Source organism: Lentzea sp. NBRC 102530 (genome assembly GCF_030269365.1).
Taxonomy (GTDB): Bacteria; Actinomycetota; Actinomycetes; order Mycobacteriales; family Pseudonocardiaceae; genus Lentzea.
In genome coordinates this window covers 1-111,895 of record NZ_BSTF01000019.1, presented here as the reverse complement: position 1 = coordinate 111,895, position 111,895 = coordinate 1, and the positions used below count along the sequence as shown (strand labels likewise).

Annotated in this window: 120 protein-coding genes and 2 pseudogenes (1 of these 122 cut by a window edge); 83 read left to right on the top strand and 39 right to left on the bottom strand. The window is 68.5% G+C overall.

Features of this window, described 5'->3' with window-relative positions; translation table 11 throughout:
• From QSK25_RS37725 to QSK25_RS37700, 6 genes are all read left to right on the top strand, one after another.
• A protein-coding gene (locus QSK25_RS37725; RefSeq protein ID WP_285645556.1) for a thioesterase family protein crosses the window boundary here: on the top strand, positions 1 to 608 show its 3' portion. 175 nt of this gene lie to the left of the window's left edge; only the last 608 of its 783 coding nucleotides appear in the window; its start codon lies off the left edge, out of view; the stop codon is at positions 606 to 608.
• A gap of 10 nt (positions 609 to 618) precedes the next feature.
• Positions 619 to 1,428, top strand: a complete 810-nt coding sequence (gene proC, locus QSK25_RS37720; protein ID WP_285645555.1) for a pyrroline-5-carboxylate reductase — start codon at positions 619 to 621, stop codon at positions 1,426 to 1,428.
• A gap of 149 nt (positions 1,429 to 1,577) precedes the next feature.
• Positions 1,578 to 1,790, top strand: a complete 213-nt coding sequence (locus tag QSK25_RS37715) for a helix-turn-helix domain-containing protein (RefSeq protein ID WP_030477960.1) — start codon at positions 1,578 to 1,580, stop codon at positions 1,788 to 1,790.
• A 120-nt stretch (positions 1,791 to 1,910) separates the two neighbouring features.
• Positions 1,911 to 2,012, top strand: coding sequence for a 30S ribosomal protein bS22 (locus tag QSK25_RS37710; protein ID WP_015105422.1), 102 nt, complete (start codon positions 1,911 to 1,913; stop codon positions 2,010 to 2,012).
• Positions 2,013 to 2,286: 274 nt separating this feature from the next.
• On the top strand, positions 2,287 to 3,324 hold the full coding sequence (locus QSK25_RS37705) for an NAD-dependent epimerase/dehydratase family protein (RefSeq protein WP_285645548.1): 1,038 nt from the start codon (positions 2,287 to 2,289) through the stop codon (positions 3,322 to 3,324).
• 16 nt (positions 3,325 to 3,340) lie between these two features.
• Entirely contained in the window at positions 3,341 to 4,300 is a 960-nt protein-coding gene (locus QSK25_RS37700) for a lysophospholipid acyltransferase family protein (RefSeq protein WP_285645547.1), read from the top strand.
• Here the strand turns inward: QSK25_RS37700 and QSK25_RS45510 are convergent.
• Positions 4,269 to 5,531 (bottom strand): isocitrate lyase/PEP mutase family protein, encoded by a 1,263-nt coding sequence (locus QSK25_RS45510; RefSeq protein WP_352236808.1) that lies wholly within the window; start codon positions 5,529 to 5,531, stop codon positions 4,269 to 4,271. The genes QSK25_RS37700 and QSK25_RS45510 overlap by 32 nt on opposite strands.
• 58 nt (positions 5,532 to 5,589) lie before the next feature.
• Between QSK25_RS45510 and QSK25_RS37690 the strand changes: the two genes are divergently transcribed.
• Positions 5,590 to 6,252, top strand: a complete 663-nt coding sequence (locus QSK25_RS37690; protein ID WP_285645545.1) for an ArsR/SmtB family transcription factor — start codon at positions 5,590 to 5,592, stop codon at positions 6,250 to 6,252.
• A 3-nt stretch (positions 6,253 to 6,255) separates the two neighbouring features.
• On the opposite strand, the gene QSK25_RS37685 is transcribed toward QSK25_RS37690, so the two are convergent.
• The 3 genes from QSK25_RS37685 to QSK25_RS37675 form a co-directional block, all read right to left on the bottom strand.
• On the bottom strand, positions 6,256 to 7,149 hold the full coding sequence (locus tag QSK25_RS37685) for an HAD family hydrolase (protein WP_285645544.1): 894 nt from the start codon (positions 7,147 to 7,149) through the stop codon (positions 6,256 to 6,258).
• Positions 7,150 to 7,190: 41 nt separating this feature from the next.
• Positions 7,191 to 8,183, bottom strand: coding sequence for a DUF5667 domain-containing protein (locus QSK25_RS37680; RefSeq protein ID WP_285645542.1), 993 nt, complete (start codon positions 8,181 to 8,183; stop codon positions 7,191 to 7,193).
• A gap of 138 nt (positions 8,184 to 8,321) precedes the next feature.
• On the bottom strand, positions 8,322 to 8,897 hold the full coding sequence (locus tag QSK25_RS37675; protein ID WP_285645541.1) for a sigma-70 family RNA polymerase sigma factor: 576 nt from the start codon (positions 8,895 to 8,897) through the stop codon (positions 8,322 to 8,324).
• A 211-nt stretch (positions 8,898 to 9,108) separates the two neighbouring features.
• On the opposite strand from QSK25_RS37675, the gene QSK25_RS37670 reads away from it, so the two are divergent.
• The 17 genes from QSK25_RS37670 (at position 9,109) to QSK25_RS37590 (ending at position 23,680) form a co-directional block, all read left to right on the top strand.
• The gene (locus QSK25_RS37670; RefSeq protein ID WP_285645540.1) at positions 9,109 to 10,584 is read left to right on the top strand and encodes an AMP-binding protein; all 1,476 of its coding nucleotides are present in this window, start codon (positions 9,109 to 9,111) and stop codon (positions 10,582 to 10,584) included.
• A 5-nt stretch (positions 10,585 to 10,589) separates the two neighbouring features.
• Positions 10,590 to 10,829, top strand: a complete 240-nt coding sequence (locus tag QSK25_RS37665; RefSeq protein ID WP_285645539.1) for a glutaredoxin family protein — start codon at positions 10,590 to 10,592, stop codon at positions 10,827 to 10,829.
• Between the two features lie 220 nt (positions 10,830 to 11,049).
• On the top strand, positions 11,050 to 12,519 hold the full coding sequence (locus QSK25_RS37660) for a molybdopterin-dependent oxidoreductase (protein WP_285645536.1): 1,470 nt from the start codon (positions 11,050 to 11,052) through the stop codon (positions 12,517 to 12,519).
• Positions 12,520 to 12,606: 87 nt separating this feature from the next.
• Positions 12,607 to 13,443 (top strand): redox-sensing transcriptional repressor Rex, encoded by an 837-nt coding sequence (locus tag QSK25_RS37655; RefSeq protein ID WP_285645534.1) that lies wholly within the window; start codon positions 12,607 to 12,609, stop codon positions 13,441 to 13,443.
• A gap of 37 nt (positions 13,444 to 13,480) precedes the next feature.
• The gene (locus QSK25_RS37650; RefSeq protein WP_285645533.1) at positions 13,481 to 14,794 is read left to right on the top strand and encodes a glutamyl-tRNA reductase; all 1,314 of its coding nucleotides are present in this window, start codon (positions 13,481 to 13,483) and stop codon (positions 14,792 to 14,794) included.
• On the top strand, positions 14,791 to 15,726 hold the full coding sequence (hemC, locus tag QSK25_RS37645) for a hydroxymethylbilane synthase (RefSeq protein WP_285645531.1): 936 nt from the start codon (positions 14,791 to 14,793) through the stop codon (positions 15,724 to 15,726). The genes QSK25_RS37650 and hemC overlap by 4 nt, the downstream gene beginning before the upstream one ends.
• An 18-nt stretch (positions 15,727 to 15,744) precedes the next feature.
• On the top strand, positions 15,745 to 17,277 hold the full coding sequence (locus tag QSK25_RS37640; RefSeq protein ID WP_285645528.1) for a bifunctional uroporphyrinogen-III C-methyltransferase/uroporphyrinogen-III synthase: 1,533 nt from the start codon (positions 15,745 to 15,747) through the stop codon (positions 17,275 to 17,277).
• Positions 17,278 to 17,352: 75 nt separating this feature from the next.
• A complete protein-coding gene (gene hemB, locus QSK25_RS37635; RefSeq protein WP_285645520.1) occupies positions 17,353 to 18,327 on the top strand; it encodes a porphobilinogen synthase in 975 nt (324 codons plus the stop codon).
• The gene (locus QSK25_RS37630; protein WP_285645518.1) at positions 18,312 to 18,824 is read left to right on the top strand and encodes a hypothetical protein; all 513 of its coding nucleotides are present in this window, start codon (positions 18,312 to 18,314) and stop codon (positions 18,822 to 18,824) included. Before hemB ends, QSK25_RS37630 begins: the two co-directional genes overlap by 16 nt.
• Before the next feature lie 9 nt (positions 18,825 to 18,833).
• Positions 18,834 to 19,271: a hypothetical protein gene (locus tag QSK25_RS37625; protein ID WP_285645516.1), complete on the top strand. Its 438-nt coding sequence runs from the start codon at positions 18,834 to 18,836 to the stop codon at positions 19,269 to 19,271.
• The gene (locus QSK25_RS37620) at positions 19,268 to 19,666 is read left to right on the top strand and encodes a hypothetical protein (RefSeq protein WP_285645515.1); all 399 of its coding nucleotides are present in this window, start codon (positions 19,268 to 19,270) and stop codon (positions 19,664 to 19,666) included. The genes QSK25_RS37625 and QSK25_RS37620 overlap by 4 nt, the downstream gene beginning before the upstream one ends.
• Positions 19,663 to 20,418, top strand: a complete 756-nt coding sequence (locus QSK25_RS37615; RefSeq protein WP_285645513.1) for a hypothetical protein — start codon at positions 19,663 to 19,665, stop codon at positions 20,416 to 20,418. Before QSK25_RS37620 ends, QSK25_RS37615 begins: the two co-directional genes overlap by 4 nt.
• Positions 20,418 to 20,837 carry a transport-regulating membrane protein Mce1N gene (gene mce1N, locus QSK25_RS37610; RefSeq protein WP_285645511.1) on the top strand — a complete coding sequence of 140 codons (420 nt, stop codon included), beginning with the start codon at positions 20,418 to 20,420 and terminating at the stop codon, positions 20,835 to 20,837. The genes QSK25_RS37615 and mce1N overlap by 1 nt, the downstream gene beginning before the upstream one ends.
• A 5-nt stretch (positions 20,838 to 20,842) precedes the next feature.
• A complete protein-coding gene (locus tag QSK25_RS37605; protein WP_285645509.1) occupies positions 20,843 to 21,193 on the top strand; it encodes a hypothetical protein in 351 nt (116 codons plus the stop codon).
• 11 nt (positions 21,194 to 21,204) lie between these two features.
• Entirely contained in the window at positions 21,205 to 22,500 is a 1,296-nt protein-coding gene (gene hemL, locus QSK25_RS37600) for a glutamate-1-semialdehyde 2,1-aminomutase (RefSeq protein ID WP_285645507.1), read from the top strand.
• Positions 22,497 to 23,126 carry a histidine phosphatase family protein gene (locus tag QSK25_RS37595; protein ID WP_285645505.1) on the top strand — a complete coding sequence of 210 codons (630 nt, stop codon included), beginning with the start codon at positions 22,497 to 22,499 and terminating at the stop codon, positions 23,124 to 23,126. Before hemL ends, QSK25_RS37595 begins: the two co-directional genes overlap by 4 nt.
• Positions 23,123 to 23,680 (top strand): TlpA family protein disulfide reductase, encoded by a 558-nt coding sequence (locus QSK25_RS37590; protein WP_285645502.1) that lies wholly within the window; start codon positions 23,123 to 23,125, stop codon positions 23,678 to 23,680. The genes QSK25_RS37595 and QSK25_RS37590 overlap by 4 nt, the downstream gene beginning before the upstream one ends.
• A 48-nt stretch (positions 23,681 to 23,728) precedes the next feature.
• Here the strand turns inward: QSK25_RS37590 and QSK25_RS37585 are convergent, their stop codons facing one another.
• A complete protein-coding gene (locus QSK25_RS37585) occupies positions 23,729 to 24,712 on the bottom strand; it encodes a M64 family metallopeptidase (RefSeq protein WP_285645501.1) in 984 nt (327 codons plus the stop codon).
• 166 nt (positions 24,713 to 24,878) lie between these two features.
• Between QSK25_RS37585 and QSK25_RS37580 the strand changes: the two genes are divergently transcribed.
• From QSK25_RS37580 to QSK25_RS37565, 4 genes are all read left to right on the top strand, one after another.
• Positions 24,879 to 25,664 carry a cytochrome c biogenesis CcdA family protein gene (locus QSK25_RS37580; RefSeq protein ID WP_285645683.1) on the top strand — a complete coding sequence of 262 codons (786 nt, stop codon included), beginning with the start codon at positions 24,879 to 24,881 and terminating at the stop codon, positions 25,662 to 25,664.
• Between the two features lie 41 nt (positions 25,665 to 25,705).
• Positions 25,706 to 27,181 (top strand): cytochrome c biogenesis protein ResB, encoded by a 1,476-nt coding sequence (resB, locus tag QSK25_RS37575; protein WP_285645681.1) that lies wholly within the window; start codon positions 25,706 to 25,708, stop codon positions 27,179 to 27,181.
• Positions 27,181 to 28,098 carry a c-type cytochrome biogenesis protein CcsB gene (gene ccsB / locus QSK25_RS37570; protein WP_285645500.1) on the top strand — a complete coding sequence of 306 codons (918 nt, stop codon included), beginning with the start codon at positions 27,181 to 27,183 and terminating at the stop codon, positions 28,096 to 28,098. The genes resB and ccsB overlap by 1 nt, the downstream gene beginning before the upstream one ends.
• 103 nt (positions 28,099 to 28,201) lie before the next feature.
• On the top strand, positions 28,202 to 29,620 hold the full coding sequence (locus QSK25_RS37565) for an AAA family ATPase (RefSeq protein WP_285645498.1): 1,419 nt from the start codon (positions 28,202 to 28,204) through the stop codon (positions 29,618 to 29,620).
• A gap of 58 nt (positions 29,621 to 29,678) precedes the next feature.
• On the opposite strand, the gene QSK25_RS37560 is transcribed toward QSK25_RS37565, so the two are convergent.
• Both QSK25_RS37560 and QSK25_RS37555 read right to left on the bottom strand, forming a co-directional pair.
• A complete protein-coding gene (locus QSK25_RS37560) occupies positions 29,679 to 29,846 on the bottom strand; it encodes a hypothetical protein (RefSeq protein ID WP_086667950.1) in 168 nt (55 codons plus the stop codon).
• 57 nt (positions 29,847 to 29,903) lie between these two features.
• Positions 29,904 to 30,110: a BldC family transcriptional regulator gene (locus tag QSK25_RS37555; RefSeq protein WP_089915625.1), complete on the bottom strand. Its 207-nt coding sequence runs from the start codon at positions 30,108 to 30,110 to the stop codon at positions 29,904 to 29,906.
• 222 nt (positions 30,111 to 30,332) lie between these two features.
• Between QSK25_RS37555 and QSK25_RS37550 the strand changes: the two genes are divergently transcribed.
• Genes QSK25_RS37550 through QSK25_RS37510 form a run of 9 tightly spaced genes read left to right on the top strand, consistent with a single transcriptional unit; the run spans position 30,333 to position 38,069 of the window.
• Positions 30,333 to 30,797 (top strand): Lrp/AsnC family transcriptional regulator, encoded by a 465-nt coding sequence (locus tag QSK25_RS37550; protein WP_285645496.1) that lies wholly within the window; start codon positions 30,333 to 30,335, stop codon positions 30,795 to 30,797.
• 4 nt (positions 30,798 to 30,801) lie between these two features.
• Positions 30,802 to 31,071, top strand: coding sequence for a DUF4229 domain-containing protein (locus QSK25_RS37545; RefSeq protein ID WP_285645495.1), 270 nt, complete (start codon positions 30,802 to 30,804; stop codon positions 31,069 to 31,071).
• A gap of 27 nt (positions 31,072 to 31,098) precedes the next feature.
• Positions 31,099 to 32,187: an L-cysteine desulfhydrase Cds1 gene (cds1, locus tag QSK25_RS37540; RefSeq protein WP_285645493.1), complete on the top strand. Its 1,089-nt coding sequence runs from the start codon at positions 31,099 to 31,101 to the stop codon at positions 32,185 to 32,187.
• Positions 32,188 to 32,242: 55 nt separating this feature from the next.
• Positions 32,243 to 32,548 carry a hypothetical protein gene (locus tag QSK25_RS37535; protein WP_285645492.1) on the top strand — a complete coding sequence of 102 codons (306 nt, stop codon included), beginning with the start codon at positions 32,243 to 32,245 and terminating at the stop codon, positions 32,546 to 32,548.
• The gene (locus QSK25_RS37530; RefSeq protein ID WP_285645491.1) at positions 32,545 to 35,826 is read left to right on the top strand and encodes a phage tail family protein; all 3,282 of its coding nucleotides are present in this window, start codon (positions 32,545 to 32,547) and stop codon (positions 35,824 to 35,826) included. The genes QSK25_RS37535 and QSK25_RS37530 overlap by 4 nt, the downstream gene beginning before the upstream one ends.
• The gene (locus QSK25_RS37525) at positions 35,826 to 36,245 is read left to right on the top strand and encodes a hypothetical protein (protein WP_285645490.1); all 420 of its coding nucleotides are present in this window, start codon (positions 35,826 to 35,828) and stop codon (positions 36,243 to 36,245) included. Before QSK25_RS37530 ends, QSK25_RS37525 begins: the two co-directional genes overlap by 1 nt.
• The gene (locus tag QSK25_RS37520) at positions 36,242 to 37,216 is read left to right on the top strand and encodes a hypothetical protein (protein ID WP_285645488.1); all 975 of its coding nucleotides are present in this window, start codon (positions 36,242 to 36,244) and stop codon (positions 37,214 to 37,216) included. The genes QSK25_RS37525 and QSK25_RS37520 overlap by 4 nt, the downstream gene beginning before the upstream one ends.
• A 5-nt stretch (positions 37,217 to 37,221) precedes the next feature.
• On the top strand, positions 37,222 to 37,671 hold the full coding sequence (locus QSK25_RS37515; protein WP_285645486.1) for a hypothetical protein: 450 nt from the start codon (positions 37,222 to 37,224) through the stop codon (positions 37,669 to 37,671).
• On the top strand, positions 37,671 to 38,069 hold the full coding sequence (locus QSK25_RS37510; RefSeq protein ID WP_285645485.1) for a hypothetical protein: 399 nt from the start codon (positions 37,671 to 37,673) through the stop codon (positions 38,067 to 38,069). Before QSK25_RS37515 ends, QSK25_RS37510 begins: the two co-directional genes overlap by 1 nt.
• Before the next feature lie 7 nt (positions 38,070 to 38,076).
• Here QSK25_RS37510 and QSK25_RS37505 read toward each other — a convergent pair whose 3' ends face one another.
• From QSK25_RS37505 to QSK25_RS37490, 4 genes are all read right to left on the bottom strand, one after another.
• Positions 38,077 to 38,949, bottom strand: a complete 873-nt coding sequence (locus tag QSK25_RS37505; protein WP_285645484.1) for a 1,4-dihydroxy-2-naphthoate polyprenyltransferase — start codon at positions 38,947 to 38,949, stop codon at positions 38,077 to 38,079.
• 47 nt (positions 38,950 to 38,996) lie between these two features.
• Positions 38,997 to 40,109 carry a DUF8814 domain-containing protein gene (locus QSK25_RS37500; protein ID WP_285645483.1) on the bottom strand — a complete coding sequence of 371 codons (1,113 nt, stop codon included), beginning with the start codon at positions 40,107 to 40,109 and terminating at the stop codon, positions 38,997 to 38,999.
• Between the two features lie 77 nt (positions 40,110 to 40,186).
• On the bottom strand, positions 40,187 to 41,218 hold the full coding sequence (menE, locus tag QSK25_RS37495; protein ID WP_285645481.1) for an o-succinylbenzoate--CoA ligase: 1,032 nt from the start codon (positions 41,216 to 41,218) through the stop codon (positions 40,187 to 40,189).
• A 22-nt stretch (positions 41,219 to 41,240) separates the two neighbouring features.
• Entirely contained in the window at positions 41,241 to 42,164 is a 924-nt protein-coding gene (locus QSK25_RS37490) for a 1,4-dihydroxy-2-naphthoyl-CoA synthase (protein WP_089915585.1), read from the bottom strand.
• Here QSK25_RS37490 and menD point away from each other — a divergent pair.
• The 8 genes and pseudogenes from menD to QSK25_RS37450 all read left to right on the top strand — a co-directional run bounded on the left by menD (position 42,163) and on the right by QSK25_RS37450 (position 48,910).
• Entirely contained in the window at positions 42,163 to 43,734 is a 1,572-nt protein-coding gene (gene menD / locus QSK25_RS37485) for a 2-succinyl-5-enolpyruvyl-6-hydroxy-3-cyclohexene-1-carboxylic-acid synthase (RefSeq protein ID WP_285645479.1), read from the top strand. The genes QSK25_RS37490 and menD overlap by 2 nt on opposite strands.
• A 54-nt stretch (positions 43,735 to 43,788) precedes the next feature.
• On the top strand, positions 43,789 to 45,291 hold the full coding sequence (locus QSK25_RS37480; protein WP_285645477.1) for a M1 family metallopeptidase: 1,503 nt from the start codon (positions 43,789 to 43,791) through the stop codon (positions 45,289 to 45,291).
• 40 nt (positions 45,292 to 45,331) lie between these two features.
• Positions 45,332 to 46,081, top strand: a complete 750-nt coding sequence (locus QSK25_RS37475; protein ID WP_285645475.1) for an SDR family NAD(P)-dependent oxidoreductase — start codon at positions 45,332 to 45,334, stop codon at positions 46,079 to 46,081.
• Between the two features lie 571 nt (positions 46,082 to 46,652).
• Positions 46,653 to 46,910 (top strand): annotated as a pseudogene (locus QSK25_RS37470) (DddA-like double-stranded DNA deaminase toxin); the annotation flags it as partial.
• Positions 46,898 to 47,314 (top strand): Imm1 family immunity protein, encoded by a 417-nt coding sequence (locus QSK25_RS37465; RefSeq protein ID WP_285645473.1) that lies wholly within the window; start codon positions 46,898 to 46,900, stop codon positions 47,312 to 47,314. The pseudogene QSK25_RS37470 and the gene QSK25_RS37465, both read left to right, overlap by 13 nt.
• 72 nt (positions 47,315 to 47,386) lie before the next feature.
• A complete protein-coding gene (locus tag QSK25_RS37460; protein ID WP_285645472.1) occupies positions 47,387 to 48,235 on the top strand; it encodes a helix-turn-helix domain-containing protein in 849 nt (282 codons plus the stop codon).
• Positions 48,210 to 48,383: a DUF397 domain-containing protein gene (locus QSK25_RS37455; RefSeq protein ID WP_285645471.1), complete on the top strand. Its 174-nt coding sequence runs from the start codon at positions 48,210 to 48,212 to the stop codon at positions 48,381 to 48,383. The genes QSK25_RS37460 and QSK25_RS37455 overlap by 26 nt, the downstream gene beginning before the upstream one ends.
• Positions 48,380 to 48,910, top strand: coding sequence for a GrpB family protein (locus QSK25_RS37450; protein ID WP_285645470.1), 531 nt, complete (start codon positions 48,380 to 48,382; stop codon positions 48,908 to 48,910). The genes QSK25_RS37455 and QSK25_RS37450 overlap by 4 nt, the downstream gene beginning before the upstream one ends.
• On the opposite strand, the gene QSK25_RS37445 is transcribed toward QSK25_RS37450, so the two are convergent.
• Positions 48,882 to 50,114: an isochorismate synthase gene (locus QSK25_RS37445; RefSeq protein ID WP_285645468.1), complete on the bottom strand. Its 1,233-nt coding sequence runs from the start codon at positions 50,112 to 50,114 to the stop codon at positions 48,882 to 48,884. The genes QSK25_RS37450 and QSK25_RS37445 overlap by 29 nt on opposite strands.
• 78 nt (positions 50,115 to 50,192) lie before the next feature.
• Between QSK25_RS37445 and QSK25_RS37440 the strand changes: the two genes are divergently transcribed.
• The 8 genes from QSK25_RS37440 to QSK25_RS37405 all read left to right on the top strand — a co-directional run bounded on the left by QSK25_RS37440 (position 50,193) and on the right by QSK25_RS37405 (position 55,614).
• Positions 50,193 to 50,624, top strand: coding sequence for a DUF3592 domain-containing protein (locus QSK25_RS37440; RefSeq protein WP_285645466.1), 432 nt, complete (start codon positions 50,193 to 50,195; stop codon positions 50,622 to 50,624).
• A 9-nt stretch (positions 50,625 to 50,633) separates the two neighbouring features.
• The gene (gene paaA / locus QSK25_RS37435) at positions 50,634 to 51,575 is read left to right on the top strand and encodes a 1,2-phenylacetyl-CoA epoxidase subunit PaaA (RefSeq protein ID WP_285645465.1); all 942 of its coding nucleotides are present in this window, start codon (positions 50,634 to 50,636) and stop codon (positions 51,573 to 51,575) included.
• Positions 51,572 to 51,856, top strand: coding sequence for a 1,2-phenylacetyl-CoA epoxidase subunit PaaB (paaB, locus tag QSK25_RS37430; protein ID WP_285645464.1), 285 nt, complete (start codon positions 51,572 to 51,574; stop codon positions 51,854 to 51,856). Before paaA ends, paaB begins: the two co-directional genes overlap by 4 nt.
• Entirely contained in the window at positions 51,853 to 52,737 is an 885-nt protein-coding gene (gene paaC, locus QSK25_RS37425) for a 1,2-phenylacetyl-CoA epoxidase subunit PaaC (protein ID WP_285645462.1), read from the top strand. The genes paaB and paaC overlap by 4 nt, the downstream gene beginning before the upstream one ends.
• Positions 52,734 to 53,225: a 1,2-phenylacetyl-CoA epoxidase subunit PaaD gene (gene paaD, locus QSK25_RS37420; RefSeq protein ID WP_285645461.1), complete on the top strand. Its 492-nt coding sequence runs from the start codon at positions 52,734 to 52,736 to the stop codon at positions 53,223 to 53,225. Before paaC ends, paaD begins: the two co-directional genes overlap by 4 nt.
• Position 53,226: 1 nt before the next feature.
• Positions 53,227 to 54,270, top strand: a complete 1,044-nt coding sequence (gene paaE, locus QSK25_RS37415) for a 1,2-phenylacetyl-CoA epoxidase subunit PaaE (RefSeq protein ID WP_285645460.1) — start codon at positions 53,227 to 53,229, stop codon at positions 54,268 to 54,270.
• Positions 54,271 to 54,308: 38 nt separating this feature from the next.
• Positions 54,309 to 54,875: a hypothetical protein gene (locus tag QSK25_RS37410; RefSeq protein WP_285645459.1), complete on the top strand. Its 567-nt coding sequence runs from the start codon at positions 54,309 to 54,311 to the stop codon at positions 54,873 to 54,875.
• Between the two features lie 118 nt (positions 54,876 to 54,993).
• On the top strand, positions 54,994 to 55,614 hold the full coding sequence (locus QSK25_RS37405; protein ID WP_285645458.1) for a hypothetical protein: 621 nt from the start codon (positions 54,994 to 54,996) through the stop codon (positions 55,612 to 55,614).
• Here the strand turns inward: QSK25_RS37405 and QSK25_RS37400 are convergent.
• Positions 55,599 to 56,429 (bottom strand): inositol monophosphatase family protein, encoded by an 831-nt coding sequence (locus QSK25_RS37400; RefSeq protein ID WP_285645456.1) that lies wholly within the window; start codon positions 56,427 to 56,429, stop codon positions 55,599 to 55,601. The genes QSK25_RS37405 and QSK25_RS37400 overlap by 16 nt on opposite strands.
• Positions 56,430 to 56,573: 144 nt before the next feature.
• Between QSK25_RS37400 and QSK25_RS37395 the strand changes: the two genes are divergently transcribed.
• The 19 genes from QSK25_RS37395 (at position 56,574) to QSK25_RS37305 (ending at position 78,124) form a co-directional block, all read left to right on the top strand.
• Positions 56,574 to 57,647 carry a glycosyltransferase family 4 protein gene (locus QSK25_RS37395; RefSeq protein WP_285645454.1) on the top strand — a complete coding sequence of 358 codons (1,074 nt, stop codon included), beginning with the start codon at positions 56,574 to 56,576 and terminating at the stop codon, positions 57,645 to 57,647.
• A complete protein-coding gene (locus QSK25_RS37390; protein ID WP_285645451.1) occupies positions 57,644 to 58,741 on the top strand; it encodes a glycosyltransferase in 1,098 nt (365 codons plus the stop codon). The genes QSK25_RS37395 and QSK25_RS37390 overlap by 4 nt, the downstream gene beginning before the upstream one ends.
• A 35-nt stretch (positions 58,742 to 58,776) precedes the next feature.
• Positions 58,777 to 59,478 carry a demethylmenaquinone methyltransferase gene (locus tag QSK25_RS37385; RefSeq protein ID WP_285645449.1) on the top strand — a complete coding sequence of 234 codons (702 nt, stop codon included), beginning with the start codon at positions 58,777 to 58,779 and terminating at the stop codon, positions 59,476 to 59,478.
• A gap of 480 nt (positions 59,479 to 59,958) precedes the next feature.
• Positions 59,959 to 61,224 (top strand): geranylgeranyl reductase family protein, encoded by a 1,266-nt coding sequence (locus tag QSK25_RS37380; protein ID WP_285645448.1) that lies wholly within the window; start codon positions 59,959 to 59,961, stop codon positions 61,222 to 61,224.
• A gap of 265 nt (positions 61,225 to 61,489) precedes the next feature.
• Entirely contained in the window at positions 61,490 to 61,855 is a 366-nt protein-coding gene (locus tag QSK25_RS37375) for an NADH-quinone oxidoreductase subunit A (protein WP_030478224.1), read from the top strand.
• A 7-nt stretch (positions 61,856 to 61,862) separates the two neighbouring features.
• Entirely contained in the window at positions 61,863 to 62,414 is a 552-nt protein-coding gene (locus QSK25_RS37370) for a NuoB/complex I 20 kDa subunit family protein (protein WP_086666372.1), read from the top strand.
• Positions 62,411 to 63,160: an NADH-quinone oxidoreductase subunit C gene (locus QSK25_RS37365; RefSeq protein WP_285645447.1), complete on the top strand. Its 750-nt coding sequence runs from the start codon at positions 62,411 to 62,413 to the stop codon at positions 63,158 to 63,160. Before QSK25_RS37370 ends, QSK25_RS37365 begins: the two co-directional genes overlap by 4 nt.
• Positions 63,157 to 64,557 carry an NADH-quinone oxidoreductase subunit D gene (locus QSK25_RS37360; RefSeq protein ID WP_285645446.1) on the top strand — a complete coding sequence of 467 codons (1,401 nt, stop codon included), beginning with the start codon at positions 63,157 to 63,159 and terminating at the stop codon, positions 64,555 to 64,557. Before QSK25_RS37365 ends, QSK25_RS37360 begins: the two co-directional genes overlap by 4 nt.
• The gene (nuoE, locus tag QSK25_RS37355; RefSeq protein WP_285645445.1) at positions 64,554 to 65,273 is read left to right on the top strand and encodes an NADH-quinone oxidoreductase subunit NuoE; all 720 of its coding nucleotides are present in this window, start codon (positions 64,554 to 64,556) and stop codon (positions 65,271 to 65,273) included. The genes QSK25_RS37360 and nuoE overlap by 4 nt, the downstream gene beginning before the upstream one ends.
• Before the next feature lie 8 nt (positions 65,274 to 65,281).
• Positions 65,282 to 66,562: an NADH-quinone oxidoreductase subunit NuoF gene (nuoF, locus tag QSK25_RS37350; RefSeq protein WP_285645444.1), complete on the top strand. Its 1,281-nt coding sequence runs from the start codon at positions 65,282 to 65,284 to the stop codon at positions 66,560 to 66,562.
• Positions 66,559 to 69,009 (top strand): NADH-quinone oxidoreductase subunit G, encoded by a 2,451-nt coding sequence (locus tag QSK25_RS37345; RefSeq protein WP_285645443.1) that lies wholly within the window; start codon positions 66,559 to 66,561, stop codon positions 69,007 to 69,009. Before nuoF ends, QSK25_RS37345 begins: the two co-directional genes overlap by 4 nt.
• Entirely contained in the window at positions 69,006 to 70,328 is a 1,323-nt protein-coding gene (nuoH, locus tag QSK25_RS37340; protein WP_285645442.1) for an NADH-quinone oxidoreductase subunit NuoH, read from the top strand. The genes QSK25_RS37345 and nuoH overlap by 4 nt, the downstream gene beginning before the upstream one ends.
• A gap of 2 nt (positions 70,329 to 70,330) precedes the next feature.
• A complete protein-coding gene (gene nuoI / locus QSK25_RS37335; RefSeq protein WP_285645440.1) occupies positions 70,331 to 70,864 on the top strand; it encodes an NADH-quinone oxidoreductase subunit NuoI in 534 nt (177 codons plus the stop codon).
• A complete protein-coding gene (locus QSK25_RS37330; RefSeq protein ID WP_502881936.1) occupies positions 70,861 to 71,715 on the top strand; it encodes an NADH-quinone oxidoreductase subunit J in 855 nt (284 codons plus the stop codon). The genes nuoI and QSK25_RS37330 overlap by 4 nt, the downstream gene beginning before the upstream one ends.
• Entirely contained in the window at positions 71,712 to 72,011 is a 300-nt protein-coding gene (gene nuoK / locus QSK25_RS37325; RefSeq protein WP_030473209.1) for an NADH-quinone oxidoreductase subunit NuoK, read from the top strand. Before QSK25_RS37330 ends, nuoK begins: the two co-directional genes overlap by 4 nt.
• A gap of 10 nt (positions 72,012 to 72,021) precedes the next feature.
• Positions 72,022 to 73,959 (top strand): NADH-quinone oxidoreductase subunit L, encoded by a 1,938-nt coding sequence (gene nuoL / locus QSK25_RS37320; protein WP_285645434.1) that lies wholly within the window; start codon positions 72,022 to 72,024, stop codon positions 73,957 to 73,959.
• On the top strand, positions 73,956 to 75,524 hold the full coding sequence (locus QSK25_RS37315) for an NADH-quinone oxidoreductase subunit M (protein ID WP_285645432.1): 1,569 nt from the start codon (positions 73,956 to 73,958) through the stop codon (positions 75,522 to 75,524). The genes nuoL and QSK25_RS37315 overlap by 4 nt, the downstream gene beginning before the upstream one ends.
• A gap of 1 nt (position 75,525) precedes the next feature.
• Positions 75,526 to 77,103, top strand: a complete 1,578-nt coding sequence (nuoN, locus tag QSK25_RS37310) for an NADH-quinone oxidoreductase subunit NuoN (protein ID WP_285645431.1) — start codon at positions 75,526 to 75,528, stop codon at positions 77,101 to 77,103.
• A gap of 37 nt (positions 77,104 to 77,140) precedes the next feature.
• A complete protein-coding gene (locus QSK25_RS37305) occupies positions 77,141 to 78,124 on the top strand; it encodes a polyprenyl synthetase family protein (RefSeq protein WP_285645679.1) in 984 nt (327 codons plus the stop codon).
• A gap of 3 nt (positions 78,125 to 78,127) precedes the next feature.
• Here QSK25_RS37305 and rarD read toward each other — a convergent pair whose 3' ends face one another.
• Positions 78,128 to 79,051 (bottom strand): EamA family transporter RarD, encoded by a 924-nt coding sequence (rarD, locus tag QSK25_RS37300; RefSeq protein ID WP_285645430.1) that lies wholly within the window; start codon positions 79,049 to 79,051, stop codon positions 78,128 to 78,130.
• 145 nt (positions 79,052 to 79,196) lie between these two features.
• Between rarD and QSK25_RS37295 the strand changes: the two genes are divergently transcribed.
• Positions 79,197 to 81,215, top strand: coding sequence for a sunset domain-containing protein (locus QSK25_RS37295; protein WP_285645428.1), 2,019 nt, complete (start codon positions 79,197 to 79,199; stop codon positions 81,213 to 81,215).
• 63 nt (positions 81,216 to 81,278) lie between these two features.
• Positions 81,279 to 82,202 (top strand): catalase family peroxidase, encoded by a 924-nt coding sequence (locus QSK25_RS37290; RefSeq protein WP_285645427.1) that lies wholly within the window; start codon positions 81,279 to 81,281, stop codon positions 82,200 to 82,202.
• A gap of 56 nt (positions 82,203 to 82,258) precedes the next feature.
• On the opposite strand, the gene QSK25_RS37285 is transcribed toward QSK25_RS37290, so the two are convergent.
• From QSK25_RS37285 to QSK25_RS37270, 4 genes are all read right to left on the bottom strand, one after another.
• Positions 82,259 to 83,308 carry a 2-oxoacid:ferredoxin oxidoreductase subunit beta gene (locus QSK25_RS37285; RefSeq protein ID WP_285645426.1) on the bottom strand — a complete coding sequence of 350 codons (1,050 nt, stop codon included), beginning with the start codon at positions 83,306 to 83,308 and terminating at the stop codon, positions 82,259 to 82,261.
• Complete coding sequence (locus QSK25_RS37280; RefSeq protein WP_285645424.1) at positions 83,305 to 85,143, bottom strand: 2-oxoacid:acceptor oxidoreductase subunit alpha; 1,839 nt, start codon at positions 85,141 to 85,143, stop codon at positions 83,305 to 83,307. The genes QSK25_RS37285 and QSK25_RS37280 overlap by 4 nt, the downstream gene beginning before the upstream one ends.
• 211 nt (positions 85,144 to 85,354) lie before the next feature.
• Positions 85,355 to 86,095 (bottom strand): enoyl-CoA hydratase, encoded by a 741-nt coding sequence (locus QSK25_RS37275; RefSeq protein WP_285645422.1) that lies wholly within the window; start codon positions 86,093 to 86,095, stop codon positions 85,355 to 85,357.
• 10 nt (positions 86,096 to 86,105) lie between these two features.
• The gene (locus QSK25_RS37270) at positions 86,106 to 86,546 is read right to left on the bottom strand and encodes an Lrp/AsnC family transcriptional regulator (protein WP_089915782.1); all 441 of its coding nucleotides are present in this window, start codon (positions 86,544 to 86,546) and stop codon (positions 86,106 to 86,108) included.
• Between the two features lie 75 nt (positions 86,547 to 86,621).
• Here QSK25_RS37270 and ddaH point away from each other — a divergent pair, with 75 nt between their 5' ends.
• Entirely contained in the window at positions 86,622 to 87,506 is an 885-nt protein-coding gene (ddaH, locus tag QSK25_RS37265; RefSeq protein ID WP_352236794.1) for a dimethylargininase, read from the top strand.
• 211 nt (positions 87,507 to 87,717) lie between these two features.
• Here the strand turns inward: ddaH and QSK25_RS37260 are convergent, their stop codons facing one another.
• From QSK25_RS37260 to QSK25_RS37205, 12 genes are all read right to left on the bottom strand, one after another.
• Complete coding sequence (locus tag QSK25_RS37260) at positions 87,718 to 89,265, bottom strand: tyrosine-type recombinase/integrase (protein ID WP_285645420.1); 1,548 nt, start codon at positions 89,263 to 89,265, stop codon at positions 87,718 to 87,720.
• Entirely contained in the window at positions 89,262 to 89,465 is a 204-nt protein-coding gene (locus tag QSK25_RS37255) for a helix-turn-helix transcriptional regulator (protein WP_253322583.1), read from the bottom strand. Before QSK25_RS37255 ends, QSK25_RS37260 begins: the two co-directional genes overlap by 4 nt.
• Positions 89,449 to 90,795, bottom strand: a complete 1,347-nt coding sequence (locus tag QSK25_RS37250) for a replication initiator (protein WP_285645419.1) — start codon at positions 90,793 to 90,795, stop codon at positions 89,449 to 89,451. Before QSK25_RS37250 ends, QSK25_RS37255 begins: the two co-directional genes overlap by 17 nt.
• An 83-nt stretch (positions 90,796 to 90,878) precedes the next feature.
• Positions 90,879 to 91,670 (bottom strand): hypothetical protein, encoded by a 792-nt coding sequence (locus tag QSK25_RS37245; protein WP_285645418.1) that lies wholly within the window; start codon positions 91,668 to 91,670, stop codon positions 90,879 to 90,881.
• 8 nt (positions 91,671 to 91,678) lie between these two features.
• Entirely contained in the window at positions 91,679 to 91,864 is a 186-nt protein-coding gene (locus tag QSK25_RS37240; protein WP_285645415.1) for a hypothetical protein, read from the bottom strand.
• Complete coding sequence (locus QSK25_RS37235; protein WP_285645414.1) at positions 91,864 to 92,190, bottom strand: WhiB family transcriptional regulator; 327 nt, start codon at positions 92,188 to 92,190, stop codon at positions 91,864 to 91,866. The genes QSK25_RS37240 and QSK25_RS37235 overlap by 1 nt, the downstream gene beginning before the upstream one ends.
• Positions 92,187 to 92,648 carry a hypothetical protein gene (locus tag QSK25_RS37230; RefSeq protein WP_285645413.1) on the bottom strand — a complete coding sequence of 154 codons (462 nt, stop codon included), beginning with the start codon at positions 92,646 to 92,648 and terminating at the stop codon, positions 92,187 to 92,189. Before QSK25_RS37230 ends, QSK25_RS37235 begins: the two co-directional genes overlap by 4 nt.
• 48 nt (positions 92,649 to 92,696) lie before the next feature.
• The gene (locus tag QSK25_RS37225) at positions 92,697 to 94,067 is read right to left on the bottom strand and encodes an FtsK/SpoIIIE domain-containing protein (protein ID WP_285645410.1); all 1,371 of its coding nucleotides are present in this window, start codon (positions 94,065 to 94,067) and stop codon (positions 92,697 to 92,699) included.
• A gap of 79 nt (positions 94,068 to 94,146) precedes the next feature.
• Positions 94,147 to 94,332 carry a hypothetical protein gene (locus tag QSK25_RS37220; protein WP_285645409.1) on the bottom strand — a complete coding sequence of 62 codons (186 nt, stop codon included), beginning with the start codon at positions 94,330 to 94,332 and terminating at the stop codon, positions 94,147 to 94,149.
• A 3-nt stretch (positions 94,333 to 94,335) separates the two neighbouring features.
• Positions 94,336 to 94,602: a hypothetical protein gene (locus QSK25_RS37215; RefSeq protein WP_253322591.1), complete on the bottom strand. Its 267-nt coding sequence runs from the start codon at positions 94,600 to 94,602 to the stop codon at positions 94,336 to 94,338.
• Positions 94,599 to 94,811, bottom strand: a complete 213-nt coding sequence (locus tag QSK25_RS37210; protein WP_285645408.1) for a hypothetical protein — start codon at positions 94,809 to 94,811, stop codon at positions 94,599 to 94,601. Before QSK25_RS37210 ends, QSK25_RS37215 begins: the two co-directional genes overlap by 4 nt.
• A 194-nt stretch (positions 94,812 to 95,005) precedes the next feature.
• Positions 95,006 to 95,395 (bottom strand): hypothetical protein, encoded by a 390-nt coding sequence (locus QSK25_RS37205; protein WP_253322593.1) that lies wholly within the window; start codon positions 95,393 to 95,395, stop codon positions 95,006 to 95,008.
• Positions 95,396 to 95,512: 117 nt separating this feature from the next.
• Between QSK25_RS37205 and QSK25_RS37200 the strand changes: the two genes are divergently transcribed.
• Both QSK25_RS37200 and QSK25_RS37195 read left to right on the top strand, forming a co-directional pair.
• Positions 95,513 to 95,881 (top strand): GntR family transcriptional regulator, encoded by a 369-nt coding sequence (locus tag QSK25_RS37200; protein ID WP_285645407.1) that lies wholly within the window; start codon positions 95,513 to 95,515, stop codon positions 95,879 to 95,881.
• Between the two features lie 183 nt (positions 95,882 to 96,064).
• Positions 96,065 to 97,480, top strand: coding sequence for an NsdA family TPR-like regulatory protein (locus QSK25_RS37195; protein ID WP_285645405.1), 1,416 nt, complete (start codon positions 96,065 to 96,067; stop codon positions 97,478 to 97,480).
• On the opposite strand, the gene QSK25_RS37190 is transcribed toward QSK25_RS37195, so the two are convergent.
• The 5 genes from QSK25_RS37190 to QSK25_RS37170 all read right to left on the bottom strand — a co-directional run bounded on the left by QSK25_RS37190 (position 97,477) and on the right by QSK25_RS37170 (position 101,770).
• Complete coding sequence (locus QSK25_RS37190; protein WP_285645404.1) at positions 97,477 to 98,394, bottom strand: phosphotransferase family protein; 918 nt, start codon at positions 98,392 to 98,394, stop codon at positions 97,477 to 97,479. The two genes, QSK25_RS37195 and QSK25_RS37190, sit on opposite strands and share 4 nt — an antisense overlap.
• Positions 98,395 to 98,487: 93 nt before the next feature.
• The gene (locus tag QSK25_RS37185; RefSeq protein WP_285645403.1) at positions 98,488 to 99,345 is read right to left on the bottom strand and encodes a helix-turn-helix domain-containing protein; all 858 of its coding nucleotides are present in this window, start codon (positions 99,343 to 99,345) and stop codon (positions 98,488 to 98,490) included.
• A 4-nt stretch (positions 99,346 to 99,349) separates the two neighbouring features.
• On the bottom strand, positions 99,350 to 100,222 hold the full coding sequence (locus QSK25_RS37180) for a Scr1 family TA system antitoxin-like transcriptional regulator (protein ID WP_285645402.1): 873 nt from the start codon (positions 100,220 to 100,222) through the stop codon (positions 99,350 to 99,352).
• Entirely contained in the window at positions 100,219 to 100,461 is a 243-nt protein-coding gene (locus QSK25_RS37175) for a hypothetical protein (protein WP_143035838.1), read from the bottom strand. Before QSK25_RS37175 ends, QSK25_RS37180 begins: the two co-directional genes overlap by 4 nt.
• A 103-nt stretch (positions 100,462 to 100,564) precedes the next feature.
• Positions 100,565 to 101,770, bottom strand: a complete 1,206-nt coding sequence (locus QSK25_RS37170; protein ID WP_285645399.1) for a helix-turn-helix domain-containing protein — start codon at positions 101,768 to 101,770, stop codon at positions 100,565 to 100,567.
• Positions 101,771 to 101,849: 79 nt separating this feature from the next.
• Between QSK25_RS37170 and QSK25_RS37165 the strand changes: the two genes are divergently transcribed.
• From QSK25_RS37165 to QSK25_RS37155, 3 genes are all read left to right on the top strand, one after another.
• Positions 101,850 to 102,557 carry an HAD family hydrolase gene (locus QSK25_RS37165; protein WP_285645397.1) on the top strand — a complete coding sequence of 236 codons (708 nt, stop codon included), beginning with the start codon at positions 101,850 to 101,852 and terminating at the stop codon, positions 102,555 to 102,557.
• A gap of 33 nt (positions 102,558 to 102,590) precedes the next feature.
• Positions 102,591 to 103,373: a hypothetical protein gene (locus QSK25_RS37160; protein WP_285645396.1), complete on the top strand. Its 783-nt coding sequence runs from the start codon at positions 102,591 to 102,593 to the stop codon at positions 103,371 to 103,373.
• 621 nt (positions 103,374 to 103,994) lie between these two features.
• A complete protein-coding gene (locus QSK25_RS37155; protein ID WP_502881935.1) occupies positions 103,995 to 104,528 on the top strand; it encodes a DUF6932 family protein in 534 nt (177 codons plus the stop codon).
• Positions 104,529 to 105,744: 1,216 nt separating this feature from the next.
• Here QSK25_RS37155 and QSK25_RS37150 read toward each other — a convergent pair.
• The 3 genes from QSK25_RS37150 to QSK25_RS37140 all read right to left on the bottom strand — a co-directional run bounded on the left by QSK25_RS37150 (position 105,745) and on the right by QSK25_RS37140 (position 109,940).
• Positions 105,745 to 106,404 carry a hypothetical protein gene (locus tag QSK25_RS37150; RefSeq protein ID WP_285645392.1) on the bottom strand — a complete coding sequence of 220 codons (660 nt, stop codon included), beginning with the start codon at positions 106,402 to 106,404 and terminating at the stop codon, positions 105,745 to 105,747.
• Between the two features lie 783 nt (positions 106,405 to 107,187).
• On the bottom strand, positions 107,188 to 108,984 hold the full coding sequence (locus QSK25_RS37145) for an ATP-binding protein (protein ID WP_285645391.1): 1,797 nt from the start codon (positions 108,982 to 108,984) through the stop codon (positions 107,188 to 107,190).
• 578 nt (positions 108,985 to 109,562) lie between these two features.
• Positions 109,563 to 109,940 carry a helix-turn-helix domain-containing protein gene (locus QSK25_RS37140; protein WP_285645390.1) on the bottom strand — a complete coding sequence of 126 codons (378 nt, stop codon included), beginning with the start codon at positions 109,938 to 109,940 and terminating at the stop codon, positions 109,563 to 109,565.
• A gap of 664 nt (positions 109,941 to 110,604) precedes the next feature.
• Between QSK25_RS37140 and QSK25_RS37135 the strand changes: the two genes are divergently transcribed.
• From QSK25_RS37135 to QSK25_RS37125, 3 genes are all read left to right on the top strand, one after another.
• Positions 110,605 to 110,862 (top strand): hypothetical protein, encoded by a 258-nt coding sequence (locus QSK25_RS37135; RefSeq protein ID WP_285645388.1) that lies wholly within the window; start codon positions 110,605 to 110,607, stop codon positions 110,860 to 110,862.
• Positions 110,863 to 110,868: 6 nt separating this feature from the next.
• Entirely contained in the window at positions 110,869 to 111,264 is a 396-nt protein-coding gene (locus QSK25_RS37130; RefSeq protein ID WP_285645385.1) for a DUF4279 domain-containing protein, read from the top strand.
• A gap of 86 nt (positions 111,265 to 111,350) precedes the next feature.
• Positions 111,351 to 111,773 (top strand): hypothetical protein, encoded by a 423-nt coding sequence (locus tag QSK25_RS37125; RefSeq protein WP_285645384.1) that lies wholly within the window; start codon positions 111,351 to 111,353, stop codon positions 111,771 to 111,773.
• 19 nt (positions 111,774 to 111,792) lie between these two features.
• Here QSK25_RS37125 and QSK25_RS37120 read toward each other — a convergent pair.
• Positions 111,793 to 111,895 (bottom strand): annotated as a pseudogene (locus QSK25_RS37120) (IS982 family transposase); the annotation flags it as partial.

The following is a 111,895-nucleotide window of genomic DNA, read 5'->3' as shown; positions in this document are numbered from 1 at the left end:
TCCTGCGCGCGCCCGAGGTGGGGCCCGTGCTGGTGCGGACCGACGTGCGCAAGGCCGGGCGGACCGCGACGGTGATCAACGTGTTGCTGGAGCAGCGCGGCCAGGTGTGCGTCGAGGCCTCGGTGACGACGGGGCGGATCCCCGAGCACCGGGCCGACTACGTGAACCTCCCGGCGATGGCGGCGGCGCCTCCCCCGAACGCGGTGGAGCTGGCGACGTTCCCAACAGGTGGGAGCTACAAGGTCGGTGCGCTGTGTGATCTCCGGGTGGACCGGGAGTCCGCGAGCTTCCTCGACCGGCGGACCGACGGGCCGTTGACGCTGAAGCTGTGGGCCCGGCCGACGGACGAGCAGCCCGACCCGTACTTCGCGCTGCTGGCGGGTGACCTGTCCATGCCGGTGACGTTCAACCTGGGACGTTTCGGCTGGTCACCGACGGTGCAGCTGACCGCGTTGCTGAGGGCTCGGCCGGCGCCGGGGTGGTTGCGGATCCACGTGACCTGCCAGGCCGTGCACGGGCAGTGGTTCGACGAGGACGCGACGGTCATCGACTCGGCCGGGCGGCTGGTGTGCCAGGCACGGCAGTTGGCGTTGACGCCCGCTGTGTGAGACTTGACCGATGACGAAGATCGCGGTGCTCGGCGCGGGCAAGATCGGTGAAGCGCTCCTGTCCGGGCTCCTGCAGGGTGGTCGTCCGGCCTCGGATCTGCTGTTCACGGAGAAGCACGAGTCACGGGCTCGCGCGCTCACGGAGCAGTACGGGTTCGAGGCCGTCACGGTGCCGGGTGCGGCCGCGCAGGCCGACGTGCTCGTGGTGGCGGTCAAGCCGCAGGACATCGAGCCGTTGCTGACCGAACTCGCGCCGGTGCTGCGGCCCGGGACGCTGATCGTGTCGCTGTGCGCCGGGTTGCCGACGGCGTTGTACGAGCGCAGGCTGCCCGAGGGCACGCCCGTGGTCCGGGTCATGCCGAACACGCCGATGGTCGTCGGCGAGGCCATGAGCGCGGTGTCGGGCGGCTCCAACGCCACGGCCGAGCACCTCAAGACGGTCGAGGAGCTGCTGTCGACCGTCGGCAAGGTCGCGGTGGTGCCGGAGTCGCAGCAGGACGCCGTGACGGCGCTGTCCGGGTCCGGGCCCGCCTACTTCTTCTTCCTCGTCGAGGCGATGATCGACGCGGGCATCCTGCTCGGCATCCCGCGAGACCTGGCCTCGCAGCTGATCATCCAGTCGGCCGTCGGGGCCGCCACGATGCTCAACGAGGGCTCGAACCACCCGGTGATCCTGCGCGAGGCCGTGACGTCGCCCGCGGGAACGACCATCATGGCGATCCGCGAGCTGGAGAAGCACGGAGTCCGCGCGGCCCTTCTCGCGGCCATCGAGAGCGCCCGTGACCGGTCCGTTGAGCTGGGCAAGCAGCACGAGGACTGAGCCGGTCGAGACGGCAAGTGAGGGAACGTCCCCACTTTGGCCGTCGCAGGAGTCACACCAGTCCCGCTACTCTCAGGGCAGCACGTGCGTGTCGAACCGTCGGTGGGGAAGACCGACGGCACGACACGTGTCGAAGGATGCGGTGATTTATGCCTGCGAAGGAGAACGAACGAACAGGTCTCGCTCAGGTGCAGTTCCTGACCGTGGCCGAGGTGGCCTCGATGATGCGGGTCTCCAAGATGACCGTGTACCGCCTGGTGCACTCCGGTGAGCTGCCCGCGGTGCGGGTCGGCAAGTCGTTCCGGGTGCCCGAGAAGGCGGTGCACGCCTACCTGGAGAACGCGTACTTCGACGCTGGCTGAAGGCTGGCGAACCCCGTCGGGTAGCCTGGTAGGCCGATCGTGCTTACCGGCGCGCCGTGCTTGACACGGCCAAGGCTGGGGCGCGCCAGTCAAAGCAACGTCTAGAGCTAAGGAACCCGCATGGGCTCGGTCATCAAGAAGCGCCGCAAGCGCATGTCGAAGAAGAAGCACCGCAAGCTGCTGCGCAAGACCAGGGTCCAGCGCAGGAAGCGCGGCAAGTAAGCCCGCATGCGCTCTGCCGCCGTCGGTCTCCTCACGCAGGAGATCGGCGGCGGTTGCGTTTTTCCAGGTCCGGAACCTGTTCGGGTGCTTGCGCCGACACGGAATATCACTCCGTGAGACAGCCTGGCACAACCACGGGAACGGGGGCCGCCGTTCGGGTGATTAGCCCGTAAAGCCTGCGTGACCTGCGTCAAGACGGCGTTCCGGCCCCCTCCGGTTTCACATCTGGTCTGTAGCATCGACCAATCGCAGAGCCCTTCGTGCTTGGAGTCGCATGACGCCCAAGGTCGTCCTCGTCACCGGAGTGAGCCGCTTCCTCGGCGGCCACCTCGCCGCGCGCTTCGCCGCGAACCCGGACATCGAGCGCGTGCTCGGGGTGGACACCGAGCCGCCGCCGCGGGACCTGCTGCGCCGCATGGGCCGCGCGGAGTTCGTGCGGGCCGACATCCGCAACCCGCTGATCAGCAAGGTCATCTCCACCGCGAACGTCGACACGGTCGTGCACGCGTCCGTCACCGCGAGCCCGGCCGGGCCCACCGGCCGCACGGTGATGAAGGAGATGAACGTCATCGGCACCATGCAGCTGCTGGCCGCGTGCCAGAAGTCGCCCAAGGTGCAGAAGCTCGTCGTGAAGTCCACCAGCGCCGTCTACGGGTCCTCCTCGCGGGACCCGGCGGTGTTCACCGAGGACATGGGCCCCAAGGACCTGCCGTCGTCCGGCTACGCCAAGGACGCCGTCGAGGTCGAGGGCTACGTGCGCGGGTTCGGCCGCCGCAGGCCGGACGTCAACGTCACGACGTTGCGCTTCACCAACTTCATCGGCCCGCGCATCGACACGGTGCTGACGCGCTACTTCGCCCTTCCGGTCGTGCCCACCGTCCTGGGCTACGACGCTCGTGTGCAGCTGCTGCACTCCGAGGACGCCTTGGCCGTCCTGGAGCGCGCGACGCTGCACAACCTGCCCGGTGTGTACAACGTGGGCGGCGACGGCGTGCTGCTGCTGTCGCAGGCGATCCGGAGGGCGGGCAGGCTGAACCTGCCGGTGCCCAGCGCCGCCGTGCCCACCGTCGGAGGCTTCTTCCGGAGCGCCCGGCTCGTCGACTTCTCGCCCGACCAGATGAGGTTCCTCAACTGGGGGCGCGTGGTCGACACCACCCTGCTGCGCAAGGAGTTCGGGTTCACGCCGCGGTGGACCACCCAGCAGGCGTTCGACGACTACGTGAACGGCCGAGGCCTGAAGCCGCTCATCGACCCGGAGACGGTCGGTGCCGCAGAGCGGACCATCCTCGAAGCGGCCGCTCGTTTCCGCTGATCTTTGCCTTGAGGAGATGAACGCAGTGGCAGGAGCACGCGTTATCCCGCTGCACGACCCGGAACGCGACGCCGCGCGCAGATCGCGCCACGTCGAGGTCGTTCCCGAGCCGGAGCAGCAGCAGTCCGCGACACCGGACTGGGAACGCAGGCTGACCGACCTGCTGGCGTTCGCACGCAGGCGGATCGCGGGCGACTACCGGATCGACGAGTTCGGGTTCGACCGGGACCTCACCGAGAACGTGCTGATGCCGCCGCTGAAGCCGTTGTACGAGAAGTGGTTCCGCGTCGAGACCATCGGCCTCAACAACATCCCGCTGGCCGGCGGCGCGCTGATCGTCGCGAACCACTCCGGCACCGTGCCGCTCGACGCGCTGATGACGGCGTACGGCATCGCGTCCGAGCACCCGGCGCACCGGCCGTTGCGCGGACTCGGGGCAGACCTCGTGTTCCGCACGCCGCTGCTGGGCGCGTTGGCACGCAAGGGCGGCCAGACGCTCGCCTGCAACGCCGACGCCGAGCGCCTGCTGTCGTCCGGCGAACTCGTCGGCGTGTGGCCGGAGGGCTTCAAGGGCATCGGCAAGCCGTTCAAGGACCGCTACAAGCTGCAGCGCTTCGGCCGCGGCGGCTTCGTGTCGGCCGCGCTGAAGACCGGCGTGCCGATCATCCCGGTGTCGATCGTGGGCGCCGAGGAGATCTACCCGATGATCGGCGACATCAAGGCGCTGGCCCGCCTGCTGGGCTTCCCGTACTTCCCGGTGACGCCGTTCTTCCCGCTGCTGGGCCCGCTCGGCGCCATCCCGCTGCCGTCGAAGTGGTACATCGAGTTCGGCGAGCCGATCCGCACCGACGTCTTCGGCGAGAACGCGGCCGACGACCCGATGCTCGTCTTCAACCTCACCGACCAGGTGCGCGAGACGATCCAGCAGACCCTCTACCGCCTCCTCACCCAGCGCCGGAACGTGTTCCTCGGCTGACCAGCCCCTGGACCTCCTCGTAGGCGAACGCCCTCGGGCTCCCGCCGTCACGCACCGCCGCGGCGGCCTCGACGGTGTGCTCGAGGGCCGCCCTGAACAGCAGCGATCCGGTGCTGATGCGCTTCACGCCCAGCTCGCCGAGCTCCTGCGGCGTGCGCTTCTGCGCGAGGACGTTGAGCGGGGCGATCCCGGCCAGCTCCTCGATCTCGCGCGGCTCGGTCAGCCCGGCCACGAAGATCCCGTCCGCGCCGGCGTCGACGTACCGCCGCGCGCGATCCGCGGTCTCCTCGTGCGCTTCACCGAGCCAGTGGGTGTCGATGCGGGCGTTGAGGAAGACGCCCGGAGCACGGTCCTTGACCGCCGCGATGAGCTCGGCCTGCTCCTGCGGGGTGGCGAGGCCGTGCGGGCGGCCGTCCTCGAGGTTCACGCCCGCGACGCCGAGCCCCCGGACGAGTTCGGCGACCTCCCGCGGTGACCCGCCGAACCCGGACTCCAGGTCGGCGGTCACGGGGAAGGGCAGGTCAGCGAGCATCCGGGCCAGCGCGACGGCCTGGTCGCCCGCGAGGCCCACGCCGTCCGGGATGCCGTGCGCGGCCGCCACGCCGAGGCTGGTCGTGCCGACCGCAGGGAACCCCGCCTCGTGCAACGCCACGGCCGAGGCGAAGTCCCAGGCGTTCGGCAGGACCAGGGGGACGTCCTGGTGGTGCATTGCCCGGAACGCCATGTTCTTCGCGATCGTTCCGGCCAGCGTTCTACCCGGACAGGCGTGCGGGCCGTACCCGAACGGGTGGTCTTCGAGGCTGACCACGATTCCCCCGGCCCTGCGGGTCACCGGCACGGGCGGCGCCGGGTCACCGGTCCGCAGGCACTCGGCGAGGGCGTGCGTAGCCGCCCAGGCCTGGACCAACAGCCCGATCCTGGCTGCGCGTTCCTCGTCGTGACCGGCGGCCAGCCGTTCCACGGCCGCGTCCGCCTCGGCCGTGATCGGCTCGTGCGGCTGGTAGGCGGGGGCGATCCGGGCGATGTCGTCGAGCGCCCCCGGCAGCCCCAGCTCTGCGGCCAGCTCGTCGAGACTGGTGGCTTGGACGCCCTCCAAGAGCCGCTCGGTCAGGGTGCGGCGACGCGCGTGCTCCTCGCCGTTGCTGAACCTGACCACGGAGGACCTCAGCCAGGCGACACCCGTGTCTCCCCGCGGGACAGACGGCACCGGCAACAGCAGCTCTTCGCTCATGCCCGCCGACGCTAGGCCCGGAACGCTTCGGCGCGGGCCGAAGTGTCCCGGCCGCAGAATGGGCGTCGTGGAAGCACTCGTCCAGGTCGCCTCACTGCTCGCGGACAACACCCGTGCCGCGCTCTGCGGCGCCCTGCTGGACGGACGCGCCTGGACGGCCCGGGAGCTGGCCCAGCACGCCGGGGTGGCCGCCTCGACCGTCAGCGAGCACCTCACGCGGCTGGTCGAGGGCGGGCTGCTGGTGGAGCACCGGCAGGGACGGCACCGGTACGTGGCGCTGGCCGGCCCGCACGTGGCGGAACTGCTGGAGTCGATGGCCGCGTTCGCCGGGCCGCGGGTGCCGCCGAGGGGGTTGCGGGCGGCCGCGGTGTCGGAGGCGATGGCGCGCGGGCGGACCTGCTACGACCACCTGGCCGGACGGCTGGGGATCGCGCTCAAGACCGGGTTGGTGGACCTCGGGGTGGTGAACGCCGAATTGGCGATCAGTGAACCGGGGACGGTCTGGCTCAAGGAGCTCGGCTTCGAGCCGGGCAAGCGGGTGCTCAGCCGCGCGTGCCTGGACTGGACCGAGCGCGTCCCCCACCTCGCCGGAGCCGCTGGGGCGTTCCTGTGCGGCACGTTCTTCGAACGCGGCTGGGTCCGCAGGATCGGCACGAGCCGCGCCGTGCTGCTCACCCCGGAAGGCGAGCAGGGATGGCGCGACCTCGGACTGGTGAGCTGAGCGCTACTTGACCCGGCGCCGGTACGCCATCGTCGCCGCCACCGCACCCGCCAGCGCCCCGGCACCCAGGATCGACGGCACGCCGATCTTGGCCGCCTTGCGCCCGGTCCGGAAGTCGCGGATCTCCCAGTCCTTGCGGCGGGCCACGTCGCGCAGCTGCGAGTCCGGGTTCACCGCCACCGCCGTGCCCACCACGGACAGCATCGGCACGTCGTTGGACGAGTCCGAGTACGCGGTGCAGCGGCGCAGGTCGAGGCCCTCCTTCGCGGCGAGCGAGCGGACGGCCTGGGCCTTCGCCTTGCCGTGCAGCAGGTCGCCGACCAGGCGGCCGGTGTAGATGCCGTTCTCGGACTCCGAGACCGTGCCCAGCGCGCCGGTGAGGCCCAGGCGGCGGGCGATGATCTGGGCCAGTTCCACCGGGGTCGCGGTGACGAGCCACACGCGCTGGCCCGCGTCGAGGTGCATCTGGGCGAGGGCCTGGGTGCCCTTCCAGATGCGGTCGGCCATCAGTTCGTCGTAGATCTCCTCGCCCAGCGAGACCAGTTCGGCGACGCTGCGGCCCGCGACGAACGACAGGGCCTGCTCGCGCGAGGCCTTGACCGACTCCGGGTCCTCGCGGCCGCCGACGCGGAACTTCATCTGCTGCCAGACGAAGCCCGCCAGGTCGGAGGACGAGAAGTACTTGCGCGCGGCCAGGCCGCGGGCGAAGTGGAAGATCGAGGCGCCCATCATCATCGTGTTGTCCACGTCGAAGAAGGCTGCGGCGGTCAGGTCCGGGGGGACCGTCAGCGACGCTTCGAGCTCCGGCGCCATCGCGGCGGCCTGGATCGCCGCGTCTGCCGATGCCTCGCCGGCTAGTTCGGCCAGCCGGTCGCTCTCCACGTCACGCTTGCCCATGTCCCAAGCGTAGCGATCAGGTCCGCCGGAAAGCGCCCGACTCAGCCGAAGCTGATGCCGGGCAGCAGCGGGAGCGAGATGCTCGGCAACGGCAGGGGCAGCGGGATCGTGATCCCCGGCTTCGACGTCGCGGGCGGCGTGGACGTGCCCGGCTTCGTGGACGGGACCGCCGACGACCCCGGCGCGACCGACTGGGTCGGCTGCACCGACGGCTGACCGGAGCCCGACGGCACCGGCAGGCCCGACGGGGTCGGCGCGACCGAGGACGGCTCGTTGCCCGGCGACGAGTTCGGGTCGGTGACGACCGCCGCGCACTCGTCCTTCGCCGGCAACGGGCCGAGCGTGTCCGACGAACCGCTGGTCACGGCGTCGCAACCGGCGCGCGCCGCCAGGTCGTGGGCGCGCTGGGCGATGCTCGCGAGCAGCCACATCGTCGTGTCCGCGTGGGCGCGGGCGTCGTCGGGCAGGCGGGTGCGCAGGGTGCCGAGCTTCACGTACTGCGCCAGCGCCCACTCGTTGAGCGCGGGCAGCGCCGTCTTGTCCGACGACGTGGCGTAGGTGGTCAGCTGGCGGGAGCCCTCGACCGCGTCGGCGTCCAGGTCGCCCAGCGCCGTGATCTGGGCCGCTGACGTGGACGAACGGTCCGCGAGGGTCTCCATCTCGGTGACCCTGGACGCGGCGAACTCCAGGTGCTTGAGGGCCTTGTCCTCCTCGTCGAAGGTCAGGCCGAGCGAAGCGCTCTCGGTCGTGCGCTTGATGCCGTAGAGCGGGTCTCCCGGGAGCGCGTCACGGCTGAGCAGCACGCTCATGCCGGCGAGTGACAACAACAAGCACAGGACCGCGGCTGCCGCGACCGCTACTCGTGCGCGCGCTCCCACCCGTCTTACCGACGAGAGCACCAATGGTTTCTCAGGTGGGGGCGCGGTGAGGACGCGTTGTTTCATCCGTTCGCGCGCCTCGGCGTCCGGGCCGACGTCCATCCGCCGGAGGAGTTCGACGATCGCGAGGTCCTCAGCGAGGTCGTCGTTCCCCACCGGCTGTGGGCCGCCTTCAACGGCACGAGCGAACCGCTCGTGCTCCGTCTGCCGCCACCGCGGTGTTCTTCCCTTGCCGTCCATCTCAGCCCGAGTAACGAAGTTGATCTGCTTTGGGTTACGCCCCTGCGATCGCGATCACCGCAACCAGGACGGGAGGATCTGTGCGAGCCGGCGAACGGCCCGGTGTTGCAGTGCCTTCACGGCGCCCTCGTTGCGGTCCATGATCTGCGCGACCTCGGACACCGACTTGCCTTCGATGAACCTCAGCACGATGCAGTCGCGCTGGTCGTCACCCAACTGGGAAACGCACCGGAGCAGCTCCGCGTTGGTCGCCTCGGTCATGACCTCCTGCTCGGGTCCGCTCGTCTCCTCGCGGTTGTCCTGCAGTTCGGCGGTCGTGACCTCCAGCCGGTAGCGGCTCGACTTCACGTGGTCGAACACGATGTTGCGGGCGATCGTGACGAACCAGGCCCCGACGTCGCGGCCCTGGTAGCTGACCGACCCGATGCTGCGCAGAGCCCGCAGGAACGTCTCGCTGGTCACGTCCTCGGCGAACGCGCGATCGCCGCCCACCCGGAAGAGGACGTAGCGGAACACCATGTCGACGTACTGGTCGTACAGCACTCCGAACGCCTGGGTGTCACCCTCCTGGGCGGCCTTGACGAGCTGCCACGGCTCGTCGGCGGCGTTGTCGTGCTGACCCCCCGTCATGGTTCGGGTGGTCCTGATCGTGTTCGGTCGTGCCCGCGCGGTCATCGGCTCGCGGCACCTCCACAGAGTCGCCGTGGCGGCAGCATACGTGTTGTTACTCCGTAGTAGGTAGCGGATGAGGTTGTGATGTGGAGACGCGCGAACCGCCGCTTCATGACGCCCGTCACGCGTGGAAGACTGCCCCAAGCGTCCAGTTGTTCATGAGGAGGCCATGTTGACTTCCGCTCGCAATGTCTCAGACCTTGTCCGTGCCTCGGCACAGCGGGGGCCCGGCCACGTCGCCTTGGTCGACGTAGCGAGCGGTAAGAGCCTCACGTGGGAAACCATCGACCGCGCGACCGATGCTTTCGCCCGCCGTTTGGCCGATTCCGGTCTGGAACCGGGCGACCGAGTGGCGGTACGGCTGCCCACGAGCCCCGAGTTCGTGGTCGCCGTGTTCGGAATTCTCCGCGCAGGCGGTGTCGTGGTGCCCACCGGCCCCGGCAACCCGCCGCGCGAGCTCCAGCGCATCCTCGCCGACTCGGGGGCGTCCCTCCTCGTCGGTGACGGCGAGGGCTCCGACGCCGCGGTGGTCGACGTCCCGGACGTCTCCGCCACGGCCGAGCCGTTCGAGGCCGTCCGCGGCGGCGAGGACCTGGCCGTCCTCGGCTACACCTCGGGCACCTCCGGCGTGCCGCGCGGCGCGATGCTGTCCCACCGCGCGCTCCTCGCGAACGTCGCCCAGTGCGCCTCGCTGCGCCCCGCCCCCGTCACCGCGGGCGACCGCGTGCTGCTCGCGCTGCCGCTGTTCCACGTCTACGGCCTCGGACCCGGTCTGCTGCAGGTCGCGGGCGCCGGTGCCACGGCGGTCCTGCTGGAGCGGTTCGAGCCGTCCAACGCCCTCGACGTCATCGAGGAGCACCGGGTCACCACGATGGTCGGCGTGCCGCCCATGTACCGGGCGATCCTGGCCCACCCGGTCGAGTTGCTGCGCGAGAAGCTCGCCACCGTCCGCCTGTTCACCTCCGGCGCGGCCCCGCTGCCCGCGGGCGTCATCGCGGAGATGAAGGGCGTCATCGGCATCCCGATCTTCGAGGGCTACGGCCTGACCGAGACCGGCCCGGTGCTCACGTCCACGCTGGTCGGCGGCACGCCGAAGCCCGGTTCCGTGGGCCAGGCCCTGCCCGGCGTCGAGATCCGCCTGGTCGACACCGACGGCTCCGTCCTCGACATCGACGAGGACGAACCGGGCACCGGCCTGGTGTCCGCGAAGGGCGACAACCTCTTCAGCGGCTACTGGCCCGACGGCGCCCACGGCCCGGACTCGTCCGGCTGGTTCCGCACCGGCGACGTCGGCTTCATCGACGCCGACGGCGACCTGCACCTCGTCGACCGCGCGGGCGACCTGATCATCGTCAACGGCTTCAACGTCTACCCGCACGAGGTCGAACAGGTCGTCTGCGAGATGACCGAGGTCCTCGAAGCCGCCGCCGTGGGCGTCCCGGACGAGAAGACCGGCGAGTCGGTCAAGGTCGTCCTGGTCCTGCGGGACGGCCAGGACCTCTCGGCCGACCAGGTCGTGGCCCACTGCGCGGCCAGGCTCGCCAAGTTCAAGGTGCCGACCGTCGTGGAGTTCGCCCCGGCCCTGCCGCACTCGCCGACCGGCAAGCTCGCCCGCGCGGTGCTCCGCAGGCCTTTGGGAGCATGACGGGCATGACCCACCACGTGACGTTGATGAGCCGGGTGTCGTGCCACTCCTGCGAGGAGGCCGCCGTCGAGATCGAGCGGATCTGCGCGGAGCTGGGCGCCACCTGGTCCGTCGAGGACGTCGACTCCGACCCGGAACTGCGCGCCGAGTACGGCGACCGGGTGCCGGTGTTCCTGGTCGACGGCGCCGAGCACGGTTACTGGAAGGTCGAGGAGGACCGCCTGCGGGCGGCCCTCGCCGGCTAGCCGACAGCACCCACACTCCCCGGCGTGTCGCTCAAACACGCCGCTGCTTTCACCGCACGCGGGGCCCTTTCGTTCGCGTGGAGCGCACGAAAGGTCCCCGCGTGCGGTGAAACGGGTGGCGGAGAGTGTGGTGGCGGGCGGAGGTGCGGTCCTGCGGTGGTGATTACCGAGGGCTTACGGCTCGGGCGAACCGGGGCCTCGTGGGTGTCGAATGGAAGGCATGAAGCCCGCCAAGGCCGCGCTCACCGGACTCGTCGCGCTCGTCGCCGCCCTCGCGGCCGGGCACCTGGTGGCCGCGTTCGTCGGCCTGAGCGCCTCCCCGTACCTCGCCGTGGGCAACGCCGCGATCGACCTCACGCCGTCGTGGCTGAAGGACTTCGCGGTCGAGACGTTCGGCACCGCCGACAAGCTCGTGCTGCTCAGCGGCATGGCGGTCGTGCTCGTCGCGATCGGCGTCGGAGCGGGCCTGGCCAGCAGGAACAGCGCCGCGCCCGGCTCGCTCGTGGCGGTGCTGCTCGGCTTCGTGGGCGTCGCGGCCGTCGCGACCAGGCCGGACGTCGGCGCGCTGGCGGTCCTCGCCCCGGTCGCCAGCACGGCCGCGGGCGTCTACGTCTTCCGCTACCTGCACAGGGAGGCCGAGGAGAGCGACAGCCGCCGGAGCTTCCTGATCACCGCGGGCCTGGCCGTCACGGCCGGGGTCGCCGGGCAGGTCTTCGGCAGCCGGACCGACGTCGAGGGCTCCCGCCAGGCCGTCGGGCCGCTCACGCCGAAGACCAAGGCGCCCGAGATCCCGTTCAACGCCGACTTCGCCAAGGACGGCACCCCGAGCTTCATCACCAGCGGCGAGGACTTCTACCGCATCGACACCGCCCTGAGCGTGCCGCGGATCCGCGCCGAGGAGTGGGCGCTGCGGGTGCACGGCATGGTCGAGCGGCCGACGGTCCTGACGTTCGACGAGATCAGGAACATGGACCTGGTCGAGGAGACCGTCACGCTCACCTGCGTCTCCAACGAGGTCGGCGGCCCGTACATCTCCACCGGCAACTTCATCGGCGTGAAGATCGGCGACGTGCTGCGGCAGGCGGGCGTCAAGCAGGGCGCCGACCAGCTGTTCAGCACCAGCGACGACGGCTTCACGGCCGGCAGCCCGCTCGACTACGTCCTCGAGAACGGCCTCATCGCGATCGGCATGAACGGTGAACCGCTGCCCGCCGAGCACGGCTTCCCGGCCAGGCTCGTCGTCCCCGGCCTCTACGGCTACGTGTCCGCGACGAAGTGGGTCACCGACCTCAACGTCACGACGTTCGAGAAGGACCAGGGCTACTGGATCCCGCGCGGCTGGGCCACCAGGGCCCCGATCAAGACCTCCTCGCGGATCGACCGGCCCAAGCGGCAGGGCAGGGTCCAGGGCAAGGCCGTCATCGCGGGCACGGCCTGGGCGCAGCCCAGGGGCGTCGCCAAGGTCGAGGTCCGCATCGACGGCGGGGTGTGGCGCGAGACCGAGCTCGCCGCCGACGTCAGCGACACCACCTGGCGCATGTGGAAGATCGAGATGGAGCTGTCGAAGGGCAGTCACACGGTCGAGTGCCGGGCCACCGACAAGTCCGGGCAGACGCAGGACCAGGCGCGCCTCGACCCCGTTCCCGACGGCGCGACGGGATGGCACTCGGTCACCTTCTCGGTCGACTAGGTGCTCACCCCGTAGTGATCATGAAGCGAGGAAGTGCTGGTCACGCCCCGTGACCGGCGCCGCCGCAGTGGATCATCGACTTTGTGCATGCGTTCACAAGCGGTACGGTGTGTGCATCACCAGCGCCGCGGTATCCCTGCGGTGAAGCACACCCGGAGGTCGGAGAGCGTGGCAGCACAGCGGGGCGAAGGTGAGACGACCACCACCCCTGCCGAGCCCGCCGACAGGGAGCGCGCCCGCGCGATCCCCGAAGCGGCCGTCGCCCGGCTCGCCGTCTACCTCCGCGCGTTGTCCGGCATGGCCGACCAGGGCGTGACGGCGGTCTCCAGCGAGGAGCTCAGCCAGGCCGCGGGCGTCAACGCGGCGAAGCTCCGCAAGGACCTGAGCTACATCGGCAGCTACGGCACGAGGGGCGTCGGCTACGACGTCGAGGTCCTCGTGAGCCACATCGAGCGCATCCTCGGCCTCACCCGCAACCACTCCGTGGCCGTCGTGGGCATCGGTAACCTTGGTCACGCTCTCGCCAACTACGGCGGCTTCCCCGGCCGCGGGTTCCCGGTCACCGCCCTGTTCGACGTGGACGCCGATCTCATCGGAATCCCTGTTGGGGGCATCCCGGTCAACCACATCGACGAGATCACCGCGATCTGCCTCGAGCGCGAGGTGTCGATCGGCGTCATCGCGACGCCGCCACCGGCCGCTCAGTCGGTTTGCGACCGTTTGGTATCTGCGGGCGTCCAGTGCATTCTGAACTTTGCACCGGTTGTCCTTCAGGTTCCAGACAACGTCGAGGTGCGCAAGGTTGACTTGGCGGTCGAGATGCAGATCCTGTCGTTCCACGTCGCTCGACGTGCGGACGAGGCTGCCGGCGTCTCAGTCGACAACAACGGACTGGGTGTGGACGGGATGGTGAGTCGCCCGTGAGCGTGAGCCAGCTGGCTCCGGTGAACGTGGTGAGTGCATGAGTGTGCTCGTAGTCGGGCTTTCGCACCGCACCGCCCCAGTCCCGGTCCTGGAACGCGTCACCGTGGCCGAGCCGGACCTGCCCAAGGTCCTCGGCCAGCTGCTCGCCGCCCCCAGCGTCTCCGAGGCGATGGTCCTGTCGACCTGCAACCGGGTCGAGGTCTACGCCGTCGTCGAGTCGTTCCACGGCGGCATGTCGGAGGTCGTCGAGGTTCTCGCGCAGCACGCGCAGATCGAGCCCCAGGCCCTCTACGAGCACTTCTACGTCCACTACGCCGCCGCTGCCGTCGAGCACCTGTTCTCCGTCGCGGCGGGCCTCGACTCGATGGTCGTCGGCGAGTCCCAGATCCTCGGCCAGCTGCGCGGCGCGTACGCGGCGGCGGACGAGGCGGGCGTCGTCGGCAAGACCGTCCACGAGCTCACCCAGAACGCGCTGCGCGTCGGCAAGCGCGTGCACAGCGAGACCGGCATCGACCAGGCCGGCGCGTCCGTCGTGTCCGAGGCCCTCGGCGACGCCGAGGCCGCGCTGGGCACCCTCGTCGGCAAGCGCGCGCTGCTCGTCGGCGCCGGGGCCATGGGTGGCCTGGCCGCCGCGCACCTGCGCCGGGCGGGCATCGGCGAGGTCGTCATCGCGAACCGGACGCAGGCCAACGGTGTGCGTCTCGCCACGTCGCTCAAGTCCGAGGGCGTCCCCGCGACGGCCGTGGACCTGTCCGCGCTGGCCGTCGAGATCGACCTCGCGGACATCGTCTTCGCGTGCACCGGCTCGATCGGCACGACCGTCCGCGCGGACATGATCAGCGCGCGCTCGCGGCCGTTGGTGATGTGCGACCTGGGCCTGCCCAAGGACGTCGATCCCGCGGCCGCCGAACTGCCGAACGTTCGTGTGGTGGACCTGGAAACGCTGCAGCGGCGCCTGTCCGACGCGCCCGCCGGCCAGGACGCCCGCCTCGCGGCCACGCTGGTCGCCGACGAGGTCAGGGCCTACCTCGCGGGCCAGCGGTCCGCCGAGGTCACGCCGACCGTCACGGCCCTGCGCAAGCGGGCCGCCGAGGTGGTCGACGCCGAGCTGCTCCGTCTTGATTCGCGACTTCCCGAACTGGACGCCGCGACACGCGGTGAATTGGCCAAGACGGTGCGCCGCGTTGTAGACAAGCTCCTGCACACGCCGACCGTCAGGGTGAAGGAGCTCGCCTCCGCCCCTGGTGGTACCGGCTACGCGGAGGCTCTCCGCGAGTTGTTCGGGCTCGACCCCCAGTCTCCTGGGGCCGTCAGTCAGACCAAGTCTTCAGTGGATGGTGAAACGCGGTGACCCGCACCCTACGGATCGGTACCCGAGGCAGCGCACTGGCGCTCGCGCAGACGGGGACCGTGGCCGAGGCGCTGAAGGCCGCCGGAGCACAGGTCGAGATCGTCGTCATCAAGACGCCGGGTGACCTCTCCGACGCGCCCATCGCCCAGATCGGCATCGGCGTCTTCACGTCGGCCCTTCGCGACGCGCTCGCGAACGGCGAGATCGACGTCGCCGTCCACTCCTACAAGGACCTCCCGACCGCGCCGGACCCGCGCCTCACGCTGGCGGCCGTCCCGCAGCGCGAGGACCCGCGCGACGCCCTCGTGGCGCGCGACGGCCTCACGCTCGGCGAGCTGCCGCCGGGGTCCACTGTGGGCACCGGGTCCCCGCGTCGCGCGGCGCAGCTGGAGGCCCTCGGCCTCGGGCTGGACATCGTTCCGTTGCGCGGCAACGTGGACACGCGCATCGGCAAGGTGAAGTCGGGCGAGCTCGACGCCGTGGTGCTGGCCCGCGCCGGCATCTCGCGGCTCGGCCGCACGGCGGAGATCACCGAGAACCTGGAGCCCATCCAGATGCTTCCCGCACCCGCGCAGGGTGCGTTGGCAGTCGAGTGCCGGATCGACGACGTCGATGCCGAGCACCTGATCCAGTCCACTCTGGACGATTCGGCCAGCCGGGCCGCTGTGACCGCTGAGCGCGCCATGCTGGCCGCACTCGAAGCGGGCTGCAGCGCGCCGGTCGGCGCGCTGGCCGATGTGGTGGAAGACCTCGACGACGAGGGCAAGGTCGTGTACCGACTTTCCCTGCGCGGGGTCGCAGCGACGCCGGAGAACGATCTCCTCCGCGCGTCCGCCACCGGTGACTTGACCGAAGCTGAGGGACTCGGCCGGGCGCTGGCCGCCGAGTTGCTCGACCTCGGGGCCGCTGTGCTGAGCGGCCCAGAGGCGTAATCGATGGGGAGTGCCCTGATGACCCGCGCACGCAAGACCCCCGGACGCGTCGCCTTCGTGGGCTCCGGCCCAGGCGACACCGGGCTGCTCACGGTCCGGGCCCACGACTTGCTCACCAGGGCTGAACTCGTGGTCACCGACCCGGACGTCCCCGCGGACGTCCTCGCGACCGTGGCCGAGGGAGTCGAGGTCCGCCCCGCTGTCGGCGAGTCCGCCGACGTGGCCAAGGACCTGGTGAACGAGGCGCGCAACGGCGCCACGGTCGTCCGCCTCGTCGCGGGGGACCCGCTGACCCTCGACTCGGTCGTGAAGGAAGCGCAGGCCGTCGCGAAGTCGACGATCCCGTTCGACGTCGTCCCCGGCGTGCCGTCGGGTACCGCCGTCCCCGCCTACGCGGGTGTCGCGCTCGGTGGCGTGCACACCGAGGTCGACGTGCGGACGGTCTCCGACTGGGCGGGCCTCGCCGCCTCGCCCGGCACGCTGGTCCTGCACGCGACCGGTTCGCACCTGGCCGAGGCCGCGTCGAACCTGGTCGAGAACGGCCTCGCGCCGCAGACGCCGGTCGCCGTGACCGCCGAGGGCACGGGCTTCCAGCAGCGCACCATCGACACCACGCTGGCCTCCGTCGCGGCCGACGCCGGTGAGATGGGCGGCCCGCTGGTCGTCACCGTCGGTGCCGCCGCCGCTGCCCGCTCGAAGCTCTCCTGGTGGGAGTCGCGGGCGCTGTACGGCTGGCGCGTGCTGGTCCCGCGGACCAAGGAGCAGGCCGGCGCGATGTCGGAGCGCCTGCACTCGCACGGCGCGATCGCCGTCGAGGTGCCGACGATCTCCGTCGAGCCGCCCCGCAGCCCCGCGCAGATGGAGCGCTCGGTCAAGGGGCTCGTCGACGGCCGCTACCAGTGGGTCGTCTTCACCTCGACCAACGCCGTCCGCGCGGTGTGGGAGAAGTTCCGCGAGTTCGGCCTGGACGCCCGCGCGTTCTCCGGCGTGAAGATCGCCTGCGTCGGCGAGGCCACGGCCGCGAAGGTGCGCTCGTTCGGCATCATCCCCGAACTCGTGCCGTCCGGTGAGCAGTCGTCCGAGGGTCTCCTCAACGACTTCCCGCCGTACGACGACATCCTGGACCCGGTCGACCGCGTGCTGCTGCCGCGGGCCGACATCGCCACCGAGACGCTGGCCGCCGGCCTGCGCGAGCGTGGCTGGGAGATCGACGACGTGACGGCCTACCGCACCGTGCGTGCGGCCCCGCCGCCCGCCGACACCCGCGAGATGATCAAGTCCGGTGGCTTCGACGCGGTGTGCTTCACCTCGTCGTCCACGGTCCGGAACCTGGTCGGCATCGCGGGCAAGCCGCACGCCCGCACGCTCGTCGCGTGCATCGGCCCGCAGACCGCCGAGACGGCGCGGGAGTTCGGCCTCCGGGTCGACGTGCAGCCCGAGGAGGCGAACGTGCCCGCGCTGGTCGACGCGCTGGCCGCCCACGCCGCCCGGTTGCGCGCCGAAGGAGCGCTGCCTCCTCCGCGCAAGACCAAGCGTCTGCGCCGCAGCTAAGTCAACGAAGCCGTCGGGGCCACTCAAGATCCTTTGAGTGGCCCCTTCGACTCTCTCCGTCAGGGAGTCACCACGATGTACCCACTTCACCGGCCGCGTCGTCTGCGCACGACGCCCGCCATGCGCCGCCTCGTGTCCGAGACCGAGGTGCGTCCTCGCCACCTCGTGCTGCCCATGTTCGTCAAGGAAGGCGCGTCCGAGGCCGCTGAGATCAGCAGCATGCCGGGCGTCCACCAGCACACCCGCGACTCGCTGCGCAAGGCCGCCGTCGAGGCCGTCCAGGCGGGCGTCGGCGGCATCATGCTGTTCGGCGTGCCCGCCGAGCGCGACGCCGTCGGGTCCGGCGGCACCGACCCGGACGGCATCCTCAACGCCGCCCTGGGTGACCTGCGCGCCGAACTCGGCGACAGCACCGTGCTGATGTCGGACTGCTGCCTCGACGAGTTCACCGACCACGGCCACTGCGGCGTGCTCGCCGCCGACGGCACGGTCGACAACGACGCCACGCTGGAGGTCTACGGCGAGATGGCCGTCGCGCAGGCGCGCGCCGGTGCCCACGTCGTCGGCCCCAGCGGCATGATGGACGGCCAGATCGCGTTCATCCGCAACGCGCTCGACGCCGCGGGCTTCCAGGACACCGGTGTGCTGGCCTACGCGGCCAAGTACGCCTCGGCGTTCTACGGGCCGTTCCGCGACGCCGTCGAGTCGCAGCTCTCCGGCGACCGCAAGACCTACCAGCAGGACCCGGCCAACGCCCGCGAGGCGTTGCGCGAGGTGCAGCTGGACCTCGCCGAGGGCGCGGACATGGTCATGGTCAAGCCCGCCCTGCTGTACCTGGACGTGCTGCGCTCGGTCGCCGAGATCTCGGACGTTCCCGTTGCGGCGTACCAGATCTCGGGCGAGTACGCGATGATCGAGGCCGCCGCCGCGAACGGCTGGATCGAGCGCGAGCGGTCGATCCTCGAATCGCTCACGTCGATCCGCCGCGCGGGCGCGGACATCGTGCTCACGTACTGGGCCGTGGAAGCCGCCCGGTGGCTGGACAGGTAGAGAAGGCCCCGGTCCCGAAGCTGATCGACGTCGCGCGCTGGCTGTGGATCGCCAGCGCGTGCGTCGGGATGCTGCGGTTCGTCGCGCAGCTCTTCGACCGCGAGATGCTCGTGGCCGAGGTGCGCCGGCAGAACCCGGCGATGGGCCAGGACCAGATCGACGCCGGCGTGAACGGCGGAGTCCTCTTCGGACTCCTGATCGCCACCGCCGTGCTGATCGCGTACACCCGCTTCGCCAACGCGATGGCGCGCGGCCGCAACTGGGCGCGGATCCTGCTGACCGTGCTGGGCGGCGCATCCGTCGCGTTCGGACTGTTCCGGCTGGGTGCGTGGGTCAGCGGTGCCGCGGCGGCGCTCGGCGTGGAGATGCGGCCGGTGGACCTCGCCGTCACGTTCGTCACGACGGTGCTGGACGCGTCCGCGATCGTGCTGATGTACCGCGTTCCTGCGCACTTCCGCAAACGCGTCGAGGTGGACACCGCCTTCCTGCGGTCCTAGGTTTCGACCGTGACGTCTCCGAAGGAATCGGGCACTCCCCGCACGATCACCGCCGGCTACTGGCTGGTCGTCGCCGGCGCGGTGCTGACCGTGCTGGCCGCGTTGTTCGTGCTGTACATCAGGCAGGCCGTGATCGACGCGAACGTCAAGGCCGACCCCTCCAGGACCGTGGAGTCGATCACCAGGGACGTCGACATCACCTGGATCTCGGCGCTGGTCGGGTCGCTGGTGCTCGGCGGGCTCGCCGTGTGGTTCGCCCGCAGGACGAAGGCCGGAGCCAAGCGGAGCCGCACCTCGCTGATGATCACCGTGCTGCTGGGGCTGTTCTTCCAGATGACGATCAGCCCGCTCGGCGTGGTCGGCGCGCTGGTCGGGATGGTGGGTCTCGGCGCCTTCTACTTCCGGCAGTCGACCGAGTTCCTGACCGAACGCGAGCAGCTGACGTGAACGAGGCACCTCGCCCGGTCCGCATCGCCGTCGGCCTCTGGCTCGCCATCGCGGTCTTCGTGTTCCTCACCACCGCCGGGCTCTGGTTCCAGCGCGACCGGGTGCGCGACCTGACCAAGTGGTCGTCCGGGCAGATCACCAGCTTCCTGACGACGGTGTCGGTGATCACGCTGATCTTCGTGGTGGCCTACGCGCTGCTGGTGTGGCAGTTCCTCAAGCGCAAGAACTGGCCGCGCGCCGCGCTGTCGTTCACCGCCATCGCGCACATGATCTGGATCCTGTACGTGGGGGTCAGCGCGTCGAGTTTGGTCACATTGCTGCTCATCTGCGTCGCGATCGTCTTCACGTGGCAGGCGCGTACGGCACAGTGGCTCGCGGAGGTGCGTGAGCAGTGAGCCAACCGCAGGACCCGAACCCCTGGGACCCGAGCCCGCAGTCAGGCCCGGCAGGAGCGTACGAGGTGGGCACGGGGTTCCCGGCCGCGCCGGTGCCGCCGGAACTCGCCCCGCCGGCCCAGCCGCAGGTGGCCCCGCCGCTCGACCACGCGCAGTGGCAGAACCCGGCCGGCGCCTACCCGGTGCAGCCGACGAGCCAGTACCCGATCGACGGTCAGTACCCGGTCGCGGGCCAGTACCAGGTGAACCAGGTCGGTGGCGGCAGCTTCGCCATGGCCCCGCTCTCCCCGGTGCTGCCGCACGAGATGGCGCCGCCGCGGCCCGCCACGATCACCGCCGCGATGTGGATCTGGATCGCGGCCGCCGTGCTGTCCGTGGCCGTGCTGCCGGTGCTGTTCCTCGTCAACACCGACGGCGCGCTCGGCCAGGGCGACGTCGTCACCGAGCAGGACCGGCAGGCGACCGAGATCGGCATGAAGGCGTTCGCCGTCATCTCCGGGTTCGGCATGCTGGTCGCGGCGGCGCCGTACGTGGCGTTCGCGATCGTGCTGCGCAACGGCCACAACTGGGCGCGCGTGCTGCTCACGATCCTCGCGGTGCTCGGTCTGCTGGCGATGATCTCGATCCTGTTCCTCTCGATCGCCGCGACCGTGTGGATGCCGAGCGTGACGCTCGCGATCCTCGTGATCGGGCTGTCCATCGCGGCCGTGGTGCTGCAGTTCCTGCCCGCGTCCAACAGGTACGTGCGCTAGTGCTCTACCGCGAGTCCGGCAGCAGCTGGTGGCCGCTCCTGTGGGGCCCGGCCTTCGCGGTCGCCGGCTACCTGGTCGAACTGGTCACCGGGCCCGCGTCGGTGACGCTGTGGCTCGTCGCCGGACTCGTGCTGACGCTGTCCGCGGTGGTCTGGGTGAACCTGCGGATCAAGACCGGCAGCATCGCGCTCACCACCGACGAGGCGCAGTTCGGGCGGGAGAAGCTGCCGGTCGCGATGATCGAGGCCGCGCAGGACGTCGGCGCGCCGACCGGGGCACGGGTGCTCGGCGGTGGCTGGTCCGCGCCCAAGGGCACGACCACGGTGCCGTTGAGGCTGGTCGACGGCACGGTGGTGCTCGGCTGGGCACGTGATCCGGAAGCCTTCCTCGCGGCGCTGCGGCGGGTCGTGAGAGGCTGAGAGGCGTGACAGAGGCCGTGACCGAACCGGACACCGTGGTGGCCGAGCCCGCAGAGGCGCCGCCTGCCGAACCCGGTCTGCACCAGCCCAAGCGGTGGCTCATCGCGGCGGGCGAGGTGGTCGCGGTCGTGCTGCTGGTGGTCCTCGCGATCTGGTGCTGGAACCGCGGCGTCGTGCGGCTCGAGTACCCGGTCGAGGGCCGCGACCCGCTGATCTCGACGCGCTACCACGGCAACTGGCTGGGCACGTCCATCGCCGCCGCCACGCTCGCCGTCGTCCTCGTGCTCGACGCTGTGCGGCAGATCATGCTCGCCGTGCGCACCCGGCCGCAGAAAGCCGCCGACTCCGACATGTGAGACTGGGGTACGTGACTGCGAGTCGATCCCAGGCCCTGTTCGAGCGCGCGTCGACGCTGACCCCCGGCGGGGTCAACTCTCCGGTGCGGGCGTTCCACTCCGTCGGCGGCACCCCGCGCTTCATGGTCCGCGGCGAAGGTCCGCACCTGTGGGACGCGGACGGCAACCGCTACGTCGACCTGGTGGCGTCGTGGGGCCCGATGATCCTCGGGCACGCGCACCCGGCGGTCGTCGAGGCCGTGCAGAAGGCGGCCGCGAGCGGTCTGTCGTTCGGCACGCCCACCGAGGGTGAGATCGAACTCGCGGCCGAACTGATCGACCGCGTCGACCCGGTCCGGCAGGTCCGCCTGGTCAACTCGGGCACCGAGGCCACGATGAGCGCGATCCGCCTCGCGCGCGGCTTCACCGAGCGCCGCAAGGTCATCAAGTTCGCCGGTTGCTACCACGGCCACGTCGACGCGTTGCTCGCCCAGGCGGGCTCCGGCGTCGCGACGCTCGGCCTGCCCTCGTCGCCCGGCGTCACGGGCGCGCAGGCCGAGGACACGATCGTGCTGCCGTACAACGACATCGAGGCCGTACGCGCGGCGTTCGCGGAGAACCCCGGCGAGATCGCGTGCGTGATCACCGAGGCCGCGGCGGGCAACATGGGCGCCGTCGCCCCCGGCCCCGACTTCAACCAGGGCCTGCGCGACATCTGCGACGCCGACGGCGCGTTGCTGATCATGGACGAGGTCATGACGGGCTTCCGCGTCTCCCGCGCGGGCTGGTTCGGCCTGGAGCGCGTGGCGGGCGACCTCTACACGTTCGGCAAGGTCATGTCCGGCGGCCTGCCCGCGGCGGCGTTCGGCGGCCGCGCGGACGTGATGGCGCGCCTCGCCCCGTCCGGCCCGGTCTACCAGGCGGGCACGCTGTCCGGGAACCCCGTCGCCGTGGCCTCCGGTCTCGCGACCCTGCGCGCGGCGGACGACGAGGTCTACCAGGCCCTCGACCGCAACGCGACGCGCCTCGGCGCCCTGTTCACCGCCGCCCTGACCGAGGCCGGTGTCGAGCACCGCGTGCAGTTCGCCGGGAACCTGGTGAGCGTGTTCTTCGGTCCTACCGAGGTGAAGGACTACGCGGGCGCGCAGGCGTGCGAGACGTGGCGCTTCCCGCCGTTCTTCCACGCCCTGCTCGAACGGGGCGTTTACGCACCTCCCTCTGCGTTCGAGGCGTGGTTCGTGAACGCTGCCATGGGTGAAGAGGAGTTCGCCGTGATCGCCGACGCACTGCCGCACGCGGCCCGTGCCGCCAAGGAGGCCCGCCAGTGAGCCGCACCACCGTTCATCTCCTGCGCCACGGCGAGGTGCACAACCCGACCGGGATCCTGTACGGCCGCATCCCCGGCTTCAAGCTGTCCGAGCGGGGCCAGAAGCAGGCGCTGACCGTGGCGGAGCACCTGGCCGACCACGACATCGTGCACGTCGTCGCGTCGCCGCTGGACCGCGCGCAGCAGACCGCGGCCCCGATCGCCGACTCGCACCGCCTGGAACTCGCGACCGACGAGCGGCTGATCGAGGCCGACAACCAGTTCGAGGGCCTGAAGGTCGCGGTCGGCGACGGCGCGCTGCGGTCCCCGCAGCACTGGCCGAAGCTCGTGAACCCGTTCAAGCCGTCGTGGGGCGAGCCGTACATCGAGATCGCGCACCGGATGCTCGGCGCCGTGCAGAAGGCCCGCGCCGCCGCCGAGGGCCACGAGGCCGTGTGCGTCTCGCACCAGCTGCCCATCTGGACGGTCCGCCGGTTCCTCGAGGGCAAGCGGATGTGGCACGACCCGCGCAAGCGCGAGTGCTCGCTGGCCTCGCTGACGTCGTTGATCTTCGAGGGCGAGCAGCTCGTCCGGATCTCCTACTCCGAGCCCGTCGGCGCGACCAACCCGCGGGTGACCGGGGCATGAAACGGCTGCTCGTGCTCGTGCTGCTGCTCGCAGGCTGCACGACGGGGAAGGACGCCGCCCAGATCGGTGGCGGCGACTTCTCACTCGTCGCCCCCGGCGGCCAGGTCGAGATCCGCTACGCCCCCGCCGACCGCAAGGAGCTCAAGGGGCTCGAGGGCGAGTCGTTGTTGGAGGACGGCAAGACCATCAAGCTCTCCGACTACGCCGGTAAGCCCGTCGTGATCAACATCTGGGGAGCCTGGTGCGGGCCGTGCCGCACCGAGGCGCCGGAGATGCAGAAGGTCTTCGACGCCGGAACGCAGGTGGTCGGGGTCGACGTGAAGGAGACCTCGAAGGACTACCCGCGCGACTTCATGAAGGACAGGTCGCTGACCTATCCGTCCATTTACGACCCCTCGGCGCGGAGCTTCGTCAACGTCTTCAAGGGCCTTCCGCCGAACACCGTGCCGTCGACGTTCATCGTGGACGAGAACCACAAGGTGGCGGCGGCGTTCCTGCAGCCCGTGCTGGCCACGGACGTGCAGAAGGTGCTCGACGAGCTCGCGAAGGAATGAGAACAGGGGCCTCCCGCGGGAGGCCCCTCTTCGTTGTGCGGCAAGGCTTCACGGTGTCGCGGGCACGACCGGGTTGTTCAGCGACGGGATCTTCGCCTTGAACGCCTTGACCATCGCGTCGCGGCCGATGGAGTTGAACTCCTTGCCCAGCGTGCGCATGATCGAGTTGGCGGTCGGCCGGTACAGCCCGGTCTTGTAGTACCGCGCCCCCTCGACCGGCCCGATCACGCCACCGTCCGGCGACGGCTGCCCGAGGTACTCGCCCCACTTGGCGCCGGTCGGGTCCTTGGTCACGTTGATCTCACGCGGCTCGGTGCCGGTGTAGTTGGCGTACGGGTAGTCGTACTCGTCGGCGAGGCCGCCGATGGAGTGCCCGAGTTCGTGGATCGCGATCTGCCCCGCCTGCGCGTTCGACCCGGACGCCGTCGCCACCGACCCGCCCGCGCCGCCGTACTTCGCCGTGTTGCCGAGTGCGATCACCTGGTCGGCCTGCGGGGCGAGCGCCGCGAACTCCTTGGCCTTGGTCTCGTTGACGCAGAGCAGCCGCTCGGTCTGCGCGTCCCGGCCCTGGCACCAGAAACCCATGTCCAGCGCGGTGTTCTTCAGGATCCCCTTGGTCGGGTCGTGGTCCACACCGGACTCTGGCGAGATCACGTTGACCTGCCAGACGTTGAAGTACTCCTTGTAGCTCTTGAACGGCTCGACCGCGGAGAGCTCCTCCCACTTGCTCTTCACGTTGGCGGAGTAGGTCTCCAGGTCGTCGGCCGTGTACCCGTCACCGACGAACACGAGGTCGAACCGGTCCGCCGAGTCACCGGTCTTCTGCACCTCGACCACGTCGGCCGCCGCGAGCAGCCGGAACTCCGACGACTTCTCGCGCGGAGCCTTCGGGGTGAGCGCCTGCGTGATGCTGCCGTCCTCGTTGAAGACCTCACGCCACTCCATCGCCGGGGCGGCGCCGACCGGAACCTGCGCGAACAGGGCCAGCGCTGCCATCGTGAGCGCAGGGAGGACGAGCCGGGTGCGTCGCATGTGCTGACGCTAAGCAACCGAGATATCACCCACAAGCGGCAATCGTACGTACTTTTGGCCCAACCGTTGTCTCAGGTGGTGTCTCGGAACATGCCGGATCGCCGACGCCTTAAAGGAACCTGAAAAGCGGACACCGGTCGTCACGTGATCTGGGCAACTACCTACTCTGAACTCCGTGAACCCCACCGATCTGGCGATCTCCGGGCCGTTGCTGCTGGCCACCGGGGTCGCTCTGCTCGCGGGTTTCATCTCGTTCGCCTCCCCGTGCGTCGTGCCGCTCGTCCCCGGCTACCTGGCCTACCTGGCCGGACTGGTCGGCGCCGAGGCACCGCGGGTCGAGGCGAACGAGCCCGCCAAGCAGGGCCGCTGGCGGGTGGCGGGCGCGAGTCTGCTGTTCGTCGCCGGGTTCACGGTCGTGTTCGCGCTGGCCTCGATGGCCATCCTCGGCGCGTCCGACGCCCTGTTCCTCAACGCTGATCTGTTCCAGCGCATCGGCGGTGTCGTCACGATCCTCATGGGACTCGTGTTCCTCGGCCTGGTGCCGGCGCTGCAGAAGGACGTGCGGTTCCACACCAAGCCCAGGGCCGGGCTCCTCGGGGCGCCGGTGCTCGGGGCCGTGTTCGCGCTCGGCTGGACGCCGTGCCTCGGACCGACGCTCGCGGGTGTGCTGGCCGTGGCGCGCAGCACGGAGATCGGGTCGTCCACGGCGCGCGGTGCCGTGCTGGTGCTCGCGTACTGCCTCGGGCTCGGGTTGCCGTTCGTGGTGCTCGCGCTCGGCGCGCGGTGGGCGCTGGGCGTGACCAAGTGGCTGCGCACGCACGCCCGGCACGTGCAGATCTTCGGTGGGGTGCTGCTGATCCTGGTCGGGATCGCGCTCGTCACCGGGCTGTGGGGCGAGTTCGTCGGGTGGCTGCGCTACTCGTTCGTCGACGTCGTGAGGCTGCCGCTCTAGTGATCGCCTTCCTCCGCAACACGTGGCGCGGCCTCACCTCGATGAGGACCGCGCTGACCCTGCTGTTCCTGCTCGCGCTCGCGGCGATGCCCGGCGCGTTGCTGCCGCAGCGGTCGTTGAACAGCGCCAAGGTCAACGAGTACGTCGCCGAGCACGGCTGGTGGGGCGAGCTGCTGCTCGAGCTCGGCTTCTTCGAGGTCTACGGCACGCCCTGGTTCGCCGCGATCTACCTGCTGCTGTTCACGTCCCTCGTCGGGTGCCTGCTGCCCCGCACGTGGGAGTACTTCAAGCAGATGCGCGCGAAGCCGGTGCTGACGCCGCGCAACCTCTCCCGCATGCCGCACCACGTGCAGGCCGAGCTCGACATCACGCCGGAGGAGGCGATCGGCCGGGCGCGCAGGGCTTTGCGCGGCTGGCGGATGGACGCGGGCGAGGACACGGTCAGCGCCGAACGCGGGTTCCTGCGCGAGACCGGCAACCTCGTCTTCCACTTCGCGCTGCTGGGCCTGCTGGTGTCCTTCGCGCTGGGCAAGATGTTCAGCTACGAGGGCCAGGTCATCGTCCAGGCCGACGGTGGCCAGTTCTGCAACGGCGGCATCTTCAACTACGACTCGTTCCGGCCCGGTCTGCGCATCGACGGCACCGACCTCACGCCGTTCTGCGTCGAGATCGGCCAGTTCTCCGCCGAGTACCTGGAGAACGGCCAGCCCGTCGGCTTCCAGGCGGACATCCGCTACCAGTCCGGCGACGACCTCGCGGCGAACGCGTGGAAGCCGTACACGCTGCAGGTCAACCACCCGCTGCGCACCGAGGGCGACCGCGTCTACCTGCTCGGCCACGGCTACACGCCGACGTTCACGGTGACGTTCCCCAACGGCGAGAAGCGCACACAGGGCATCCAGTGGCTGCCGAGCGACCAGATCACGCTGGCCTCCGAGGGCGCCACCAAGTTCGACCCGCCGGGCATCACCGACTCCGAGACGCGCCGCAAGAACCAGATCGCGGTCACCGGGCTGCTGGCGCCGACGCCGTTGCTGCACGGCAACATCCTGACCTCGAAGTTCCCGGCCCTGAACAACCCGATGGTCGCCGTCGACGTGTACCGCGGCGACCTCGGCGTGGACGACGGCCGCGGCCAGTCGATCTTCTCGATCGACCAGAAGATGGTCGACCAGGGCCGGTTGGCCAAGGTCGCGCGCAAGAACCTCGCGCTGGGCGAGGAGATCGCGCTCGACGACGGCACCAAGGTGCGGTTCGACTCCGTGCACGACTGGGTGTCGTTGCAGGTCTCGCACGACCCCACACAGGGGTACGTGCTCGCGTTCGCCGTCCTGATCATCCTCGGCCTGGGGGTCACGCTGACCGTCAAGCGCCGCAGGGTGTGGGTGCGTGCGACCCGTCTCGAGGACGGGCGTACGTTGGTCGAGGTCGGTGGGCTCGCCCGCACTGACCAGGCGGGATACGGCGAGGAGTTCACGCGGCTCGCCCGCGCGGTTCTGAACGAGGAGAAGTCCTGATGCCGGTCAACGAGACCCTCGCGACGTACAGCGACTGGCTGTACCGCAGTGCCCTGGGCATTTACCTCTTCGCGATCATGCTCTACGCGGTGGAGCAGGCCTTCGCCCGTGCCCCGCGCAAGGCGGAGGCGCTGGCCGGGGCCGGTGGGCCGGCGATCCTCACCGACGAGCCGCGCAGCGAGGTGACGCGGTCCGAGCGGATCGGCCGCATGGGCGCCGCGCTGACGGTCCTGGGCGCCGCGCTGCACCTCGGGTCGCTGGTGATGCGCGGTCTGTCCGCCGGCCGGGCGCCCTGGGGCAACATGTACGAGTACATGTCGCTGCTGTGCCTCGCGGCCGTGGTGACCTGGATCGTGCTGATGGTGAAGTTCCCGATCCGCCGCCTCGGCGCGTTCGTGCTCACGCCGATCCTGGTGCTGCTGTTCCTCGGCGGCACGGTCCTCTACGCCGAGTCCGCGCCGGTCCAGCCGGCGCTGCGGTCGTACTGGCTGGTCATCCACGTCTCGGTGATCTCGATCTCGTCCGGCGTGCTGCTGATCCCGGGCGTGACGTCGATCCTCTACCTGCTCAAGGACCGCAACGCCGACCGGTTCCCGAAGCTGCCGTCCGCCGACGTGCTCGACCGCATGTCGTACCGGACGACCGTGCTGGCGTTCCCGCTGTTCACGGCCGGGATCATCTGCGGCGCGATCTGGGCGGAAGCCGCGTGGGGCCGGTTCTGGGGCTGGGACCCGAAGGAGACGGTCGCGTTCGTCTCGTGGGTGGTCTACGCGGCGTACCTGCACGCGCGCGCGACGGCCGGCTGGCGCGGTCGCGGGGCCGCCTGGATCAACGTCGCGGGCTTCGCCCTGAACGTCTTCAACCTGTTCTTCATCAACTTGGTCACTACCGGGTTGCATTCGTACGCCGGTCTCTAACGAGTTAAGCCCCCAGGTCGATGGAACCACCGGCGGTTGCGTACCGTCGCAACCTGGGGGTCGGGGAAGTCTCGGTCTCTCGTGCTCAGGGAGGGCCACAGCGGTGACATGGCAGCAACCACCGGGTGAGGAACAGGGCTCCGGCCCGCAGTACGTCGACCCGCAGGCGGCGGCCTACCTCGACCCGCAGCAGTCCGGCCCGCAGCACGTCGGCGGCGGCCCGTCGGGCTCGCACCCGGTCCCCGACTACCAGGTGCCGGGACACGCCTCAGGCGCGTACCAGGTCCCCGAAGGCTCGTCGGGCCCGTACCCGGCGCCCGGCTCGCAGTCCGGCGGGTACCAGGTCTCCGGTGGCCCGTCCGGTGCCTACCCGGCACCGGGTTCGCAGTCCGGCGCGTACCCCGCGCCCGGCTCGCAGTCGGGTGGCTACCAGGTCTCCGGCGGCGCGTCCGGCCCCTACCCGGCACCGGGTTCGCAGTCCGGCGGCTACCAGGTGGGCGGCGGCCAGTCCGGTCCCCACAACACCGGGCCGAACACGGCCCAGTACGGCCAGTTCGCCGGCCAGCAGTACCCGAACAACTTCCCGCAGCAGCAGTACCGCTCGCAGGCCGAGCAGGTGTCGTCGCAGCAGCTGATCAAGAAGGAGAAGCGTCCGCCGACGTCCGGCTGGCGCAAGACCCTGCACTCGATCTCCGGCGGCACGATCAACCTCGGCGAGAGCCCCGCCGACGTGCGCCGCCGTGAGCTGATCGCGCGGATCAACCAGCCGCTGCGCGGGTGCTACAAGATCGCGATGCTGTCCCTCAAGGGCGGCGTGGGCAAGACCACGACGACCACGACGCTGGGGTCGACGTTCTCGTCGCTGCGCGGCGACAGGGTGATCGCGGTCGACGCGAACCCGGACCGCGGCACGCTGGCGTTGAAGATCCCGCGCGAGACCACCGCGACCGTGCGGCACCTGCTGCGCGACGCTCCGAAGATCACGAAGTACAGCGACGTGCGCGCGTACACCTCGCAGTCGCCCGCACGGCTCGAAGTGCTCGCTTCCGAGCAGGACCCGTCCGTGTCGGAGGCGTTCAGCGAGGAGGACTACCGGCGCACGGTCGACCTGCTCGAGCACTTCTACAACATCGTGCTCACCGACTGCGGCACCGGCCTGATGCACTCCGCGATGAAGGGCGTGCTCGACGAGGCCGACTCGCTGGTGCTCGTGTCGTCCGGCTCGGTCGACGGCGCGCAGACCTCGGCGGCCACGCTCGACTGGCTCGAGGCGCACGGCTACCGCGAACTGGTCGCGAAGTCCGTGTGCGTGATCAACTCGGTGCGCCCGAAGTCGGGCAAGGTCGACCTCGACAAGCTCGCCGCCCACTTCCAGCAGCGCTGCCGTGCCGTGGTCCGCCTGCCGTTCGACGAGCACCTCGAAGAGGGCGCCGAGATCGCACTGGACCGACTCGCGCCTGAGACCCGCCTGGCCCTGCTGGAACTCGCCGCCGTCGTGGCAGACGACTTCCCGCACGCCTGAGCGGTACTGCTCCGAACGATTACGGAAAGGGGTCCTGCGATCAGGGCCCCTTTTCCGTTCACTCGTCGCGCTTGCGCTGCTCGTCGAGCTTGCGCAGGAACTCCGGGTCGTCGTCCGGTGCGATCACCTTGCGGCCTGGGGTGTACTCCGAGTGCTGCGGGGCGAACGCTCGCCACACGAGCACAGCCACGGTGAGCGCACCGATCACCGCCAGCAGGTAGATCATCGTGTCGCCACCTCCCTTTGCCACGAGATTACCCGCGGCACAGGGATTACTACGGTTTCAGTGGCGGACGGGTTCAGTTGCCTCGGTCGTCAGCTCCGACAGGAGCTGCTTCACCTCGGTCTCACGGAACCTGCGATGTCCTCCAGGGGTGCGGATCGAGCCGATGCGACCTGCGGTGGCCCATCGGGTCACGGTCTTCGGGTCGACCCGGAACAGATTGGCGACTTCCCCAGGCGTCAAGAGCCGCTCGGTGGCTGCAGTCACTCGTCCTCCTCAGATCAGACGTTCCGGTCTGATCGTGGCATCTGACCCATCGGGTACTCGAACGCTTGTTTTTTGGTAAAGAGGTAGTAATGGGACGCAGGGGCCAAACCGGACACGAGGTTCGTGGCCGCTGATCCGCGAACGGCGCTCTGACCAGCGCGAACTCCCGGCCCGTGTGACCGGGGCAACCCGCACGCGCGCGCGGGGCATAGGGTGTCGCGGGTGGATGCTCTTGATCGACAGATCATCGCCGCACTGCGCGCCAACGGTCGCGCCACCTACGCCGACCTCGGACGGCAGGTGGGCCTGTCCGCCTCCGCCGTGCACGAGCGGGTCGGCAAGCTCGAGTCCAGCGGCGTCATCGTCGGCTATCACGCGGTCGTGGACCCCAGCGCGGTCGGCCTGGGCGTCACCGCCCTGATCGGCATCCACCCCACCGACATCGCCGACGACAACGAGGTCGCGGTCGCGCTGGGCGAGCTCCACGAGGTCGAGTCCTGCTACCGGGTGGCGGGCGACGAGTCGTTCATCGTCAAGGTCAGGGTGGCCACCGTCGACGACCTGGAGCGGGCGCTCGGACGGCTCCGGCGCATCCCCGGTGTGGCCCGCACGCGCACGACCGTGGTGCTCTCCACCCGCTTCGAGGGGCGCCCGAACACCGTGGACGAAGAAGGCGACGTAACCTGAACGGGTGCTCGCTCGTGATGTGACGCTCTACGTCCTCGCCCGCCTCGGCCTCGTCGTGGTGGTGACCGGCGCGCTGCTGTTGTTCAAGGTTCCTTTGCTGCCCGCCCTCGCCGTGGGGGTGGTCGTGGCGCTGCCGGCGTCGTTGTTCATCTTCAAGAGCCTGCGGCAGCGCGTGGCTGTGGGCCTGAACACGCACCAGCAGACCCGCAGGGCGGAGCGCGACAAGCTGCGGTCCGAACTGCGTGGTGACGAAGGTCCTCTCACCCAGGCATAGGGCCTTTGCGCCGTTATCGTCCCCGGTGTGAGTACCTCCGTTGACCGTGTTTGCAGCAGGACCAGGCACTGGGTGTGCGAGGCCGTCGGGATCATCGAGGCGGACGCGAACCGTTCCGCCGACACGCACCTCCTGCGGTACCCGTTGCCCCTCGAGTGGGGCATCGACCTCTACCTGAAGGACGAGTCGACGCACCCCACGGGGTCGTTGAAGCACCGGCTCGCCCGGTCGCTGTTCCTCTACGCGATCTGCAACGGCTGGATCACCGGTGGCACACCCGTGATCGAGGCCTCGTCGGGGTCCACGGCGGTGTCGGAGGCGTACTTCGCGCGACTGCTGGGGCTGCCGTTCATCGCGGTCATGCCCCGGTCGACGTCGGCGGAGAAGGTCGCGCTGATCGAACGCCAGGGCGGCCGGTGCCACTTCATCGACGAGCCGTCGGCGCTGTACGACGAGTCGCGGCGCCTCGCCACCGAGCTCGGTGGCCACTTCATGGACCAGTTCACGCACGCCGAGCGCGCGACGGACTGGCGGGGCAACAACAACATCGCCGAGTCGATCTTCGAGCAGATGCGGCTGGAGCCGTCGCCGGAACCCGACTGGATCGTCGTGGGCGCGGGCACGGGCGGCACGTCGGCCACCATCGGCCGGTACATCCACTACCAGAAGCTGACCACGCGCCTCGCCGTCGTGGACCCGGAGCACTCGGTGTTCTTCGACGCCTGGCGGGACGGCAACCCCGACTTGGTGGCGACGCGGGGGTCCGGCATCGAGGGGATCGGGCGGCCGCGCGTCGAGCCGTCGTTCATCGGGGACGTGATCGACCGGATGATCAAGGTGCCGGACGCGTCGTCGATCGCGACGATCCGGTACGCCGAGGACGTGCTCGGGCGCCGGATCGGTGGTTCCACCGGCACGAACCTCTGGGGAGCGTTCCAGATCGTCGCCGAGATGAGGCAGTCGCGGGCGCGGGGGAGCGTCGTGACGTTGCTCTGCGACGGCGGCGAGCGTTACGCGAACACCTATTACGACGACACATGGGTAGCCGCGCAGGGCATGCACCTCGATCCGTGCCTTGAACGTCTGGACAACTTCCACCGCACGGGGAACTGGTGACGAGAGCTGTGCGTCACAGCGTGACCTGAGCACCTGAGTCCGCAGGGGGGACGCTGTGTCGTCGCTGTTCACCGACGCGGCCGAGTTGCGCGCGTACGCCGAGTACCTGCGCACCGAAGCCCAAGAGTTCGACACGATCCGCAAGTACGTCCACGCCACGGCGTGCGACAAGGCGGGCTTCACGGGCCTGCTGTCGCTGCTGCAGCCGGGCGTGGACGTCGTGCGGGCGTTGTTCGACGAGACGCTCGACTTCGGCAAGTCGAAGCTCGAGGGCGCGGCCTCCGCGGTGGACGCGACGGCCAAGACGTACGACGACATCGACGCCCTCCAGCGCCGCATCATGGACGGGCTGCTGAAGTGACGACCGCGTACCACGACCCGCGTCCGGTCGCGGCTTCCCTGAAGAAGCCCGACGTCGACACGGCGTCCCTCAACGACGTCCTGCGCGACCAGGGCTGGGGCGTCCAGGCCGTCAACTGGGTGTTCGAGGCCGTGACCGGCGAGTCGCTGGTCTCCACGATCATCACGCCGATCACCGGCGACTGGTCCAAGATCCGCGCGGACGGCGACGCCTGGCGCATGGTCGGCAACGCCATGAACGACGTCTCCTACAACCTGACCGACGCCGTGGGCAAGGTCCGCGGCCACTGGGACGGCGACGCCGCACGCGCCCACGAGAAGTACATCGCCCTGGGCTGGAAGGCGGGCCTGCTGGCCGAGATGGGCGTCGCCCAGCTCATCGCCAAGGGCTTCGACACGGTCGCGTCCGGCGCCGAGGCCCTGGGCAAGCAGGCCGCGCGGCTGCTGGACTACCTGGTCAACAAGTTGCTGGAGGCCGCCGCCACCGTCTGGATCCCGGTCGCGGGCTGGATCAAGGCCGCCGAGATGGTCTGGAACGCGTACCAGATCTACCGCCGCGTCATGGACATCATCGACACGGTCCAGAAGCTCATCGCCGACGTGAAGGCGTTGTTCGACGCCGTCGGCCGCGTCTTCTCCGCCATCGGCAAGCTGAAGGACGCCGACTCCCTCGCCGAGGCCATGAACGCCACGCAGGAGGTCGCCGAGGCGGGCCGCGACGTCCGCAACGCCGTCCGCGACATCAGCGACGACGCCGCGTCCATCAAGGACTCCGTCACCGAGATCGCCGACCGCGGCCGCGACGTGGGCGAGAGGGCCCGCGAGATCTACACCCCGCCCGGCGGCACCGACGAGACCAAACCGGCCGCCGTCTCCGCCCCCGGCGGTGCCCCGGCAGCGGCCCCACCGACCCTCCCGCACGCCCAGGACACGCCGACCACCACCCACGCCGCGGCCACCGGAGGCCCGGCGGCCGCGGCCCCACCGTCCCTGGGCGGCGGTGGCGGCGCTGCCCAGGTGGGCGGCGCCCCAGTCCCGTCAGGCGCCTCAGGAGGAGGCGGCGGCGGTGTCCCGGCAGGCGGCCACGGCCCGGCCCCACGCCTCGACAACACCCACGCGGCAGCAGCGGCCCCCGCCGCGGCCCCACCGGCGAGCCACCAGACCCCGATGGGCGGCGCCATGCCCATGGGCGCCCCGATGGCGCCAGGCGCAGGCGGCGGCGACCAGACCCGCAGCTCCGGCTCCCGCCCGGGAGCAGGCGGCGTGCCGGCGTTCCCGAGCGCAGGCGCCCCCACCGGCACCCCCAAGCCCTCGGGCCTCCCGACCCCACCCGGCCACGGCGCGGGCCTCCCGACCCCGCCCGCCACCCCGACCTCCAGCGGCCCGCGCCCAGCCGGCACGGGCCTGCCCACGCCACCCTCGACTCCCGGCGCGCACCCGACCTCGCCGACCCACGGCTCAGGCAGCCACCCGACGCCGGGCGCGCACCCGACGCCGAGCGGTTCGGGCGGCTTGCCGACACCTCCGGGAACGCACGGCTCCGGCCTGCCGACGCCTCCCGGAACGCACGGTGGCTCGGGCCTGCCCACGCCTCCTGAGAACCACGGCGGCTCCGGCCTGCCCACGCCTCCCGGCCACGGCTCGGGCCTGCCCACCCCGCCGGACCACCCGACCGCGAGCGCGGGCACCGCGACGGCCCCGTCACCGGCCAACACGGGCGGCGGCCTGCCTTCGCCTCCGGGACACCCGTCCCCGAGCACCGACCACCCGGCCCCTGGCACGGGCCACTCGTCGCCGAGCGCGGGTGGCGGCCTGCCCTCGCCTCCCGGCCACCCGTCCCCGAGCACGGACCACCCGACGCCGTCCGGCATCACGCCGCACGACCCGTCGACCCCGCGCCCGCACGACACCACCCCCACGGGCTCGCACGACACCAAGCCGCACGACACCACCCCGAGCGACCCCGGCACCAAGCCGCACGACACGTCCGGCCAGCCCCACGACGCCGACCCGAAGCCCCAAGACGGCACCCCCAAGCCTCACGACGCCGACCCGAAGCCCCAAGACGGCACCCCCAAGCCTCACGACGCCGACGCGAAGCCGCACGACGGCGACCCGAAGCCCCAAGACGGCACCCCCAAGCCGCACGACACCGACGCGAAGCCGCACGACACCGACACCAAGCCGCACGACACCGACACCAAGCCGCACGACACCGACACCAAGCCGCACGACACCGACACCAAGCCGCACGACACCACCCCGAGCGACCCCGGCACCAAGCCGCACGACACCGACACCAGCGGCGCCGACGACCCCAAGCCGCACGACGCCGGCACCGACCCCACCCCGCCCCAGCCGGACCACGACCCCACCCCCGACCCGAAGCCGCAGGACCACACCGGCAACGCCGACCACACCGACGGAAACGGCAGCGACGGCAACGGCGACGGCGGCTCCCCGCCTCCCCCGAGCGGCCCCGACCTCAAGGGCCACTTCGACGCCGCCGCCATGGCCGCGCAGGGCCAGGGCTACCAGCACCAGCTGGAGCAGATCCTGCCCAACCAGGCCGACCGCGACCGCTACGTCGAGCTGAGCCAGCGGCTGTCCACGAACCTCACCGCGGACGAGGCCCAGCACGTGGCCGACGTCCGCAACCAGATCAAGGTCGACACCGGCGACATCGTCACCAAGGCCCTCAACCCGAGCGCCGTCAGCACCTACCTGCCCGACCAGCCGCACGCGGCCGGCAGCAAGCAGGAGACCTGGCAGAACCAGATGGGCGGCTCGATCGCCCGCGGTCAGGACGTGGTCGGCGTCAACACGCCGCAGGGCCTGCGGGACGGGCTGGCGCTCGACGACAAGGGCCAGGGCTGGACCCCGATCCCGCAGGGCGCTCAGCAGGCGATGCAGCTGCGGTACGAGATCACCGACCAGAACCAGGGTGCGCACAACGTGCCGTTCGGTGGTCCGAAGAAGGACGTGCCGGACTTCACCCAGCCCGGGCCGTACGGCGCGAACGAGTACCAGTCGCCGCAGGAGAAGCAGCACTACGAGCAGTCGCAGCAGCAGATGGCGGCGGCCGGAGGTACGACGAAGACGTACGACGGGTACGACCCGTTCACGGGTACGGGCTCGACGATGGGTGGCATGCCGGAGTGGCGGGTCGACGGCGGCACTCCGTTGCCGGATCGTGCCGAGATCTGGCAGGTGAATGCGGACGGAACTGAGAAACTGCACGCCGTGTACGACCGCAAGTTCGGCTGGACGAAGCTCTGATGACCCACTACTCCCAGGAGATGGCCGAGTACCGGGGCGAGACGTACTTCGCCGGTGAGGAAGACGCGAAGCACGTCTGGCTGCGCAAGATCCCGAACCAGACCTACGAGCACGCCGAGGGTTTCCAGACGTACGGCAACCGTGAGCTCAAGACGGTCCCGGCGAAAGACCTCGACGCCTGGTACCAAGAGACCTGCAAAGCCACCTGGCGCGGGCAGCCGTTCAACGTCGTGAAGACCGAGAACGGCAAGGCCGAGGCCGGGTACGCGGGCGGCGAGCACGTGTGGGCCCAGCAGAACGGGCTCGAAGGCGACCAGTACAACGGCTTCACCGCCACGCTCGACGAGCACGAGCTCCACGACGTGCGGGTCGAGCGCACCGACTTCCTGGAGCGGTGGAAGGAGAAGAACCCGGGATGAGCACCCCTCAGGCAGTCGAGAAGGCGGCCGGCATCGGGCCCCGGACGATCCTGCAGAAGATCGTCCACCCCGCGATCGCGCAGCTCTACCTGGGCAACGTCGTGGTGCCCGGCAAGTTCGAACCCCACCGCGCGGCCGGGTTCGTCACGCGCGGGCAGGACTTCCCGCAGGGCACGAGCGACCAGTTCGCCCAGACGCTCGGGGTCGACCAGGTCCCGGACTGGCCCAGGGGCACGCAGTACCTCCTGCGCTTCCTGGCCCACACGCCCGAACTCTTCGCGACGAGCTTCGGCGGGCCCACGCTCGACGGCGCACGGAAGATGGGCACCACCCGCGTCTACCCGCTGCCGTTCACGGGCACCGGGTACACGCCGGGTCCGAACCCCATCCCCGAGTACGTCATGGACCTCGCCGAACTCCCGGCGGGCACGGAACTCTGGCGCTTCGACCCCGACGGCAACGGGCGCAGCGTCGGCAAGTACGTCCACCGCCAGACGGGCTGGATCCCCACGGGCGACGTCGGCTTCGGGCCCGGGAGGTACTGGCAGGCCCCGATTCCGCACCGCCCGACCGTCCGGCGTGGACTGATCGGCCGGTACCGCGGGCAGGACTTCGACATCGACTTCGCCACCACGCCGGGCAGCGTCCTGCTGCACCCGCTCGTCGGCCAGCCGGTGCCGGAGGACTTCGGTCAGGACGGCTACCTGGAGGTCCCGGACGCGGCCGTGGAGGACCTCCAGCTGGTCCGCACGATCTGCACGTACCGCGGCGCGGAGTTCGAGATCATCGGTGTTCTGGGCGACCAGGCCGTGCTGCACTTCCTCGGCGAGAACTACGAGGTGGCACAGGAACTCGGACTGTCCGAAGTGGATTTCCGGCAGTGGCGCACGACGGCCTGGCGCGCCGAGGTGAGCGACGTCCGCGGTGACGCGAGGCCCGTCCGGCGCGGCCTCTTCGGCAGGGAGAACTGAGCGAGATGACCACCCCGAACGACAGCTGGAAGTCCGCTGAGCTCCGGGCCGCCGAGGCGCAGGTGGACGCGCGCTTCAAGGAGGCGCAGGACCTCGCGAACCGCCTCAAGGACACCCCGCTGCCGCCCGTCCCGCCGGTCGACTTCAAGGCGATCGCGCAGCAGGTCGAACGGGCCGCGCAGGAGAAGGACGCGCCGGAGCAGCTCAAGGCCCTCAAGCGCAAGGTGGACGCGGGCGAGTTCACCTGGGAGGACGTCGTCTCCGGCAAGGCCGCGCAGGACCCGGACGTGCAGGCCATGCAGCAGGAGAACGTCAAGAAGATGAAGCAGGCGTTCCAGATGCTCCAGGAGGGCCTGACCCCCGAAGAGATCATGAACGCCCAGGACCCGCGCCGGCACCGCGGTGACGACGGCGACGAGAACGCCCCGGACATCTTCACGGAGGACAAGTGGTGATGACGGCCTGGCGGACACCGGACATCCAGGCGGCGGAGGACTTCCTGACGGGCGCCGTCGCCGAGGCGGACCGCGCCATGCGCGCCGCCCAGCAGAACCTCAGGGGCAAGGAACCGTCCACCGAGGACATCCGCAGGGTGATGCAGTTCGCGAAGTCCAGCGACGCCTCACCGGCGATGCGTCAGCTCGCCGACCGCATCGCGAGGGGTGCCGGCCTCAGCTGGCGTCAGGTCCTCACCGGCGAGGCGAGCCACGACCCGTTGGTGCGCCAGGCGCTCGAGGCGGACCGCGCGAGGCTCGACGAGCTGATCGTCGGCGAGTCCGCCCCGCCGCCGCGGCCCAAGCCCAGGCCCCACGACGACGACGAGCCCATCCAGTTCACCGAAGACGCCTGGTGAGAGTGTTCTAGTCCAGCACGAGCCCGATGCTGACCAGCACGGCCCACGCGAGCATCGCGATCCCGGTGAACTGGAGCACCGGGATCAGGTCACGCCCACCCCGGCCCGCCGCCACCCGGCGCACGGCCGGCAGCAGCACGGGCGCCGCGAGGAACGCCAGCAGCGCGTACGGCACCCGCACGACCATGCCCAGCGCGATCAGGAACGGCACCGCGATCAACGCCAGGTAGAGCCGCCGGGTGTCCTTGTCGCCCAGCACCACGGCCAGGGTCCGCTTGCCCGACACGGCGTCCGTCGGGATGTCGCGCAGGTTGTTCGCCACCAGCACCGCGGCCGAGATCGACCCCATCGCGATGGACGCCCCGATGCCGATGCCGGTGATCTCCCCGGTCTGCACGTACAACGTTCCGAGCACCGCGGCCGGCCCGAAGAACAGGAACACCGCGATCTCGCCGAGCCCCGCGTAGCCGTACGGGCGCTTGCCGCCCGTGTAGAACCACGCCCCGGCGATGCACACCGCGCCGAACCCGAGCAGCCACCAGTGCCCGGACATCGCCACCAGTGCCAGACCGGCCGCCGCGCCGACGCCGAGCGAGATGAACGCCGCCAGCCGCACCTTCGCCGGTTCCGCCGCGCCCGACCCGGTGAGCCGGAACGGCCCCACCCGGTTGTCGTCGGTGCCGCGGATGCCGTCGGAGTAGTCGTTCGCGTAGTTCACGCCGACCTGGAACGCCACCGAGACGACCAGCGCGAGCACCGTGTACAGCGCGTTGAACTCGTCGATGTGGTGCGCCGCGGCACCGCCCACGACCACCGGGGCGATCGAGTTCGGCAGCGTGCGCGGGCGGGTCCCCTGGATCCACTGGACGACTGAGGCCATGCCTCCATCCTCCGGTATGACTCCCGAGGACCCGCCGAAGGGGTGTATCAGCAGGCAGGTGCGCCGGACACGCCCGCCACGTACGCCTTGGCGACGTGCTTGCCGGACGCGATGCGGTACCAGACGTTCGACGTGCCCTGCGTGCCCGACACCGACTCGCCGGTGAGCTGGCAGGTCACCCTGACCTGGGCGTGGTTCGCGGCCAGTCCCACCTGCGAGGACGAGGAGTTCGCGCCGCTGCGGACGTTCACCGTGCCGTTGGCGGCGGCCGTGCGCACCGTCCCGAGAGGACCGGAGCCGGTCCACAGGTACGTCACGGTCACCCAGGCGTTGGTGGTGAGCTTGAGGCCGTCCCAGAACGTGCCGTCGGCGAGGTCGATGCCGGCCGGGTTCGCGACCTCACGGCCGAACTGGTCCTTGCCGCCGTTGTAGTTGTTCTCGTAGGCGGCCTGCGCCTCGGGCTTGCCCTGCGGCAGGTCCTTCCACATCTCGCGGGTCGCGGCCGGGTTCCAGTAGTCGTCCTTGGTGTTCCACGGGCCGACGTCCCACACGGGCGCCCACTCGCACCGGCCGTTCGACGCGCACACCTGCACGCTGTAGTTGCCGGAGTTCCTGTTGGCCAGCCCGCGCCGGGACGGCAACGCCACGAAGTGGTCGCGCGACCGGATCACGTGCCCGTTCGCCGTGGTGCCGCCGACCAGACCCTCGCGCGTGGCGTACACCCGGTACGCACGGCCGGCAGCCGCGGCGGAAACGTCGTCCGCGGCCACGGTCGCCGGTGCCTGCGAGGCCGTCAGCCGCACGCGGGAAGCCTTGCCGCTGCTCAGAACCACGCGCGTCTCGATCGTGGACGTGGTCACCGGCAGCACCACCGGCCGGGCGGCCGGCGCCTCCAGCCACTCGGTCCACTGCCCGTCCGCGCGCAGACCGCGCACGTCGACGACGCCGTCGCCGGTCACCGCCGCCGTGACCGCGTTGGCGGGCTGAGCGAGTCTGTGCGTGCCGAGCGGGATCAGGCCGATGGCCGGGGAACCGCCCCACGTGACGGCGCGGCCGCTGACGTCAGCGGTCCACTCGTTCGACGCGGGTGCCGCCTGGGCGGGTGACGCCAGCCCGGCCACCAAGGCGGCGCCGGTGACCAGCGGTAACAGATAGCGCATGAAGAAACCCCCATCGCCGGCGCGCACGGCCTGGGTCCGTGCGCTTCGCGGCGAGGGTTGTCCTCAGCGGTAAAGGTTCACCTAAAGGTGGCGGCCACCGCGGTCCGGTCGACCTTGCCGGGCCCGCGCAACGGCAGTTCGTGCACGAACCGCACCAGCTTCGGCGCGGCCGCCCGGCCCACGGCCTCGGTCACCGCCGCCTTCAGCTCCTCGACCGACGGCTCCGTCCCGCGCGTCACGACGGCGGCGGCCACCACGGCACCCCACTCGTCGTCCGGCACTCCCACGACGCACGCCTCCAGCACGCCCTCGACGGTCGCCAGAGCCCGTTCCACCAGCACCGGAGGCACCTTCTCGCCACCGGTGACGATCACGTCGTCCGCGCGCCCGAGCACCTCCAGCCGCCCGTCCCGCAGCCGCCCGAGGTCCCCGGTGCGGAACCACTCGCCGAACGGCTCGGCGCTGCCGCGGTACCCCAGCGCCAGCGTCGGCCCGCTGATCTCGATCACGTCGTCGGTGCGCACCGACACCCCGCGCAACGGCTCGCCGTCGTACACGCACCCGCCGGCGGTCTCGCTCATGCCGTACGTCGTGACGACCTGCACGCCCAGAGCGCGCGCCTGCTGCAACAGCTTCGGCGGGGTCGCGGCCCCGCCGATCAGCACGCCGTCGAACTGCCGCAGCGCCTCCAGCCCGGGGCCCTCACCGACGACGAGCCGCGAGAGCTGCGTCGGCACGAGCGCCGTGTAGTGGCGGCCGGGCTGGGCGAGCACCGGCCGGGCGGCGTGCGCGAACCCCATCGCGCGGAAGCCGCCCGCCGGGTCGAGCACGCCGGGCGTGGTGCCCGCGACGATCGACCGCACCAGCACCTGGGCGCCCGCGATGTGGCCGGTCGGCAGCGCCAGCAGCCACGTCCCGGGCCCGCCGAGCCGCTCGTGGGTGGCCTCCGCGGACGTCGTCAGGGCGTCCGCGTCGAGCAGCACCGTCTTGGGTTCGCCGGTCGACCCGGAGGTGGGCACGCCGAGCACGGCGCGCTTCTCCCAGCCGTCGAGCGGCCCCTCGACCAGGGGATCGCCGCCGGTGAGGGCCGCGCGCAGTTCGTCGAGCATGTGCACCTGCCTAGGACGGGGCTCAGAAGTAGTACGGGTAGTTCGACCAGTCCGGGTCGCGCTTCTCGAGGAAGCTGTCGCGGCCCTCGACGGCCTCGTCGGTCATGTACGCGAGCCGGGTCGTCTCGCCGGCGAAGAGCTGCTGCCCCACTAGGCCGTCGTCGATCAGGTTGAACGCGTACTTGAGCATCCGCTGAGCCGTCGGCGACTTGCCGTTGATCTCACGCGCCCACTGCAACGCCGTCGTCTCGAGCTCGGCGTGCGGCACGACCTCGTTGACCGCGCCCATCTTGTACATGTCCTCGGCCGAGTACGTGCGGCCGAGGAAGAAGATCTCGCGGGCGAACTTCTGCCCGACCTGCCGCGCCAGGTACGCCGACCCGTAGCCGCCGTCGAACGAGCCGACGTCCGCGTCCGTCTGCTTGAACTTCGCGTGCTCGGCGCTCGCGATCGTGAGGTCGCACACGACGTGCAGGCTGTGCCCGCCCCCCGCGGCCCACCCCGGCACGACCGCGATGACGACCTTGGGCATGAACCGGATCAGCCGCTGGCACTCCAGGATGTGCAACCGGCCCGCACGCGCCGGGTCCACGGTCTCGGCCGTCTCACCGGAGGCGTACTGGTAGCCGCTGCGCCCACGAATCCGCTGGTCACCACCACTGCAGAAGGCCCAGCCGCCGTCCTTGGGGCTCGGCCCGTTGCCGGTCAGCAGCACGCACCCGACGTCCGACGACATCCGCGCGTGGTCGAGCGCCCGGTACAGCTCGTCCACCGTGTGCGGCCGGAACGCGTTGCGCACCTCGGGCCGGTTGAACGCGATGCGGACCGTGCCCTGGTCGAGCGCGCGGTGGTAGGTGATGTCGGTGAAGTCGAAGCCCTCGATCGGCTTCCACAACGACGGGTCGAAGAGCTCCTGATCTGCCACGGTCTGAGACTCTAGGCGCATGAATCCGTCCACGGCGCAGGCGAGGGTGATCGTCGACGAACTGGTCCGCAACGGTGTACGCCACGCCGTGCTGAGCCCCGGTTCGCGCAACGCCCCGCTATCGTTCGCCCTGCACCAGGCCGAACAGAAGGGCCTGCTCTCGGTGCACGTGCGCATCGACGAGCGCAGCGCGGGCTTCCTCGCACTCGGCCTCGCCAAGACGGGCACGCCCGCCGTCGTCACCTGCACGAGTGGCACGGCCGTCGCGAACCTTCACCCGGCCGTGATCGAGGCGCAGCTCACGAACGTGCCGTTGATCGCACTCACCGCGGACCGCCCGGTCGACCTCTACCGCACGGGCGCCAGCCAGACGATCAACCAGTACGACCTCCTCGGCATCCCGACGCTGCACATGCCGGAGGGCGCCGCCGAGTCCGTGACGCGGTCGTTGATCTGCCGCGCGATCGCCACGGACGGCCCGTCGCACGTCAACGTGCCCTTCCGGCCGCCGCTCACGCCGTCCGACGCCGCGTGGCCCTCGACGGACCGCGGCCCGTGGACGGAGACGGACCGCGCGTTCACCGTCGAGACCCGCCCGTCGGACCTGCCCGCCCGCACGCTGGTGCTGCTCGGTGACGACCGGCCGGAACGACTGCGCAAGGCCGCTGAGCTGGGCTGGCCGGTGATCGCCGAACCGACCGCGCCCGGCGGGCTGCGGCACGGGTCGTTGCTGCTCAACGCGGGTCTGCCGGACCACCTGCGGCCCGACGCGGTGCTGGTCGTCGGCCGCGTCACCCTGTCGCGGGGGCAGCAGGCGTTGCTGGGCAGCACTCCCGTCGTGCACGCGGTGGGGGACCGGGCCCAGTGGCCGGACGTCCCGTTCACCGCGACCCGCGCGTCGACCTGGCTGCCGGAACCCCGGTCGCTCGACGGCGAGTGGCTCCAGACGTGGCAGAGCGCGGTGAAGAACGTCAGCGTGGCCGTCGACGACCTGCTCGACGCCGAACCGTGGCCGACCGGCCTGCACGTGGCCCGCGACCTCACGCAGGCGATGCCGCCGGGGTCGCTGCTGTTCGTGGGCTCGTCCAACCCGATCCGCGACGTCGACTTCGCGGGCGAGCGGCGGCCGGACGTCGTGGTGCACGCCAACCGGGGTGCGGCGGGCATCGATGGAAGCGTGTCCACGGCGATCGGCCTGGCGTTGCGGCACGACGGGCCGTCGTTCGCGTTGATGGGCGACCTGACGTTCCTGCACGACAGCAACGGCCTGCTCGCCGACCGCCTGCCGGACCTCACGATCGTCGTGCTGAACGACGACGGCGGCGGCATCTTCTCGTTGCTGGAACAGGGTGCTCCGGAGTACGACGCGAGTTTCGAGAGGATCTTCGGCACCCCGCACGGGACGGATCTGACCGCTTTGTGCGCGGGCTACCGAATTCCGCACTCCACTGTGGACGGCCAGGAGGAGTTCCGTAGCGCGATTGCGGCACCGAAAGGCCTCCAAGTGGTCGAAGTGCAGGCGAAACGTGACGAACTGCGCGCGCTGCACCAACGTCTCAAGTCGACGGTGTCAATGGTTTTCACCAGGTAGGAAACATACGTAAGTCGGTGGCTCGCCCATGATCGTCTGGATAGCGTCCGCCGCATGTCGATCAGAACCAAGGCGACGGCCGCGGTGGCGTCCGCGGCCGCGATGACGCTCTTCGCGGGGACGGCGCTGGCGGCGTCTCCGGGTGCACCTGGAGCCGGCGACCCGTACTTCCCGACCTACGGCAACGGCGGGTACGACGTCTCCCACTACGACATCAGGCTCAACTACAACCCGAACGGCGACCAGCTGTCGGGCACCACGACGATCCTGGCGAAGGCCACCCAGGACCTGACCCAGTTCAACCTGGACTTCCTGCTCAAGGTGAAGTCGGTGCGGATCAACAACGCGCCGGCGTCGTTCGTCTCCGACGACGGCGAGCTCACGCTCACGCCGCGCGGTGGCGTCCGCAAGGGCCAGGACCTCACGATCGTCGTCACGTACGCCGACAGCCCGTCGACCGTGAAGGACCGCAACGGTTTCACGGCGTGGACGAAGACCACCGACGGCGCGCTGGCCATCGGTGAGCCGGAGATCGCCTCGTGGTGGTTCCCGTCCAACGACCACCCGACCGACAAGGCCACCTTCGACGTCAACGTCGCCGTCCCGAACGGCGTCGAGGCCATCTCGAACGGCACGTTCGTCGGCCAGACCCGCCAGATCAACGGCTACACCCGCTGGAACTGGCGCAGCACCAAGCCGCAGGCCACCTACCTGACGTTCCTCACGATCGGCCAGTTCGAGATCCGCCAGGCCACCAGTCCGTCCGGCCAGCCGGTCGTGAACGCCTACTCCGAGCGCCTCGGCGAGAACGGCGACGCCGCGCGTGCCAGCGTCGAGCGCACGCCCGAGGTCACCGAGTTCCTCGCGGAGAACTTCGGCCCGTACCCGTTCGAGGCGCAGGGCGGCGTCGTGACGCCCGACCTCGGCTACGCGCTCGAGAACCAGACCCGGTCGACCTACGACACGGGCTTCTTCCGCCGCGGCGCCAACACCTACGTCGTCGCGCACGAGATCGCCCACCAGTGGTTCGGCGACTCCGTGTCGGTGCACCACTGGCGCGACATCTGGCTGAACGAGGGCTTCGCCTCCTACGCGGAGTTCCTGTGGTCCGAGCACGTCGGTGAGGGCACGGCCCAGGAGAACGCCGACTACACCTACGACCTGTACCCGGCCGACAGCGCGTTCTGGAACGTGCTGCCCGGCGACCCCGGTGCCGGCTCGGTGTTCGACGGTGCCGTCTACGACCGCGGCGCACTGGCCGTGCACGCCCTGCGCGTGGCCGTCGGCGACGAGAAGTTCTTCGAGATCCTTCGCACGTGGGTCGCGGAGAAGAAGTACGGCAACGCCACGGTCGAGGAGTTCATCGCCCTCGCCGAGCGCGTCTCCGGCCAGCAGCTGGACCAGCTCTTCCAGACCTGGCTCTTCACCAAGGGCAAGCCGGCCGAGGCCCCCGGACGTGCCTCGGACGTGGCCGCGAAGTCGCTCTCGGTCCCCGTCGCACCGAAGTCGCGCGCCAAGATCGAACTGACCCACCAGCTCCTGGACGCCCACAAGTAACTGAGTGGCTTCGGCTCCCGGTGACGAGCACGATCAAGAGATGAACTCTCGCGTCGCGCTCGTCACCGGCGCCGGCTCCGGAATCGGCGCCGGCACAGCCACCGCCCTAGCAGCTCTGGGCCACCGCGTGGCCCTGCTCGACCGGTCGGACACGGTGCACGCCGTCGCCTCCCAGATCAAGGAGTCCGGCGGCACAGCTCTGTCCGTCCTGGCCGACATCAGCGACCCGGACGCCGTGACCGCGGCCGTGAACCAGGTGACAGCCGAACTGGGCCCGGTCGAGATCCTGGTCAACAACGCCGGCTTCGCCCGCGACAACCACGTCCTCGACATGCCTTTGTCCGACTGGGACGACGTCGTCAACACCCACCTGCGCGGCGCGTTCCTGCTGCTCAAGGCCACCGCCCCGGCCATGCGCGCCTCAGGCTGGGGCCGCATCGTCAACATCTCCAGCATCTCCGCCCTCGTGGACGGTGACCGAGCCAACTACGTGGCCGCCAAGGCAGGCATCGAGGGCTTCACCCGCGCCACCGCCCTGGACCTCGCGCCGCACGGCATCACCGTGAACGCCATCGGCCCAGGCGTGATCGTCACGGAGATGACCAAGCGCTCGGCCGAGCGCCGCAACCGCTCGTTGGAAGAGCACGTCGAGGTGATGCGCCAGTCGATTCCGCGCGGCCGCGTCGGCACGCCCCATGACATCGCACGGGCCGTGCTGTTCTTCGCGGCGGAGGACGCGGACTACGTGACGGGCCAGGTCATCTACATCAGCGGCGGCCCGCACGGCTGAGCCGTTTTCACCCGAACGAGCCCATGTCGTGGAGCAGGTCCAAGTCATAGCGTTGCGGCTGGGGATGGAGGCTCTGTGGGATCGATCGGTGACGTGGGCGCCGCTCTCCGTCGAGCCCTCGGCAAAATCGACGGCGCGATCGCGGCGGCGCACGCCGCCGCCGAACACGCTGAGGACGCGCGTGAACTGCTGATGACCGCGGGACAAGACTCATCACAGGTCGACGTCGAGGAAACGCGCTCGCTGTTCACGAGTGCCATCGACGGCATCAGAGAGCCTGAAGGGTTGACGTCAGGGCTCGGCACCGTGGCAGACGCCATCGAGTCCATCATCAGAAGGCTGGGCCTAAGGCTCAGGGCTTCCGGCACGCCTTCGGTTCCACCGCCGCGGAGTTCGAACCCGCCGCGTCAGGGCTCACCGCAGCACATCGGGCGACTGCGGGAGCAACTCCGAGGTCCGAGGCAGCGCAAGACTGGTCAGAAGACCCGTGGATGGTGGTTCGCACCAGGCCACGCGGACAGCGAGATCGTGAGCGGCGAGGGCGTGGACGACAAGTCAGTCGCGGACTGCCTCAAAGGCCCTCATGATGCCTCGCCCGGGACTTCCGTTCGCAGCTTGGCACGTCGAAACCAAGCTTGCTGTGCGCATGCGCGATCGTGGAATTCAGCACGCTACGGTGGTGATCGACAACAAGCCTTGTCCAGGTGACTTCGGCTGCGAAGTACTGGTCGGCGCGATTCTCCCGGCAGGTTCGACGCTGACCATCCACGGTCCGGACGGCTACGAGCGGACAATCGCGGGAGGGACACGAGCACCGTGGCAACGCTGAAAGCAGTTTTCGACCACGAGACCGGCGCATCTCCGCTTTTGATCACGACTCCGGAGGAGTTGGCCGAGCTGATCACCCGCGTGGGAGAACTGGACGGTGGCCCAGTCCCCTCGATCGTCGAACTCGCGATCAACGACGATCCTTACGGGCATCCGCATCTGTACGCGGGCATCGGCGTGGAGTCCGGATTCGTGCAGGAATACTGGGAGCCTGCTCGTGCGACGATCGGTGATCAGACGGCTGCCGGGACGACGCTGTTCGATTTCGCGGACAACCCTCAAGAGATCCCAGCCCGGCAGGTGGTCCCGCTGGACATCGTGCGCGCTGTGCTCACGGCGTACCTGGAACACGGTGGACGCATCCCAGCCGACTTCGCTGACCTTCATCTCGTGGACCCGAGCTGACGACAGGCTGAGCCGTTTTCACCCGAACGAGCCCATGTCGTGGAGCAGGTCCAAGTCATAGCGTCGATGGACATGGCTCAGAGCACTCCGTCCACGGCGTACAGCCGGGACCTCGGCGACGAACTGCGGCGGTTGCGGGAAACCTGCACCGATCTCAAAGGGCACGAGGTGGCGTCCCGGCTCGGCTGGGACCCCAGCAAGGTCTCCACCATCGAGCACGGGAAGGCCAGGCCGAGCGAGATCGACCTGGTCCAGTTCCTGACGATGTGCGGCAAGGACCTCGACTACTTCGAGGACTTCAAGCGGCGCTACCGAAACGCCTTCGAGGAATACATCGTCCAGTTGCCCGGCAACCTGCGCACGGTGGCGATGGCCGAGTCCACGGCCACGAAGATATTCAGCTACAACACTCTCACTGTGCCCGGACTCCTGCAGACGGCGCAATACGCCGAGTGTCTCTGCCGCGCGGCGGGGATGACCCTCGAGGAGCAGATTTCGCCGCTGGTGAAGGCGAGGATCGATCGTCAGGCGATTCTGAGAAAACACGATCGGCCGAGTTGCTTGTTCTACATCCATGAGCTGGCCCTCCGGCAACAGTTCGGCGGCGACCAGGTCATGGCGGACCAGTACCTCCAGCTGTTCTTCAGCGCGCACATGGTCCGAGTCGTGCCTGCTGACGTGCCCGTGAACTCGGCCGGGATCCTGCTGTGGGAGTACGAGAAGGCGATGCCGATCGCGTATGCCGAAACCGATCTGACCCAGGTGTTCGTGCAGGACCGAGGGGCGATAGCGCGCACGAGGCTGATCTTCGATCGCTTGGCCGAGATCGCCTTGGATGAGGAACAATCGCGGAGGAAGCTGGCGGAGTACGTCAACTCGCCGCGAGAGGAACTCGATGCTCCAGGACCGCGCATGGCGTAAGAGCAGCTACAGCAACGGCACGCCGGAGGGCGAGTGCGTCGAGGTCTCGCTCTCCCACGACACCCGTGTCCGCGACTCGAAGAACCCGGCCGGCGAGGTGCTGGCGTTCAGCACCTCGGCCTGGCGGACGTTCCTCGAGCGTCTTTGACACCGGCCTGGGCCTACGAGCGGGCGGAGGTCCGTCCGCACAGCCCGGCGTGGGCGGCACGGGCACGGGCGGAGGTCGCCGCGCTGACCGAGCTGCTCACCCCGTGGCTGGTCGACGGGGTCGAGCACGTCGGCTCAACGGCCGTCCCCGGCCTCGCCGCCAAGCCGATCGTCGACCTGATGGCCTTGGTGAACAGCCTGGACGCCACCCCGGTCGACCTGCTCGCGGACCACGGCTGGTTCTACGTGCCCCCGGAACTCGACAACCGCCCGTGGCGCCGCTTCTTCGTGAAGCCGGACGCCACCGGCCACCGCCGAGAGGCACACCTGCACGTCATCCAGGCGGGCCATCCGAGGTGGGCCGACCAGCTCCGGTTCCGCGACGCTCTCCGCGCCGATGCGGCCCTCGCCCGGCAGTACGAAGACCTGAAACGCGAACTCTCCGACCGCAGCGGCCACGACCGTGAGGCCTACACGGCGGGCAAGGCGGACTTCGTGGCTAGAGCCCTTCGAGGGCCTCGCGCATAGGCCGCATCTTGGCGTGCGCCTCCTGCACCTCGATGTCCGGATCCGAGTCGGCCACCAGCCCGCACCCGGCGAACAACCGCGCCGTCGACCCCGAGATCTGCGCACACCGCAGCGCGATTCCGAGCTCGCCGTCGCCGTTCCCGTCGATCCAGCCGACGGGCCCGGCGTACCGGCCGCGATCCATCCCCTCCAGCTGCGAGATCAACCGGGTGGCGTCCAGCCGGGGCGTCCCGCCGACAGCGGCCGTCGGATGCACGGCCTCCCCGAGCCGCAGCAGTGAGGTGGAGTCCTCCAGCGTCCCGATCACGTCGGACGACAGGTGCGAGACGTTCGGCAACCTCAAGATCGAAGGCCCCTCGACCGACATCGTCGTGCAAAAAGGCCGCAACGTGTCGGCCAGCGACCGGATCGCGTAGTCGTGCTCCTCGAGGTTCTTCTCCGACGACATCAACGCCGACGCGAGCTCCTCGTCCGAGATCCCGTCGTGCGGCCACGTGGTCCCGGCCAGCACCCGCGAATCCACCACGGACCCGGTGCGCCGCAGCAGCAGCTCAGGCGTGGCGCCGACCAGCCCGTCCACGGCGTACGCCCAGCACTCCGGGTACCGCCGCGCGAGCCCCTGCAGCACGAACCGCTGGTCGAGAGGACGATCGGTCACGGCCAGCAGGTCGTGGGCGAGCACCACCTTGTCCAACTCGCCGGCCCGCATCCGCGCCACCGCCGAGCGCACGGCCTCGCGGTACTGCGTGACCGGCAGCTGACCGTTCGAGTAGCGCACGGACGAGGGCCGCGACAGCGGCGGGACATGAGGAGACGGGTCGGAGGCGCCGATGGTGGTGATCCACTGCTCGCCGTTGCGGCGGCCCACGACGACCTCGGGCACGATCAGCACCGACTCGCCCGGCGAGTCCGCGAAGGCCATCGAGACGAAAGCCACTGGTCCGCTGCCTGGCACGCCCAGCGGGTCGTCCACGTCGAGGTGCGCGCAGAACTCCTGCCACCACTTGTCCGCCTGCGCGAACCGGTCGGGGCCGCTGACCTCGAACCGCGCCGCCTCGCCCCAGCCGACCAGGCCGGACCCGTCGCGCACCCACGCGAGGGCGTGCTCCGGCGACGGCAGCAGCCCGAGCAGGTCACCTGCGGTGTCCCGCCTCGACCGGACGCGGATTCGCTGCCGTGCTCGCGATGTCGGTGCAGAGGTCACAGTCCGACTGTATGGACCTCAACCTGAAAGCGCGGCATCCGCCCGGCTCTAGACTTCTCAGTTGTGGTGGAGGACGCAGTGACCAAGACGCCCCGCGGTGTACGCGTCCGCCGTGCGGTCTGCAAAACGTTGTTCGTCGTCGGTGGCGTGATCACGCTCGTGTGCGTGCTTCTGCCGATCGCGTGCTGGCGGGACGACGTGGCCATCGAACGCTCCACGGGGCAGGCGGTCGCGCAGGTCGACTCCGTCGCCTTCAACCGCACGGTTGTGCGCTACGCCACACCGGACGGGCGCGTGATCATCCCGTCTCAAGGCGTGCTCTACCCGGCCGGGCTCAACGTCGGGGACAACGTGAGGGTCGAGTACGACCAGACGAACCCCGAACTGGTGCGTGTCGCGGGCCGCACGGCGGTGCTGAGCCTGCTCCCCGTCGGAACGTTCCTCGTGTCCATCTGGATCGTCATCGCGGCAGTTGTGACAGTTCTACGCAGATTCGGCACTCGGGTGTAACATCGAGGCATGGCGGATGACCTGGAGTTGCGCTTCGAGCGCACCGTGCAGTCCGAGGCGCGCATCGAGCCGCGCGACTGGATGCCCGACGGCTACCGCAAGACCCTGATCAGGCAGATCGCCCAGCACGCGCACTCCGAGATCATCGGCATGCAGCCGGAGGGCAACTGGATCAGCCGCGCGCCCTCGCTGCGGCGCAAGGCGATCCTGCTGGCGAAGGTGCAGGACGAGGCGGGCCACGGCCTGTACCTGTACTCGGCGACCGAGACGCTCGGCGCCGACCGCGAGGACCTGACGACCAAGCTCATCGAGGGCCGCCAGAAGTACTCCTCGATCTTCAACTACCCGACGCTCACGTTCGCCGACGTCGGCGTGATCGGCTGGCTGGTCGACGGCGCCGCCATCTGCAACCAGGTGCCGTTGTGTCGCACGTCGTACGGCCCGTACGCGCGCGCCATGATCCGCATCTGCAAGGAAGAGTCGTTCCACCAGCGTCAGGGCTACGAGCTGCTCATGACGATGATGCGCGGCACGCAGCAGCAGCGGGACATGGTGCAGGACTCGGTGAACCGCTGGTGGTGGCCGGCGCTGATGATGTTCGGCCCGCCGGACGCCGAGTCGACGAACACCGAGCAGTCCATGGCGTGGCGGATCAAGCGCGACACCAACGACGAGCTGCGGCAGAAGTTCGTGAACATGAGCATGCCGCAGGCCGAGGCGCTCGGCGTGACGTTCCCGGACCCTGAGCTCAAGTGGAACGAAGAGCGTGGCGAGTACGACTTCGGCGCGCCGGACTGGGACGAGTTCTGGCAGGTCGTCAAGGGTGGCGGTGTCTGCAACGAGCAGCGCATCGCCCACCGCCGCAAGGCGCACGAGGACGGCGCGTGGGTCCGCGAGGCCGCGGCCGCGCACGCTGCCAAGAACGCCGTACGTGAGGAAGGTGCCGCGTGAGCACGTCTTGGCCGCTGTGGGAAGTGTTCGTGCGGGGCAAGCGCGGGCTGAACCACGTGCACGTGGGTTCGCTGCACGCGCCGGACGCCGAGATGGCGCTGCGCAACGCCCGTGACGTCTACACGCGCCGCAACGAGGGCGTGTCGATCTGGGTCGTGCCCGCCACGTCGATCACGGCCTCCTCGCCGGACGAGAAGGACCCGTTCTTCGCGCCGGCGGGGGACAAGGTCTACCGGCACCCGACGTTCTACGCGATTCCCGAGGACGTGCCGCACCTATGAGCTTCGACAACGCGTACGAGTCGCTGCTGGGCGGGGAAGACGCGCACTGGGCGTTCGGCACGGGCTTCTCGGAGGCCCTGTCCGGCGTCGACCGCGAGTTCCCGGCGGGTGTCGACCGCGAAGCCCTGGCCGCGTACTGCCTGATGCTCGGCGACGACGCGTTGATCTTCTCCCAGCGCCTGTCGGAGTGGTGCTCGCGCGCTCCCGAACTGGAAGAGGACATCGCGCTCGCCAACATCGCCCTGGACCTGCTCGGCCAGGCGCGGATGCTGCTGACGCGCGCCGGCGAGGTGCTCGGCCGCGACGAGGACTCGCTCGCCTACCTGCGCGACGAGCGCGAGTTCCGCAACGTGCACCTGGCCGAGATCGACTGCGGCCCCGGTCCCGGCGGCGACTTCGCGACGACCATCGCGCGCCTGCTGGTGTTCTCCTCGTGGCGCCTCGCCCTGTTCTCCCGCCTGCGCGGTTCGGCCGATCCCGTCCTGAAGGCGATCGCCGAGAAGGGCCTCAAGGAACTCGCGTACCACCGCGACCACGCCGCCCAGTGGACCGTTCGCCTCGGTGACGGCACCGACGAGTCGCACCGCCGCATGCAGGCGGGCCTCGAGCGCGTGTGGCCGTTCGTGGACGAGCTGTTCGCCACGCACGCCGTCGAGGCCGCGTTGGCCGGTGTCGCCGTGGACCCGGCGTCGCTGTGGTCCGAAGTGGACGGTGTGCTGGAGGCGGTGCTGTCCGCCGCCGGCCTGACGCGTCCGACCGACACGAAGGCCGCTCGCGTGGCCGGCATGGCGGGCCGCGACGGCGTGCACACCGAGGTCATGGGCTACCTGCTCGCCGAGATGCAGCACCTGCACCGCTCGCTGCCGGGAGCGGTCTGGTGACGACGGCACTGGAGGTCGCGTCGGCCGTGCGGGACCCGGAACTCCCGGTCCTCACGCTCGCCGACCTCGGCGTGCTGCGCGACGTGTCCGAAACCGACGGGCGCGTCGTCGTCACCATCACCCCGACCTACTCGGGCTGCCCCGCGATCGACGAGATGGGCGCCGACCTGCGCCGTTCTCTCGTCTCCGCGGGCTACGAGGACGTCGAGGTGCGCCTGTCGCTGTCCCCGGCCTGGACCACGGACTGGATCAGCGACGAGGGCCGTTCGAAGCTGGCCGCCGCGGGCATCGCACCGCCGTCCCGCATCGGCCCGGCCGCCGCGGGCCCGGTCCCGCTGAACCTCGTCCCGCCGTCCCGCCAGGTCACCTGCCCGCAGTGCGGCTCGCCGAACACCTCGGAGATCTCGCGCTTCGGCTCGACCGCGTGCAAGGCCCTGCGCCGCTGCCACGCCTGCGCCGAACCGTTCGAGCACGTCAAGGAGATCTGAGTTGTCGCGCCGAGCCGCCTTCCACAAGCTCACCGTCGCTCACGTCGACCGCCTCTGCGACGACGCCGTGGCCGTCACCTTCGACGTCCCCGCGGACCTGGCCGACGAGTTCGCCTTCACCGCGGGCCAGTACCTGACCCTGCGCCAGGGCGACGAGCGCCGCTCGTACTCGATCTGCGCCGCCGTGGGGTCCGCCCCGCGCATCGGCGTCCGCCGCGTGGACGGCGGCCAGTTCTCGACGTGGCTGGTCGACCGCCTCGTCCCCGGCGACGTGGTGGAGGTCCTGCCGCCCCTCGGCAAGTTCACGCCCTCTGCTGAGGTCGGCGCCCACCACGGCTTGGTCGTGGCCGGCTCCGGCATCACCCCGGCCCTGTCGATCGCGGCGACGGTGCTGGCCACCGGCGCCCGCGTGACCCTGATGTACGGCAACCGCAGCACCAACACGGTGATGTTCGCCGACGAACTGGCCGACCTGAAGGACCGCTACCCGGCCACGTTCCAGCTGATCCACGTCCTGTCCCGCGAACCCCGCGACGTGGAACTCTTCACCGGCCGCCTCACCGCCTCGAAGCTCACCGCCCTGTTCGGCAGCGTCGTCCCGTTCGACGCCATCGACGAGTGGTGGCTGTGCGGCCCCTACGAGATGGTCCAGGACGCCACCGCCGTGCTCCGTGGCCGAGGCGTGGCCCCCGAACGCGTCCACCACGAACTGTTCTACGTGGACGAGCCGCCGCCCCCACCGCGCCGGGCGGAAGCCGTGATCGATGCGGCCGCCTCCGTGACCGTGGTGCTGGACGGCAAGTCGACGACGCTGCCCTTGCCCGCCGACGAGCCGATCCTCGACGCCGCGCAGCGGGTGCGTGCGGATCTGCCGTTCGCCTGCAAGGGCGGGGTGTGCGGGACGTGCCGTGCGTTGGTCACCGAGGGGACCGTGGAGATGCGGCGGAACTACGCGCTGGACGTGTCCGAGGTGGAGGCCGGGTTCGTGCTCACCTGCCAGGCGCTGCCGACCAGCGAGTGCGTCACGGTGGACTTCGACGCCTGATCGGAGTAGCTCGTTACTCCTTTGAGACCATATGACCTATGTGGCATGGGTTCGTGGACGAGTCGCGCCGAGGTGCGACCTATCTCGTGGTCGCGGTCGTCGTTCGCCCGCGCGAGTTGGACGCGGTTCGGACCGCGTTGCGTCGGCTGGTGAGGTCCGGCCAGCGTCGCGTTCATTTCAAGAAGGAGAGCGACTCGCGCAGGCGCGAACTCGTCTCGCGGTTGCGCGACATGTGTCTGCGCGCGGCCGTGTGGACCGTTCGGGACTCGGACGACGTCCGTGCTCGCCGACTCTGCCTGTCCGCTGCCGCGACCTGGCTCCAGGAACTCGGGGTCACGCGGCTCGCGATCGAAAGCTGTGCCCACCAGGACACGCGTGACAGGCAAACGCTCGCGGCCGTGTTGGAGAAGGTCGACGGGCCGTTCACCTACGAGCACCTGCGACCTGCCGAGGATCCAGTGCTGTGGGCGAGTGATGCCCTCGCGTGGTGCTTCGGGGCGGGAGGCGACTGGCGGCAACGAATCCAACCGATGCTTGATGCGGTGGTGCGCCTCGACCAGTGCCCAGAAAGCGCGAAACCCGGCAACCGACCGTCCGGACGGTGAACCGGGTCCACTTCCGGCTCCTACTGGAACCGACAAGAAGAACATTAGCACAGACAGAAAGCAGGCCGAGATCTCAGACGGCCCACGAACGGCTGGTGGACGTGGCACCATCGAGAGCATGGTCGTCGTCCGTTCAGCTGTCTGGGGTGCCCTCATCGGCACCCTGCTCATGGGCGTCCTCGTCACGGTCGTCGACCTGACGACCCCCAGCGACAAGCCGACCGCGGCCTTCATCACCTTCATCGCGATCGCCTTCACCTCCGTCCTGTTCGGCGGCATTCCGGGCGCGGTCCTCGGCACGGTCGTGGGCGCCATCCGCAAGGCGGCCGAGCGTCCCCGCTACGCGCTGCCGCACCCGGTGCACCCGCCGCTCCCGCAGCAGCCCTACGACATGTGGTCCGACCTGGTCGAACGGTGCGCGGAGTCCACCAGAAGAGTCGCCGCGGCCGTGCAGACCGTGCCCAACTCGCCCGCCAAGGACTGGTTGCAGCGCATCAGCGAGCAGCTCGCCACGGAGCTCGACGACGTGCGCGGCATCGCGCAGCTGGGGCGGGCGCTCGGTGCGGTGGACCGGCAGCACCCCGTCTACCAGCGGTTGCTCAAGGCGACGCACGACTTCCACGCGTTCGAGAACGAGGTCGGGCGGGTGGCGTTGCAGATGTTCGACCACCCCGAGCTCGACGAGGCGCGCACGCACCTCGAGGTGCTGGAGAAGCAGCTTCCTCAGCTGTCGACCTGAAGCGCCGACTGCCACCACGACAGCACCTCGTCGGCCACGTCCGGGGCGGCCACCAAAAGACCGTCCACCGGCAACGAGGCGCCTTCGCCGCGTCTGTCGAGCACGACCGCACCCGACTCCACGGCCAACGACACCGCACCGGCGACGTCCCACTCGTGGTAGCCGTGCAGCACAGCGGCAGCCACGTGGCCGAGAGCGACCTGCGCTACGGCGAGGCACTTCGACCCAAGCACGCGCACGCCCGTGCCCGCTATCGCGGCCGTGGAGATGAACTCGCCCATGCCGGGCCATGGGCCCGTGCGCGTCATCTCGGTGCACACGACCAGAGAGTCGCCTTGGCGTTCGGTCAGGCGCACGGGCGTGCCGTTCGCGCGCATGCCACGGCCTCGTGCGGCGGCATAGATCTGGGAACGGTAAGGATCAGCGACCACCCCCACCACCGGGCCCCAGCGGTCCACCAGGGCGAGGCTGTAGGCGCACCACGGCATGCCCGCCGTGTAGTTCGCGGTGCCGTCGACGGGGTCGACGACCCAGCGGAACTCGGAGTCACCGGTGACGTCGTCGGAGTTCTCGCAGAACACCGGGATCGTGGGGAACTCCGCGGTGAGCACGCGGCGGGTGTGGCGTTCCAGGGTGCGGTCGGTGTCGGTGACCCAGTCGAACGGCGACTCGTCGGAGTCGGGACGCACGCCGCGGCCGGCGGTGGCCATGATGACGTCCGAAGCGTCGTTCGCCAGGCGACCGGCCACTTCCAGCGCGATGGACACCAGGCCGGGGTCTACCGGGTGCGCGGGACGGGACGACAAGACGGTCATGCTGGCCTAGTTTCACCGCGTCTCATGACCGGGAACCTAAGCGCAGGTGACGAATCGACGATCACCTGGCCACGACGTGAGGTGTTCCGTCCACGTCAAATCACGCGTCACGCGGACTTCATGCGAGCACCCCAAGGTGTGCCTGTGCGCGTAGCGATCGTGACCGAGAGCTTCCTGCCCCAGGTCAACGGAGTCACCAACTCGGTGCTCCGCGTCCTGGAGCACCTGCGCCGCAACGGACATCAGGCGATGGTCGTTGCGCCGGGCGCGGGTGCCGACTCCCACCACGGCACGCCCGTCGTCAGAGTCCCCTCCGTCGACGTGCCGCTGGTGACGAGTCTGCCCATCGGCGTGCCCGGCCCGAGAGTGCTGCACGCCCTCGCCGACTTCCAGCCGGACGTCGTGCACCTCGCGTCGCCGTTCGTGCTGGGCGCCTACGGCCTCAGGGCCGCGCGCAAGATCGACGTGCCGACCGTCGCCGTCTACCAGACCGACGTGGCGGGGTTCGCCGGCAACTACGGCCTGGGCCTCACCAAGCGCGCGGCCTGGCGGTGGACCAGGCGCCTGCACACGCTGGCGGACCGCACCCTCGCGCCGTCCAGTTCGGCGGTGGAGGCCCTGGAACAGCACGGCGTTCCCAGGGTCCACCGCTGGGGCCGGGGCGTCGACATCGACCTGTTCCACCCGCGCCCCCGGCAGAACGACGAGCTGACCATCGGCTACGTCGGCCGCCTCGCGCCGGAGAAGCAGGTCCACCGCTTGAAGGAACTGCACGACCTGCCGGGCGTGAAGCTCCGCGTCGTCGGTGACGGTCCGGACCGCGAGCAGCTCGAGCGGGACATGCCGAACGCCGAGTTCCTCGGCTTCCGGACCGGCCAGGAGTTGGCGGAGGCCTACGCCTCCCTCGACGTCTTCATCCACACGGGCCCGCACGAGACGTTCTGCCAGGCCGTCCAGGAAGCCCTCGCCACCGGCCTGCCCGTGCTCGCCCCGAACGCGGGTGGCCCGCGCGACCTGGTACGCCACGGCCGCACCGGCTACCTGTTCGAGGAGGACATCACCCAGTACGTGGACCTGCTGCGCGACCCGTTGCTGCGCAAGCGCTTCGGCACCGCGGCCCGCAAGTCCGTGCTGACCAGGACGTGGCCGGCGATCTGTGACCAGCTGATGGGCCACTACGCCGCGGTGATCGGACTGACGCACCAGGCGGCCGCTTGAGGATCGTGCAGCTCGCGAACTTCTACGGGCCCAAGTCGGGCGGTCTGCGCACCGCCCTGCACCACCTCGGCACCGGGTACGCCCAGCTGGGCCACGAGGTGGTCCTGGTCGTCCCCGGACCCCGCCACGCCGACGAACAACTCGCCGGCGGCGTGAGGCGCATCACCCTGCCCGCGCTGAAGATCCCGTACACCGGCGGCTACCGCGTGGTCGACCCGTGGCGCGTCAAGGCGTTGCTGGAAGGCCTGAAACCGGACCGCCTGGAGGTCTCCGACCGCCTCACCCTGCGCGGCATGGGCGCCTGGGCGGGCGAACGCGGCATCCCGAACATCGTCATCTCCCACGAACGCCTCGACCGCCTGCTGCGCTTCGTGCTCCCGCAGACCCCGGCCGAACGCGCGGCGGACTGGGCGAACCGCCGCATGGCCGCCTCCTACGACACGGTCGTCTGCACGACGGGTTTCGCCCGCGAGGAGTTCGACCGCATCGGCGCCACGAACGTCGCCCAGGTCCCGCTCGGCGTCGACCTGACGACGTTCACCCCGGCCCGTCACTCCGCCGAACTCCGCAGGGACCTGTTGCAGGGCAAGGAGAGCCTGCTGATCCACTGTGGACGTCTCTCCCCGGAGAAGCACGTCGAACGCTCCGTCGACACCCTCGCCGAACTCCACGAGCAGGGCCACTCGGCCCGCCTCGTCATCGCGGGCGACGGCCCCAGGCGTGCGGCCCTGGAGAAGCGCGCGGCAGGCCTCCCGGTCACCTTTCTGGGCTTCGTGAAGTCCCGCCAGGACGTCGCGGACCTGCTCGCCTCGGCCGACCTCTCCCTCGCCCCCGGCCCGCACGAGACGTTCGGCCTCGCCGCCCTCGAAGCCCTGGCGAGCGGCACGCCGGTGGTCGTCAGCCAGAGCAGCGCCCTGAAGGAGATCGTCCAGCCGTCCTGCGGCGCCGCCGTCCAGGACCACGCCGAAGCGTTCGCCGCGGCAGCGCGAACCCTGCTCCGCACCGGCTCGCGCGAGGCGGCCCGCGCCAGGGCCGAGCAGTACCCCTGGCACGCGGCGGTGGGCGGCATGCTCACCGCCCTGAAGGTGCCCTGAAGAAGATCTCAGCACCTCTGACCTACTCTCATGTCATGTCGCGAGCCGGCCTGGACAAGAACCCCCGCGAAGTAGCCGAGATGTTCGACGGCGTGGCCAAGGGCTACGACCGGACGAACTCGGTCATGACGCTGGGCTTCGACCGCCGCTGGCGGGAGTGGAGCCGCCGCGTGCTCGACGCGCGCCCCGGCGAGAAGGTCCTCGACCTCGCCGCGGGCACCGCCGTCTCCACCGTCGAGTACGCCGCCTCAGGAGCCTGGTGCGTGGCGGCCGACTTCTCCGTCGGCATGCTCGCCTCCGGAGCCCACCGCAGCGTCCCCAAGGTGGCGGCGGACGCCCTGCGCCTGCCGTTCAAGGACGACTCCTTCGACGCGGTCACGGTCTCCTTCGGCATCCGCAACTTCAACGACACGGTCGCCGCCCTGAAGGAGATGGCGCGCGTGACCAAGCCGGGTGGCCGCATGGTCATCTGCGAGGTCTCCACGCCGGTCTGGAGGCCGTTCCGCTTCGTCTACATGCGCTACCTGCTCAAGCTGCTGCCGCTGATCGCGAAGTTCGTCTCGTCGAACCCGGTCGCGTACTCCTACCTGGCCGAGTCGATGGCTTCCTGGCCGAACCAGCGGGCGCTGGGCGAGCTCATCTCGCAGGCGGGCTGGGAGGACGTGGCGTGGTTCAACCTGACCGGCGGCATGGTCGCCCTGCACCGCGCGACGAAGCCGAAGCCCGCCGCCGAGTAGGCAAGCGCACGAAACCGCACTCGCCAACGCACAGCAACCACGCGCACAAGCCAGGCGCGGGGTGCCAACCGGATGGCCAAAGGCATGAGCCAGCCACCTACGAGGCCTGGCACGCGAAGCCGAAGGCGAGCCCTGACGAGCTGCTGCCCAGCTTCCAGCCGGTTCCACCTGAACCGGCGATCGGGGCTTGACCTCGAGGGGCGGGATGCCGCCCTGTTCGGTCCGGCCGGGGCACTTCCACCCCGGCTTGTGAGGCCGCGAACGCATCCCGCCGGAGGCTCGAGGTCAAGCCCCGATCGCGACCCATCTCATCCGTCACGACCTGCGCGCCCACCCTCGCGAGGTGACCCGGCCAACCCAACGCGACCGACCCCGCCGGAACCGCGACCCAACCCGCAAACCGGACCCCATCGCCCAGAACCCTCAGCAACGGCCGGTTAGGCTCGGTGACGGAGTCACGGCACACGTTAGGGAGTCTGGATGAGCAGGCGCGGGATCAACGAGGACGCCGACGTCATCGTCGTGGGCGCGGGACCGGCGGGCTCGACCGCGGCCACCTACCTCGCCAGGGCAGGCCTCGACGTCCTGCTCCTCGAGAAGAGCACCTTCCCCAGGGAGAAGGTCTGCGGCGACGGCCTCACCCCCAGGGGCGTCAAGCAGCTCATCGACCTCGGCATCGACACCCGCGAGAGCGCCGGCTGGCTGCACAACAAGGGCCTGCGCGTCGTCGGCGGCGGCGTCACGATGGAGCTCGACTGGCCGGACCTGGCCACGTTCCCGAACTACGGCGTGGTCCGCCCGCGGATGGACTTCGACGAGATGCTGGCCAACGCGGCGAAGGCCGCCGGCGCCCGCATGCACGAGCACACCACCGTCACCAAGGCCATCATCGAGAACGGCCGGGTCGTCGGCGTCGAGGCCAAGCAGGGACCGGAGAAGAACCCGGTCACGTACCGGGCCCCGATCGTCGTCGGCTGCGACGGCGTCTCGGCCAGGCTCGCCCTGTCCGTGGGCCTGCAGAAGGACGACGCCAAGCCCATGGGCGTGGCGGTGCGCCGCTACTACGACAGCCCGCGCTCGAAGGACGACTACCTCGAGAGCCACCTCGAGCTGTGGGCCCCGGACGGCCAGCTGCTGCCCGGCTACGGCTGGATCTTCGGCATGGGCGACGGCACGGTGAACGTCGGTCTGGGCATTCTCAGCACGTCGAAGGCCTACGGCACCACGGACTACCGCGCGCTGCTGCGCTCCTGGCTCGACGCGACGCCGGAGGAGTGGGGCTTCCGCGAGGAGAACGCGACGAGCCGCATCGGCGGCGCCGCGCTCCCCATGGGCCTCAACCGCAAGCCGCACTACCGGGCGGGCCTCGTGCTCGTCGGCGACGCCGGCGGCATGGTCAACCCGTTCAACGGCGAGGGCATCGGCTACGCCATGGAGTCGGCCAGGATCGCCTCCGAGAGCATCGTCCAAGCGCTTGCGCGCACCGGCGTCAACCGTGAACGGGCGCTGCACGGCTACCCCGTCCGGATCGAAGAGGCGCTCGGCAGTTACTACCGTTTGGGCAACGTCTTCTCGAAGCTCATCGGTAACCCGGCGATCATGCGGACCGCAACGAAGTACGGAATGCCGCGGAAACGCCTGATGAAACTCGTGCTCAAGCTGCTCGCGGGCCTCTACGACCCCAAGGACGGCGACTCAATGGACAAGCTGATCGTGGCCGCCACGAAGCTCGCGCCGAGCGCGTAAATTACTCCGAATAGGTGACGGCACCGGCTCAATACGAGCCGGTGCCGTTTCGCATGTGTCGGGCAAGTTAAAGCCCCAGGTTAGACCCTGTGATCTAGGTCATTTACAGGCGTTCTACACTGGCGAGCGACCTTGTGAATCACTTCACAACAGTGTGATCAAGCTTGTGAACTGTTTCACAAGCGTTTGTTAGGTCCGCCTAACAAACGAGTCGCAGAACAACACCCTTAGGGTGCGGTCGACCGCGAGGAAAGGACGACGGAGCGTGCTTGACCCTTACCTCCCCCTCGTATTGATGTTCGCGCTTGCCGGGGCGTTCGCGCTGTTCTCGGTGACCGCAGCTCCCTACATCGGACCCCGCCGCTACAACAAGGCGAAGCTCGACGCGTACGAGTGCGGCATCGAGCCGAGCCCGCAGCCGGTCGTGGGTGGTGGGCGCATGCCCGTCGCCTACTACCTGACGGCGATGCTGTTCATCTTGTTCGACATCGAAATGGTCTTCCTCTACCCGTTCGCCGTAGCGGCCGACAAGCTCGGCCTGTTCGGGCTGGTGGAGATCGTCCTGTTCGTCGCCACGGTCGGCTTCGCGTACGTCTACGTGTGGCGTCGCGGCGGCCTCGACTGGAACTGAGGAAGTCATGGGTCTCGAGGAGAAGCTCCCGAACGGCATCCTGCTGGTCAGCGTCGAGAAGCTGGTCAACTGGACCCGCAAGTCCTCGCTCTGGCCTGCCACCTTCGGCCTGGCCTGCTGCGCCATCGAGATGATGACGACGGGTGGTCCGCGCTACGACCTCGCCCGCTTCGGCATGGAGGTCTTCCGGGCCTCACCGCGCCAGGCGGACCTGATGATCGTGGCCGGCCGCGTCACCAACAAGATGGCGCCGGTGCTGCGGCAGATCTACGACCAGATGCCCGAGCCGCGCTGGGTGCTGGCGATGGGCGTGTGCGCCAGTACGGGCGGCATGTTCAACAACTACGCGGTGGTGCAGGGCGTCGACCACGTCGTGCCCGTCGACATGTACCTGCCGGGCTGCCCGCCGCGGCCGGAGATGTTGATGGACGCGATCCTCAAGATCCACGCCAAGATCATGGACGAGCCGCTGAACGCCGTGCGCGCCAAGGCACTCGCCGACTCGGGCTACCGCACCGATCTCATCCCGTCGTCCGAGCGTTTTGCGAGGAAGAAGTGACCGAGCCAGGGGGAGAGCACTCCAGCGTCAACCGCGCGGGAGAGGACCTCGAGAAGACCAACCCGAACGACGCGTCGGCCAAGGCGCCGATCCTCGCGGGCAAAGAGCGCAAGGGCCTCTTCGGCGTCACCGGCTCCGGTGACACGTCCGGCTTCGGCGGCCTGCGCCTGCCCGCCCACGTCGCGGCTCCGTCCGAGCGCCCGTTCGGCGGCTGGTTCGACGAGGTCGCGGACGAGCTGTTCGCCGCCATCGCCGACAAGGACCTGCCCGCCGACACGGTGCAGCAGGTGACGGTCGACCGCGGCGAGATCACCTTCTACCTCAGGCCGGAGACGCTGCTGGAGGTCGCGCGGATCTTCCGCGACACCCCGTCGCTGCGCTTCGAGCTCTGCAGTTCGGTGTCCGGTGTGGACTACGGCGCCGAGGTGCCGCAGCGCCTGCACTCGGTCACCCACCTCACGTCGATGACGTACCGCCGCCGCGTCCGGCTGGAGGTCGCGGTCGACGTCGAGCACCCGCACGTGCCGAGCCTCGTCGAGGTCTACCCGACGGCGGACTGGCAGGAGCGCGAGACCTGGGACATGTTCGGGATCATCTACGACGGTCACCCCGGACTGACCCGCATCCTCATGCCGGACGACTGGGACGGCCACCCGCAGCGCAAGGACTACCCGCTGGGCGGCATTCCGGTCGAGTACAAGGGCGCGGAGATTCCTCCGCCGGACCAGAGGCGGTCGTACTCATGACCGAGCGGCTTTCGGACGTCACCACCGGGACGAACACCAGCGCCACCGGTAGCGACAGCACGGACGACGTCGACACCCGCACGAACGTCGACACGGAGGTCGCCGAGTCCCGGCGCACCACCGAGGGCACCGTCTACACGGTGACCGGCGGCGACTGGGACGAGGTGCTCGCGGACGCCGTCCACGACGAGCGCATCGTCATGAACCTCGGCCCGCAGCACCCGTCGACCCACGGCGTGCTCCGCCTCGTGCTGGAGCTCGAGGGCGAGACGGTCACGCACGCCCGCAGCGTCATCGGCTACCTGCACACCGGCATCGAGAAGAACGTCGAGTACCGGAACTGGGTCCAGGGCGTCACCTTCGTCACGCGCACCGACTACCTCGCGCCGCTGCACCACGAGGCGGCGTACTGCATGAGCGTCGAGAAGCTGCTCGGCGTCACGGTGCCGGACAAGGCGCAGGCGATCCGCGTGCTCCTCATGGAGCTCAACCGGATCAGCTCGCACCTCGTCGCGCTCGCCACCGGCGGCATGGAGCTCGGTGCCCTCACCGGCATGACCTCCGGCTTCCGCGAGCGCGAGGAGGCGCTGCACCTGCTGGAGCACCTCACCGGTCTGCGCATGAACCACGCGTTCATCCGCCCCGGCGGTCTCGCGCAGGACCTCCCGGCGGACGCGGTCGAGAAGATCAACGCGTTCGTCAAGGTCATGGAGAAGCGGCTCCCGGACTACGACAAGCTGCTCACCGGCCAGCCGATCTGGCGCAACCGCCTCGCGGGCGTGGGCTACCTGCCCGTCGACGCGTGCCTCGCGCTCGGCATCACCGGCCCGATCCTGCGCTCCGCGGGCCTCGCCTGGGACCTGCGCAAGGTCGAGCCGTACAGCGGCTACGAGAACTACAACTTCGACGTCCCCACCTCGAACGCGGCGGACTGCTTCGCGCGGTACCTGCTGCGGCTCGAGGAGATGCACCAGTCGCTGAAGATCATCAAGCAGGTCGTGAAGAGCCTGCCGACCGGTCCGGTGATGGTCGAGGACGCGAAGATCGCGTGGCCCGCGCAGCTCACGATCGGCAGCGACGGCATGGGCAACTCGCTCGAGCACGTCCGCAAGATCATGGGCCAGTCCATGGAGTCCCTGATCCACCACTTCAAGCTGGTGACCGAGGGCTTCAAGGTGCCGCCCGGCCAGGTCTACGTGCCGGTCGAGTCGCCGCGCGGCGAGCTCGGCTACCACGTCGTCTCCGACGGCGGCACCAGGCCGATGCGCGTGCACCTGCGCGAGCCCAGTTTCGTGAACCTGCAGTCGATGCCCGCGATGTGCGAGGGCGGCATGGTCGCCGACGTGATCGCCGCCGTCGCCTCGATCGACCCGGTGATGGGTGGTTGCGACCGATGACCCAGGCAGCTGAGAACACCACGTTCGACCAGTCCACTGTGGACCGCGCGCAGGCGATCATCGCCCGCTACCCGCAGTCCCGCAGCGCGCTGCTCCCGATGCTGCACCTCGTGCAGTCCGTGGAGGGCTTCGTCTCGCAGGAGGGCATCCGGTTCTGCGCCGGACAGCTCGACCTGACCGAGGCCGAGGTCAGCGCGGTCGCGACGTTCTACACGATGTACAAGCGCCGCCCGTGCGGTGAGCACCTCGTGAGCGTCTGCACCAACACGCTGTGCGCGGCGCTGGGCGGCGACGACATCTACAAGACCCTCAAGGACCACCTCGGCGTGGGCCACGAGGAGACCGCGGGCGAGCCGGGCACGCCGGGCTCGATCACCCTGGAGCACGCCGAGTGCCTCGCCGCGTGCGACCTCGGCCCGGTGCTGCAGGTGAACTACGAGTTCTACGACAACCAGACGCCCGAGAAGGCGCTGGGACTCGTGAAGGCGTTGCAGTCGGGGGAGAAGCCGGACCCGACGCGCGGTGCCCCGCTCACCGACTTCAAGCAGGCCGAGCTCCAGCTGGCCGGGTTCTTCGAGGGTCGCGACGCCGACCTCGACGGCCCGTCGGCGGCGCCGGAGTCGTTGCGCGGCGCCCAGATCGCCCAGGAACGCGGCTGGGACGCGCCGGCCATGCCGGCCAACGCCGAGTTCCCCGCCCTGCCGGAAAAGAAGTAGGGACGAAAATGGTTGACCCGCTGACTCCCGTTCTCACCAAGCGCTGGACCGAGCCCAGGTCCTGGACCATCGAGACCTACGAGCGCACCGGTGGCTACACCGCGCTGCCGAAGGCTCTCAAGGCCCACCCGGACCAGCTCATCCAGCAGTGCAAGGACTCCGGACTGCGCGGCCGCGGCGGCGCGGGGTTCCCCACCGGCATGAAGTGGGGCTTCATCCCGCAGGGCGACGGCAAGCCGCACTACCTCGTCATCAACGCCGACGAGGGCGAGCCGGGCACCTGCAAGGACATCCCCACGATGATGGCGGACCCGCACTCGCTGATCGAGGGCGTGATCATCACGTCGTACGCGATCCGCGCGAACTTCGCGGCGATCTACGTCCGCGGCGAGGTCCTGCACTGCATCCGCCGCCTCAACGCGGCGGTGCGCGAGGCGTACGCCAAGGGCTACCTGGGCAAGGACATCCTCGGCAGCGGGTTCGACCTGGACCTCGTGATCCACGCCGGCGCCGGCGCGTACATCTGCGGCGAGGAGACCGCGCTGCTCGACTCGCTGGAGGGCCGTCGCGGCCAGCCGCGGCTCAAGCCGCCGTTCCCCGCGACCTCGGGCCTCTACGCGTCGCCCACCGTGGTGAACAACGTCGAGACCATCGCGTCGGTTCCCTTCATCGTCAACGGTGGGGCGGACTGGTTCCGCGAGATGGGTCGCGACCGGTCGCCCGGTCCGAAGATCTACTCGCTGTCCGGCCACGTCACGAACCCCGGCCAGTACGAGGCGCCGATGGGCACGACCCTGCGGCAGCTGCTCGACATGGCCGGCGGCATGAAGGACGGCATCCCGCTGAAGTTCTGGACGCCGGGTGGTTCGTCCACCCCGCTGTTCACCGCGGAGCACCTCGACGTGCCGCTGGACTTCGAGGGTGCCGCCGAGGCCGGGTCGATGCTGGGCACCACCGCCCTGCAGATCTTCAACGAGACCGTGTCCGTGCCGTGGGCCGTCATGAAGTGGACGGAGTTCTACAAGCACGAGTCGTGCGGCAAGTGCACGCCGTGCCGCGAGGGCACGTACTGGCTCGTGCAGATCCTGCAGCGGATGGTCGCGGGCAACGGCACGGCGAGCGACATCGACACGTTGCTCGACGTCTGCGACAACATCCTCGGCCGTTCCTTCTGCGCGCTCGGTGACGGTGCCGTCAGCCCGATCACCAGCGGCATCAAGTACTTCAAGGACGAGTTCCTGGCCCTTTGCGACCAGAACTCCAAGGTCCTGGCTGGAGCGAACGCATGACCATCGCCCCTGACAAGAACAGCACCGACGACGTCGTCGTGCCCGAGGGTCACGTCAAGCTCGTCATCGACGGCGAGACCGTCGTCGCGCCCAAGGGCGAGCTGCTGATCCGCACGGCCGAGCGCCTCGGCACGGTCATCCCGCGCTTCTGCGACCACCCGCTGCTGGAGCCCGCGGGCGCCTGCCGCCAGTGCCTCGTCGAGGTCGAGATGGGCGGCCGGCCGATGCCGAAGCCGCAGGCCTCCTGCACGATGACGGTCGCGGACGGCATGGTCGTGAAGACCCAGCTGACCTCGCCGGTCGCGGACAAGGCCCAGCAGGGTGTGATGGAGCTGCTGCTCATCAACCACCCGCTGGACTGTCCGATCTGCGACAAGGGCGGTGAGTGCCCGCTGCAGAACCAGGCGATCGCCCACGGTCGCAGCGACTCCCGCTTCCACGAGCACAAGCGGACGTTCCCGAAGCCGATCAACATCTCCACGCAGGTGCTGCTCGACCGCGAACGCTGCGTGCTCTGCCAGCGCTGCACCCGGTTCTCCGCGCAGATCGCCGGCGACCCGTTCATCGAGCTGCTCGAGCGCGGTGCGCAGCAGCAGATCGGTGTGGCGAAGGAGAAGCCGTTCCAGAGCTACTTCTCCGGCAACACCATCCAGATCTGCCCGGTCGGCGCCCTGACGAGTGCCGCCTACCGCTTCCGCGCCCGGCCGTTCGACCTCGTGTCGACGCCGAGCGTGTGCGAGCACTGCTCCTCCGGGTGTGCCGAGCGCACCGACTGGCGGCGCGGCAAGGTGCAGCGCAAGCTCGCCGGCGACGACCCGCAGGTCAACGAGGAGTGGATCTGCGACAAGGGCCGGTTCGCCTTCCGCTACGCCACGACCGGTGACCGCTTCAAGCGGCCGCTGGTGCGCGACGCGGAGTCCGGTGAGCTGCGCGAGTCGTCCTGGACCGAGGCTCTGCAGGTCGCGTCCGCGGGTCTGCTGGCGGCACGGGACGCGAACGGCGTCGGCGTGCTGACCGGTGGCCGGCTGACCGTCGAGGACGCCTACGCGTACTCGAAGTTCGCCCGGATCGCGTTGCACACCAACGACATCGACTTCCGCGCCCGGCCGCACAGCGCCGAGGAGCTGGAGTTCCTGTCCGGCACCACGGTGTTCACCAACCCGGACAACGGCGTGACCTTCCAGGGCATCGAGGCCGCACCGGCCGCCCTGCTGGTCGCGTTCGAGCCCGAGGAAGAGGCGCCGATCGTCTTCCTGCGCCTGCGCAAGGCCGCGCGCACCGGCAGGACGAAGGTCTTCCACCTCGGTCAGTTCACGACCCCGGCCGTGGAGAAGACGTTCGGCACGCTGCTCGCCTGCGTGCCCGGTGCCGAGGCGAACGCCATCAACGCGTTGCCGGAGCACGCTTCCGACGTCGTCGAGCTGCTGTCCAAGCCCGGCGCGGTGATCCTGGTCGGCGAACGCGCCGCCGTGATCCCCGGCGCGTTCACCGCGGTCGCGAGGCTCGCGGAGCGCACCGGCGCCAAGGTCGCGTGGATTCCCCGCCGTGCCGGTGAGCGCGGCGCGCTCGCGGTCGGTGCCACGCCGAACCTGCTGCCCGGCGGTCGCCACGTCAGCAACGCCACCGCGCGCACCGAGGTCGAGCGCACCTGGGGTGTCGAGGAGGGCTCGCTGCCCGCGACCCCCGGCCGCGACACCACGGGCATCCTCGAGGCCGCCGCGAACGGCGAGCTGTCCGGCCTGCTGGTCGGCGGCGTCGACCCGTTCGACCTGCCGGACCCGCGACTCGCGGAGAAGGCGTTGGCGGGGGCCGGTTTCATCGTCAGCCTGGAGATGCGTCCGAGCGCGGTCACCGCGTACGCCGACGTCGTGCTCCCGATCGCCCCGGCGGTCGAGAAGGCCGGCAGCTTCCTCAACTGGGAGGGCCGCCGCCGCGAGTTCGGCCTGACGCTCGAAGGCACCGGGTCGCTGCCGGACTGCCGCGTGCTCGACACCCTCGCGGTGGAGATGGACGCGGACCTGTTCACGCAGACGCCCGCCGCCTCGGCCGCCGACCTGGCCCGGCTCGGTGAGGGCGCCGTCACCGGCTCCTCGCTGAACGTCGCCGCGCCGCTGGTCTCCCCGGCCGGTCCCGGCCAGGCCGTCCTCGCCACCTGGCACCGCCTGATCGGCAACGGTTCGCTCCAGGTCGACGAGCCGCACCTCGCCGGCACGGCCCGCCCGGTCGTCGCGAAGGTCGCCGAGGCCACCGCACAGCAGTTCGGCCTGGAGAACGGCGGTCAGGTCACGGTCTCCACCGACCGCGGCGCGATCACGCTCCCGGTCGAGACCGACGACCTGCCCGAGGGCGTCATCTGGCTGCCCACCAACTCGGGTGACGTGACCGTGCGCCGCACGCTCGGCGCGGGCCACGGTTCGATCGTCTCCGTCAGCGGAGGAAACTCATGATCCAGCACGTCCTCGCGGCGGAGAACGGGAAGACCGCGGAACTGCTCGCGGACGACCCGATCTGGCTCGTCCTGATCAAGGTCGTCGCGATCTTCGCCTTCCTCGTGGTCATGACCCTGTTCATGATCAACTGGGAGCGCAAGGTCGTCGCGCGCATGCAGCACCGCCCCGGCCCCAACCGGGTCGGCCCGAACGGCTGGCTCCAGTCGCTCGCGGACGGTCTGAAGCTCGCGTTCAAGGAGGACATCCGCCCGGTCCTCGCGGACAAGTGGGTGTTCTTCCTCGCCCCGGTGATCTCCTGCATCCCCGCGTTCCTCGCGTTCTCGGTGATCCCGCTCGCGGGTGAGGTCAACCTGTTCGGCCAGCAGACCGCGCTGCAGCTCGTCGACCTCCCGGTCGGCGTGCTCGTGGTGCTCGCCTGCTCCTCGATCGGCGTCTACGGCATCGTGCTGTCCGGCTGGGCCTCCGGCTCGCCGTACCCGCTGCTCGGCGCGCTGCGGTCGGCCGCGCAGGTGATCTCCTACGAGATCGCGATGGGCCTGTCGATCGTCGCGGTGATCATGTTCACCGGCTCGATGTCGACCGGTGACATCGTCGGCGCGCAGGCGACCACGGTGCTCGGCTTCGCGCCCGGCTGGTTCGGCCTGCTGCTCTTCCCCAGCTTCGCGATCTACGTCGTGTCGATGGTCGGCGAGACCAACCGCGCCCCGTTCGACCTCCCCGAGGCCGAGTCGGAGCTCGTCGGTGGTTTCCACACGGAGTACAGCTCGCTGAAGTTCGCGCTGTTCTTCCTCGCCGAGTACGTGAACATGGTGACGGTGTCGGCGCTCGCGACGACGCTCTTCCTCGGTGGCTACCACGCCCCGTGGAGCGGCGACTTCATGAACACCGGCTGGTGGGGCCTGCTCTGGTTCATCATCAAGACGCTGGCCTTCCTGTTCCTCTTCATCTGGCTGCGCGGCACGCTGCCCCGCATGCGCTACGACCAGTTCATGCGCCTGGGCTGGAAGGTGCTGGTCCCGACCAGCCTCGTCTGGATCATGGCCGTCGCGGTCATCCGCACCGGTGCGATCCAGCAGCTCTCCACGGCGCAGCGGCTCATCGCGCTCGGCGTCATCGTCGGGCTCGTGCTGCTGGTCTCGTTCCTGCTGCCGGACAAGAAGGTCCAGGACACCAAGGGCGTTCCGCTCGCGGGTTCGGGCTTCCCCGTCCCGCCGCTGGACCTCGCGGTCCCCAAGTCAGCGCCCAAGCGCAAGGTCAAGGTCGCCACCATTCCCCAGGAAACGGCTGCCGTCACCACCGGTAAGGAGGCTGAGTAGGGATGTTCGAGTCCCTGAAAGGCTTCGGCGTCACCTTCGGCACCATGTTCAAGAAGGTGGTGACGGAGGAGTACCCCGAGGTCAAGAAGGTGACCGCGCCGCGGTTCCACGGCCGTCACCAGCTGAACCGGCACCCGGACGGGCTGGAGAAGTGCGTCGGCTGCGAGCTGTGCGCGTGGGCCTGCCCGGCGGACGCGATCTTCGTCGAGGGTGGCGACAACACCGAGGAAGCCCGCTACTCACCGGGTGAGCGCTTCGGTGCCGACTACCAGATCAACTACCTGCGCTGCATCGGCTGCGGCCTGTGCATCGAGGCCTGCCCGACCCGTTCGCTCACGATGACGAACGAGTACGAGCTCGCCGACGACAACCGCCAGGACCTGATCTTCACGAAGGAGGACCTGCTCGCCCCGCTGCTGCCCGGCATGGAGCAGCCGCCGCACCCGATGCGGTTGGGCGACAACGAGCAGGACTACTACGTGAACGGTCCGCAGTTGGCGAAGGTGGCCCAAGAAGGCAAGGGGGCCCAGCAGTGAGCCTCCTCGTCAGCTTCCTGGCGCAGCAGCAGCCGGAACCGGTGCAGCGCGTGGTCGACACGGTCACCACGGGCGAGGCGATCTCGTTCTGGGTGCTGGGTCCGCTGGCCCTGGCCGGCGCGCTCGGCATGCTCTTCGCGCGCAACGCCGTGCACTCCGCGCTCTGGCTCGTCGTGACGATGCTCAGCCTCGGTGTGCTGTACATGATCCAGCAGGCGCCGTTCCTCGGCTTCGTGCAGATCATCGTCTACACCGGCGCGATCATGATGCTGTTCCTGTTCGTGCTGATGATGGTCGGCCGCGACAGTTCGGACTCCGTCGTCGAAGTCATCCGGGGACAACGACTCGCGGCCGCGTTGCTCGGCATCGGGTTCGCGATCCTGATGGTCGGCTCGGTCGCCCGCGCGCTCACGTCGGTCGACTCCCGCGGTCTCGCCGAGGCGAACACCACCAACGGCGGCAACGTCGGCAACATCGGCCAGAAGCTCTTCACGGACTACCTGTTCGCGTTCGAGCTCACCTCGGCGCTGCTGATCACCGCCGCCCTCGGCGCGATGATCCTGGCGTTCGTCGGCCGTGACGGGAAGCCCGCCAAGAAGACGCAGAAGGAACTCGTCGAGGAGCGCTTCCAGGAGGGCAAGCGGGTCGGCTCGCTGCCCGGACCCGGCGTCTTCGCCACCGCGAACTCGGTGGCCACCCCCGCCCTGCTGCCCGACGGCACGGTGGCGGAGGAGTCGCTGTTCGAGGTCATCGAGGCGACCGACAAGTCCAAGCTCTCGGACGACGTCGCCGGGGTGGCCGGTACCGCCCACGAGGCGGACGCGCACGCGCTCAAGGGAAGTGAGTCGTGACCCCCACCTACTACCTGCTGCTGTCGGCACTGCTGTTCAGCATCGGCGCCGTCGGCGTGCTGGTGCGCCGCAACGCCATCGTGGTCTTCATGTGCGTCGAGCTCATGCTCAACGCGGTCAACCTGAGCCTCGTGACGTTCGCGCGGATCAACGGCTCGCTCGACGGTCAGGTGATGGCGTTCTTCGTGATGGTCGTCGCCGCGGCGGAGGTCGTCGTCGGCCTCGCGATCATCATGTCCATCTTCCGGACGCGTCGCTCGGCCTCGGTCGACGACTCGAACCTGCTGAAGTACTGAGGGGTCACCGGTGACGGAACCTGTTGCCGCCAGCGGGGTCGCTTCTCTCGCCTGGCTGTTGTTGGCGCTGCCCGCGTTCGGCGCGGCGGTGCTGTTGGTCAGTGGCAAGCGCGCCGACAAGTGGGGCCACCTGCTCGGCAGCGCGACGCTCCTGGCGTCGTTCGGCTACGCGCTCGCGTTGTTCTTCTCGACCGTCGGCATCTCCAACGCCGAGGAGCGGGTGCAGAACCTGCACCTGTTCAACTGGATCGACGTCAACGCGCTGACCGTCGAGTTCGGACTGCGACTCGACCCGTTGTCGCTCACGTTCGTGCTGCTGATCACCGGTGTGGGCTCGCTGATCCACATCTACTCGATCGGCTACATGGCGCACGAGGAAGGCAGGCGCAAGTTCTTCGCCTACCTGAACCTCTTCGTGTCCGCGATGCTCCTGCTGGTGCTGGGCAACGGTTTCGTGACCCTGTACTTCGGCTGGGAGGGCGTCGGTCTCGCCTCGTACCTGCTGATCGGCTGGTACCAGTACAAGCCGGAAGCGGCGTCGGCGGCCAAGAAGGCCTTCCTGATGAACCGCGTCGGTGACCTGGGCCTCGCCATCGCGATCTTCCTGATGTTCAACAAGCTCGGGACGACGCAGTACACCGAGGTCTTCAGCCGCGTCAGCGAGTTCTCCTCGGCCGAGGTCCTCGCGATCACGCTGCTGCTGCTCCTGGGCGCCTGCGGCAAGTCGGGTCAGTTCCCGCTCCAGGCCTGGTTGCCGGACGCGATGGCCGGCCCGACCCCGGTGTCCGCCCTGATCCACGCGGCGACGATGGTCACCGCGGGCGTGTACCTCATCGCCCGCTCGAACCCGCTCTACAACCTGAGCGAGGACGGCCGCCTGGTCGTCATGATCATCGGTGGCGTCACGCTGCTGATCGGTTGCATCATCGGTTGCGCCTACGACGACTTCAAGAAGGTCCTGGCGTACTCGACGGTCTCGCAGATCGGCTACATGATCCTCGCCGTGGGCCTCGGCCCGATCGGCTACGCGCTCGGCATCATGCACCTGCTGACGCACGGCTTCTTCAAGGCCGGGCTCTTCCTCGGTGCCGGTTCGGTCATGCACGGCATGAACGACGAGGGCAACATCCGCCGGATGGGCGGGCTCTACAAGTTCCTGCCGATCACCTTCGTCACCTGGACGCTCGGCTACCTCGCGCTGATCGGCATCCCGCCGTTCGCGGGCTACTTCTCGAAGGACGCCATCATCGCGGCGGCGTTCACCGGTGAGGGCTGGCGCCCGTGGGTCTTCGGCGGTGTCGCACTGCTCGGTGCCGCGCTGACCGCGTTCTACATGACGCGCCTGCTGATCCTCGTCTTCCTCGGCCAGCCCCGCTGGAAGGAACTGAAGGCGGAGAACGGCAAGGACTACCACCCGCACGAGTCCCCGCTGTCGATGACCGTTCCGATGATCATCCTCGCGGTCGGCTCGATCGGTGGCGGCTGGTTCCTCTCCTCCGGCGGACGTCTCGCCGAGTGGCTCGAGCCCTCGCTGGGCGAGCTGAAGGAAGAGCACGGCGTCATCTCGCACGGCATGGTCGGCATCCTGACCGTGGCGCTCGCCCTGGTCGGCGCCGGTCTCGCGTTCCTGCTCTTCGGCCGCCGCAAGCAGCCGGTCGAGCGTCCGGTGCGGGTGTCCTGGCCGGTGCGCGCGGCCCGTGCGGACCTCTACGGCAACGCACTGAACGAGGCCCTGTTCGCGCGGCCGGGCACCTGGCTCACCCGCGCGCTGGTGTTCCTCGACCTGAAGGGCGTCGACGGTGTCGTCAACGGCACCGCGGCGCTGCTCGGCGGTAGCTCCGGCCGGTTGCGCAGGCTGCAGACCGGGTTCGTCCGCTCCTACGCACTGTCCATGCTGCTGGGCTCGATCTTCGTGCTCGGGGCGCTCCTGGTGGTGAGGTTCTCGTGACCTGGGTTCTGATCGCACTGCTGGTGGTGCCGCTGGTCGGCGCGCTGGTGGTGGCGTTCCTGCGCAAGGACGACAAGAAGGCCAAGCTCGTCGCGCTGGCGTTCTCGCTCGTCGAGCTCGTGCTGGCCGTCCTGCTCTGGACCGCGTACGACCCGGACGGCGACCGCATCCAGCTCGCCACCGGGGTGGACTGGATCCCGGCGTTCGGCGTCCGGCTCTCGTTCGGCATCGACGGCATCGCGCTGGTGATGATCGCGGTCATCGCGCTGCTGATCCCGCTGGTGATCGGTGCCGGCTGGACCGAGAAGCTGCCCGCCGGGCGTTCGCAGGGCGGCTACCTCTCGCTGATCCTGGTCCAGGAGGCCGTGACGGTCGCGGTGTTCGCCGCCACCGACGTCTTCCTGTTCTACGTCCTCTTCGAGGTCATGCTCATCCCGATGTACTTCCTGATCGGCGGCTACGGCGGCGCGCGCAGGCAGTACGCGGCGGTCAAGTTCTTCCTGTACTCGTTCCTCGGCGGCCTGATCATGCTGGCCTCCGCGATCGGCGCCTACGCGATGGCGTCGGACGAGCTGGGCAAGGGCACGTTCGACTGGGCGACCCTCGTGACCGTGGTCCGCGACGCCGACTCGACGACGCAGACCTGGCTGTTCCTCGGCTTCTTCCTGGCGTTCGCGATCAAGGCGCCGCTCGTGCCGTTCCACACCTGGCTGCCCGACGCGGCCGCCGAGGCGCCCATCGGCGTCACGGTCATCGTCGTCGGCATCCTGGACAAGGTCGGCACGTTCGGCATGCTGCGCTACCTGCTGCCGATGTTCCCCGAGGCGTCGAAGAACCTGGCGCCGCTGGTGCTCGTGCTCGCGGTGGCCGGTGTCCTTTATGGATCGCTGCTCGCCACGGGCCAGCGGGACATGAAGCGGTTCCTCGCCTACGTCTCGATCGCCCACTTCGGCTTCATCGCGCTCGGCATCTTCTCGTTCACGTCGCAGGCGGGCGTGGGCTCGGTGTCGTACATGCTCAACCACTCGATCTCGACCGGCATGCTGATCCTCGTGGTCGGCATGATCATCGCGCGCGGTGGTTCGTCGCTGATCTCCGACTACGGCGGCATGTCCAAGGTGGCGCCGCTGCTCGCGGGCATGCTGCTGATCTCCGGCCTGACCACGCTGTCGCTGCCGGGCACGAACTCGTTCGTCTCCGAGTTCCTCGTGCTGATCGGCTCGTTCCCGACGCAGCCGGTGTTCACGATCATCGCGACGGTCGGCATGGTGCTCGCCGCGCTCTACGTGCTGTGGCTCTACCAGCGGATCATGACCGGCCCGCTGCGCGGCGACGCGCTCCTGGGTGCGGCCGCCGGTCCGGGTGCTGTGGGAGACCCGGAGAAGAAGACCACGATCGGCGACCTCACCAAGCGCGAGATCGCCGTCCTGGCACCGCTCGTTGTCATCGTGCTGGCCCTCGGGTTCTACCCGCAGCCGGTGCTCGACGTCATCACCCCGACTGTCGGGGCGACGCTGACCGAGGTCGGCGTGACCGACCCGGTCACCGTGCAGGAAGGCAAGTGACGTGAACCTTCTCGTCGCTCAGGCGCAGACGATCGAGGCGCCGGAGATCGAATACGGCGCCATCGCGCCGCTGCTGATCGTGCTCGGCGCGGCCTGCGTCAGCGTGCTGCTGGAAGCGTTGCTGCCCAAGCACCAGCGGTGGGCGGTGCAGCTCGTGCTGACGCTCGTGTCGATGGTCGCCGCCACCGGCACGCTGATCGTCTACGCGACGTCGGACCGCCCGGAGACGGGCATCGCGACGCTGGCGGGCGCGATCGCGGTCGACTCGCCGTCGCTCTTCCTGTGGGCCACGTTGCTGGTGCTGGCGTTCGGCAGCGTGCTGCTGATCGCGGACCGCTCGGTGGAGCCCGGTGGCGCGTTCGTGGCGCAGGCCGCGATCCGTCCCGGCACCGTGCAGGACCGCGCGCAGGCGACGAAGACCGGCATGCAGACCGAGGTCTTCCCGCTCACGCTGTTCGCGCTCGGCGGCATGATGACGTTCGTCGCCGCGAACGACCTGCTGACGATGTTCATCGCGCTGGAAGTCCTGTCGCTGCCGCTGTACCTGCTGTGCGGTCTGGCTCGCCGCCGTCGCCTGCTCTCGCAGGAAGCGGCCGTGAAGTACTTCCTGCTCGGCGCGTTCGCCTCCGCGTTCTTCCTCTACGGCGTGGCCCTGCTCTACGGCTACGCGGGTTCGGTGAAGCTCTCGGCGATCGCGACGGCCGCAGGCGGCACCGACCGTTCCGACACGCTGCTGTTCGCGGGCTTCGGCCTGCTGGTGGTGGGCCTGCTGTTCAAGGCCGCCGTCGGTCCGTTCCACGCCTGGACCCCGGACGTGTACCAGGGCGCGCCGACGCCGGTGACGGCGTTCATGGCCGCGTGCACCAAGGTCGCCGCGTTCGGCGGCATCCTGCGCGTGCTCACGGTCGCGTTCGAGAACACGCAGTGGGAGTGGCGCGGCGTGCTCTACGCCGTCGCGGTCGTGTCGATGGTGATCGGCGCGATCCTGGGCCTGACCCAGACCGACGTGAAGCGCATGATCGCGTACTCCTCGGTGGCGCACGCCGGCTTCCTGCTGATCGGCTCGATCGCGCTGACGCCCGAGGGCGACGCCCCCGGTGTGAGCGCGACCATGTTCTACCTGCTGGCGTACGGCTTCACCACGATCGCCGCGTTCGGCATCGTGTCGCTGGTCCGCAACTCGGACGGCGAGGCGACGCACCTGTCGCAGTGGGCGGGTCTCGCGAAGCGGTCGCCGATCGTGGCGGCCACCTTCACGTTCCTGCTGCTGGCCCTGGCCGGCATCCCGCTGACGTCCGGCTTCATCGGCAAGTTCGTCGTGTTCAGCGCGGCGATCGAGGCCGGCCTGACGCCGCTCGTGGTGATCGCCCTGGTGGCCTCGGCCGTCGCGGCGTTCTTCTACCTGCGGGTGATCGTGCTGATGTACTTCAGCGACCCGGCTCCCGACGGCCCGACCGTCACCGTGCCCGGCGCGTTCACCACGATCGCGATCACGTTGGGTGCCGTCGTGACCTTGGTGCTGGGTTTGTGGCCCACGTTCGTGCTCGATTGGGCGGGTACCGGCACCTTCCTCAGCTAGGTGTACGTAGGCTGCTGGTGTGACCAGTAGCGAGCATTTGGGACCGGGGTTCGCGTTGGTGGACCCCGTGCTCACCGAGGTAGTCCAGGACGGCCTGGCCGAGGTGGAGCGCAACCTGCACGACGTCGTGCAGAGCGAGTTCACCCCGGTCACGGAAACCTCGCTTCACCTTGTGGAGGCGGGCGGAAAGCGGATCCGCCCGCTCTTCACACTGCTCGCATCGCAGTTCGGCGCCGACTGGGACCGGGAGAAGGTCATCAAGGCGGCCACTGTGGTGGAGCTCACCCACCTCGCGACGCTCTACCACGACGACGTCATGGACGAGGCGACCATGCGGCGCGGAGCTGTCTCCGCGAACGTCAAGTGGGACAACAGCATCGCGATCCTGACGGGCGACTTCCTGTTCGCCCACGCGTCCCGGCTGACCGCCGACCTGGGGACCGACGCGGCGCGGATCATCGCGGAGACCTTCTCGCTCCTGGTGACCGGTCAGATGCGCGAGACCGTCGGCCCTCAGCCCGGCGAGGACGCCATCTCCCACTACCTCAAGGTGATCGAGGAGAAGACCGGCTGCCTGATCGCCACGGCGGCCCGGTTCGGCGGCATGTTCTCCGACGCCACCGACGAGCAGACGGACGCGCTGCGCCGCTACGCCGAGGTGATCGGGGCGGCGTTCCAGATCTCCGACGACGTCATCGACATCGCGTCGCCGTCGGTGACCTCGGGCAAGACGCCCGGCACCGACCTGCGCGAGGGCGTGAAGACGCTGCCGATGCTCTACGCGCTGGCCGACCCGTCCGAGACGCGGCTCGCCGAACTGCTGGCGGGGCCGATCTCCGACGACGCCCTCGTCGAAGAGGCCCTGGACCTGCTGCGCGAGTCCGCGGGCATGGACCGCTCGCGCGAGGTCCTCGCCGACTACGTCGACCGGGCCAGGGTCGAGCTCGGCAAGCTGCCGCAGTGCCCGGCCCGCGACGCCCTCGAAGAGCTGGCCGTGTACGTGGTGGAGCGTTCCCGGTAGTGCTCAGCTGACCGGCGCGAGCACCTGCTTGCGCCGGTTCCTCAGCGCGTCGACCGTGAAGAACGCCAGGGCGAGCCACACCAGGCCGAACCCGATCCACCGGCTGGCCGGCATCGGCTCGTGCACCACGAACACGCCCCACGCGAACTGCAGGATCGGCGCGATGTACTGGAGCATCCCCATGGTGCTCAACGGGATCAGCCGCGCGCCGGCCCCGAACAGCAGCAACGGGATCACTGTGACGACGCCGGTGCTGAGGAGCAGCAGCACGTGACCGGTGCCCTCGGTCGTGAAGGTGTTCGCACTGCCGAGCGTGAACAGGTAGACCAACGCGATCGGCGCGATCACGGCGTTCTCCGCGGTGAGGCTGGAGATCGCGTCCAGCGGCACCTTCTTCTTCAGCAGCCCGTAGGTGCCGAAGGAACAGGCCAGGATCAGCGAGATCACCGGAAGCCTGCCGTAGTCGATGGTGAGCACGATCACAGCGATCACGGCCACGCCGATCGCCGCGACCTGAGTGATGCGCAATCGTTCCTTGAGGAAGATCATGCCCAGTGCCACGCTCACCAACGGGTTGATGAAGTAGCCGAGCGCGGCCTCGACGACATGATGGCTGTTGACGGCGTAGATGTACGTTCCCCAGTTCACCGTGATCAAGACGGCGGCTGCGGTAACGATGAGCCAGCCTCTCCCGGATAGTTCCAGGAGAGGACGCCAGCGCCGGAGCAGGGCGACGACGATGGCGAGGGTGACGAACGACCAGACGATCCGGTGCGCGAGCACCTCGACCGGCTGGGCGGGTACGAGCAGTGGCCAGTACGCCGGGAACAGGCCCCAAAGGACGTAGGCGAGTGCGCCGTAGGTGACCCCTCGCCCCTGGGTGTGAACTTCTGGCGAACTGATGGCCGAGGTGGTCAGAGGGGGCACAAAATCCCACTCTACGCTGGGCTTTCCACCCGTTATTTGCGCTGAACGGCGTAGTGACGGAGCATCATCAAAGGCACTGTAGTTTGGCCATGCTCACCCTTCCGAGTGAGTGGGGTCGGAGTGTGGTCGTAGAAGGGGCTTACCCGTGAACATCTTCGGGCAGGTCTGGCTGTGGAGCCTGCTGTCCTTCGTTGCGGGAGTGCTGCTCACCTGGTTGGTGATGGTGCGCCCCGCGCGAAAGCAGATCGCCGACCTGGATGATCAACTTCTCGACGCGCGCAGGTCGGCCAAGCCGGTCCCGGCCGCCGTCACCGTCGACGACTTCGAGGTCGACGAGTGGGAGGCCGCGCCGCCGCGATCGTTGAGCGACGAGGTGCTGACGCCGCCCGCGCCCGTGCCGGCGCTGCCGCCGGCACCGACGCCCGCGCCGTACGCCGAGCCGCCCGCGTACTTCGGTGAGCCGGTGCCGGCTCCCGCGCCGGTGTCGCCGCCTCCGCCGCCGGTGGTGGAGGAGGAGGAGCCCGCGGCGCACGAGACGACGACGTTCGACGCCCAGCCTGAGCTGGACGAGGAGCCCGCCGCGCCGGTCCGCCAGTACCTGGAGCCCGAGGAGGCGCAGCGCCGCTTCGAGGAGCAGCTGGCGGAGCAGAAGGCCCTGGCCGACGCCGAGGACGACCGCCCGCGCTCGTTGTTCGAGCGGCTGGCGCCCGAGGCTCCCCCGGAGACCCCGGCGGAGCAGACGACCGTGCTGTCGCAGTCGGGTCTCGAGGCCGCGGACTTCGACGACGAGCCGGAGCTGCCCGCCGAGCAGACCTCGCTCCTGCCGACCGTGCCGCCGGTCGCCGAGCCCGCCACCCCCGCGGCGCCGCCGACGGCCGGTCCCGAGGTCGAGCAGCCGGACGACTTCATCTACCAGCCGCGCGAGGTCTGGGCCCAGGAGGAGCAGGAGGTCTTCCTCGACGAGGCCGCCGAGCAGGAGGACGAGCCGGTCCGCACGCGCTCCGAGCAGACGTCGTTCATCGCCGTCGAGGAGAGCAGCTGGCCCGACAGCGACCTCACCGGCGAGTACCCGGCCGTGCGCGACGAGATCTCCGGCCAGCTGGACGGGTTCACCGAACCCGAGGCCGAGGTCGAGCCGGAGACCGCCGCCGAGCAGACCGGCCTGATCGAGCCGATCACGGACCTGGACGCGCCGCACGTGCGCAACGGCGTCTTCGAGACGACCTCCGCCGAGGAGCCCCAGTTCGCGGAGCCCGAACTCGAGGCGGAGCCGGAGGTCGAGCCCGAGCCCGCGCACTCGCTGCGTGAGGAACCGGCCTACGAGGAGCCCGTCTACGAGGAGTTCGTCGCTCCCGAGCACACCGGCTCGTTCACCATGCCGTTCACGACGCCGGGTGCCCCGCCGCCCGCGCCGTTCTCGGCGTTCGAGCCGCGGGTCGAGGCCGACGAGGTGCCCGAACGCACCCCGCGTGCGGTCGGCGCCGCCTTCTCGCACGGCGTGGAGACCCCGGCGGCCGCACCGGCGGCTCCCGCCCCCGAGCGTTCGCGGTCGCTGTTCGAACCGCTGCTCGACGCCGACGAGCCGTTGCCCGCCCTGGGCCAGACCCGCACGCTCCCGGACACGAGCAACGACCAGCCGTTCGTGCCGAAGTTCGTGCCGAGCGACGAGCCCCTGCTGGCCGCCCCGCCGGAGCCGGACCCGGAGCCCGTCGAACTGCCGCAGCGGCACACCGAGGCGGGCCTGCCGATCCGCGAGGCGCGCCGCAGCACGATGCAGCAGCGCCAGCAGAGCTTCCCGGCGTTCTCGGCGTTCGAGTCCGCGAAGCCGGAAGCCCCCGCGGCCCCGGCGCTGCCGGTCCGCCCGCGGCCGGTCGGCTTCTCGCCGTCCACCGGTGGCGCTCCGTCGAACGCCGGCTCCGGCGGTGGCTCCCCGGCCCGCTTCCAGCAGCCGGAGGGCTTCAACCCGCGCTCGCCGTTCGGTCCGGGCTCGGTGCTGCCGAAGTCGGACGGGCACGCCCCGGCCGCGGACTTCGCGGTGAAGGCGACGCTGACCGGTCGCCGCTACTACTCGCAGGGGTCGTCGAACTTCACCGACACCCGCGCCGACGTGTGGTTCCGCACCGAGGCGGACGCCGAGAAGGCCGGTTTCCGTCCCGCTCCCTGATCGATTACCGCCGAATGGAACGCTGTTCTGGCAGGGGGTGACATGCGCCGATAGCTTCGGCGCATGTCATCCGAGCTGGCGAAATCGCAGATCTCCTCGACGATCGTGGACTCGATCGAGGATCTGAAGGGCACCCACCACGGCTTCCGCCGCGCCCACGCCCGTGGCTTCGTCTACGAGGCCTCGTTCACCCCGTCCGGCGCCGCGGCACCGTTCACCACCGCCCCGCACCTGCAGGGCCCGCCGGTGCGCGCGACCGTCCGCTTCTCGCACACCGACGCCAACCCGCACGCGTTCGACAGCGACCGCTCCGTGCGCGGGTTCGCGACGAAGTTCCACCTCGCCGACGGCACCAACACCGACCTGGTGATGGTGAACGTGGAGCGGTTCGTGGCGGCGACGCCCGAGGAGTTCGTGGACTTCATCAAGGCAGCCAAGGCCGACACGGACGCGCGCGACCCCTCCGTGCCGCACATCAAGTCGTTCGTGGGCGCGCATCCGACCGTCGGTCCCGCGTTGGTGGCGGCCAAGTCCGTGGGGATCCCCGAGAGCTACGGCACGTCCCAGTACTGGGCGATCCACGCGTTCCTGTGGCGTGACGCTGATGGCGTCGTTCGGCCCGTGCGTTACTCGTGGGTGCCCGAGGCCGGTGTCGTGGACGCCGAGGACTCTTCTTCGTGGACCCCGCACCACCTCACCGAGGAACTGCGCGAGCGGCTGCCGATCTCGTTCGTGCTGCGCGTGACGTTCGGCGAGCCCGGTGATCCGACGCACGACTCGACGGTGGCGTGGCCGGCCGATCGCCGTTCCCTCGACGTCGGCCGGATCGAGATCACCGCCGAGGCCGCGGACCAGGAGCACTGGCAGGCGCAGGTGTTCGACCCGACCTCGCTGGTCGACGGCATCGAGATGTCGGACGATCCGGTCCTGGCCGCCCGCAGCACCATCTACGCCGTGTCCTACGACCGCCGCTCGCACCAGCGGTAGAAACGGAAGAGGCCCCCGACCGAACGTTCGGTCGAGGGCCTGCTCCGTCGTGTCTGCTAGCCGACCACGGTCCAGGTGTCCTTGCCGTGCAACAGCTTGCTCAGGTCCGCGGCCTTGGCGTTCTTGGCCTCGCTGACCTGCGCGCGCACGCCGTCGTCGTACGTCGCACGGTCCGCACGGCGGAACACGCCCGTGACGGTGTGCGTGAGGTCCTGCGTCGACAGCCGCGAGAGCGCGAACGACAGGTTCAGGTCCGACGCGTCGTGCACCACGATCTCGCTCGCGTCCACGTCCGCGGACTTCGCGACCGCGAGCCCGAAGCCCTCGCGCACCACGCAGTACTCGCCCTCACGGCCGAAGCGGATCGGCTCGCCGTCCACGACGTTGATGATCCGCCGCTGCGCCTCGTCCGCGTCCTTCAGCACGTCGAACGCGCCGTCGTTGAAGATCGGGCAGTTCTGGTAGATCTCGACGAGCGCCGAACCGCGGTGCTCCGCGGCCTGCCGCAGCACCGAGGTCAGCCCGGCCTTGTCCGAGTCGAGCGCCCGGCCCACGAACGAGGCCTCCGCGCCCAGCGCCAGCGACACCGGGTTGAACGGGTGGTCGACCGAGCCGATCGGCGTCGACTTGGTGACCTTGCCCGGCTCCGAGGTCGGCGAGTACTGACCCTTGGTGAGGCCGTAGATCCGGTTGTTGAACAGCAGGATCTTGAGGTTCACGTTGCGCCGCAACGTGTGGATCAGGTGGTTGCCGCCGATGGACAGCGCGTCGCCGTCACCGGTCACCACCCACACGCTGAGGTCCGGCCGCGCCACGGCGAGACCCGTCGCGATGGCCGGCGCACGGCCGTGGATGGAGTGCATGCCGTACGTGTTCATGTAGTACGGGAAGCGGGACGAGCACCCGATGCCCGAGACGAACACGATGTTCTCGCGCTTGAGACCGAGCGACGGCAGGAACGACTGCATGGTGTTGAGCACGATGTAGTCGCCGCAGCCGGGGCACCAGCGGACTTCCTGGTCCGACTTGTAGTCCCTGGCCGACTGCTTCTCGTCGGTGGTGGGAACCCCCGTCAAGCCGGGCAGACCGATGTCAATCGCGGTCACGCCGACACCCCCTTGATCACGTCAGCGAGCACGTCCTGCAGCTCTTCGGCCTTGAAGGGCAGGCCCTGCACCTTGGTGTACGACTGCACGTCCACGAGGTACTTCGCCCTCAGGAGCAACGCCAGCTGGCCGAGGTTCATTTCCGGCACGATGACCTTCTCGTACGACTTCAGCACGTCACCCAGGTTCTTGGGGAACGGGTTGAGGTGCCGCAGGTGCGCGTGCGCGACCGGCAGGCCGAGCTTGCGGACCCTGCGGGCGGCCGCACCGATCGGGCCGTAGGACGAACCCCAGCCCACGACGAGGACCTTCGCGTTGCCGTCCGGGTCGTCGACCACGACGTCCGGCACCTCGATGCCGTCGATCTTGGCCTGGCGCAGGCGAACCATCTTGTCGTGGTTCTCCGGGTCGTACGAGATGTTGCCGGTGACGTCCTGCTTCTCCAGGCCGCCGATGCGGTGCTGGAGACCGGGCGTGCCGGGCACGGCCCACGGACGTGCCAGCGTCTCCGGGTCGCGCGAGTACGGCTGGAAGTTCTCCGGGTCCGTCGCGAACTCGACCGTGAGGTCCGGCAGCGTCTCGACGTCCGGGATCATCCACGGCTCGGAGCCGTTCGCGATCGCGCCGTCGGACAGGAACAGCACCGGCGTGCGGTACTGCAGCGCGATCCTGGTCGCGTCGACCACGGCGTCGAAGCAGTCCGAGGGGGACTGCGGCGCCACGATCGGCACCGGCGACTCGCCGTTGCGGCCGAACATCGCCTGCAGCAGGTCGGCCTGCTCGGTCTTCGTCGGCAGACCGGTGGACGGGCCACCGCGCTGCACGTCGATCACGAGCAGCGGCAGTTCGGTCATCACGCCGAGGCCGATGGTCTCGGACTTGAGCGCGATGCCGGGACCGGACGTCGACGTCACGCCGATCGCGCCGCCGTAGGACGCGCCGAGGGCGATGCCGATGCCCGCGATCTCGTCCTCGGCCTGCACCGTGGTGATGTCGAAGTTCTTGTGCTTGCTCAGCTCGTGCAGGATGTCCGACGCCGGCGTGATCGGGTACGTGCCGAGCACGACCGGCAGCTTCGACAGCTGCGCGGCCGCGACGATGCCGTACGCCGTCGCGGTGTTGCCGGTGATCTGGCGGTACGTGCCGACGTTCAGCTTCGCCGGCGCCACCTCGTAGGTGACGGCGAAGGCCTCGGTCGTCTCGCCGTAGTTCCAGCCGGCGCGGAACGCCAGGACGTTGGCCTCGGCGATGTCCGGCTTCTTCGCGAACTTCTCGCGCAGGAACCGTTCCGTGCCCTCGGTGGGCCGGTGGTACATCCACGACAGCAGGCCGAGCGCGAACATGTTCTTCGCGCGTTCGGCGTCCTTCTTGCCGAGACCGGTCTCCTCGAGCGCCCCGATGGTCAAGGTCGCCATGGCGATCTTGTGCACCTGGAACTTCTCGAGCGAGTCGTCTTCCAGCGGGTTCGAGTCGTAGCCGACCTTGGTCAGGTTCCGCTTCGAGAACTCGTCGGTGTTGACGATGAGGATGCCGCCGTCCGGCAGTTCGCCCACGTTCGCCTTGAGCGCCGCGGGGTTCATCGCGACGAGGACGTCGGGACGGTCGCCGGGCGTCAGGATGTCGTAGTCGGCGAAGTGCAGCTGGAACGACGACACACCGGGCAGCGTGCCCTGTGGTGCGCGGATCTCGGCGGGGAAGTTGGGCTGGGTGGCGAGGTCGTTGCCGAACGCCGCCGCTTCCGACGTGAACCGGTCTCCGGTGAGCTGCATGCCGTCACCGGAGTCTCCGGCGAAGCGGATCACGACGCGATCCAGCTTGCGAGTCTCAGTGCTCATTCCTACGCCGATACCTCTCTCCAAGGGTGGCCGTGCCCCACCACGAGGGTAGTCGCCAGGACCGCCTGCGAGACGGGCCGTGTACCACCAGGCGAGACGAACTGTCCCATCTGCCGCAACGAGTCCTTGACCGAACGGTAAGCACAGCCCTACCAGCGGATACCTGAATGCGGCAGACGTCACCCTCGTTATCTGTTACCCAAGGTAACACCTACCGCCCGCTGATCCGAGCCTTCATCGCGGCAAGCCTCGCAGCGAACTCTGGAGTGTCGATCGAAGCGACCTGTGGTTCCAGTTCGGCCTCGACCGCATCAGCGTGGACCTGCATTGCATCGGTCTTCCGCATGGTGGCCTTGATGGTCCGCACGAGTGCAGCTGGAGCCTCACCGGCGGCCTTGGCCAACTCCTTCGCCACTGCCAGTGGGTCTTCGGCCTTCGCGTAGGCGAGCCCGTGCGCAACGGCCTGGTCGGCGTCCAGGATCTGCCCGAAGAGCGTCATGGCCGTGGCGACCTGGGGGTTCGTGAGTCGTTGCAACATCCACGTCATGCCGCCGCCGGGGTGAATGCCGAGCTGCAGGAACCGCGCGTCGAACCGTGCCCTGGGCCCGGCGACCCGCACGTCCGCGGCCAGCGCCAGGTTGAGCCCGGCCCCGACCGCGGCCCCGTTCACCGCCGCGATCGTGGGAATCGTGGCGTTCTTCACCGCGAGGAACCCCTTGTAGATGTTCCGCAGTCCTTCGTCCTTGGAGTTCCCGAGCTGCGTGAGGTCGGCCCCCGCGCAGAACGTCGGCGGCGCCCCCGTGACGATCAGCGCGTTGGCGTTCCGCTGCGCCTCCTCGACCTTGTCCGCCAGCTCCTGCGACAGGTCGATCGTCAGCGCGTTCCGCCGCTCCGGATCGTTGATCGTGATCACCGCGACGGCCTCTTCGAACTCCAGCAGCACCTCAGCCATGCCGCGGACTCTAGGGTGCGATCGGCCGGTCCAGGAGCCGGGACAGCACCACAGTCGACACCGTCCGGTCGATGATCTCCACGGCCCGCAGCCGCTCCAGCGCCGTCTCCAGGTGGTGGATGTCCGCCGCCCGCAGGTGCACGATCGCGTCCGCCGCCCCCGACACCGTGTAGGCCGCGCTGACCTCGGCCATCGGCTCGAGGCGGTGCTGGATGTCGTGCGGAGCGACGTTCCCCTTGCAGTGCACCTCGACGAACGCCTCCGTCCCCCACCCGAGCGCCTCCGGGTCCACCACCGCCGTGAACCCCCTCAACACCCCCGTGTCCAGCAGTTTGTCCACCCGCCGCTTCACCGCCGGAGCGCTCAGCCCCACCTCTTTCCCGATCTCCGCGTAGCTGGAACGAGCGTTGGCCATGAGGCACGAAATGATTCGCTGGTCGATGCTGTCCACACGCAACATTCTGCCCTAGTTGACGCAATGTCGCGGCGTTGATCGATGGTCCAGCTGCCGTTTACATTTCGATCCATGACCGTATCCATCTCCGGGCCAGGCGAGCCGATCACTCTCGACATCGCCGCACCCATCGCGCCGACGCGCGTGCCGACCACCCGTCGGTACCTGATGTGCCCGCCGACGTACTTCACGGTGGAGTACGCCATCAACCCGTGGATGGATCCCACCCGGCCCACCAGCACGTCCCTTGCCGTGGAGCAGTGGACGGCGCTGAAGGAGACCTACGAACGCCTGGGCCACGAGGTCCACGTGATCGAGCCCGTCCCGGGCCTGCCCGACATGGTCTTCTCCGCCAACAGCGGCACCGTCATCGACGGCAAGGTCCTGGGCTCCCGCTTTCGCGCCGAGCAGCGCTCCGCCGAAGCCGACCACTTCCGCCGCTGGTTCCTCGGCTCCGGCTACAACTCGGTCGTCATGCCCACCGCCGTCAACGAGGCGGAGGGCGACTTCACCTGGACCGGCTCCTTGTTGTTGGCCGGCACGGGCTTCCGCACCGACCCGGGTGCCCACTCCGAGGCCCAAGAGGTCCTGGGCGTCCCCGTGGTCTCCCTGCAACTGGTCGACCCGCGCTTCTACCACCTCGACGTGGCCCTCTTCATGCTCGACGACCAGTCCCCGACCCCGCAGGTCGCCTACTACCCGGAGGCCTTCTCGCCGGGCTCGCAGCAGGTCCTGCGCCGCCTCTTCCCGGACGCCGTGATCGCCAACGACGACGACGCCGTCTGCCTGGGCCTCAACGCCGTCTCCGACGGCAAGCACGTCGTCATGCCGGTGGAGGCCACCAACCTGGCCGAGCAGGTGGCGCGCCGCGGCTTCGAGCCCGTGTTCGTCGACATCTCGGAGCTGCGCAAGTCGGGCGGCGGCCCGAAGTGCTGCACGATGGAACTGCGCGGCTAGACCTCGCCCACGCAGCCATCTGGATCTGCGCTGGTTGGAACCCCGAAATGGGCTCTGACCAGCGCTGATCTGTTTCTGGCGAGCAGAGGCGTCCGTCACTGACCGGCACTGAACGACGGCTGTTGTCACGCTCTACGGGACAGTCACGGGACAGAAAAGGCCCCCGGCAATGATCACCGGGGGCTTTCTGAGCTGCACGAACATCATACCGCTAGCGCCCGGCAATCAGCCCGGCAATGCCGTCGTCACCCTCGTCCCAGTCCGGGATCAGGTGCTTGAACCGCTCCGGCGCGCGGTGCGCCAAGTCGCGCAGCATCCGCCGTTCGTCCTTGGACAGGCTCAGCCAGGCTTCCAACTGCTCCCAGTCCGACTCCGATTGAGTCCGGGCCACAGGCTCTCTCAACGTGCCGTCGATCTTGTCGTTCGAGGTGCCCAACTGGCCGTCCAGCACCCGCGCGTAGACCTTCAACAGGACCTCGACCGTGTGCCCCGCCCGCTCAGCGACCTCAGCCGCGGGAACGCCGGCCGCCAACCAGGTCGACACCGCAGCGTGCCGGAGGTCGTACGGGTCCTCACCCAACGGCGAGGTGTACTGCTCCGGACTCAGCCCGAGCTTGCGAGCCCGGTCCCAGGCATCCGTGTAGACCGTGGCGTTGATCGGCCCGCCGCTGATCGTTCCGCGGAACAGCCGTCCGTCCTCCGTCACGCAGAATCGCTCGATGTGCGACCGGAGGAGCTGCACGAGAGCAGGAGGGATCGGAACCCGCCGGATCGAGCCTTGAGCCCGCCGCTTGAGGTTCCGGATCTCCCAGGTCTCGCCGGAGTCCGTGTACCGGGCGTTCGCACGTGATGCGGACTTCTCCAGCAGGAGTTCACCCCAGCCGGATTCAGGCAGCTTGCAGTCCTGCTCCCGCAGCCGGTTGACCTCGGCCGGCCGTAGCGCGCCGTAGTACATCGTCGCGAAGAACGCGTGCAGGTAGTCGTACTGGCCGGTGCTCGTGCCCGAGTAGGTCAGCGCGGCGAGCACCTGACGAGCCTGCATCGGGTTGAGCACCACGCGCGGATCAACCTCGCTGTTGCCCCGTTCAATGGCGACCTTGGTTCGCGGGAGCGGGTTGACGTCGAGTGCCCCGGTGTCGATCCCGAAGTTCAGGACGTGATGTAGAACACCCCGACGCGTGCGGGTGGTCCAGGACGCCGCCGTCTTGCCGCCGAGGTTCCGAGACAGCGCCTGCAACAGCTTCTCCGCCTCGATCTTGTCCGCCAGGTCCCGAGCCGGACGCGACGCCCGCTCTATCCATCGCGCGGCCTTCTCCTCCTCAGGAGACAACTCACGCTCCCGCCGGTTCGTTGGCAGCAGGCAGGTCGTGAGGACCAGCCGAAGCAGCTTCTCGTCCGGAGCAGACTTGTCCGGCAGGACGTAGGCAGCGACCGCGACGGCCATCGTGTCGACGTGGCGCCGCCGGGTGTTCGGCGCCGAGTGCTGCCAGTGGTGATCGATGTACGCCTGGACCAGCACGAGCAGCGACTTCGCGTGGCGCTGCCGGTACTCAGACTCAGGCAGGCCCGAGACCACATCGAAGGGCTCACCCCGGCGAGCAGCCTGCATCAGGTCCGAGCGTCGGTTGTCCGCCTGTGTCTTGAGCGTGAACCACTCGGAGTGCTCTTGGCCCTCAGTGACCCACCGGACGCCGTAGGGCCGCCGTCGCGTTTTCTTGTGCTGGATGGCCCAGAACCGGACCTTGAACGTCGGCTTCATGCGGCCTCACTTCTCCGCTCACCGAGCCAGGCCCGGTAGTCCGACATCGCAACGCGGAGAGATCCGTTGGGCAGCAGGAAAGCCACAGGAGCCTTGCCGAGCTGCCGCCACCGGTAGAACGTGTCCGGGCTGATCTTCAGCAGCTTGCAGACCACGGCCACGGTCATCAGGTCTTCGTCTGGGTTAGGCAGCTCGGACATGGCTCTTCCCCTCCTGTTCGTACTTGCGCAGTCGTTGAGCTCGGACCCGTTCGGCAATGCCGGCCGCGAGTTCGCGTTCCGCGTCGTTGTCGTAGCCGGACCCGGCGTATTGCCAGTCGTTGACGACGACCACGGCCGCGGGATCGAGTTCGAGGCGTTCGAACATTTCGAGCGTCCGGAAGGTGCGGCGTTCTTCGCGGATGGCGCGGAACGTCGTGGAGTAGTGCTTGGACTTCGTGAGGAAGTGGCCGCGGAACCCGAGCATGTGTGCCCACTTCCGGAGGTTCAGTTCCTCGAAGTCGGCCAGGCCGCCGAGGTCCCACGCGGTCTGCACCATCCGCCGGTGGTGCTCGGAGATCTGGAGGATGTCGATGTCCAGCTGCGAGCGGATCGGCCGGTCCGCCGTGTCCTTCGCGCCCGTGCCCTTGGTGGCGTACTTGGCGACGTAGCCCGCCAACCGAGCCTCGCTGATCTCTCCGGACTCGTCCTCCACCTGGGAGCCGCGGATTCCCTTGGTGTCGACCTGTTCGCCCCAGAGCAGTCGCAGCGCCGAGCCGTCCGGCCGCGTGGTGTCGATCCGCACCGCCCGAGCCGCTGCCTTGATGCAGTCGCCGAGCAGTTCGGCCGTGGCCCATGTCGGGGTGGGGTCGTGAGGCCCGTCCGGTCCGTCGACGCGCACGACGGCGTGGAAGTGGACGAGGCCGCGCCGCTGGTATTCGGCGACCTTGGCGTAGGAGAGCCGGGCGTGGTGCTTGAACTCGGCGACCTTGAGGCCGGCCGCGCCAGCGAGCTTGCGGCGCAGGGCGATCGTGAACCGGTGCCACAGCTTCCCGGCGTGTGCCTGCCAGAGCACCGCGCCTCCGTAGTCGTAGGTGCCGGGGTCGACAGCACCGCCGATGCGCGGATCGTCGCCGTGATGCCATTCCCCGCAGCCGGTGCAGGGCCGGACCTTGCCGGTCGAGTTGGCCGGGCGGTTGTGGACCGGACCGAACGACGGTGCGGTGAGCGTCGCGAACACGCGCGGCTTCTCAGACACCGTCTCGGGAACGCCCTTGGAACCACCGGCCAAGCCCGCGTGCATCAGGTGGTAGGCGTCGGCCGCGTATCGGTCGGAGCAGGCCGGGCAGACTGACTCCCGGCGGTTGCCACACGGAACCATGACGTCTCCGCCAATGTGCTCGATCAGCCCGCCGTGGAGGTCTTGGAGCTGGAAGGCGCCGGACAACCGGATGGGCGCGGCACAGCCGCCAATCGCGGTGACCCGGTCTCGCCATGCCCGGAAGTCGACCGCCTTGACTCGCGCGGTGATGCGGTCTTCCAGAGTGAGCACGGTGGCCCTCCTTTCGTTGCGGGAAAACGAAAAAGGCGGGGCATGACCGGTGTTCTGGTCATGCCCCGCGTGGTTGAGATGGGTCAGGCTGCGAGTTGCGCAGCGAGCCGCGCGGCGTACTCCTCGGGCACGTTCAGCGCGTCTTGGATGTCTTGTGCGGTTAGGGATCGACCCTCCGCGTGAACCTCGTTCGCCTTGGCATCCAGTGCACCTTGCAGGTGTCCGGGAAGCCTCAGCGCGGTTCGAGTGGGTGCCGTCGGAGTGGCTGCGCTCGGCGCGGTGGACGTCGGAGCGGGAACGATCTCAGCCGCCTTGTCACGGGCGGCGTTGCAGCGTGCCTGGATCACCGGCATGACTTCGGCGAGCAGGAAGACCACGAGCGGGATCACGAGGTGCAGGAACACCATCCCGGCGTTGATCTGTCCGTCCGGAGGCCGCAGCGATGACCACACGTTGGTGATCAGCGTTGCGCCGAGCAGTACCCGCTTGAGCCACTTGACCGGCCGGTCATCGACCGCCAGGCCGTGAGCGAGCATCTGCGCTTCCCACCGCAGGAGCGTGATCAGGATTCCGGCGAAGGCCGGTTCCACCAGCCACGCGCCCCACCACATCGGGTCAGACGGCCCAAGATGCCCGGCGAGAAACGCTTGCACCCCGGTCGCGGTGAAGCCGAGTCCGCAGGTCAGGAAGCACCACATGGAGCGTGTGACCGAGACCCGGAACCGGTCCGCCTGCACAGCCGCCAGCAACGGGTTCGCCGTGAGCTGGTGGATGTCCTGCGCCTCATCGAGTTGTGCCCGCAGCCGTCGAACGGTTCGCGTCTCGCGCGATTCGTCGGACTCAGTTTCGTTGCCGTGCTTGGACTTCCCGGACACGTGGCCACCTACTCCCCGTGCGCTGCCTTGAGGAGCAGGCACCCCAGCCACAGCAGTTCGGCAGCGAGCACCAGGCACCCGACGATGCCGAACAGCAGGTACATGCAGACCAGGGAGGTCACCGCGGCGGTTGCCAGGTGCGCGAGGCGGACGAAGCCGCGGAGGTTCACCGGTACGGCGAGTACGAGCTTCATCAGGCCACGTCCTTTGCGTTCTTGGCGGGGTAGTGGATGCGGCGCCGATCAGCACCCGTGAGGCCACCAACGACACCGGAGGCGTTGGCCCGGAACCGGGGACTGGTGGCTTCCCAGTCGAGTTGGTCTTGGCAGCACTCGTCGATGACCGGACAGGACGCGCACACCTTCTTTGCGGCGGCGATTCGGCCGGCCGTGTCGAAAAGGCTCGGATCAGAGCCAGCACAGGCGGCCCGTTCACGCCAGGCGGGCGGTCCGTCAGTCGGTCCGAACAGGACCCGCATCAACACCCGGTAGCCAAAGGCTTCAGCGTCGTTGTTCGTCACGCCGCCACCGCCAGCCGGGGAGCGGACTTGCGTGCGGCCTGGACGACCTGGGCGACTTCATCGAAGGTGACCTGTTCCGGCGTGCACACGGCCAGCCGGAAGACCTTGGCGAGCACCGCCCCCGAGCCCGACTTGACCTTGCCGCCCAGCTCGACCACCGAGGCCGACGCAGCGAGCCCGAGCGTGACCCCGGAAGCAGTGCGGCCGGCCGCCGCGACGGAGAGGGTTCCGGCAGCCTGAAGGGTCCAGGTCAGCTCGACCCCGTGCAGCGAGGCTGCCCAGACCAGCAGATAGGCCAACCGATCTGGTGCGGTGCCGGAGGTGAATTCGGCGTGCACAGAGCCGGACGGCGTGGAGATGACCAAGCGGTCCGGCCGGGGCAGTCCGAGCGTGCGGATGTGGCCGCGGACCGCACGAAGCAGGCCGTCCAAACGGCGAGGAGCGTTGTTTTCGGGCATGGCAAGGCCTCCAAGATTAGTGGCGAAAAGTGTTGGGGTGAAAGAAAGTCAGGCGATCGAGCGAAGAGAACCGGTCTGGCCGTCGCGGACGAACTCCACGAGTTCGCGGATGTTCTCGTCAGTCGTGTAGGCCGCGCGGACCCGGCGGGGAACGCGTGAGCGTTCGTCGGTGCGGTAGCCGATGCCGGCCGTTTCGGGAATCGCGGGGATCTGGTCGGCGATCGCACCTCGTTCGCGTGCGCCTTCACCCAGCACCATGTCCGGGTGCGTCGGTGACGTGGTGCGCAGGCAGATGCGATTGGGGAACAGGTCCCGGATCGACAGCGTGTCTTTGTCCGGTTCCTGGATGTAGGCGTCTGCGACGTGCAGGGTTGCGCGACCCATCGAGGTACCCCGAGCCAGCAGGCCCGTGATCTGCCGGGCGTACTCGGGCCGGTAGGCGACCAACGAGCCGATCTCGTCCACGATCAGCAGGTTGAGCGGGTACTCACGCGACGGCTGGACCGACCGCAGCCCCGCCCGCTGCATCCGCTTCTGGGTGCGCTCCATGTCGTCCACCCACATCTCGATCAGCTCCAGACACTCGCCCGCGTCATCGGCGTAGCGGTTCTCCGTGATCGGCTTGATGGCGGCGAACTCCAGGTACTTCGGGTCGCACACCCACAGGCGGACGATGCCATCCCTGATCAGCGGGGCCATCGAGCGCAGCTTGGCGAACGCCAGCGAGTTCTTGCCCGACCCGGTCCCACCTGCAGTCAGGGTGTGCGTGCCCTGCACGGGTTCGGTCCAGTCGCCGCCGTACTCGTCCTCACCCAGCAGCACCGCCCGCAGATCCACGTCTTCGGAGTGTTCGGGCATGTCAGGCGCCGGGATGATCTCCGTGAACGGTTCGTTCCGCTGGACGACGAGCGCCACGTAACCGGGCTTCACCAGCTCGATAGCGACACGTTCAGCCTCCATCGCGTGCGCCAGCTCTTCGGCCTGGCGAGCGAAGTGCATCGGTGACTGGCCCTTGGCGAGCTTCACCAACACGGTGTCGATCGACGGCGAGTACGACCGGACACGCACCACGCGCGGGTAGTTCGTGACCTTCTTGCGGCGGTGCTCGGTTGTCAGCTTGTGCACGTCCATCAGGTCCCGCCAGCGCCCACCGACGTAGGCTCCGAACCACCGCCGCTGCCAGGCCCGCAGTGTGGGCGCGGCCAAGGTGTCGAACGAGTCCGGGTGACCCCGGTACCAAAGCCCGGTCGCACCAGCTGCGCCGCCGAGGACAAAGCCCGTGACGCTCGGGCCAAGCGTGCAGGCACCGGCCGCGACAGCGGACGGGGCGAGCATCCATTCCGGGTTCCTGGCCAGCCATCGTGCCGCGCGGAACTCGGCGGCCACGACGCGCTTGCTTGCGTTCCACTTCCAACCCATTGCAGTACTCCTCAGAGGAAGCGCGACGGCCGACCCTCGAACGTGTCGAAGATCGGCCGCCGCGTTGATCAGTGCGGATTCAGTTGTTGGGCAGTTGCCCGCGGGCGTAGGACGCTTCCGTGGTCAGGACGCTGACCGAGTGGACGAACCGGCGTCGCAGGTCCGTGAAGCCCTCCCGGCGAACCGGGATGCCGTCCATTGCCGTGCGGAGCTGCTTCATCGCCTGGTCCACGTTGGACACGGCATTGTCGAGCTGGTGAGACATCGATCAGGCTCCCCACTCCTTGGCCTTCAAATTGATCTCGTGCCGCTTGGCCTGCTCCCGCAGCGCGCTGAGGTCGTTCCGCGCGGTCCGCAGGTAGCCCTTGAGTTCGTCGGGTGTCGCGACCCGCCAGCCACCGGCCTTGCCGGGCTTCACGCTCATCCGGTTGATGAGCTTTTCCAGCGGCACCAACAACTCCTCGACGAAGTCCATCGCGCCGACGAACGAGCCGTACCGCTGTTGGGCGCGGTCGTTCAACATCTCTTGGATCAACTGACCAACCTCTCAGTCCTCAGGTCGCCGACGTAGATGAAGCGGTACAACGCTTGCTGCAACTCCAGGTGGTCCCGCCAGCTCTCGCCGACGCCCGGAAAGCCGTGCTTCGTAAGGACTTCCCCGACCTCATGAACGAGGCCGAACGTGAAGCGCGGGTCATCGCCGTCCGGATCAGCAAGTTCGATCGGGTACGAGCGCTCATCCATGCTGAAACTCCTTTCGGGAGGCACGGCAAACCCAGGAACGAAGACGCACCTGGATTCACCGAATCTCCCGGAGCACGTGAAATGCTCCGGATTTAGGCATGGTTCGACTCACTGTGTAATTCTCAAAGAACAAATGTGAGTGCCCTGGCCCGACTCGAAGCGGGCTACCGGCCTACCGGGCAGGGCTTGCGGGACTAAGCCGCGGGAGCGGACACGATGCGCGCCGCAGGGGTGAGGCCGTCCGCCTTGAACCACAGACCGGAGGCGGTGATCTTGCCGTCCTCCCCGCGCATCTCGTACGTGTTGATCACGGGGTTGATCAGCTCGACGTAGTCGCCTTCCTCGAAGCCCGCACCGGGGTCGCCGGGGAGGTTGACGCGGATCTCCTCGCCCTTCGTCTTGCGGCGCCCCTCAGTGGGGCGAGCCTTGGCGAACAGCACCACGACGAACTGCTCTTCGTTGGTGTTGCGGTCGACCACGGGAACGAGCTGGCCGCCGTCGAGTTCGCGCATCTTCACGCAGGGCGCTTCGGTGATCAGGAGCTTGTAGTGGGACAGGATCACGGGGATGTCGTTCAGGGCCATGTCTTACCTCCGGTGATGAGCAACTGATACATACCAATGTAGAGCAGTATGGATCGGATGGCATAGTCCAATCGGGTGATCTGTAGCAGTGTGGGTCAGTGAAGTTAGGCTGATGCCGTGAGCGACCAGCCAGGACTTGCCGCGTACCAGCGGGTTGTCGAAGCGGTGAAGAAGGACATCCGGTCCGGAGCCCTGGAAGTGGGCGCCCGTCTACCCGGTCACCGCAAACTCGCCGAGCAACACGGCGTCGCACTCGGGACCGCGCAGAAGGCTGTGCAGATCCTTGAGACCGAGGGCTGGGTGGTTTCGCAACCAGCCGTAGGCGTCTTCGTTCAAGAACCGCCGGCCGAGGATCGAAGCCCGGTCACGATCGAGACGGTCATTCGCCAGCTTGATCAATTGCAGGCGGCGGTCTTGCATCTGACTGAGCGTGTCGAGCAACTCGAAGCCGCCGACGACGTTCGATCTGTTCCACCTTCTCAGTGACCCTCGTTATGGCGAACTGCAACTGGCGCAGCCTGAGGCTGATGAATTCCAACTCATCCGGTGTTTCGTTCATGTACACATAGAACGGCAGGTGAGGGGGTGCATTGCAGTGTGCTCAAGGGGGTGCATTGATGCACGGAAGGGGTGCACGGGAGGTGCACGGCGTGCAGACATGGTGATCATTTGACCGGTAACAGCGAACCGAACAAGCTCCTAGCTGCGGTGATGTCGGAAGCCGACATGAGCAACAAGGGCCTTGCCGCACGAGTGCGGGAACTCGCCCAACGAGACGGTCAGACCATCTCGGCCGATCACGTGTCCGTTCGTCGTTGGCTCGACGGGACACGGCCGAAAGCGGCGACTCAGAACTACATCGCTCTTGCTCTCGGCGCCAAGCTCGGCCGGCGCGTCGACCTTGCGGAGATCGGCTTCAACGGCGGTCTTCAGCCTGTCGGCCCCGATGCGACTGAGCACGGCGCGGAGTACCCGCCGAGCGCTGACGCCGCTGTTGACCTGATGAGCCAGCTCACCGCCGCTGACCTCGAAGATCAGCCCGCCCTTGTGCGTTCCCAGTGGGCGCACGAGGCGACGCCGAGCATCATCACCGGCTATATGTTCGGCGACTCGTTGCACGTGGCGGATGCCGACGAGCTGCGCCGAGGCGGGGGAGCAGCGGCCTCGGCGATCCGTGCGACGGCAGCCAACCTGATGGACCTGGACTTCCGGTACGGCGGCGGGCACGTCCGGAAGATGCTGCTCTTCTACTTCAAGACCGAGATCACCCCGCTTCTGCAAGGCACTCACAGCGAGCCGGAGCGGCGCGACCTGTTCAGCGCAGCCGCGGAGGTGGCGCAGCTGCTCGGGTGGAGCGCCTACGACGCGGGCCGCCACGGAGCAGCGCAGCGGTACTTCGTGCAGGGACTCCGTCTTGCCCGCGAGGCTCAAGATCCTGTCCTAGGTGGACGGTTGTTGGCGAACCTCAGCCACCAGGCGAACTATCTCGGGCGCTTCAACGACGCCGTCCAGTTCGCACGTGCGGCGCAGGGCTCGACCATCGCCAAGGCCACGCCAGCGGTTACGGCGATGTTCCTCGCGATGGAGGCCAGGGCGTTGGCGAGCAGCGGCCAGGCCCGCGAGTTCGCCCGCGTGATGCATGAGGCGGAGCGATTCTTCAGCCAGCACGTCCCTGACGACGAGCCGCAGTGGATCAGCTATTTCAACGCCGAGGAACTCGCGGGGGAGGCCGCCCACGGTTTCCGCGACCTCAAGCAGTCGGAGAAGGTCCGGCTCTACGCCGCGCGAGCTATCGCCCCGGACGACACTCCGCCACGCACGCGAGCCTTCATCGGCATGGTCTCGGCCGCCGGAGCACTCACGAACGGCGACCTGGAGGAAGCCGTGGACCTGGCGATCGACGCGGTAGACCTCGCTGGTCCGCTGCAATCCAGCAGGTATGTGCGCTACCTGACCGACTTCCACGCGCAGCTTGCGGCACTCCACGCGAACGATCACCGCACGCGCCTGTTCGTCGAGCGGGTGATTCGGCACTATCCAGGCCTCGACCTGGGAACCGCCGCACTGCTGACACGGATCGCTTAGAAGGGCCGCCACGGCTCCGTGGCACGCCCAGTCCGCATGGTCTCGATCCGCGTGGCGTACTCGGCAGCGATCTCGCCGGACTCACCGACGTTCTGCATGATCCAGGTGGTCATCTTGATCTCGTGTGTGGCTTGCAGGACCTTGAAACCGTCCCATCGCGTGACGTCGTAGCCGTAGGCCTCACAGAACTCGCGGTACTCCTCGGGCGTCCACCAGCCAGCAGACAGGTACTCGGTCGCCGTCATGGCCAAGTCCCACTCCGGCTGGCCCCAGGAGAAGCGCTCGAAGTCGATCAGGACCGCCGCACCGTCGCTGATCATCAGGTTCTGGACGTGCGCGTCCCCGTGGATCGCCGTCGGTTCAAGCGGGAACTCGAGCGCGCTGATCTCGTCCCGAAGTTCGGCGACCCTGCTCAGCAGGAAGCGCTTGTCCGCGTCTGGCGCGCCGGCCGACCCGATCCGGGGCTCGACACGCGCGAGGATGTCTTGCTCGGGCAACTCGAACGTCGCCGGGCGCGGCGTTTGGTGCAGCCTCAGCAGTAGGCGGCCCAAGGCCCCGACGTCGCCGCGACCGCCGTTGCGACCGTCGATGTAGCGCCAAAACGTCACCGGGTATCCGGAGACCGAGATCGGTTGATCGAGGTCGTACAGCCGCGCGGCGGGCAAGCCACTTTCAGCGAGCCAGTTGGCAACCGCCACTTCCTTGACTGCGTCGTCCCAGTGGTCGTGGTTCCGGGCGATGCGCACAACCGCGGACGAATTTGGGAGATGGAACAGAGCGTTCTCGCCCAGCCGCATCAAGTGCGCATCGGCCGAGTCGATTTCCGTGTGGGCGGAAGCCGCCTTCAGCACAGCAGACACAAGACCGGAGCTGAAAGGTCCGTCTGGGATGTCTGCTTCAAGCACGTTGTGCACCCGTCCACGCTAGAGGTTCGGTATTTGGCTCGCCAGGCTCTTCTAGGTGCCCGAAGGGGTCGAGAGCTGAACCTGAGCCCGCTTAAGTGCAGGTCAGCGTGACGAAACATCTGAACGCTCACCCGACGCGACCGCGATAGCAGCGACGTACTCATCCGTGAGCAACTGGCTGAAGAGGTCTCTCGACTCGGAGTGGCTCAAGGCCGTTTGGTCCAGGATCGCCAGGACCCTCTGGCATCGAGACGTGGCCGCATCGTCCTGCACGAAGACTCTCGCGACATCGCAATCCACGACGGCTGTGGCCGGTATCTTCTCGTATTCATAGAGCGTGAAGCCGGATGAGGAAGACAGCTCCTTGCCCGCGGGAACGACGCGAAGTGCCCACGACATGAGCTTGAGCAGCTCCAGCTGATCCATCCGCGTGCGGTCGTCGCCGAGCTGCGCTCTGACTGCCGTTTCGTTCACGTAGAACACGCATGCCGGCCGCCTTGGCGCTCGCAGAATGCAGCGGCGTTCCTGCTGGGACCGAACCGCGGACTGGATCTGTTCCGGGGTTGCTCCGCTCTGCTGAAGCACGTGCTCTGTGTAGGCATCAGTCCGGAACAGGTCCGGGATCGTCGGCCCTCCATAGCCGGTGATGGTGGTTGTGGTGCGTTCCGCGAAGACGATCGTCGTGGAATTCGTTGGCTTCTGGGCGAAGTACGGTTCGAAAGCCTGCCGGTAGTGGCCGATGAAGTCAGTGATCCAGCGTCGATCTTTGCCGCATGCCGTCAGGTACTGGGCGAGGTCCAGGTCGGTCGGATGTGTCTTCCCGCGTTCGATGTTGGACACCTTGCTCGGGTCCCAGTCGAGCGTCTTGGCGAACTCGGCCCCTCTGGCGAATCGCTCTCGCATGGTTCGGAGTTCGTCGCCGAGCTCGCAGCTGCGCGGCGTGAGTGATGCTCGATCCATGCGTTCAGTCGCCTCCGTCTGTCATGGTGCTGGCCGTCTCGGCGATCACCTCTATGGACTGCGCCGGACCAAGGGCGACTTGTTGCAGCGCTCTGAAGCTCTGGTTGACCAGTTGGCACACGGTCGAGTCCTCGATGTACCTCGCGTTGCCGCTGCCCTCCACGTACACCGCGTCGCTGTGTTGTCGGTGTGGGAAGGTGAGATGGACGTACGAGCTTTCAGGCAGAGGCCCGCCGTCGGTCAGCTGGACCGTGAAGGCCTCGCTTTCGGAGAGCCGTATCAGCTGGAGGAGAGCGGCGTTCGTGATCGTCGGGTTGCCGACTGTCCGGCGAAGCGCATGTCTGCTGATCAGGACTTCTACCGTGGGACCGTGTCCTCCAGCTGCCGTCAGGCTGTCCGTCCAGCGCGTTTGCAGCGTCGCCGTGCGACCAGGGCAGTAGGCTCGATAGGTGGGACATCCCAGAGCAGTGGCAGAGATCCTGTACTCAGGAGTCTGGAGAAAGCGCGGGATCATGTCCGCACCGAAGGCGCGGATCGTCACCGCCTCTAGATACGCATCGTCCACATCCTTGGCCGCATTCAGCTCACCTGAACTGTGCTGTCCGTTCGCGCTCTGAGTGCGTTCCCTCGCAACAGTCTCGGCTTGCCTGATCGTCTGCTTCCACACGTGATTCGGAAGCTCGTAGATGCGCCCGAGCAGCATGATGTCCAGCGGGTCGAACGGCTTCAAGGCGTTCTCGGTCAGGCTGAGCGTCGCAGCCGAGAACCCCGCCCGCTGGCAGACAACAGAGAGACTCAAGCCAGCGTCGTTCCGCCACCTTCGCAGTTCGCGGCCGATCGCCCGTTCAGCCATTGACGGCATGAAGTTCTTCGTCATTGCGGCCCCAAGCTGTCGGCAGTGCCGCGACCGTCTATCGCCCGCTCAGGTGGCTCTCGTCTCTCGGCACGGTCGGACAGGGTCTCGCCGAGCGCGACGAGGATCCGGCCGAACTCACGCTCGGTCTCGGCCGGCAGGGTCTCCATGACGATGTCGAACGCGATGCCGGGCATCAGTTCCGAGACCTTGCGAAGTCCCGCGACCAGGTCGACATCCTCGGGCGACAACACGGTGAGCACTCCTCGACGCGACTGCTGTAGATCACCTGACAGCAGCGACGCTAGGTCGACTTCTGTTCAGTAACCCGAGCTGTCGGCTAGGCCCGACCGGGAGCGCTGCTGCTCAGAGAGGTGCACCGACGCGCGTGGCCAGCCGCGCGGCTTCCGTCGCGACCGAACGCCGAGCCCGTTGCACGAGCGTTCCCAGCAGTTGGTGCGCGGCCGGCCGGTGTCTCAGATCCTCGGGTGCTTCGCGTTCAGTGGCGGACAGCATCACCAACGCGCTGCCATAGTCGCGGCGCTGTACCTGCCCCTTGGCTTGGTCGAGAAGAAACGCCACACGGCGTTCGATCGAGGGGGAGCGGTCGTGGTCGATCCGTTCGGCGAGCCGCAACCCGTCCGCAGCCGCGCCAGCTTCGACTTCCACGCTGACCGCGTGCATGGCGACGTTCGTCGGGCCGAAGACCGTCCACAACGTGTTGCGTTCGCCGGTCTGCTTCGCCAGCGGCTCAACCGTCTGCACGCGCTCCCGTGCCCGCCAGACATCTCCTCGACGTGCGGCCGCGATGGAGCCGACGAGCAGGAGTGCACCGCGGAGCGCGACGGCGTCGAGGTCATTGTCTGCCCAGGCTCCCAGTGCCTCAGCCGCCTGCATCGCGACGTCCTCAGCACCTTCAGCTTCGCCATCGGCGAGCAACACCTGAGCGAGGTTCCATTGGGCCATCGCTAGCCGCAGCGGGTCATCTGCATCCTCGCCTGCACGGATCGCACGATCGGCCGCGAGTAGCGAGACGTCCACCCTGCCGAGCCTCTTGGCGACGCTACGCAGCAACGCGTACAGGTCAGCAGCGCAGCACTGAACCTCTCGCTGATCAGCCGCTGAACCGTTCACACAGGCACGCAAGGCTTGCTCGGTCTCGATCACGAGTGCGGGAAGTCCCGGGGCGAGTTGGCTGTATCGAGTGGCCGACGTCTGCCAGGTCTGCCAAGCAGCCAAAACGTTGCGGCGCAACGCCTTCAGGTCGACGGCTGATGCATCGGACGACACCGGCCTGGTGAACGCTCGATACAGCGCGTCGCCCGCTGACTCCGGTCTGGGCGACGTCTTCCGCGTTGAAGTGGAGCTCAACAACTCGTCAGCCGACACGTTGAGCACCTCGGCCAGTTGCTTCAGTACCGTGACCGTGGGGAGCTTGAGGCCGCGTTCGATCTGGTAGAGGTAGTCGGGCGTGATGCCCGCAAGCCCGGCGATCACGGTTTTCTGCAGACGCGACGCGAGACAGCGCAGACGCACCCGTTCACCGATGGCGGCTGCGAGCTGTTCGTCCATCCCCACCCCTGTAAAGCGTTGACCTGCACTGATGCTACGCCCCAGCGCGAGGCCCCCAATCGAGTGACAGACTCGAAGCATGATCGCGCCGAACGAGCTGCGACGGCTCGTGCTCTGGGACATCGACCACACGTTGCTTCAGTCTCGCGGCATGGGGCGAGAGATGTACGAGCGAGCGATCCCGAGGGCGTTCGGCCAACCCTTTCAGCAGCTTGCCGACGTGAGCGGCAGGACCGAGCTGGACATCATCGCCGAGACCCTAAAGCTGCACGAGATCGAGCCGACCGATGCGGCCATGGACAAGCTGGTGAACGCATTGATCGACAGCTACGAGGCCGGCCGCGATGAGTTCGCGTCGCGAGCCCGAGTGCTGCCGGGAGCGCGAGAAGCACTGGCGGCGTTGGAGTCTGAACCGACTGTCCACCAAGGGGTGTTGACTGGAAACCTTCGGGTAGTAGCGCGTATCAAGCTGGTCGCGCTCGGTCTGGAACAGTTCCTCGATCTGGAGACGAGTTCGTACGGCGACGACCACGCCGACCGCGCGGAGCTGGTGGCAATCGCCAGGGAGCGCGCGGCCCAGCAACTTGACACGCCGTTCGGCCCAGACGACACAGTGCTCATCGGCGACACTCCGCGGGACGTGGCTGCTGCGCTGACTGCAGGTGCACAGGTCATCGCTGTGGCGAGCGGAAAGAGCAGCGTCGAGGAGCTACAGGCTGCCGGGGCTCGAAAGGTGCTCGTAGACCTAACGAACACTGCGGAGCTGGTGCAGCTGATCAAGCGCTAGATCGGACGCCCAGTCACCAATGGTGGCAGCAGTTTGGCCAAGACGTTGTCGCACGCTTCTGGCGGTTTGACTGTGGACGAGATAATCGGCTCGCTAACCCTCAGCCAGCAGCGCACGATGTTGCCCGTGACTGACGTCCCGATGTCTTTCGACAAGGTGATTGCGCTCAGCGACGAGGTAGACGCCGCCGCGTCACTCTTACGCCACGGGTTGAAGGTGCTCCAGTCCTACGCCTTCGCTGCCCGCGACGCTGACGCAGTATTTGTGTGCCTAGCGGGTGGCTCAGAGAAGCTGCTCAAGCTCAGTACCGGCTTGCATGCCCTGGATACCTCGGGAAGCTGGCCCACCAAGGCCTCGATGACTGCCATTGGTCACGACATTGCCAAGCTGTACGAGCACGTGCGAGGCCTCATCGTCCAAGATGCGCCCACCCGCAGCACCGCACCGGGTTTCATCGGGGAACTGCTCGACAAGGTTGACAACGACCCCTACATCGACCAGGTGTTGGACGTGCTCGGTACCTACGCCAAGAAGGGTCGGTTCTACAACCTGGACCACCTGGCCGATGCTTCACAGCCAGGTGATTCCCCAAAGCAGCTATGGGAGGTCTTGCATCGAAGGCTGCTCAACCTGCACCCAGACCTGCTCATGCAGTTGGCGTCGGTCGACAAGTCCGAGGCTGCTCGAACTGAGCTCAACAGACTCATCATCAGTTCGATCAGTGATTGGCAGGAGCTGATCACGCGGGCGTGGCGAACCGGCGTGTTCGGCAACTATGCCAAGAGCTGGGCACCGCTTCTTGCTCCGCAACCATGAGTGGCTAGCCGTCTGTCTCACCCACGCGCCGTTGCTGCCGTGTTCAGAGTTTCTTTTCTTCATCAAGGCGGCCCCCTGCGGGGGCCGCTGGCCGTTGGTGCCCATCCGCCAACGGCAGACCTACGCGCCTCTTTCTTCGCCGCGCCCAAGGCCGCCTCCGGCGTCCGAGCGCGGCGGGCGAGGCATGCGCGCAGGTCGACCGTTGTCGGACCGGAACGGCCAGCGACCCCCACAGTGAACCGCCGAGACTTCAAAGCATGTCCTCGCCGGACGGGCAGGTCTCCAAAATGGTGCGGGGAAGCGCCGGCACATCATGTTCCAGCGGGGGCCGGGGCACGCACCATCCCGTATGACCTCCCCGAGGGCAACCACACGTGTCAAGGGGGCCGTCCCAGCGCATGATCACGTCGAGGCGGTAGGTACCCCCTTGACACGCGCGGTTGGGACGAGCCAGGTCATACGGGATGGTGCGAGGCCCCTCAGTTAGAGGCGACATCGCCAGTCAGCGCTGGTCGCGACATGTAACGGTTCATCACAGAGCGTCGACTTACCTACGTACTCGCGGTTACGGAGGTCTCATTGCTTCCAGCTTTGGTCAGGTGCAGCGTCGATCCAGAGCTGATGGTGCTTCCTGTCTCGGATCTACCGCACAGTGCCGACTGGGCTGAGATCGAGCAGGTGTTTGGGCAGACTCCAATGAGGCGAGCAATGCTCATGACCGCCCGAGGCCGGTTGGCGCAGATTGAAGCGACGTTGGTGCCGGTTGCCGCTGTGTGGGTCAACGGCTCGTTCGTGACGAGTGTCGAGGAACCGGGCGACATCGATATCGCCGTACTGATCAACGGCCCCGCGTTGCCGTTGATGCGTACCGACGCAGGTCTGGAGCCAGCCGATGCCGCATCCCGCGTTCGCAAGTGCATGGAAGACCGGTACGAGCCAGGAGGGACAGCGACTTCGCATCTCACTGACTTCCGGGGAATCTTCTGGTATCCGGAAGGGCATCCTCACTACCTCGCAAGCATGAGCGAGCTGGACTACTGGTCCGCCGTCTGGTCTCGTGTGCAGGTCCGACACGGCGGGCATACTGGTGATGACCCGAGCATCACCCTGTACGACGACAGCAAGGGCTTCGTGGAGGTGAGGTGGTCGTCATGACTGAATCGCTCCCACCTGTTCTCTTCCGTCGCTCGCGCGTCGGCACACCGCGCCCCGTTGATCCTCGCGCCGACCTCGAAACGCTTGACCAGCTCCTACGTACAGTGCCAGCTGACTATCCAGGCCTGCCAGGGCTTCACCGGCGTCGCCAAGAGTTGGTGACAGCTCTGTACGGCCGCACTCCCGAGCTTGACCTGCACCTAAGTGGCGCTGCTGTCCGAGGACACGCAACCGACGCTGCGCTGCTCGCTCGGTTCATCGGCGCCGCAGCGGCGGTCGTGAAGGAAGTCACTAAAAGCGTTCAAGGGCTCAAGCGCTTGGCGTCGCACCTACAGGTCATCCCTGGCACCGGCAGCGTGCGCCTCACTTTCGCCCCAGACGCGCCTGAGGCGCCACCAGAGTCCATCTCTCACGAGCGACTGGCCAGAGTAGAGACGGCGGGTCTACGACGCCTTGTCGCGTTGATCCAGGTTGCCGAAAGCACCTCGGACATGACCGGCGCCGAAGTGGCAGCTGCTCTCCAGGACCTCAGCGTGCCGGCCAGACGAGCCGTGGGCACGTTCGCCGCGGCAGCCCTTAGAGGCGAGTACGAGGTCGACGGCGTTTGGCATGACCCTAGGCGCGGTTCCACTCCAGTGAGGCTCTCGCGCGCGGCTGCACTCCGCCTCACCAACGCCTCCAAGTCGAAAGCTCAAGAGGTCACCACTACTCGGCTCGAAGGCACCATCGACGGATGGACGTGGTCGTCCAGCACGGTGTGGTTCGTACCTGTCGCAGGACGAGGCTTCAGGGCGACCGTTCCCGACCAGCTAGCCGAGCGGGTAGCACAGCTGGGCGGGCATCGCGACCTTCCTGTGGTTGCGGCATTCACGGTTGTGACGACGTTCGCAGAGGGCACGAACCGCCCTATGGGCCGTGGCTACTCACTCGACTCCATCGCGCCGCTTCAGCCTGACTCCACACTGTGGCAGGAGAACGAGTGATCACTGCTTGCTAGGGCGTGTACACCGTCCAGCGAGCAAGATCGACTCCCGCGTTTTATGACGCCAGATAGCCACAAACGTCCTACAACGGAGTTGCCGGTGACCGCATCGCCCAAGGTCACGACAAGTATCGGCAAACATCCACAGTGGACTACGAAGCAAGATCCGCAAACTTCGGGTTCAGGGGTCGAGTTCCTGGCGGCCTATCAGTTAGTGGTTATAGCAGCGAGGGCTCAGTTACTTGAGCAGGTATTTCCGACGGTGTGATAGATCTCGTGGATTGAGTCATCGTGGTTAACGAGTACGCAAGCGTCCAGTCTAACTCCTCGATTGGCGACCAAAAATGCAATGCCTTCGCCAATTTCGAGTGGCTCCGGCGCTATGTTCACAGTCCAATCAACGTAGCGTGGACTCTTCTGGTCCAAGATGAGTAGCGTGGGATAGCCTGCCGCGCGTGCACGAGGGAGTTGATTGGTTAGTTTCAAATGTACCGCCTTTGAGAATCGAAAGCCCTCATAAATAAATGGGTCATAGAAGTGTAGGGTGACCCGCTCGCTGTTTGGTTGGGCATCGTTCGGTAGCCAGTGAATTCCAACCTCGGAGTCGTACCATTCCTTGTCTGGACGCATTAGCGCCATGACGGCGCGATCATATATGTTGCGGACGTAGCTATTGGTCATCCGCTTCCATTCATTTCGGGATATTCCGGTCAATCGTACGTATGCTCGGCAGCCCACGGTTGCGCGCAGCCCTACCTGCTCTGCCAATTCAGTGAGTGGTGGAATCAGGAGTTGCCGCAAGCCGTTCATGGCAGCCGGTAGACGCGGGTCGAACTTCCGTGAGGCCAGGCAAACGTCGGCAGCCCACATGGTGTCGTAGTCGTCTTCGGTCACCCGCAGGACTGCGTCCACGGTCAACGATCGCGCCTGGCCGCCTCGGTCCGGCCTGTCTTGGACCGTCACCAGACGTCCGTTCGAGGACAGGGCATCGCAAACGAGCGCCAGGACTTCGTCCTCTCGCTCCCAGGCAGCTGACTTTGGCATGGAGCTATACTGCCTGATTGTGACTCTGAGGGGGTAGTGGGTTTGTGCGCGAAAGGCATCGCACCGCTATTTCGCCACCGCTGAAAATCAAAGTATTGTGGTGTGAGTTCGCGTCACTTAAATCGGGGATGCGCTCCTTAACGCCTATTTTTGTGTTTAGGGATCATTTGAAGGTGATCTTCCGGCGTGGCCAAACTGGAGTGTTAGTTCAGAGACGCAGCCTGTCAAGCGATGCTCGGGGCTAACGTCCGCAAGCCACGGATCGATAGCCGGTCGAAGGGAGGTTCGGGGGATGAGACACCTGTGGACCATCATCCTGTCTGCCGTCAGTGGGTTCTTACTGCTGGGGTTGATCCTCAACCTGGCTGATGGGACACGCGCGAACGGACTCGTGATCGCCCTGTACCTAGCTCTCGTGACTGCACTCGTGTGGGCTGGCGTGAAACTTGATGCCCGGCGTGCAGGCCGACGCTCATCGAACGCTCCCTGAGTCGTACGGAGCGTTCGGGACAGTCACGGGACACAGGCGTGATCTTGGCGCATTCGTCCAGTTCAGAAGCGTGCGTTGTCCTTGACCAAACGCCGCACGATGGAGCTCAGAGGCTAGATCTCGCCGCTCGCCGAAGGCCCTGGTCAGCGATGACCGGGGCCTTCTTCGTGGTCTTGATCATGACTGGTGTCCGGCGGCTCGTCTGACGTGAGATAGCTCTTGTTGGTCCGGCGGTACTTGACGTTCTTGCTGACATCGGAAGCGCCGGAGGTAACGACAGAGCCCTCCTTCTTCAGGACAGTGAGCCATCGGCGGACTGTGCTATCCGGTAGCCCCAGACGGGCGGCGATCTCCGCTCGCGACAACAGTTCATCGCCGATCGCGGTCAGGATCTCGTCGCGTCGATCAGCCCGCAGCACGCGGTGTGCGGTCGTCTCCTCCTGCGGTGCTGCCAACGCTTCGCTCAGCTGGTACCGCGCCCATCGTCGGCTACCGGTCTGCACGACCAACTCACGTGCCACCAGATCCTGAAGTTCTGCGGTTGCCACGCGGGAATCCAGTCCGGTCGCGGCCCGATACGTCTGGTTGTCCAGGATGTCGCCGTTCTTGAGGGAGGCGAGAGCGAAACATTGACTGTCGGACAGGCCGCGTTGTCCGAGGCTGGCTATCCAGCTGACGATGCTGTCACTCAAGAGAGTGTGATTCGGGAATGTGACGGTGAAGCTCGCGATTCGGTCGTCGAACTGCGGAGCGCTCATTCGTGCCGCGAGCAAGGAATCAAGCATCGTTCGAATACCTGATCCGCGGTTCTCGCACACCGTGCGTGTGCTGTCCGCGATAGGCACTTCATCGAGGATCTTCATCAACGTTGCGTTGCGGGCGGAGGAGATCCCCTCACTTGCGAGGCTGTCCACAGTGACTGGGCCGTGCAGCCCGCCGGGATTGCGAACGACCAGCCTGTCTGGGTACATCTCGACCTGCACCTGAGTGCCCAGTGACGCACTGGAGAGGTCACGGTGCACCAATGCGTTGACCACTGCTTCGCGGAGTGCAGGTTCCGGGTACTCCCACATGTCGGTGCGCCCGGCACCTATCACGACGGATCGTCGGCGCATGTTTCGTCGGATGGCGGCGAGTGCATCGCGCACCATGATCGGAATCGGCCCCTCGATCAGCACGTTGTCCAGGAAGCGCTCCCCGGTGTCGAGGTCGGCGCCCCTGACGGTTGGGTAGTGGACGAAGGTCAGCATTAGTTGAGGGAAGTGCTCTTGAGGATATGCACCCAAAGCTAGCAGGCCGGCAAGCGAAACAAAGTCAGTGCCAGGTGCGAGAACCTTGGCTCGCCGGAGCACGGTTTCTCTGTCGAGACTCTTGAACGCGTGTGGACGGTTGCTCCTCAGCCGGGCGATCAAGGCGTCGGTCAGCACCTGATCAAGGGCATCTACCCCGACGTCGTGCACGGGTTGCTCGTCATCTTTCGGTTGCCCGCGTGACGCGAGCATTAGCTGGACCTCGTAGCTGCTCAATCTGCGATCGCCATCGCCGACGCGCACGAAGCTGCCTTGTGAGATTCCGGCACCGCGGTAGAAGCAAGGCCGCAGTGAAGGATCCACTGCGGGAACCTCGGCCACTACGATCCTCACACCTTCGAACTCGTGGATCTTGATCAGAGGCCGGAGTTCGGGCTGCATGTCTGTCGAGCAAAGCGATGCGAGGTCGGCGGCCATCTTCGCGGGGTTGTTGACCCCCGTTGCTCTGAAGCCGCTGGCCTCCTCCAGGCCGAGGATGAGGGTCCCGCCACCTGTGTTAGCGAAGGCTGACAGCGTCTCTCGCACTGTGCGGGGCAAGCTGTCGGTAGCTCGCTTCACTTCGACGTCGTCGACGTCGCTTCCGAGCGCACGAAGGTTCTCGACGATCTCGGCGAGCTCGTTGTCCAGCATGCGACCCTTCCTGCTCACTAGCCTGCATGTTAGCGGCTAGTGAGCAGGTTAACGAGCAGGACTGTCGACGTGTCCTGGTCCGGCTTCGGTCGACTTGGATCTGTCTCGCGGCAGTGGGATTGCCCGAACGGTTGGAACACCCGTGGAACGTCGATGACGGATCTCAGTTTGCGATCTCTTAGCTGCTGGTCAGGTCGCTGTGCGAGCGGCGCAGCAGTTCCGCGCGATGGAACTGCGCGGCTGACCTCGCCCACGCAGTCCTTCAGATCCGCGCTGGTCGGTGACCTGAAATGGTCCTGACCAGCGCAGATCTGTTTTCGGGCGAGCCGTCGTCCGTCACTGACTGGCACCGGCCGATGCATTCGGCTGCCCAACCGCCGAATTCCGGGATGCACGCGAGGTGGAGGAGTTTCCGCAGTTCAGCGAGATGACGATCTCGTGTCCACGCTCCGCGCGATGGGCTCAGCGACTGACGGCCGCCCTCGCGGGTCGGGTCTGCACTCGGTGAACGTCGGGATCAGGCGTTCGCCGAGCGCAGATCAGTGATGCAGCGGCCGAAGGCCGGCACTCGGGCGTGGTCACACGCCTTGCAGCGGTGGGTGCGGCTCCTCGGACGTCGGCGGCGGCGTCATCCTGGCGTTGAGCGCCCGGGCTTCCTGGAGCTGGTCCTCCAGGGTGACGATGCGGCAGGCGGCGTCCAGGCCGGTGCCCTGGTCGACCAGGGCGCGGACACGGGCGGCCAGGCGTAGTTGGTAGCGGCTGTAACGACGGTGCCCACCGGCCGAGCGTTGCGGCTCGATGAGGTTCGCCTCGTCGAGGCTGCGCAGGAAGTTCGCCGAGGTGTTGAGCAGTTCCGCGGCCCGGCCCATCGTGTAGGCGGGGTAGTGCTCGTCGTCGAACTTCTCTGCTGTGGTTTGCGGTTCGTTGTCCGCTGTTCCATTACTGCCTGGGGTCATCGCGCCTCCGCATCACGAGGGGCCCCGGTGCCAGTAGCACCGGGGCCCCAGGGTTGTTGGGCTTCACTTCCACCTAGTCGACCGTGAGATCGACTCTCTCTGTCCGCACTGCCCCTGTCGGTAGCGGGCGTAGCGGGGATCGCGTGTGCGTAACCGAAGACCACCCCAATCTGATGGAACCGCGGTACCCGTCCGGCAGAGTTCAGCCGGATTCGGGCGATCCGATGGCGTGCAACCCTTCCCTTCTCCTCTGATCACTACCTTTTCTCACGTGGCTGTCGGCACCGGTCCTCATGCACGTGCCGGCTTCACTTCCACCGACTGCCCTCGGTCACCCGCCGGAACCCCTTTCGCTGATCGGCTCCGGCGCAACTGACCGTCCTGCAACTGCGTTCGTGCTTCGGCCATCGTCAGGAGCCCTCGAGTTGCGGCTCTGTCACCTGACCGTCTTGCTCTCAACCTCACGGGTAGTTCGTCATCTCCCGTGCCATGAGACCTCTTGTCCAACGAGAGAAAGAGTATATCGGCGCAGCGAGGATGTCTACTCTCGCCACGGTAGATTTTCTGGCCCACCTGACGTACCTGTGCTCACCTGCGGCTTGGCTGAGTCGACTACGAGGCCGAGGTACTCCGACGACCCGCAGCAGGACCTAGGGTGATCAGGGTGAACGGTCCCGAGCACTACGCGGCAGCCCAGGAGTACCTCGCGGCGGCCAAGGCCGACGGCGTCCAGCCCGGCGATGCCGCCGAGGTCTCGAACCTCGCCATCGCCCAGGTGCACGCGACGCTCGCGCTCGCGGCGGCCACCGCGATGGCAGGCTCCGTCGTCACGGCGCACGGGGCGGTGAAGACCGCGCTGCCCGCCGTCGACGGGAAGGCGTGGCAGGCCGTGGCGGGTGTGGCGCCCGGCAAGCAGGGCTAGCCGCGAGTGCCGGACGAGCACGAGTACAAGGCGTCGTTGAGGGTCTTCAGCACGTCGTTGGTGCTGGCGGAACTCGTCGCCGCGCTCGGCGAACCCGCTCGCGGCCACGACATCGGCGATCCGGTGGGCAGGCTTCCCGATGGTGCCCGCCGGACCATGTCCTACTGGTCGCGTGCCGGCCGTGCGGAACGCACGAGCCCGCTCGACGAACACATCGCGGAGCTCGTCGCGTTCGTCGAGGCGCATCGGCGTGAGTTCGACGCGCTCAGGGGCGACGTGGAGATCGACATCTTCTGCGGCGTCTTCACCGCGGACGACGCGCAGGGCGGCTTCACCCTCACCGTCGACCTGATGCGTCGGCTGGCCGAGCTGGAACTCGAAGTCGGGTTCGACGTCTACTGACTGGTATCGAGCGGGCGGTGCGGGCGTTCAGCGCTTGGCGAGATTCGGTGAAGACGAGAAGTCGCGGCTGGTGGTCGGGGAGTTGGATGAGTCTCCATTTCGAGGTGGTCTATTCGCTGTTCCTGCGCGACGACACACCGCGGGAAACGCTCGACGAACTGCGGTACCACCTGGGCCTGACCGAGGACAGGCCGCAGAACCTCGTGGTCGACCACGACCACCCCGTGCTTGCGCCTGACCCGGACAGCTACCTGCCGGGCGGCGAGCACGTGGCGTTGCGCAGGCAAGGTCGTGGGCGCAACAGCGACGGCGAGATCCACGCGTGGGGGCTGTACGCGCGCTTGTACTGGGTGGACGACCAGTGGGCCGAGGTGTGGTGGCAGGTCGCGCAGTGGCTCGCCCCGTACGTGGCGGACGACGGGTACATCGGCTTCTACCGCGAGGAGCAGGACGAACGCCCCACGCCGTTCATGGTCTCCGGCGGCGAGTTGCACATGGATGACGACTAGACGAGTAAGTCCTAACTGATCAGTGGTCGTAGGCGATCAGTGATCGGGTGATGGGCTGGCCGGTGGCGCGGTTGTGCCAGATGGCTGCGGTTAGGGCGAGCAGGCGTTGGGCGATGCGGGCG

Coding starts and splice junctions, on each gene's coding strand:
- QSK25_RS37515 (WP_285645486.1), top strand. CDS start 37,222: ATGACCACCCCGAACGACAGCTGGAAGTCCGCTGAGCTCCGGGCCGCC.
- QSK25_RS37385 (WP_285645449.1), top strand. CDS start 58,777: ATGTCGCGAGCCGGCCTGGACAAGAACCCCCGCGAAGTAGCCGAGATG.
- nuoH (WP_285645442.1), top strand. CDS start 69,006: ATGATCCAGCACGTCCTCGCGGCGGAGAACGGGAAGACCGCGGAACTG.
- QSK25_RS37155 (WP_502881935.1), top strand. CDS start 103,995: ATGGTGCTTCCTGTCTCGGATCTACCGCACAGTGCCGACTGGGCTGAG.
- proC (WP_285645555.1), top strand. CDS start 619: ATGACGAAGATCGCGGTGCTCGGCGCGGGCAAGATCGGTGAAGCGCTC.
- QSK25_RS37140 (WP_285645390.1), bottom strand. CDS start 109,940: ATGACCCCAGGCAGTAATGGAACAGCGGACAACGAACCGCAAACCACA.
- paaA (WP_285645465.1), top strand. CDS start 50,634: ATGGCGGATGACCTGGAGTTGCGCTTCGAGCGCACCGTGCAGTCCGAG.
- nuoI (WP_285645440.1), top strand. CDS start 70,331: ATGTTCGAGTCCCTGAAAGGCTTCGGCGTCACCTTCGGCACCATGTTC.
- QSK25_RS37230 (WP_285645413.1), bottom strand. CDS start 92,648: ATGCCCGAAAACAACGCTCCTCGCCGTTTGGACGGCCTGCTTCGTGCG.
- QSK25_RS37240 (WP_285645415.1), bottom strand. CDS start 91,864: ATGAAGCTCGTACTCGCCGTACCGGTGAACCTCCGCGGCTTCGTCCGC.
- QSK25_RS37165 (WP_285645397.1), top strand. CDS start 101,850: ATGATCGCGCCGAACGAGCTGCGACGGCTCGTGCTCTGGGACATCGAC.
- QSK25_RS37715 (WP_030477960.1), top strand. CDS start 1,578: ATGCCTGCGAAGGAGAACGAACGAACAGGTCTCGCTCAGGTGCAGTTC.
- nuoE (WP_285645445.1), top strand. CDS start 64,554: ATGACCCAGGCAGCTGAGAACACCACGTTCGACCAGTCCACTGTGGAC.
- QSK25_RS37400 (WP_285645456.1), bottom strand. CDS start 56,429: ATGACCGTCTTGTCGTCCCGTCCCGCGCACCCGGTAGACCCCGGCCTG.
- QSK25_RS37660 (WP_285645536.1), top strand. CDS start 11,050: ATGAAGCCCGCCAAGGCCGCGCTCACCGGACTCGTCGCGCTCGTCGCC.
- QSK25_RS37205 (WP_253322593.1), bottom strand. CDS start 95,395: ATGGCCCTGAACGACATCCCCGTGATCCTGTCCCACTACAAGCTCCTG.
- QSK25_RS37180 (WP_285645402.1), bottom strand. CDS start 100,222: ATGACGAAGAACTTCATGCCGTCAATGGCTGAACGGGCGATCGGCCGC.
- QSK25_RS37655 (WP_285645534.1), top strand. CDS start 12,607: ATGCGTTCACAAGCGGTACGGTGTGTGCATCACCAGCGCCGCGGTATC.
- QSK25_RS37405 (WP_285645458.1), top strand. CDS start 54,994: ATGGTCGTCGTCCGTTCAGCTGTCTGGGGTGCCCTCATCGGCACCCTG.
- QSK25_RS37280 (WP_285645424.1), bottom strand. CDS start 85,143: ATGAGCACTGAGACTCGCAAGCTGGATCGCGTCGTGATCCGCTTCGCC.
- QSK25_RS37185 (WP_285645403.1), bottom strand. CDS start 99,345: ATGGATCGAGCATCACTCACGCCGCGCAGCTGCGAGCTCGGCGACGAA.
- QSK25_RS37410 (WP_285645459.1), top strand. CDS start 54,309: ATGTGGCATGGGTTCGTGGACGAGTCGCGCCGAGGTGCGACCTATCTC.
- QSK25_RS37480 (WP_285645477.1), top strand. CDS start 43,789: ATGTCGATCAGAACCAAGGCGACGGCCGCGGTGGCGTCCGCGGCCGCG.
- QSK25_RS37705 (WP_285645548.1), top strand. CDS start 2,287: ATGACGCCCAAGGTCGTCCTCGTCACCGGAGTGAGCCGCTTCCTCGGC.
- ccsB (WP_285645500.1), top strand. CDS start 27,181: ATGCCGGTCAACGAGACCCTCGCGACGTACAGCGACTGGCTGTACCGC.
- QSK25_RS37700 (WP_285645547.1), top strand. CDS start 3,341: ATGAACGCAGTGGCAGGAGCACGCGTTATCCCGCTGCACGACCCGGAA.
- QSK25_RS37260 (WP_285645420.1), bottom strand. CDS start 89,265: ATGAAGCCGACGTTCAAGGTCCGGTTCTGGGCCATCCAGCACAAGAAA.
- QSK25_RS37665 (WP_285645539.1), top strand. CDS start 10,590: ATGACCCACCACGTGACGTTGATGAGCCGGGTGTCGTGCCACTCCTGC.
- QSK25_RS37690 (WP_285645545.1), top strand. CDS start 5,590: ATGGGCGTCGTGGAAGCACTCGTCCAGGTCGCCTCACTGCTCGCGGAC.
- QSK25_RS37675 (WP_285645541.1), bottom strand. CDS start 8,897: ATGACGGGGGGTCAGCACGACAACGCCGCCGACGAGCCGTGGCAGCTC.
- QSK25_RS37590 (WP_285645502.1), top strand. CDS start 23,123: ATGAAACGGCTGCTCGTGCTCGTGCTGCTGCTCGCAGGCTGCACGACG.
- QSK25_RS37370 (WP_086666372.1), top strand. CDS start 61,863: ATGGGTCTCGAGGAGAAGCTCCCGAACGGCATCCTGCTGGTCAGCGTC.
- QSK25_RS45510 (WP_352236808.1), bottom strand. CDS start 5,531: ATGAGCGAAGAGCTGCTGTTGCCGGTGCCGTCTGTCCCGCGGGGAGAC.
- QSK25_RS37455 (WP_285645471.1), top strand. CDS start 48,210: ATGCTCCAGGACCGCGCATGGCGTAAGAGCAGCTACAGCAACGGCACG.
- QSK25_RS37525 (WP_285645490.1), top strand. CDS start 35,826: ATGACCCACTACTCCCAGGAGATGGCCGAGTACCGGGGCGAGACGTAC.
- QSK25_RS37650 (WP_285645533.1), top strand. CDS start 13,481: ATGAGTGTGCTCGTAGTCGGGCTTTCGCACCGCACCGCCCCAGTCCCG.
- QSK25_RS37345 (WP_285645443.1), top strand. CDS start 66,559: ATGACCATCGCCCCTGACAAGAACAGCACCGACGACGTCGTCGTGCCC.
- QSK25_RS37255 (WP_253322583.1), bottom strand. CDS start 89,465: ATGTCCGAGCTGCCTAACCCAGACGAAGACCTGATGACCGTGGCCGTG.
- QSK25_RS37560 (WP_086667950.1), bottom strand. CDS start 29,846: ATGATCTACCTGCTGGCGGTGATCGGTGCGCTCACCGTGGCTGTGCTC.
- QSK25_RS37380 (WP_285645448.1), top strand. CDS start 59,959: ATGAGCAGGCGCGGGATCAACGAGGACGCCGACGTCATCGTCGTGGGC.
- QSK25_RS37685 (WP_285645544.1), bottom strand. CDS start 7,149: ATGGGCAAGCGTGACGTGGAGAGCGACCGGCTGGCCGAACTAGCCGGC.
- paaC (WP_285645462.1), top strand. CDS start 51,853: ATGAGCTTCGACAACGCGTACGAGTCGCTGCTGGGCGGGGAAGACGCG.
- QSK25_RS37500 (WP_285645483.1), bottom strand. CDS start 40,109: ATGCGCTATCTGTTACCGCTGGTCACCGGCGCCGCCTTGGTGGCCGGG.
- QSK25_RS37170 (WP_285645399.1), bottom strand. CDS start 101,770: ATGGACGAACAGCTCGCAGCCGCCATCGGTGAACGGGTGCGTCTGCGC.
- hemB (WP_285645520.1), top strand. CDS start 17,353: ATGTACCCACTTCACCGGCCGCGTCGTCTGCGCACGACGCCCGCCATG.
- QSK25_RS37360 (WP_285645446.1), top strand. CDS start 63,157: ATGACCGAGCGGCTTTCGGACGTCACCACCGGGACGAACACCAGCGCC.
- QSK25_RS37490 (WP_089915585.1), bottom strand. CDS start 42,164: ATGCGCCTAGAGTCTCAGACCGTGGCAGATCAGGAGCTCTTCGACCCG.
- ddaH (WP_352236794.1), top strand. CDS start 86,622: ATGACCGTATCCATCTCCGGGCCAGGCGAGCCGATCACTCTCGACATC.
- QSK25_RS37290 (WP_285645427.1), top strand. CDS start 81,279: ATGTCATCCGAGCTGGCGAAATCGCAGATCTCCTCGACGATCGTGGAC.
- QSK25_RS37220 (WP_285645409.1), bottom strand. CDS start 94,332: ATGTCTCACCAGCTCGACAATGCCGTGTCCAACGTGGACCAGGCGATG.
- QSK25_RS37505 (WP_285645484.1), bottom strand. CDS start 38,949: ATGGCCTCAGTCGTCCAGTGGATCCAGGGGACCCGCCCGCGCACGCTG.
- resB (WP_285645681.1), top strand. CDS start 25,706: ATGAGGACCGCGCTGACCCTGCTGTTCCTGCTCGCGCTCGCGGCGATG.
- QSK25_RS37585 (WP_285645501.1), bottom strand. CDS start 24,712: ATGCGACGCACCCGGCTCGTCCTCCCTGCGCTCACGATGGCAGCGCTG.
- QSK25_RS37460 (WP_285645472.1), top strand. CDS start 47,387: ATGGCTCAGAGCACTCCGTCCACGGCGTACAGCCGGGACCTCGGCGAC.
- menD (WP_285645479.1), top strand. CDS start 42,163: ATGAATCCGTCCACGGCGCAGGCGAGGGTGATCGTCGACGAACTGGTC.
- nuoF (WP_285645444.1), top strand. CDS start 65,282: ATGGTTGACCCGCTGACTCCCGTTCTCACCAAGCGCTGGACCGAGCCC.
- QSK25_RS37210 (WP_285645408.1), bottom strand. CDS start 94,811: ATGGATGAGCGCTCGTACCCGATCGAACTTGCTGATCCGGACGGCGAT.
- QSK25_RS37125 (WP_285645384.1), top strand. CDS start 111,351: ATGAGTCTCCATTTCGAGGTGGTCTATTCGCTGTTCCTGCGCGACGAC.
- QSK25_RS37670 (WP_285645540.1), top strand. CDS start 9,109: ATGTTGACTTCCGCTCGCAATGTCTCAGACCTTGTCCGTGCCTCGGCA.
- QSK25_RS37475 (WP_285645475.1), top strand. CDS start 45,332: ATGAACTCTCGCGTCGCGCTCGTCACCGGCGCCGGCTCCGGAATCGGC.
- QSK25_RS37710 (WP_015105422.1), top strand. CDS start 1,911: ATGGGCTCGGTCATCAAGAAGCGCCGCAAGCGCATGTCGAAGAAGAAG.
- QSK25_RS37145 (WP_285645391.1), bottom strand. CDS start 108,984: ATGCTGGACAACGAGCTCGCCGAGATCGTCGAGAACCTTCGTGCGCTC.
- QSK25_RS37225 (WP_285645410.1), bottom strand. CDS start 94,067: ATGGGTTGGAAGTGGAACGCAAGCAAGCGCGTCGTGGCCGCCGAGTTC.
- QSK25_RS37640 (WP_285645528.1), top strand. CDS start 15,745: ATGACCCGCGCACGCAAGACCCCCGGACGCGTCGCCTTCGTGGGCTCC.
- QSK25_RS37275 (WP_285645422.1), bottom strand. CDS start 86,095: ATGGCTGAGGTGCTGCTGGAGTTCGAAGAGGCCGTCGCGGTGATCACG.
- QSK25_RS37520 (WP_285645488.1), top strand. CDS start 36,242: ATGAGCACCCCTCAGGCAGTCGAGAAGGCGGCCGGCATCGGGCCCCGG.
- QSK25_RS37510 (WP_285645485.1), top strand. CDS start 37,671: ATGACGGCCTGGCGGACACCGGACATCCAGGCGGCGGAGGACTTCCTG.
- menE (WP_285645481.1), bottom strand. CDS start 41,218: ATGCTCGACGAACTGCGCGCGGCCCTCACCGGCGGCGATCCCCTGGTC.